This window comes from Halomonas eurihalina (genome assembly GCF_008274785.1).
Lineage (GTDB): Bacteria > Pseudomonadota > Gammaproteobacteria > Pseudomonadales > Halomonadaceae > Halomonas > Halomonas eurihalina.
In genome coordinates, this window is sequence record NZ_VTPU01000006.1 from 111378 (window position 1) to 212282 (window position 100905).

The window sequence follows — 100905 nt, forward strand, 5'->3', positions numbered from 1 at the left end:
GGATACTGGCTTGAGTATCAAAGGATAGCCGGGCGGCCACTTCGGTGGACACACGGCCGGGTATCACCTTGGCGATCTCGCTTCCCATGGCCACGGAGAGTCGGTCCACGGCATGTTCTTCCCGGTGATCGCAGGCCTCGGCCTTGACCACAGCGAGTTCCTGATCGATCAACGACTGGTAGCCCGTCAAGTCGAAGGCCTTGAGAATCAGCGAGGGATTGGTGGTGGCGTCGTGGGGCTGGTAGCGCCGGATGGCATCCAGGTCTCCAGTATCGGCGACGACCAGGGAGTGCCGACGAAGTGCGTCGAGGCGATGTGTCATGGAATACCCTGCTCGAGTGAGTGATGGACCGCTTGGGCCTGGGGAGCCGCTGAGGCATGGCCGTCAGGCACGAGGCGATTAATGGGAGGTGAAGCCACCGTCGACCGGCAGGCAGGCGCCGCTGACCATCGACGCGGCCTGACTCAGCAGGAAAGCCACCGGCAGAGCGACTTCCCGGGGAGTGGCGAAGCGTCCCAGGGGGATGGCGGCCAGCATTGGATCGCGCTTGGCAGGGTCCGACCAGGCGCGTTCTGCCATGGGAGTCAGGGTCACCGTCGGATTGACGCTGTTGACGCGGATGCCCTTGGGACCAAGCTCGAGGCAAAGCACTCGGGTCATGGCATCCATGGCCGCCTTGGATGCGCAATAGCCCAAATGGTCTGGCAGGGCGGCCATGGCCGCCTGACTGGAGACGTTGACGATACTGCCCTGGCGGCCGTGCGCGAGCATGTGGCGAGCTGCCTCCCGCGCTACCACAGCGCTTGCGGTCACGTTGGTGGTCATGATCCGCTCGAGATCCTTGGCCTTGACGTCGAGGACACTGTCGAGAATCGAGATGCCGGCACAATTGACCAGTCCATTCAGGGCGGGCATGTCGGTGAAAGCCATGGAGACGGCGGTTTCGTCGGTGATGTCGATGGCCAGGGTGTGGGCTCCCAACTCTTGTTCGAGTTCGGCAAGCTTGTCCCGGTTGCGACCGAACAGCACCAGGTCGGCGCCGAGCTCGGCGAGGGTCCGGGCGATGTCGAGACCGATGCCACTGGTCGCCCCCGTGACGAGAATGCGGTGGTTCTGGAGTTCGAAATTCATGATGTGGGGTCGCTCTCGGGGGGATTGTTGATGTTGAGCCGATGCATGATTGGCTTGAGCCGCGGATAGAGCTGGCAATAAAGGGAAAAGAGATCGTCGTATCGACGTGTTGCCGTATCGGAAGGCACGGCGCGCTCGATCAGGGTGCCATGCCGCAGCGATTGATCGAGATCGATCAGGCTGGCCGCCTGTCCGGCCAGCAGGGCAGCGCCCAGGGCCGCCTCCACGTTCTCGCGATAGGTATAGACCGGCATGTGGGTCACGTCGGCGATGATCTGCATCCATAGGTCTGAGCGGGTCGCTCCACCGACCACGATCAGATGCGAATCGAGGGGGCTCCCCTGACGTTTGCTCGCTTCCATGTTGTGTCGCAGGGCGAAGGTCACGCCTTCCAATACGGCGCGGTACAGATGATGTCGTTGATGATAGAGGCTGAGGCCGATGAAGCAGGCGCTGGCCCGGGCGTCCCAGACCGGGCTTCGCTCCCCCATCAGGTAGGGAAGAAAGAGCAGGCCTTCGGCACCTGGTGGCAACGCCCGGGCAGGCAGTTCGAGTCGTTCATAGGCATCGCCACGTTCCCCGACGGTCGGGTCTTCACCATCGAAGGTATCGACGAACCAACTGACGGCGGCACCGGCGGTCAGGGCGCCGCCGAAGGTATAGAGGTCGCGGCCACCGTTCAGCACGTGCGGCATGCTGATGAGTCCTTCACCCGCCTCGACGCTTTGATTGATGACGCCCCAGCACATGCTGGTACCGATCATGGCGACGTGATTGCCGGGTCGGGTTGCGCCTGCAGCTAGCGTGGCCATCGCGGCATCGACGCCGCCGGCGACCACGGGGATATTGGCCGTCAGACCAAGCGAATCGGCCAATGACGGCAGTAGACCACCGACGGGAACTTTCGATTCCACCAATCGGCTCGGGAGCTTGTCCCGGTCGAGCTCCAGAGCATCGAGCATTTCCGTCGACCAGTCGCGTGCCGCCAGGTCGTAAATGCCACCGATGTTGCCGGCCGAACTGTGGTCGATGGCGATCTCACCGCTCAAGCGATAATTGATATAGCTGTTGGGAGGCAGCAAGTAGTGGGTCTGGGCCCAAGTTTCCGGCCGTTCCTGTTTCAGCCACATCATCTTGGTGAAACCGTAGTAGCTGTCCACGCCATTGCCGGTAATGGCTTCCAGACGGGTCATGTCGATATGTTCCTTCACCCACTGGACTTGAGCCTCGGCCCGACGGTCCATCCAGATCAGGCAGGGATGGAGCGGTCGAATATCGGCATCGACCGGGATGCCCGAGCCGCCATAGAGACTGCTGACACACAGCCCCTTGACGCTGCGGGGATCGACCTCGGGGTCTTCCAGGCAGGCCCTGAGGCATTGGATCATGGCCTCCCACCATACATCCGGCCACTGCTCGGCCCACAGGGGGCGGGGGGTATCGACGCGGTACCCTTGACTGCGCTCGGCCAGGATCCGGCCATGGCAATCGATCACGAGCGCCTTGGTACTCTGGGTTCCGATATCGATACCGATAACGGTGTCCATATGACTTTCCTCCACTCTGCTAGAGGGCGGCCCTGTGCGAGTCGCGGGTCAGGGGGTGCGTTTGCGACTGATGTAGATCGCCAGAAGGATGATCAGCCCCTTGATGACGTTCTGGAGATAGGGCGATACCCCCAACAGATTGAGACCATTGTTGAGCACGCCGAGCAGCAGGGCGCCGACCAGGGTGCCGAGGATCATGCCGCGCCCGCCGGTGATGGCGGCACCTCCCAGCACCACGGCAGCGATGGCATCGAGTTCGAAACCGACACCGGCGTTGGGCTGACCGCTCATCAGGCGCGATGTCAGGATCAGTCCGGCGATGGCCGCGGTCGTGCCGCTCAAGGTGTAGACCAGCAGCTTGTAGCGCGAGACGCGAATGCCGGACAGTCGGGTGGCCTCCTCGTTGCCACCGATGGCGTACAGGTAGCGACCGGTGGCGGTATGGCTGAGCAGCACATAGCCGATGGCATAGACACCGATCATGATCAGGATCGGCATTTCGATACCGGCCAGAGTTCCACGCCCGAAAAAGGCGAATTCCGGGGGCAGGCCGGAAATCGGGTAGCCGCCGGTATAGATCAAGCCGAGCCCGCGGGCGATGCCCATGGTAGCGAGGGTGACGATGATCGGAGGCATGCCGGCGAACGCCACGAAAAGGCCGTTGAAAGCGCCGAAGGCGGCTCCCACCAGCAGCCCGAGCACGATCGCCAGCGCCGGCGGGACGCCGGCGACCATCAGGCCGGCCATGACCGTCCCCGACAGGGCCATCACCGGGCCGACCGAGAGATCGATGCCGCCGGTGAGGATGGCCAGGCTCATGCCGACGGCGATGATCGCGATGATGGATGCCTGTCGAGCCAGATTGACGAGATTGCTTGAGGTCAGGAAGTTGTCGTTGATCACCGCCATGGCGAAGAAGATGACGATGAAACCGATCAACGGGTAAAAGATCGGGGTGCGCCGCCAGCGGGCCAGTCGTGTCTTGAGGGGCTGGCGGTTGGCGCCGGGAGTTGAGGCGAGCTGGCTCATGATCTGAGTCCCCCCGTGGCATGATGCATGATGGATTGTGAGTCGAGCGCACTGCCCTCGAGTTCGGCGGCAATCCGGCCGTGGTAGAAAACCGCGGCACGGTCGCACAGGCCGAGCACCTCGGGGAGTTCCGAGGAGATCATGATGATGGCGACACCCTGGGCGGTGAGCTCTTTCATCAGGGCATAGATCTCTGCCTTGGCGCCGACGTCGATACCCCGGGTAGGCTCATCGAAGATCAGCACCTTGCATTGATGGCCCAGCCAGCGGGCAATGACGACTTTTTGCTGATTGCCGCCGCTGAGCTCTCCGACTGGGGTTTCGGGACTGGGGGCCTTGACGCGCACGGCCGTCATCAAGTCGGTGGCGGTACGTGCCTCCTGCCCGCGTCGCAGCAGCGGCAAGCTCCCCTGGAACTGAGCCAGGTTGTTCAACGAGATGTTGTCGCGACACGAGAATGGCAGGACCAGTCCCTGTGTCTTGCGGTTTTCTGGAAGTAATCCGATACCTTGTTCGAGAGCGGCAGCGGGGTGCCGGAGCCTTACCGGTTTGCCCTCGATGCTGATTCTGGCGTGGGCGGGACGAGTTGCACCGATCAGTCCCCTGACCAGCTCGGTGCGACCGGAGCCCACCAGACCGGCAAAGCCCAGAATCTCGCCACGATGGAGTTTCAGCGAGTGTTCAGGGCCGTCGGGATCGAGGCGCAGGGACTGGATGTCCAGCACGACATCGTCATAGTCGGCATCGCAACGGCGTTCGGGGAAAATGTTTTCGACGCGGCGACCGACCATCTTCTCGATCAGATCATCGGGAGTGGTCGAGGCGACATGGCAATCGTCGACCTTCTTGCCATCGCGCATCACGGTAACGTGATCGCAGATGGTGAAGATCTCTTCCATGTGATGCGAGATGAACACCATGCCGACTCCCTGGTCGCGCAGCGCCTGCATGATGGCAAACAAGTGATCGGCTTCACTGGGCGTCAGGGTGGCGGTCGGCTCGTCCAGGACCAGCAGTCGGGCATCCAGTGACAAGGCCTTGGCGATCTCTATGAACTGCTGATCGGCAATGCTCAGTTCGGCGATGGGGCAGTCCAGTGGAATCGAGACCTTGAGGCGCTCGAACAGGCGTTGCGCTTCGCGGATCATGGTGGATCGGTCGCGCAGTCCGAAACGGTTACGTTTCTCCCGTCCCAGAAAGATATTGTCCAAGGCATCCAGGTCGGGGATCAGGCTGAATTCCTGGAAGATGATACCGACCCCGGCATCCAGGGCATCCTGATAACCGTGAAAGTCGCGCGTCTGGCCATCGATGACGATGTCGCCCTCGTCCTGCCGATAGATGCCGCAGAGGATTTTCATCAAGGTCGATTTGCCGGCCCCGTTTTCGCCGAGCAGGGCATGCACCTCGCCGGCATGGACATCGAGGGATACATCCTGCAAGGCCTTCACCCCGGGGAACGACTTCGAGATGTGTCTCAGGGAGAGTAGTGGCGTCATGGGGGGATCCTCGTGTGCCGCCCTGGGCGGCACACGTTGTCAGCGTTAGAGGTAGATGGTTACCAGCTGAAGTCGGTGGCCTTGTCGCGATCGATCAGTTCCACGTCGATGGGGATCTCGGCGGGTGCCGTGTCGGCGCCCCAGTACTTGGCCAATCCCAGGCCGAGTCCCAGACGAACCATATCGCGAGGATATTGAGCCGAGGTGGCGATGAAGGGGGAGTCGGGCTTCTGGATCTCGGCAACAGCCTCGGGGTGCCCGTCGACACTGACCAGCTTGATGTCCTGGCCACTGGAGTTGATGGCGATCAGTGAACCCAGGGCACCAATGTCGTTGACGCTGAACAGGCCGTCGAGATCCGGGTTGGCCTGGATGATGTTCTCGGTCACCGTCATGGCATGGGTGCGCTCCTGGCGACCGTTCTGCTTGTCGACTACCTCGATGTCATCGTACTCGTCGAGCGCCGCGGTACAGCCCTCTATGCGCTGCAGGATCGGAACGACCGGAATGCCATCCAGCAAGGCCACCTGGCCTTCGCCATCGAGCTGCTGCGCCAGGTAGTCGCAGGCCTTGTAGCCGGCGTCGTAGTTCTTGGAACCCACGAAGCCGTCCACCGGGCCGTTGGCCTGGGCATCGATGGCGATCGTGGTAACGCCGGCTTCCTGGGCGGCCAGAACCGCCGTCTCGACACCGACCGAGTCGGCGGGATTGAGCAGCAGGATATCGATGCCCTGCTGGATCATGTCTTCGACATCGCTGACCTGCTTGGCGACATCATGACGCGCATCGGTAGTGATGACGTCGGCTCCGAGGCTGTTGGCAGCGCTTTCGAGAGCCTCTTGCATGGTCACGAAGTATTCGTTGTTGAGTTCCTGGAAGGACATGCCGATTGTCAGGTCCGACTCGTCGGCCGAGGCGGTAGCTGCGGCAAGAGGCGTTGCACAGGCGGTGATGAGCGCGGCCTGGCGGCAACGTGCTGTGAGCTTGCGGATATTCATGTTGGCTCCCGGTTTGTTCTTGTCTCGTTATAGGATGTTGGGTTGTTGAAATCATCGAAATGTTAACGTCAACATAAAGAAGGCTAGAAAGCCTCGATGGACGGGTCAATGGACATTCGACCAATGTCTAGTCATGAGAAGGCTCCTGTCGGACAAGGGGGCTGATGCTCCGGACATCACACGATCAGGGATTGCTTAAAGGTCGAAGTTGCTGGGCAGGACCACCATATCGCGAATGGTCACATGGCGAGGGCGGGTCAGCATGTACAGGATGGCATCGGCCACCTCGGCGGGCTCGATGATGCTGCCGGATTCTTTCGCCTTGCGTAGATTATCCTCCGGCCAGTCGGAGAGCAGAGCACTGTTGACGGGGCCCGGCGAGACGGAAGCGACCCGGATGCCGTGCTTCAGGACCTGACGACGAACGGTCTGGACGAAACTGGTCATGGCCCACTTGGAAGAGGCGTAGACCGGCTCCCAGGGGACAGGAAAATGCCCGGCTACTGAACTCGTCACCATGATGTCCCCCGTGCCGCGCTCGATCATGTGCGGCAGGATATTGTGGACATTCTTCATCACCACACTGACGTTCAGGCTGACCATTCGGTCGATGGCATCGGGATCGGTATCGAGCAGGTCGCCGCCAATGTAACTGCCGGCATTGGCGTGGAAGATGTCGAGCTGGCCGGCTTTCTCGAGGATCTGTGACGACAGCGTCTTGCAGTCCTGCGGGTCGAGGAGGTCGATGACCAGTGGAATCGCGGCATCGCCAAGCTGCTCGCAGGCTTCTGCCAGGGCGGCCTCGTCACGATCGATCATGATCACTCTGGCACCTGAAGCAATCATTGCTCTGACGCTGGCCAGCCCGATGCCCGATGCTGCGCCGGTAACGGCCGCCACCTTGCCAGTCAATGCATTCGCCATTTCGTTGTCTCCTTGCTTGCATGGTATTTCGAGTACGGGGTATCGCCCGGGGGCTTGTCAGGGAACCACGCACCTGATGACCGAGATGCTTGAGGCAGGACTCATGAGTTCGGTCGATGTCGGGCTTGATTCAAATGTTGACCTGATATGGCACCTTGGCGATTTCGCTGAATGTTGACGTCAACATTTTGAAGCCTAGGCGGCAGGTTCGCTCGAGGCAATGGCGTTTCGACCAATGTCTAGCGGATGGGCTGACAGAGACCTGGACCCCGAGCACACCCATGAGGACTGACAGAGAGGGTATCGAGGGGTAACCTCATGGCCTGGTAGCATCATTCAGCATTCAACCAGACCGGAGCCTGACATGGATTGCCTGTTCTGCAAGATCATCAATCGCGAGATTCCCGCCGATATCGTCTATGAGGACGATGACGTCCTGGCCTTCAACGATATCGATCCCAAGGCACCGATCCATATGCTGGTGGTGCCGAAGAAGCACATCGCGACCCTGAACGACATCGAAGAGGGCGATCTGGCCCTGGTGGGGCGCCTTCAATACACCGCCGCGCGTCTGGCCAAGGAACAGGGATTTGCCGACGATGGTTATCGAGTGGTGATGAACTGCAATGACCAGGGCGGCCAGACGGTCTATCATATTCACATGCACCTGATGGGCGGTCGTCGCTTCACTTGGCCGGCTGGATAGCCGGAACCCGCGCGGCGCCAGGCCGTGCTACCGCAAGCGTTCGACGCATCAGGTGCATCTGCGCCGCCCTCAAGGCGGCGTTTCGTATTCTGGGCGCTGTGCGTGGCCGATGGCTCGGTTACAATGTCGTGACCGATCTCACGAGGGGGTGCCATGACTCGTCAATATTCCCGCGCCGACGACCTGATCCACCAGTTCGATACCGTGTTGCGCACCCTGGTGCCCAGGGCCGCTCAGCCCTCGCGGCCTTCGCCTGCCACCGACGAGATACAGGACGAGGCGCTCGACGACGAGCAGCGACGTCATGCGGCAGGGCTGATGCGCATCAATCATACCGGCGAGGTCTGTGCCCAGGCGCTCTACCAGGGGCAAGGGCTGACCGCCAAACTGCCCGAAGTGCGTGGCCAGATGGAGGAGGCGGCCCAGGAGGAGGTCGATCATCTGGCCTGGTGCGATGCGCGCTTGCAGGAACTCGAGGGCCGCACCAGCCTGTTGAACCCGCTGTTCTATGCGGCATCCTTCAGCATCGGTGCCGTGGCGGGAGCCGTGGGCGATCGCATTAGCCTGGGCTTCGTGGCTGCCACCGAGGAGCAGGTGGGGCGCCATCTCGACGAGCACATGGAAAAGTTGCCGCCCGGCGACCGCCGTTCCAGGGCGGTACTCCGCCAGATGGCCATCGACGAGGCGCATCATGCTCATCAGGCGCTGGAAGCCGGTGGAGCGCGTTTCCCGGCGCCGGTCAAGGCCGGCATGACGCTGATGTCCAAGGTGATGACCAAGTCTGTCTACAGGCTTTGAGGAAGCACTGCATAAATGCCTGCGCATGCAACTCGCTTCGTTGCGCGGTGCTCGAAAGCTCGCCTAACTTCTCGTTATGTCTCGCTTTCTGTGCTCCGTGCGCCTTGCGCTTTACTATGCTCGGCGAATTTTATTCAGCGCTTCTGCCAGCGCCCCTTCGGGGCGAGCTGTAAGCGGTAGGTAACCCCAGGACCAACTTCAAGACGAAAACCCCCATCGGTACGGACTGACCGATGGGGGTTTTGGTTTTTCTTAAAGCTTACAGCTTAAGGCTTACAGCTCCCGCGCTCCGCGCGGATCAATCCATGTTCCGCGAGTAGAAGATCTCGAGCATTTCCTTGCGTAGCCGGCCTTCGATGTCGCGTGCTTCCTCGAAGGAGATGTCGCGGCGCGAGGTGCCGAACAGGTAGTTGTCCAGTTCGAAGTCCTTGAGCAGCATCTTGGTGTGGAACATGTTCTCCTGATACACGTTGACATCGATCATCTGGTAGGACCGCTTGGTGTCCTCGGCCAGGTAGTCCTGAATGGAGGTGATGTCATGGTCGATGAACAACTTGCGGCCATCCACGTCCCGGGTGAAGCCGCGCACCCGGTAATCCATGGTGACGATGTCGGAATCGAAGCTGTGAATCAGGTAGTTGAGGGCCTTCAGCGGGCTGATCTGACCGCAGGTGGAAACGTCGATGTCGAGGCGGAAGGTGCTGATACCGTTGTCGGGGTGCGATTCCGGATAGCTGTGGACGGTGACATGACTCTTGTCGAGGTGGGCAACCACGGTCTCGGGTAGCGGGCCGGGGCCGGGGGCCATCTGTTCGAGCTCAGCCTCTTCCAGCTCGTGCTCGGCGATCAGGATGGTCACGCTGGCGCCATGGGGCTCATAGTCCTGGCGGGAGATGTTGAGCACATGGGCGCCGATGATGTTGGTGACATCCTTGAGGATCTGCGTGAGGCGCTCGGCGTTGTAGAGCTCATCGATGTAATCGATGTAGGCGTGCCGCTGCTCCTCTGTCTTGGCGTAGCAGATGTCGTAGATGTTGAAGCTCAGGGAGCTGGTCAGGTTGTTGAACCCGTGGAGTCGGAGATTGTCGCTCACGTCCGAGCCTCCTTCGATATGGCTGATGGTGTTCATCCCGACGAGCGGCGCCGGAACCCGCATGGCGATGGAAAGGCGCGTATTATGCACAGCCATCGATGACTGCGCACCTGAAGCGTCATGTTTTTTTCCGCGACACGGCGGGAAGCCTGCGCGTACGAGCCGCGATGCTGTAGCCGCCATCCCTGGCGACCATTCAGTGCTCAGCGCTTCTTGGCCGGGTCGATGAGTCTCATGGCTCGACGATGGTGAAAGAGTGGGTCACCTCGACCCCGCCGTTGGCGAGCATGATCGAGGCGCTGCAGTACTTTTCGGCGGACAGTTCCACCGCACGCTTGACCTGTTTCTCCTTGAGGCCCTGACCGCTGACGGTGAAGTGTACGTGGATCTTGGTGAAGACGCTGGGCACGCTGTCGGCGCGTTCGGCCTCGATGCTGGCCACGCAGTCCGATACCGGCGCGCGGGATTTTTCGAGGATCTCCAGTACGTCGAAGGACGTGCAGGCGCCGAGCCCCATCAACAACATCTCCATCGGCCGGGGGCCGGTATTGCGACCGCCGTGGTCGGGCGGGCCGTCGATGACCACGCTGTGGCCACTGCCGGATTCGGTGACGAACTGACGACCGTCTGTCCACTTGACGCTGGCTTTCATGGGGCAAGGTTTCCTTGATTTGAAGGACGAGTAGGGATGGGCAGCATAGCAGCTGCCCGTCTGCGTCTCAGCCTTGGAGGGCCTGGTCCAGAAGAGCGAGTCGTTCGGGGGTGCCGACGTCGACCCATCGCCCACGGTGGTAATGGCCGGCGACGCGGTCGTCGGCCATGGCAACGCGTAGCAGCGGCGCCAAGGCGAAGGCGCCCTCGGGGTGCTCGGCCACCAGCGCCGGGGCGATCTGGGCGATACCGGAATAGGTCAGGCGAGGGCCTTCCCCCTCGCGAACGCGCCCATCGGCATCGAGGCGGAAATCGCCCTCGGGATGGTGACTGGGGTTGTCGACCAGCACCAGCCTGGCCAGGTCGTTGCCCAGCGATGATGGCAGCGTGGCAGGGTCCAGGTCGCACCAGACATCGCCGTTGACGAGCAGGAAGGAGGCGTCGCCGAGCAGTGGCAGGGCCTGGAGAATGCCGCCGCCGGTCTCGAGGGGCGTCGTTTCATGGCTCCAGGCGATGGAGACGCCGTAGGCGCTGCCGTCGCCCAGGGCGTTGACGATCTGTTCGGCACGGTAGCTGACGTTGATCACCACGTCCTGGATGCCGGCACGGGCGAGTCGCTCCAGATGGTGGACGATCAGCGGCTTGCCGCCAGCTTCCAGTAGTGGCTTGGGGCAGTGGTCGGTGAGCGGGCGCATGCGGGTGCCGAGCCCCGCCGCCAGGATCATCGCCTTCATGCCACGCGCTCCCAGGCAACGCCTTGGGCCTCCAGCCTGGCCAGCAAGGCTGGGCGCAGGGTGTCGGCGAGCCAGACGCGAAAGTCGGTGAATTCGTCCAGTTCCGCCAGGGCATCTTCCAGGTGATCGAGAAAATGCGGCAGGCGGGCGAGATAGCCCTGGCGGCCATCGCGCAGGGTCAGCCGGCAGAAAATGCCGATGACCTTGAGAGCCCGCTGTGCGGCCATGCAGGCAACCCAGTGGTGGAACTGTGATGACTCGATGTCATCCAGGCGGCCATCGGCTACGGCTCGCTGGCGAAATGCCTCGACCCAGGCGCGGCGACGGCTCGCCGGGAAGCGGCAATAGCGGCCGTGGAGCAGCGAGACCAGGTCATAGCTCAGCGGACCGGCCACGGCGTCCTGAAAATCGATCAGGTAGAGCGCGTCGCTGACGACCATCAGGTTCATGGCATCGAAATCGCGATGCACGGTGACCACCGGCTGGGCCAGGGCAGTGTCGATCAACCGCTGACGAAGGGCAGGCCAGCTCGGCGGTGCCGCCAGTGCCAGCCAGTGGTCCAGACACCAGGTCGTGAAGAGGTCCAGCTCACGCCCGAGCAGCTCGGTGTCATAGATCGGCAGGCCTTGCGGATCGGTTTGATTCTGTAGCGCGTCGAGCAGCGTCAGGGCCTGGTCGTGCCAGGCCAGGGTCACTGGAGCCTCCGAGGTTTCGAAACAGTACTGAAGGGGCGTGTCGCCGAGGTCCTCGATCTCCAGGAAGCCGGCATCCAGGTCCACTTCATGGAGATGAGGAACCGGCAGACCGGCGTCCACCCAGCGGCACGCAATAGCTACGAAGGGCGCGCTATCTTCCTTGTCCGGCGGCGCGTCCATCAGGATGCGGCGGGTGCCGTCGGCCAGTGTCAGCCGGAAGTAGCGCCGAAAGCTGGCGTCGTCGGCGGCCAGGCGCAGATCGAGGGCATCGGGGGCGATGCCGTGACGTTCGGCGGCCCACTGGCGGAGGGCGGATTGGCGCGAGGTCGTGTCAGCCTCTGGCATCTTTACCTCATGTCTTATCGGTGTTCGGGGCGTCCTTTGGTTGACGACCCCAGGGCGTCGCCGCATGCTGAGGCCCGACGTCGTCGGCGATGACAGGGACTCGTCGGCGGGACAGCTCGCTTAGGGACTGTATAATACCGATTCACTCCGCCAAGGACATCGTTGAACATGGGCAATCGATCCTCCTGGACGGCCCTGGCCGGCCTCGTGACCTCGAGTATGGTGACCGCCCCGCTATGGGCGGCACCGCCCGAGTCGTTGCCGGCCGAGCAGCTGGATTGGCACCCCTGGGGCGAGGACCGCCCCGAGGGTGCTGTATGCCGGGGGTACTACCAGATGCCGGCGTATCGGCTGGCGACGCCAGCCGAAGGCAAGGTGGCAAGCGAAGCCGATGATGGCCAGTACGGTGAGGACGGCGAGACGGTCCTCAGTGGCGAGGTGGTATTGCGCCGTGGCGAGACCCAACTGGAAGCACCGCAGGTTCGGGTGCCGGCCTCCCGCGAGCGGGTGACGGCCGTGGGCCCTCTGGCACTGCGCGATCGCAATCTGCTGGTACGTGGCGATGCCGCGTCCTTCTCGCTGGACAGCGAGGCGGCGAACATCGACCAGGCTCATTATGTGGCCCATGAGCAGCGGCTGCGCGGCGATGCCACTCAACTGGCGCGGGTCGCCGAGGGGCGCTACCAACTTACCGAGGCCAGCTTCACCACCTGCGAGCCGGGCAGCGACCTGTGGCGATTGGTAGGCAATGACATCGTGCTGGATCAGCAGAGCGGTTTCGGTACCGCGCGGCATGCCCGCCTCGAGGTCGGCAAGGTACCGGTCTTCTATTGGCCCTGGGTGCGCTTTCCCATCGACGAGCGACGCCAGACCGGGTTCCTGTGGCCGACCCTCGGCACCTCCGGCGATGGGCTCGATTATGCCCAACCGTTTTACTGGAATATCGCCCCCAATCAGGACGCGACCATCACGCCTCGTGTGATCAGCGACCGTGGCCTGCTGCTCGGGGGGGAATATCGCTATTTGCTGCCCTCCGACGCCGGCACCATCGAGGGGGCCTACATCGCCGATGATCGACGAGCCGGCGATGAGGCCTCGACCGATTCGTCGCTGGAGAATGGCGATGCCCGCTGGTATCTCGATTACCGTCATGCCGGGCGTGTCGATAAGCGGACGCGCTATCAGTTGCGCTATGGGGCTGCCAGCGACGGCCGCTATTTCGACGATTTTGGCCAGACATTCGGTGATACCGATACCCAGAACATGGCGCGCTTGGCTCAGGTTGAATATCGTGGCGACACCTGGCGGCTAGAGGGCAAGGCCCAGGGCTATCAAGTACTGGACGACCCGCTGGACGAGAACGACAAGCCGTTCTATCGGCTGCCGAGCCTGACCGCCCAGGCGCGCTGGGAGCAAGATGTCGGTTTCTACGAAGAGTGGAACGCCAATGCCACCTACTTCTGGCGCGACATCGAGGGCGATGAGCAGGGCTTCTATGACTTCAGGGACCAGCAACGGCAGGTACCGCTGCGCGAAGCGGCCAACGGGGCCAGGTTCCAACTGACGCCAGCCGTCGGCTGGCGGGCCGATACGACCTGGGGCTTTCTCGAGCCCCGGCTGCAGTTGCACCATACCAACTATGAGCTGGATTACGGTGATCGCCGCACCGAGCGTGACGAGAGCCTGACGCGCACGTTGCCGGTGGCCTCCGTGGATGCCGGCCTGGTCTTCGAGCGGGATCTCGACGTCGGCGGCGACGCTTATCGCCAGACGCTGGAGCCTCGCCTCAACTACGCCTATGTACCGGCCCGTGACCAGAGCGAATTCCCCGATTTCGACACCTCGGAGCTGGCCTTTTCCTGGAACCAGCTGTGGTCGCCCTACCGTTTCAGCGGCGGTGATCGCGTCGGTGACCTCAACCGGCTCTCCTATGGTGTGAAGAGCCGTTTTCTCGAGGACAGCAGCGGTCGTGAACGGCTCTCCTTCGGGCTGGGCCAGGCGGCCTACTTCGAGGATCGGCACGTTGACATGCAAGGGGATTCCGACACCCTGCCCGAGGATCGGGATGATCGCTATCGCGCCACCCGCCAGCGTTCGCCCTGGGTGACCCAGCTCGACTGGCGGATCGATGATCACTGGCGTACCCGTTGGGAGTGGCTCTACGACGACCGCAAGAGCCGTACCGAGAGCACGGGGTTCGATGTGCAATACCGGGCCGATGCCGGGCATGTGTTGAACCTCGGCTACCGCTGGCAACTCGAAGGCTTCGAGCCTGCCGAGGATATCGAGGACACACGGACCTACAACCTTGAAGAGTTCTCCGCGTCCTTCGCCTACAAGGCCATGAATCGCCTGGATCTGATCGGCGGGGTGCGCTACGACAACACCAACGACCGCATGCTCGAGCAACTGGCGGGTGTGCAGTGGAACGACTGCTGCTATGGTCTGCAGCTGGTGTGGCGCGAGTGGATCGATGACGAGGACACCGCCAACACCATCGAGGACGACACCACGGATCGCGGGCTCTTCCTGCGCTTCGTGTTCAAGGGATTGGGCGGCGTTGGCGGCGAGTCCGGTAACTATTTCGAAGCGGCGGTGCCCGGCTATCGCGGCACCGACCTTAGCCGGCCCTGAACGGCGCGTAGATCAACGTCCGCCGGTAGACGCTCCCGCAACCACTCATGATGAAAGGAAGGAACAACATGCGCAGCCGACAACTCGCCACCCTGACACTGGCCCTGTGCCTCGGACTGGCGCCGGTGGGCGTCATGGCCCAGGACGCACGTCAGCCCCTGGACCGCATTGTGGCGGTGGTCAACGAGGGCGCGATCATGAACACCCAGTTCGAGGATCGTCTGGCGCGTACCCGTGCCCAGATGGAAGCCGGGGGCATGCAGGTGCCGCCGGACGATGTGCTGCGCCAGCAGGTGCTCGAGCGGTTGATCGTCGAGGAAATCCAGCTGCAGATGGCGCGGGAAGCCAACCTCAGCGTGGACGATACCGAGCTCAACGGTCAGGTACGGGCCATTGCCCAGAACAATGGCATGACGCTGGAACAGTTTGCCGATGCCCTGGAGGCCGATGGCCTGTCGCTCGGTGCGGTGCGCGACCAGGTTCGGCGCGAGCTCTTGATGCGCCAGATCCAGCAGCGTCGCGTCGGCAGCCGGGTGAGTATCTCCGAGGCTGAAGTCAACCGCTTCATCGAGCAGCAGGGCGGTGGTGTAACGGCCGAACAGGCGCGTCAGGCGTTGTTCCAGCGCAAGGCCAATGACGAGATGGAAGCCTGGGTGCAGGAAATTCGCTCCCAGGCCTTCGTCGACGAGCGCCTCGGATCGGGGTCGTGAGCGACACCGAGTTACCTGTTCTTGCCCTGACCACCGGCGAGCCGGCCGGCATTGGTCCCGAACTCGCGGTCATGCTGGCAAGCGAGGCGCCGCCGTCCGCCAGGGTAGTGGCGGTGGGCGATCCGGCGCTGCTCGAGGAACGTGCCCGAAGCATCGGTCGTTCCATCACGATACGCACGCTCTCGCCGGGTGAGGCGCCGCCAGCGCCTCGGGCGGGCGTGCTGCCGGTGTGGCCGGTCTCGCTGCGAGCGCCGTGTCGGGCTGGAAGGCTGGATACGCACAATGCCGCTTATGTGCTGGAGACCCTGGCCACGGCGGTCGATGCCTGTCAGGCCGGGGAGGCGGCGGGTATCGTTACCGCCCCCTTGCACAAGGGGGTCATCATCGACGCCGGCCATGACGATTTCCGCGGCCATACCGAATACCTGCGCGATGCCTGTGGTGTCGACGAGGTGGTGATGATGCTCGCCACCGAGAAGGCCCTGCACGCTGCCTCGCCTTCATGGCATGGCGAAACGGCGTTGCGCGTCGCTCTGGCGACCACTCATCTGCCGTTGCGAGAGGTGAGCGATGCCGTGACCGGGCCTCGATTGACGCGTATCCTGCGTATCCTCGATGCCGAGTTGCGACATCGCTTCGGCATCCTGTCGCCCCGTATCCTGGTCTGTGGGCTCAATCCCCACGCCGGTGAAGGAGGGCACCTGGGCCGCGAGGAGCTCGATGTCATCATTCCAACCCTCGAGGCCCTGCGTGACGAAGGGTTGACGCTTGACGGCCCGCTGCCGGCGGATACCCTGTTCACCCCGCATCATCTGGCCCGGGCCGATGCCGTCCTGGCGATGTATCATGACCAGGGGCTGCCGGTACTCAAGTACGCGGGCTTCGGACGCGCCGCCAACATCACCCTGGGACTGCCGCTGGTGCGTACCTCGGTGGATCACGGCACAGCGCTGGACCTCGCCGGTCGCGGCGAGGCCGACCCGGGCAGCCTCGCCGTCGCCGTGGCATTGGCCACCGAGATGGCCGACCGAGGCAGACTCGCCTGACCGATCAGCAAGAAGGACGATAGTGAATGACATCCCGCCCTACGGGTCATCGCGCGCGCAAGCGCTTCGGCCAGAATTTCCTGCGTGACCCCGGCATTATTTCCCGGTTGGTACGTGCTATCGGCCCCAAGCCTGGCCAGCGGCTTGTGGAGGTCGGTCCCGGCCAGGGCGCGCTCACCGAGCCCTTGCTCGAGGCAGCCGATGGGCGGCTCGAAGTCATCGAGCTGGACCGCGACCTGATACCAGGCCTGCGCGTGCAGTTCTTCGACAAACCAGGGTTCGTCATCCACGAGGGCGATGCCCTCAAGTTCGATTTCCGTGAGCTTTGCGGCGACGGCCCCGCGCTGCGCGTGGTGGGCAACCTGCCCTACAACATTTCCACGCCGCTGATTTCTCACCTGCTGGCGGCTGGCGATGCCGTGGCGGACATGCATTTCATGCTGCAGAAGGAAGTGGTCGAGCGTCTTGCGGCCGAGCCCGGTGGTGCCGAGCGCAGCCGCCTTTCGGTGCTGGCCCAGTACCATTGCCGCGTCGAGTCGCTGTTTACCGTGCCGCCGGAGGCCTTCGTGCCGCGTCCCAAGGTGGAATCGGCCATCGTGCGACTCACACCGCATGAGACGCCGCCGCATCGCGCCCAGGACGAGGCGTTGATGTTCGAGGTCGTGCGCGAGGCCTTTACCCAGCGGCGCAAGACACTGCGCAACAACCTCAAGTCACGCCTGTCGGGCGAGGCTTTGTCGGCGCTCGACATCGATCCGGGGCGTCGACCGCAGACCCTTTCGGTGGCGGAATTCGTGCGTATCGCCGATCACCTGACGAAGGAGGGGAGTTGATGGAGACCTCGCCTCAGGGTGAACAGGTGCATGTCGATGTCGAACCGGCCTTCTGTGCCGAGGAGTCGGCGCCGTCGGAGCAGCGTTATGTGTTCAGCTACACCATCACCGTGCACAATCATTCCCGGCACAGCATGCAACTGATGGCGCGTCACTGGACGATCACCCAGGGGAGTGGCCAGGTACAGGAGGTCCGGGGCAAGGGCGTGGTCGGCCAGCAGCCGCTGATCGGCCCCGGCCAGACCTTTCGCTATACCAGTCGGGCGATTCTCGATGGCCCGGTGGGCGTCATGGAAGGCGCCTTCACTTGTGTCGATACCGCCACCCAGCGCCCCTTCGAGGTGCCCATCGCGCCTTTCCGACTGGCTGGTCCCAATCAGGTGCACTGAGGCCACGCCTTCACCACGACAGGAGAGAGCATGTCCACCTACGCCATCGGTGACTTGCAGGGCTGCCACGCCGAATTTGTCGCCCTGCTCGAACGCTTGTCATTCGATCCACGCCACGACCGGCTCTGGCTGGCCGGCGACCTGGTCAATCGTGGCCCGGGCTCGCTCGATTGCCTGCGTGAGGTCATGGCACTGGACGCAAGTGCCGAGGTGGTGCTGGGCAATCATGATCTGCACCTGCTGGCCGTGGCACGCGGTGGCGCCGGGCTCAAGCGCAAGGATACTCTGGCGGCCATCCTCGAGGCGTCTGATCGCGAGACGCTGCTAGACTGGCTGCAGAGTCGCCCGCTGTTGGTGCGTCGAGATGATACGCTGATGACACATGCCGGCATACCGCCGCACTGGGAAGCCGATCAGGCCGAACGATTGGCCGGTGAAGTCGCGACCTGCCTGCGCGGTGAGCGTGCCGGGGCGTTCCTCGAGCGCATGTACGGCAACGAGCCCTCGTGCTGGCGGGATGACCTCGAGGGCATCGAGCGCCAGCGGATGATCGTCAATACCTTCACGCGGATGCGCTTCATCGATGCCGAGGGCTGCCTCGACTTCGCCGCCAAGGAAGGGTTCGACAGTGCGCCCGAGGGCTTCGCTCCCTGGTTCCAGTTTGCCCGTCATGACCCGGTGCGCCTGCTGTTTGGCCACTGGGCGGCACTGGAGGGGCGCACGCCGGGCAGTCGGGTACAGGCCGAGGCCCTGGATACCGGTTGTGTGTGGGGTGGCGAATTGACTGCCCTGAATCTCGAGACCGGCGAGCGCATCAGCGTGCCCGGCTGGCGCTGACACTTTCTTCCGACGACGGAGGTTCGCATGACATCCTCTTCTTTTCAGCATCTGGACGTCGCCACCCTGGCCGGCTGGCTGGATGCGGCGCGTCCACTGACCCTGGTCGACATTCGTGACCCGGCAAGCTTCGCCGCCGGCCACCTGCCCGGCAGCCGCCATCTGGACAACGATGGGGTGCCGGCACTGTTGGCCGAAGCCGAGCGCGAGACGCCGCTGGTGGTGGTCTGCTATCACGGCAACTCCAGCCAGCAGGCCGCCGCCTGGCTGGCCGGCCAGGGCTTCGAGGACGTCTACAGCCTGGATGGCGGCTTCACCGATTGGCGGTCGAAGCATCCCGAGCGGGTGGCATCGGGTGATGTCGACGGAGCTTGATCATCGTCTCGCCGGCCTCGATGTCTATCGGGTCGGTGGTGCCGTACGCGATGCTCTGCTGGGTTGGCCGGTCACCGATGTCGACTGGGTCGTGGTCGGTGCCACGCCCGAGGCCATGCGGCAACGCGGCTTCAAACCGGTGGGGCGCGATTTTCCGGTCTTCCTGCATCCCGACAGTCATGAGGAATTCGCCCTGGCGCGCACGGAGCGCAAGTCGGGGCATGGCTATACCGGCTTCGAGATCCATGCCAGTCCATCGGTCACCCTCGAGGAGGACCTGGCGCGCCGCGACCTGACCATCAATGCCATGGCCGAGACGCCGTCGGGCGAACTGGTCGATCCCTTCGGCGGCCGTGCCGACCTGGAGGCGCGGGTGCTGCGCCATGTCTCACCGGCCTTTATCGAGGACCCGCTGCGGGTACTGCGGGTCGCGCGTTTTCTGGCGCGCTATGCCGGTCTTGGCTTCGTCATCGCCGAGGAAACCCTGACCCTGATGCGGCGGTTGGTGACGAGTGGTGAAATCGCCCATCTGGTTGCCGAGCGGGTCTGGACGGAGACCGAGAAGGCGCTGGGCGAACCCTGGCCCGATGTCTATTTCCAGACGCTCGACGACCGCGGTGCCCTGGCGGTGCTGATGCCGGAGCTGGTGGCGGATACCGCGCAACTGGACGAGGCCCTGGGGCGCCTGCAGCGCTTGCCCGAGGATATCGATTCCCATGAGGCGGCTTTCTGGCGCTGGGCGCGTCTGGTGGAGCATCTGGTGCCAGAGCAGCGGCGTCACCTGTCCGAACGCTTGCGACTACCCAAGGCGGTGAGTCGTCTGGCCGATCAGGCCGCGCACACGCACCGCCTGGTCCACGAAACGGGCATGGTCGATGGCAAACGGGTCATGGCCTGGCTCGAGGGGATCGATGCCTGGCGCCGCAGCGAACGTGTGCCGTCATTGATCGCTCTGGTCAGCCTGGACGATGCCAGTCTGGCCGAGGACCTGGCGCTGGCCTGGCGGCTGGCGACGCAAATCCTGCCGAAAAGCCTGGTCGATGAAGGTTACAAGGGCCGGGCGCTGGGGGAGGAACTGGCGCGCCGGCGTCGCGCAGCAATCGATGGCGTGATGGAGACAGGGCGCTAGTTCCGAGGAATGCTCGAGCTAATGGACAAATCGCGCCCCCGCCAGACGAAGCTCACCGGCCACAGGTGCTGGTCGCTGGCGTCCAGGGCTTTCCAGAGATCGCGATAGCGCTCGCCGTTCACCGGGTGGCGCGTGTCGGGCAGCAGTTCCGCCAGGGGCTTGAGCACGAAGGCATGGTGCAGGATTTCCGCACGAGGCAGGCTGACGCCGTCGTGTTCGCCGCTGAGCCCTCCCACGTCGAGCAGGTCGACGTCCAGAGTGCGAGGGCTGAACTTGGGGCTGTCAGGATGCCGGCCGTTGGCGAATTCCAGACGCTTGCACCAGGCCTGCAGCTCACCCACCGTCCAGTCGCAGTCGAACAGCGCCACCAGGTTGTAGAAGTTGCGGCCGTCCTCGAAACCCACCGGCTCGCTCTCGTAGACCTTCGAGACGCGTAGGTCGTCGAAGGTCTCCGCGAGGGCATCCAGGCAGGCGCGAATGTGGCGCTCGCGCTCGATGTTACTGCCGATGCTGACGCTGACACGGGCCATCAGTTTGTTTCCTCTCGCGTGCCGCGTTCGATGCGTACTCCCACCGCCTTGGCGGCCGGTACCGCGCCGGGCTTGCGCAGCGTCAGGCGCAGCCAGGCAATGGCGTACTCGTGGCGCAGCGTCTCGGCGAGGCGTTCGGCGAAGGTCTCGACAAGCTCAAACTGGTGAGTCGCGCCGAAGTCGGCGATGCGTTCGCTGATCGCGGCATAGTCGAGGGTTTCGTCGACGGCGTCGCGAGCTGCGGCGGGGCGGATGTCGGTGGCCATTTCCAGGTCCAGCACCAGCGTCTGGGTCATGGTGCGTTCCCAGTCATAGACGCCGATCACGGTGTCGACCTTGAGGGCTTCGATCAGTACGAGGTCCATCGGAATTCCTGGCGCGTTTGACGGTGAAGGCGCGGCCGATTGTACGCGAGCCGGGGCGCCGACGACAGCGGGGCGCTGTTCTCGGCAGGGCGTGGCTGGCAGAATGGCCGGCTGAACCCTTCTTCGAGGCGCGGTCGTGCTGACGACTCTCGAAACGACCCTGCCACTGATGGCGTTGGGGTATCTCAGTGGAACCTGGCTCGGTGCCCTGATGGTGTGCCGTCTGGCCGGCGTGCCCGATCCCCGTCTGGCCGGCTCCTGCAATCCTGGCTTTTCCAACGTGTTGCGCCTGCACGGCATGCGCTTGGCGCTGGCTACCTTGCTGGTGGATACCGTCAAGGGGATGCCGGTGTTGGGCCTGGCGTTGCTCCGGGATCTGCCGCCCTGGGCGCAGGGATTGGTGGGGCTCGGCGTCATGTTGGGCCATAGCTATCCCGTCTGGTATCGCTTTCGGGGTGGGCGAGCGGTCGCCTGCGCCTTCGGTGTGATGCTCGTGCTGACGCCCTGGGTGGCACTGTGCTGCGCCCTGCTGTGGTGCCTGCTGGCCGGCAGTGGTCGGATGGCCGCACTCGCCTCCCTGGCGAGCGCGGCCCTGGCGCCGCTGTTCACCCTCTGGCTGGCGCCGGCCTATACCGAGGTAGTGATCGTATTTACCTTGCTGGTGCTGATCCGGCACGCGTTCTATCTGAGGCGGTGGTCGGGACGCTGAGGCGCTGGTCGGGACGGGATGAGTAGTCGTTAGCCACGAGTTACGAGTTACGAGATTCGAGCCAAAAGCTAGCCCGTCGTTCAGGGCTCGCCGAGGGTTTCCAGCGGCCAGCGGGGGACGGCCTGCATCTTTCCGGGCTCGTCGCGTTGGCCGGCGCGCAGGCGTTGCGCGCCGGCATAGGCGATCATGGCGCCGTTGTCGGTGCAGAAGCGGCCGCGTGGATAGTACACCCGAGCATCGCGTTTTCCCGCTTCGTGCGCCAAGCGTTCGCGCAACCGCTGGTTGGCGCTGACCCCGCCGGCGACGACTAGCCGCGTCAGGCCGGTGGCGTCGAGCGCGCGGCGGCATTTGATCACCAGGGTATCGACGACCGCATCCTCGAAGGCGCGTGCCACATCGGCGCGTGCCTGGTCGTCGAGTGTGCCTTCGGCCTCGAACTGACGGATGGTGGTCAGGGTATGGGTCTTCAAGCCGGAAAAGCTGAAGTCCAGTCCCGGGCGATCGGTCATGGGGCGCGGGAAGCGCAGCCGTCCCGGGCTGCCCGTTTCGGCGAGCCGGGCCACGGCGGGGCCACCGGGATAGTCCAGACCGAGCATCTTGGCCGCCTTGTCGAAGGCCTCACCGGCGGCATCGTCCACTGATTCACCGAGCAGTCGGTAACGCCCGATGCCGGTGACTTCCACCAACTGGGTATGGCCGCCGGAGACCAGCAGGGCGACGAAGGGGAAGTCGGGGGGATCGTCTTCCAGCATGGGGGCCAGCAGGTGGCCTTCCATATGATGCACGCCGAGCACCGGAATACCGAGTGCCCGGGCCATGCCGTGGGCAGTGCTGGCACCGACCATCAGCGCGCCGACCAGGCCAGGTCCGGCGGTGTAAGCGATGGCGTCGAGGTCCTGTCGACGCATGCCGGCGTCGTCGAGCACCCGCTGGATCAGTGGCAGCAGGCGACGGGTGTGATCGCGGGAGGCCAGTTCAGGCACCACGCCACCGTATTCGGCATGCATGGCGATCTGGCTATGCAGGGCGTCGGCCGCAAGGCCCTGCTCGGTGTCGAAGAGGGCGACGCCGGTTTCGTCGCAGGAGGTCTCGATGCCCAATACGCGCATGGTCATGGCTCGGTGGATCGGAAATGGCGGTATTCTACGCGTTTTGGACGCGCGGCGGCAGGGGCGGATCGGCGAAACGGTTTGCATGGCAGCATCACGACGACTAGAATACTGTGCGCTGTAAGACTGGGTCGTGCGCCCGGGACTCGCATTTTCCATTGTCACCGTGCTACGGCATCGTCCGGGCGAAGCGTGATGGAGTCCTTAGGGTGTGCGTTCAAACCGAACTCAAGTTTTCAAGGTAGGTGAGTGCTTAATGCCTTCTGTCAAAGTACGCGATAACGAGCCGTTTGACGTCGCGCTGCGTCGCTTCAAGCGTTCCTGTGAAAAAGCCGGTGTGCTCTCCGAGGTTCGCCGTCGCGAGCAGTACGAGAAGCCGACCGCAGAGCGCAAGCGCAAGGCGGCGGCTGCCGTCAAGCGTCACGCCAAGAAGCTCCAGCGTGAGCGCAAGCGTTTCGAACGGCTCTATTGATCCGTACTTGGGGCGGCCCTTCTCGGGTCGTCTCGGGAGGACGCCCAAGCGGCCGCCAATCGGTGGCCGCTTGTTTTTGCGTTGTGCGTCGTCGCACCCTCGTTTTTCCGCTTTCGGGATAGCCTGAATGGCCGGACAGATTCCGCAACGTTTCATCGATGACCTGTTGGCCCGCACCGATGTGGTCGAGATCGTGGGTGAGCGGGTCAAACTCAAGAAATCGGGGCGCAATCACTCCGGGCTGTGTCCCTTCCATCAGGAAAAATCGCCGTCGTTCACCGTCAGCGCCGACAAGCAGTTCTATCACTGCTTCGGTTGTGGTGCCCACGGTAACGCTCTTGGTTTCTTGATGGAGTATGACCGCCTGCGGTTCCCCGAGGCGGTGGAACACCTGGCCGCGCGACTAGGGCTGGAAGTTCCTCGTGAGGGAGACGACGACCCCCGCCAGCAGGCGCGCGAACGCAAGCGCAAGGAAGGCGTCAACCTGCTGGAGCTGGCGGCGAGCTTCTTTCGCGAGCGCCTGAAGATGCCGGAAGGCGAGGCGGCGCGCGCCTATCTCGACAAGCGGGGGCTCTCGCCCGAGGTGGTGCGTGATTTCGGCATTGGTTTCGCGCCTGCTGAGTGGGAGGCGATGCGCCGTCATCTCGGCGAGCGCGGCATCAGCGAGGCCGTTCAGATCGAGTACGGTCTGCTGGTGCATCGGGAGGACAGCGGCCGCACCTACGATCGCTTCCGCGACCGGGTGATGTTCCCGATCCGCGATATTCGCGGTCGTACCGTGGCCTTCGGCGGGCGGGTGCTTGGCGATGCCAAGCCCAAGTACCTCAACTCGCCGGAAACACCGGTGTTTCACAAGGGCCGCGAGCTCTACGGTCTCTATGAGGCGCGTCAGGCCAATGCCCGGCTGGATCGTGTGGTGATCGTCGAGGGCTACATGGATGTGGTGGCCCTGGCTCAGTTCGGCATTCGCAATGCGGTGGCCACGCTGGGCACGGCGACCACCGAGGATCATCTGTCGCGGTTGTTTCGCGTGGTCGACGAAGTGGTGTTTTGCTTCGACGGCGACCGAGCAGGCCGCCAGGCGGCGGATCGGGCTCTGCGTACGGCGCTGCCGATGATGATTGACGGGCGTCAGGCACGTTTCTTGTTTCTGCCCGAAGGCGAGGACCCGGACACCCTGGTGCGTCGCGAGGGGAGCGAGGCCTTCGAGGACCGTATCACCTGCGCGAGTCCGTTGTCGGAGTTTCTGTTCGAGTTGGCGGCGCAAGGGCGTGATCTGGCGCGCATCGAAGAGCGCGAGCGTTATGCCAGTCAGGTGCTGGAAGCGATCGAGCTGTTGCCCGAGGGAATGTTGAAGTCCTTGCTGTTGACGGAACTCTCGCGGCGTACTGGCGTCGACCAATCAAGCTTCGAATCCTTGATGATGCGTCACGCTGGCTCGGAGGGTGGTCGAGCGTCGCCGGACGAGGCCGCGCCGCCACCGATGGCTGAGGCAGCACCGGTGATGGGTGAGGCATCGGTGGGCGAGGCATCGGCGTCCAGCGGAACTCTTGGGTTGATGGCGCGAGCCTTGCAGTTACTGGTGCATGAGCCGGGGTTGGTCGAGCGCCTGCCGGAGAGCGACGACTGGTGTCCCCAGGAGGATGGCGATGCCCGGCTGTGCCGCGAGGTGGTGCGTCTGCTCAAGGCTGGACGCTATCGCAGTGCCCAGGTGTTGCTGGCGCATTTTCACGGTACGCCGGAAGGTGAGCGCCTGGCTGAGCTGGCACGCCGAGAGCCACTGGTACCCAAGGGGGTGCGCGGTGTCGAACTGGATAATTGGGTGTCGTACTTTCAGCGCCATCGCCGGCAACGGTCTCCCCAGGAGGAGTACGATGCCCTGCTGGCTCGGAGTCGCACTGGTGAGCGGCTGTCGCAGCAAGAGCGCCAGCGGCTGAACGAACTGTTGATGGAGCTGAAAGGATGACGGCCTCGAAGGCGCCGGAAAAGTGGCGCGAGGGTTGAATTCTCTCCTACCATCACCACATTAAGAGCGTAACCAAACGGGACGCAACCGGATAAGCTAACACACCTGAATGACCGCGCAAACACACCGAGCTAGCAAAACAGTAGGCGAAACCGCTATACTGTTCGGCTTATCGAGTTTTCTCCGCCTCAGTGCTTCAGGTGCTTCATTCTTCTTCGTCGAGATAGGGTTTCTATGGCTGGAAATGCGCAGCAGCAGTCACGTCTGAAGGAGTTGATCGCGCGCGGCAAGGAACAGGGCTTCCTGACCTATGCCGAGGTCAACGACCATCTACCCGAGGATATCGCCGACCCGGATCAGGTGGAAGACATCATCGGCATGATCAACGACATGGGTATCAATGTCGTCGAGGAAGCCCCCGACGAAGACACCCTGATGATGGCCGATCAATCCACCGACGAGTCGGCGGCCGAGGAGGCCGTGGCAGCGCTGGCGGCGGTGGAAGGCGATGTGGGACGCACCACCGATCCGGTGCGCATGTACATGCGCGAAATGGGGACGGTGGAGCTGTTGACCCGCGAGGGCGAAATCGAGATCGCCAAGCGCATCGAGGAAGGGACCCGCGAAGTCATGTCGGCGTTGGCTTACCTGCCCGGCGCGGTGGATTCCATCCTCGATGCCTATGATGCCACTCAGGATGAAGAGGCTCCGGGGCGTCTTTCCGATCTGTTCTCGGGCTTCATCGATCCCGACGAGGGGATTCCCGGTGTGGCCGAGGCGGACGTTCCCGAGCCCGAACCCGAGCGGAGCGCTGCGGACGGCGAGACATCCGACGAGGATGACGACGCCGAGGAAGAAGAGTCCGGCGGCGGTCCGGATCCCGAGGAAGCGCGGGCGCGTTTCGAGCAGATTCGCCAGCAGAACGAGGCGGCACGTCGCGCCATCGAGGAGCATGGTCGCGGTGCCAAGCAGGCCCAGAATGAACTGGCGCGTCTTGCCGAGCTGTTCTCGCCGATCAAGCTGGTACCCAAGCATTTCGAGCGCCTGGTCGGTCAGGTGCGCATCAGCGTCGAGCAGGTGCGTGCCCAGGAAAAGGCGATCATGCAGTTGTGCGTCAAGAAGGCGAAGGTGCCGCGCAAGACCTTCATCAAGTCCTTCCCGGGCAATGAATCCCGCCAGGATTGGCTGGACACCTTCATGGCCGAGCACGCCAGATATGCTGACCGGCTCGCAGCGCTGAAGGGCGACATCCAGCGTGCCCAACGCAAGATTGCCTTCGAAGAGGAGATGGTGGCGCTGGTGGTGCCCGACCTCAAGGAGGTCAATCGCCGGCTTTCCATCGGCGAGGCCAAGGCGCGTCGGGCCAAGAAGGAGATGGTCGAGGCCAACCTGCGTCTGGTGATCTCCATTGCCAAGAAGTACACCAACCGTGGCCTTCAGTTCCTGGACCTGATCCAGGAAGGCAACATCGGCTTGATGAAGGCCGTGGACAAGTTCGAATATCGTCGCGGTTACAAGTTCTCGACCTATGCCACCTGGTGGATTCGCCAGGCGATCACTCGCTCGATCGCCGACCAGGCGCGGACCATCCGCATTCCGGTGCACATGATCGAGACCATCAACAAGCTCAATCGTGTCTCGCGCCAGATGTTGCAGGAGATGGGGCGCGAGCCGACCCCCGAGGAGCTTGGCGAGCGCCTCGAGATGCCCGAGGACAAGGTGCGCAAGGTGCTCAAGATCGCCAAGGAGCCGATCTCCATGGAGACGCCCATCGGTGACGACGACGATTCGCACCTGGGCGACTTCATCGAGGATGGCACCATGGTGCTGCCCATCGACTCGGCTACTGGCGAGGGGCTTATCGAGGCCACCCGCAACGTGCTCGGCGGCCTGACGGCCCGCGAGGCCAAGGTGCTGCGCATGCGCTTCGGCATCGACATGAACACCGATCACACCCTCGAGGAGGTCGGCAAGCAGTTCGATGTGACGCGCGAGCGGATTCGCCAGATCGAGGCCAAGGCCCTGCGCAAGCTGCGCCATCCGTCGCGTTCCGAGCCGCTACGTTCTTTCCTCGACGAATAGTCGCGATAGCGAGTCTCAGGCGCAATGCACGACGCCCGCGGATTGTTCCGCGGGCGTCGTCGTTTCGGAGGTTGGTCGCGTGGAAGGCTCAGCGCCCGGTGATTAGTCGGCGACGGACCAGCAGAACCAGTTCCAGCATGGCGAACAGCATCAGGGTGTAACCGAACAGTTCGGTGACTTCTTCCGCCGCGTTCTTGAAGGCGCGCAGATAGTGCTCGCCGAGGATCTCCTGCCACAGGGCGCTGCGGCCATACAGGCGGGAGAAGGCGTAGGTGGTCAGGAAGCCGGCCGCGAAGAGCCCGAAGGAGAAAGTGCCGGTGATCGACTCGAGTTCGGTCACGAAGGCCCGGCGATGGCGGATCACCACGAACAGCACGGGCAGCACCAGCAGGGCGACCAGCGTCTGCCAGGCGCCATCGAAGACATAGGTATCGAGCCAGGCGTCCTGCTCGCGGATCAATGAGGCGCCAAGCAGGCCGACCAGCAGCAGGGCGACATTGGGCAGCTGGCGTTGCCAGACTCGTACGGAGAGTGCCAACCCCGTTGCCAGCAGCAGCAGCATGGATTGGGCGAGTTCAGTGAAGCCGGATTCCGAAAACTGGGTGTAGTCGAGCTGTTGGGCTTCCTGCATGACGCCTTCCATCAAGGCGGCGATGATCACCAGATAAGCCAGGGCTCGCAGGCAGGTGGCTCGAAAGCTGATCCGGTCAGGGGGCGTATTGGACATCCGTCTTCTCGTGGCGTGGTGTATCGAAGAGCACAATTATACGCATCTTGTCCTGTCATCGCTCGCCGGCTAACGAACGGAGTGCGGTCTTTTTGCCTCCTCCACGAGCCAGTCATGCACGGCCCGCACGCGGCGATCGTCCAGAGCGCCGGCGGTGTAGACGATGCCATAGTGCATGCCGGTGGCGACACGTCGCTCCAGGGGGGCGATCAGGGCGCCGGTCTCCAACTCGTTGGTGATCAGGGTCTGGCGGGCGATGGCCACGCCCATGCCGGCGATGGCCGCTTCCATGGTCAAGTGGTTGCGGTTGAAGGTATAGCCGCGATGAACGTTTACCGAAGGCGCCTCGATGGCCTCCAGATAGTGTTCCCATTCGCCGTAGTCGCGACTTCCGCGCCAGGCGGTGACGTCGTGCAGTAGCGGATACCAGGCCAGGTCATCGGGGCGTCGCAGGGGAGGACGCCCGCGCAGCAGCGAGGGCGAGCAGACCGGGAAGATGGTTTCCTCGATCAGTGGTGTGATGGCCAGTCCCGGTGTCTGGCCGTCGTTGAGATCCAGGGCGAGATCGAAATCGCCTTCCCGCAGCGAGGTGCTGCTGTCCTCGGCGGTGACGTGCAGCTCGATGTCGGGGAAACGCGCCTGAAGCCGAGGCAGGCGGGGCATCAGCCACTTGTTGAGGAATGAGGGGACACTGCGTAGCCGGATGATGCCGCTCATCACCCCGCTGCGCAGTCGTTTTACTTCGAGCCCCACAGCCTGATAGGCGTCGTCGACTACGGTGGCCAGTCGTCTGCCTTCCTCGGTCAGGGCGAGGCGGCGGGGCAGGCGCCGGAACAGCTTGAAGCCCAGCCTGTCCTCCAACTGTTTGATCTGCTGGCTGACCGCGCCGGTGGTGACGTGCAGTTCTTCCGCCGCCCGAGTGAACGAGAGATGGCGCGCGCTGACAGCGAAGACCTTCAGCCAGGCGTGGGTCTGAGAATTGAGAAGACGGCTCATGGTTTAGTCATACTATACTGAAAGCGAGATATTCTCGATTGCTCGGGGCAAAACCTGCCTCCAACATAAGGGTCAAATGAGGTGAATGCCAGTTGGGTTTAGCCTGACTGACAGAAAGCCATAGAGAAAGGCACCTGAACAAACGCCTTCCGCCAGATCCTGACCACCGGTTTTACCCGGTCACGCAATGAGGCACCATCATGGCAATCAGCGTCTTCGACTTGTTCAAGATCGGTATCGGGCCGTCGAGCTCCCATACGGTGGGCCCGATGCGGGCGGCCCATGACTTCATCCAGGCGTTGCGTGGCCGTGACCTGCTCGAACGGGTGGCGCGGATCGAGATCCATCTGCATGGCTCGCTTTCGTCCACCGGCAAGGGACACGGCACCGACCGGGCGACCATCATGGGGCTGATGGGCGAGAGTCCCGACAGCATCGATCCGGCGATCGTCTCGCCCTGTATCGAGGAGTTACTGGAGTCCCAGACCCTGCTGCTCGATGGCCATCTGGCGATTCCCTTCGTCTGGGCGCGCGACCTGCAATGGCATGACGAGAGTCTGCCTTATCATCCCAATGCGATGACGCTGGTGGCGCATGGCCATGCCGATGAACTGTATCGCAACGTCTTCTACTCGGTGGGGGGCGGCTTCGTGGTCGATCAGGGGCAGGTCGATCGGGACGAGCTGGATGCCGATACCACGGCACTGCCCTATGAGTTCAACAGCGCCGCCGAGCTGCTGGCCTTGTGCCGGCTGCATGATCTGCGCATCAGCGAGCTGATGATGGAGAACGAGAAGGCCTGGCGGGACGAATCCGAGATTCGTGCCGGCCTCTGGCACATCTGGGAAGCCATGCAGGCCTGCGTCAACCAGGGGTTCGCCAACGAGGGCATTCTGCCCGGCGGTCTCGAGGTCAAACGGCGCGCGGCGGCCCTGCATCGTCGACTGGAGGCGATGGAGGATGACGCCAGTCTGATCACTTCGACCTTCTCCGCTATGGACTGGGTCAATGTCTTCGCCTTGGCGGTGAACGAGGAGAATGCCGCCGGTGGCCGCATGGTCACCGCACCCACCAATGGGGCAGCGGGGATCATTCCGGCGGTGCTGCACTATTACATGAAGTTCCAGCAGGGTGCTTGCGAGCGTAACGTGGTGGACTTTCTGCTGACCGCCGGTGCGGTAGGCATCCTGTGCAAGAAGAATGCATCCATTTCCGGCGCCGAGGTCGGCTGTCAGGGCGAGGTGGGGTCGGCCTGCGCCATGGCTGCCGCTGGACTCACCGAGGTGATGGGGGGCAGCGCCGCCCAGGTCGAGAATGCCGCCGAGATCGGTCTCGAGCATAACCTGGGCCTGACCTGCGACCCGGTCGGCGGGCTGGTCCAGGTTCCCTGTATCGAACGCAATGCCATCGCCTCGGTCAAGGCGATCAATGCGACCCAGATGGCGCTGCGTGGCGACGGTGAGCATTTCATTTCGCTGGACAAGGCTATTCGCACCATGCGCGATACCGGCGCCGACATGCAGGAGAAGTACAAGGAGACTTCCAAGGGTGGTCTGGCCGTCAATGCCATCGAGTGTTGACCCTTTTTCTTGCCGGGCCGCCCGAGGCGGTCACCTTCGGCGCGACACCTTCGGGTGTCGCGCTTTTTTATGGGACTCCTCTTGCCGGTGTCAGGATGGAGCGGTGGTAGGCTGAGCGGTTCTCTTCGTCGGAACGCAGTTGCACCGCTACTTCAACCGGTGTAATAACCATCGGGCAGGCCTCCATGGCAAACCTGTCAGGAGGGCGCGACCGAGAGGGCGCACATGATGATGATTTTCGGATTTGTCGCCGGCCTGGCGCTGTTGATCGTCGGCGCCGAGGTGCTGGTCAGGGGGGCGTCGCGTCTGGCTCTGCGGATGGGCATCTCGCCGCTGATCATTGGTCTGACGGTGGTGGCCTTCGGCACCAGTTCGCCGGAACTGGCGGTCAGCGTGAAGTCGGCCCTTGATGACCAGGCCGGCATTGCCATGGGCAACGTGGTGGGCAGCAACATCTTCAACGTGCTGTTCATCCTTGGTGTCGCGGCGCTGATCGTGCCGCTGACGGTGGCCCCTCAGTTGATCCGCCAGGACATCCCGCTGATGATCGGCCTCTCCGGGCTGCTTCTGGTGTTGTCGCTCGATGGTCTGCTGGGGCGCTTGGATAGCCTGCTGCTGGTGGCCTGCCTGGCGGCGTACCTGCTGTTCCTGTTTCTGCACAATCGACGTGAGGCGCCGCCGCCTTCCAAGAAGTCGAACACGCCCTTGCCTCTCAATCTATTCATGGTGCTCGGTGGGTTGGCGCTCTTGGTGCTGGGCTCGCACTGGTTCGTGGGAGCCTCCGTCGAGATGGCGGCCAGGCTCGGGATCAGCGAGCAGGTGATCGGGCTGACGATCGTTGCTGCAGGCACCTCGCTGCCCGAGGTAGTAACGTCGCTCATCGCCGCACTGCGTGGTGAACGTGACATTGCGGTGGGCAATGTGGTGGGCAGCAACATCTTCAACATCCTGGGCGTGCTGGGGCTGTCCGGGCTGCTGGCGCCGTCCGGCATTGGTGTCTCTGCGGCCATGCTGGGCTTCGACATGCCAGTGATGATCGCTGTGGCGCTCGCCTGCCTGCCGATCTGTCTGACCGGCGGCACGATCAACCGCTGGGAAGGGGGAGTGTTGCTGGGCTACTACCTGGCCTATACCGCTTACCTGGTGCTGCAGGTCGCTCATCATGACGCGCTGCAAGGCTTCGGTGCGGTGATGAGCTATTTCGTGTTGCCCATCACGGCCCTGACCCTCATGGTTCTGGTAGTTCAGGAGCGTCGCCGTCGAACCTAGGGACGTCATGCGCTCGACCGGCGTTGTGCCGGCAGGCTGGGCCCGAGCTCGGCGACCAGGTAATCGAGGAACTGGCGAACCTTGGGGGAGCGGTGCCGATGGCGCGGATAGACGGCCCAGACCGCGGTATCGTCGTGTCGGTAGGCGTCGAGCACGCTGATCAGCTCGCCCCGGGCCAGGTGCTGGTCGACATAGTAGTCGGGCAACTGCGCAAGCCCCAGGCCCTTGAGGGCGGCATCGAGCAGGGCCGGTCCGGAGTTACCGCGCCAGGGGCCATCGATGCGTATCTCGCGACGCACGCCGTTGACGTCGAATCGCCAGTGATCACGCGTACCCACCAGGCAGCGATGGCGAGCCAGCTCGGAGAGGGCATGGGGCTGGCCGTAATGGGTGAAATAGTCGGGTGAGCCGACCACGTACTCGCGACGTTCGCACAGCCGGCGGGCAATCAGCGATGAGTCCTGGAGCGTGCCCATGCGGATGGCGATGTCGAAACCTTCGTCGATGATGTCGACTCGCCGGTTGGTGAAGTGCATGCGCACCTCGAGCTGCGGGTGCAGGCGCATGAAATCATGGACCAGCGGTGCCAGGTAGCGTTCGCCGAAGGTGGTGGCGCAGGTGAGGCTGAGCAGGCCGCTGGGGCGGGTCTGGAGTTCCTTGATGGCCGCTTCGGCCTCACGGAAGCCGTCGAACAGATGATGGCAGTGCTGATAGTACAGGCGACCCGCCTCGGTCAGGCGTATGCGGCGCGTGGTCCGGTACAGCAGGGGAGTGTCCAGTTGGCTCTCCAACTGGCTGACCAGCCGGCTGACATGGGAACTCGAGACCCTCAGCCGCTCGGCGGCGGCATTGAAGGCGCCGAGTCGGACGACCTCGATGAAGGCTTCGACACGATCCCAGCGTTGCATGTTGGCGCCTCCACTCGATTGTTGCTAGATGACAATAATGTCATGCGTTTGATGCGGTTTATAGTGACCGCCACTCTTGCCTAGACTGCAAGGATGCCAATCACCCACCGAGAGGATGGATCATGAAGTCTCGTGCCGCCGTGGCCCTGGAAGCGGGTCAGCCCCTGCAGTTGACCGAGATCGATGTCGAGGGCCCGAAGTCCGGCGAGGTGCTGGTGCGCATGGCCGCCACCAGTGTCTGCCATACCGACGCCTACACCCTTTCCGGTGCCGACCCGGAGGGCAACTTTCCCGCGGTGCTGGGCCATGAGGGTGCCGGTATTGTCGAGGAAGTGGGCGAGGGCGTTACCAGCCTGCGTCCGGGCGATCATGTCATTCCGCTGTATACGGCCGAATGTGGCAAGTGCAAGTTCTGCCTGTCCGGCAAGACCAACCTGTGTGGTTCGGTACGTGCCACTCAGGGCAAGGGCGTGATGCCGGATGGCACCAGCCGTTTCTCCCTGGAAGGCAAGCCGCTTCATCATTACATGGGGACCTCCACTTTCAGCGAGTACACGGTACTGCCGGAGGTATCGCTGGCCTCGGTGTCGAAGCAGGCGCCCATGGACAAGATCTGCCTGCTGGGTTGCGGTGTCACCACCGGTATCGGCGCTGTCATGAACACCGCCAAGGTGGAGCCGGGCTCGACGGTAGCGGTCTTCGGTCTGGGGGCCATCGGCCTGGCGGTGATCCAGGGCGCGGTAATGGCCAAGGCGAGCCGCATCATCGCCATCGACGTCAATCCGGAGAAGTTCCAGCTCGCCGAGCAGTTCGGTGCCACCGAATTCGTTAATCCCAAGGATTACTCGGCCTCCATTCAGGAGGTAATCGTTGACCTGACCGACGGCGGTGTCGATTACTCCTTCGAGTGCATCGGCAATGTCAACGTCATGCGTTCAGCACTGGAGTGCTGCCACAAGGGCTGGGGCGAGTCGATCATCATCGGCGTGGCCGGTGCCGGCGAAGAGATCTCCACCCGTCCGTTCCAGCTGGTGACCGGTCGTGTCTGGAAAGGCTCCGCCTTCGGTGGCGTCAAGGGGCGCACCGAACTGCCGGGTTATGTCGAGCGTTACATGAACGGCGAGATCAATATCGACGACTTCATCACTCACGACATGCCTTTCGAGGAGATCAACGAGGCCTTCGACCTGCTGCACCGCGGCGAGAGTATTCGAACCGTGCTGCACTATTGATTGCCGGTTGCGCCATGCCGGTCGCTGGGTGAATCTGCTGGTGTGGGGCGACTCGTGCCGGCCTGGCGTCTGGCGGCGGTACCTTCCCGTGCCGCCATTGACCCGGCAACAGGATTGCCGGGTCAGGACTGAACCGATTTCCGTCATCGAGGAGACTGATCCATGACCATGACCGAGCATCTGGAGCTGGTCTCGGCCAACCGCAGCTTCGGTGGCTGGCACAAGCGCTACCGCCATCGTTCGCGAGCGCTGGACTGCGAGATGGTGTTCGCCATCTACCTGCCGCCGCAGGCCGAGACCGGGCGCGTGCCGCTGCTGTGGTGGCTATCGGGGCTGACCTGTACCGACGAGAACTTCATGCAGAAGGCCGGTGCCCAGCGCCTGGCCGCCGAACTGGGCATCGCCATCGTCTGCCCCGACACCAGCCCCCGGGGCCTGGATCTGCCGGGCGAGCATGACAGTTACGATTTCGGCTCCGGGGCGGGGTTCTACGTCAATGCCACCGAGGCGCCTTGGAAGGATCACTATCGGATGTACGATTACGTGGCCGAGGAGCTGCCGTCGGTGGTGCGCCAGCACTTTCCGGTCAATGGTCGCGAGTCGATCAGCGGGCACTCCATGGGAGGGCACGGGGCCTTGATCATGGCCCTGCGTCGTCCCGGCCACTATCGTTCGGTATCGGCGTTCGCCCCGGTGGTCAATCCGACCCAGAGCCCCTGGGGGCGCAAGGCCTTCAGCGCCTATCTGGGCGAGGATGTCAGCCGCTGGACCCAGTACGATGCCTGTGAGCTGGTGGCGCGCGGCGCCTCTCGCCAGCCGCTGTTCATCGACCAGGGCGAGGCCGATGACTTCCTGGACGAACAGCTTTGCCCCGCGCGGCTGGAGGCGGTATGCGCCGAACATGATCATCCGTTGACGCTGCGACGTCAGCCCGGTTATGACCACAGTTACTTCTTTATCGCCAGTTTCATCGACGATCATCTGCGTTATCACGCCGAACGCCTGCATGCGCAGTAACCGTAATGGACATTGTCGTCTAGACTCGCGCCGGCCCTCTCATGGGCCGGCGCTTTCGTTGGCGATGTCGTGTCGTATTCCAAAGCGGCATGTGCATATCTGGTGGCGACATCATTGTCGCAGAATACTGAGAAAGGGGCGTCGATAGGCAAATTTGACATGCTCGAAAACGACACAAAGATTACATTCTCGGTAGGGCTTGTCTGATCGCGACAGATGGCTCGGTCGACGGCGTCAGACGCCCTTCGACAATAACAAGATGGTCCATGACAACCGTGCTGGAGTTTCAAGATGACAACCGCTGCCCAGGCCCCGCCAAAGGCCACTCCCCAGACCCTGGGGTTCCTGCTGCTGGAAAACTTCACCCTGATCTCGCTGGCCTCGGCCATCGAGCCACTGCGTATGGCCAACCAACTGGCCGGTCGAGAACTCTATCGCTGGTACACGCTGACGGCGGATGGCAGTGCGGTACGCGCCAGTGATGGCCTGCAGGTCACACCTGATGCCTCTACCACGGTACCGCTGGCGCTGGATACGGTGATTGTCTGTGGTGGTGTAGCCCCGCATCGCAGCGTCCAGCGCGAACATGTCGCTTGGCTGCAGGCCCAGGCGCGTCGCTCTCGGCGACTGGGTTCGGTGTGCACGGGAAGTTGGGCGCTGGCCCGGGCGGGATTGCTGGATGGCTTCGAGACCAGCGTCCACTGGGAGTGCCTGGCCGCCATGCAGGAGGCCTTTCCCAAGGTAGCGTTGACCACCCGGTTGTTTTCCATCGATCGCGACCGGGCCACGTCGTCCGGTGGCACCGCGCCGCTGGACATGATGCTGACGCTGATTGGGCGGGACCATGGCCGCGAGCTGTCGGCGGGTATCTCCGAGATGTTCATCTACGACCGCGTGCGTGGCGAGCAGGACCAGCAACGCGTACCGCTCAAGCACGTGCTGGGCACCACCCAACCGCGTCTGCTGGAGATCGTCGCGCTGATGGAGGCCAACCTGGAGGAACCGATCAGCCTAGACGAGCTGGCCAATTACGTGAACGTCTCGCGTCGCCAGCTGGAGCGACTGTTCCAGAAGAACCTGCATTGCTCCCCGTCGCGCTACTACCTTAAACTGCGCCTGACTCGGGCTCGCCAACTGCTCAAGCAGACCCCGATGTCGATCATCGAGGTCGCATCGGCCTGCGGTTTCGTGTCCACGCCGCACTTTTCCAAGTGCTACCGCGAGTATTTCGGCATTCCGCCACGCGACGAGCGGTTGAGCAGCAGCGCCGTGGAGCTGGTGCCGCCGGTGCGGCTGGATCAGGACGCCGCCTCGATGCTGCAGTCGGCCTCCGCGTTCGAGGCCTTGCCCAATGAACCGGTCTCCGCTGCCATGACGGCCCTGGACCAGGCGCGAGGCGAGCCGACGTATGCCAGCGTGAGGTTGAGGACATGAGAGGAAGCCTAAGAGAGGTGTGATGCGGGAGTGGCTGCGACGGGTGGCTCGAGTCCTGGGGCTCGCGCTGCTGGGGTGGGTAGGGCTGTCCGTCCTGCTGGTCCTGATGTTTCGGGTGGTGCCGGTCGCCGGTTCCATGGTCATGGTCGAGCGCAAGGTGGAAGCCTGGCTCGCCGGTGAATCCCTGGATATTCGCCAGCAGTGGCGCCCCTGGTCGCAGCTTGCCGATAACGCCAAGCTGGCGGTGATCGCTGCCGAGGATCAGCGCTTTCCGAGCCATCACGGCTTCGACTTCGTCGAGTTGCGGCGTGCCGTGATGGCGAGCCTGAAGGGTAGTGATCTGCGCGGCGCCAGCACCCTCAGCCAGCAGACCGCCAAGAACCTCTTTCTCTGGACCGGTCGCAACTGGGTGCGCAAGGGGCTCGAGGCCTGGTTCACCCTGCTCATCGAGCTGCTGTGGCCCAAGGAGCGCATTCTCGAGGTCTATCTCAATATCGCCGAATGGGATAACGGCGTCTTCGGCCTGGAAGCGGCGGCGCAGCACTACTTCGGAGTGTCCGCCACCTCACTGACGCCCGCCCAGGCCAGCCGTCTGGCGGCCATCCTGCCTAATCCTCGTGGCTGGAGCGCCTCCCGCCCCGGCCCCTACGTGCTCCAGCGCAGCAACTGGATCCGTGGCCAGATGCGCAATCTGGGCCATGCCTATCTGGAGCGTTTGTAAAGCGTTTCGTCTATCTGTCGCGATCGCGACGCCCATGACGTTTTTGGGATTTTTCCGGTCGCTCCCAGGCGCCGAGCCAGGGGGGGCGAGGGCTATGCTGCCGGCATGATCATGTATCAACCGGAGCCCCGCCATGACCCCCGTCGAGCTGCACCAGGATGCCATCGTCATCGATGGTCTGATCATCGCCAAGTGGAATCGTGAACTCTTTGAAGATATGCACAAGGGCGGACTGACGGCTGCCAACTGCACCGTTTCCGTCTGGGAGGGTTTCCAGGCCACCGTCGACAATATCGTCGCGACCAACGCCCTGCTGGCCGAGTCCAGCGATCTGGTGCGCCCCGTGCACACCACGGCGGACATCACTCGGGCCAAGGAAGAAGGCAAGACCGGCATCATCTACGGCTTTCAGAATGCCCACGCCTTCGAGGATCAGATCGGCTACGTCGAGATCTTCAAGCGCCTCGGGGTTGGCATCGTGCAGATGTGCTACAACACCCAGAACCTGGTGGGCACCGGTTGCTACGAGCGTGACGGCGGCCTGTCCGGGTTCGGACGCGAGATCGTCGCCGAGATGAATCGCGTGGGCATCATGTGCGATCTCTCCCATGTCGGCGAGAAGACCTCCACCGAAGTCATCGAGGCCTCCGAGAAGCCGGTCTGCTATTCCCACTGCCTGCCTTCCGGGCTCAAGGACCATCCGCGCAACAAGTCCGACCAGGAACTGAAGTTCATCGCTGACCATGGCGGTTTCGTCGGCGTGACCATGTTCACCCCCTTCCTGCGGGCGGGCGTCGACGCCACCATCGACGACTATGTCGAGGCCATCGAGTACGTGATGAATATCGTCGGCGAGGATGCCATCGGCATTGGTACCGACTTCACCCAGGGCCAGGACCATAACTTCTTCGAGTGGCTGACCCACGACAAGGGCTACGCCCGTCGCCTGACCCGCTTCGGCCAGATCATCAATCCCGAAGGCATTCGCACCATCGGCGAGTTCGGCAATCTCACCGAGGCGTTGTTGCGCCGTGGCTTCAGCGAGCACCAGGTGCGCAAGATCATGGGCGAGAACTGGGTGCGCGTGCTCAAGGACGTCTGGGGTGAGTGAGGCTTCGGCGACAAGCCGCAAGCGATCATGCTACCTGTAGCCCTACCACAATAATCAGCAAGTTTGAGGAACAACACCGTGACCAAGATGGCTCCCGAACTGCCCATTGAGGTGGATGCCGAGACCGGCGTCTGGACCACCGATGCGTTGCCGATGCTCTACGTGCCGCGCCATTTCTTCATCAACAACCATGTGGCCGTCGAAGAAGCGCTCGGTGTCGAGACCTATGCCGACATTCTCTATCACGCCGGCTACAAGAGCGCCTGGCACTGGTGCGAGAAGGAAGCGGAGCTGCATGGTCTGAAGGATGAGGCGGTCTTCGAGCACTACATGAGGCGTCTTTCCCAGCGTGGCTGGGGCCGGTTCATCACCGAGCACATCGATCTCGAGGCCGGTACCTGCCGGGTACGTCTCGAGCATAGCGCCTTCGTCTACCAACTGGGCAAGGTCGGGCGCCGGGTCGAGTATATGTTCACCGGGTGGTTCGCCGGTGCCATGGACCAGATCCTCGCCGCACGGGGCAGTCAGCTGCGCACCATCGCGGAACAGACCCAGAGCGCCGCTGAAGAGGGCTGTGACGTTGGCTACTTCGTCACCGTGCCGCGTGAACCCCGGGATCAAGGCTGAGGAGAGAGACCATGGCGTTCGATGCGATGTTCCAGCCGATCCAGATCGGCAACCTGACCATTCGTAACCGGGTGGTGAGCACCGCCCATGCCGAGGTGCATGCCACCGATGGCGGCATGACCACGGAGCGTTACGTCAAATACTACGAGGAAAAGGCCAAGGGAGGCTGCGGCCTGTGCATCTGCGGCGGCTCCTCGATCGTCTCCATCGACAGTCCCCAGGCCTGGTGGAGCTCGGTGAACCTGTCCACCGACCGCATCATTCCGCACTTCCAGAATCTGGCGGACGCCGTGCACAAGCACGGCGGCAAGATCATGATTCAGATCACCCACATGGGGCGCCGTTCGCGCTGGGACGGTTTCGACTGGCCGAACTTGGTGTCGCCTTCCGGCATCCGCGAGCCGGTCCACCGCTCCACCTGCAAGACCATTGAGGAAGAGGACATCTGGCGCATCGTCGGCGACTTCGCCCAGGCCGCGCGTCGTGCCAAGGAAGGTGGACTGGATGGTGTCGAGCTTTCCGCTGTCCACCAGCACTTGATGGACCAATTCTGGAGTCCTCGCGTCAACAAGCGTACCGACCAATGGGGCGGCAGTTTCGAGAACCGCATGCGTTTCGGCATGGAGGTGCTCAAGGCCGTTCGCGAGGAAGTTGGCGACGATTTCGTGGTGGGCATGCGCATCTGTGGTGACGAGTTCCACCCGGACGGCCTGTCCCACGAGGACATGAAGCAGATCGCCGCCTATTACGATGCCACAGGCCAGGTCGACTTCTTCGGCGTGGTCGGCTCCGGCTGCGATACGCACGACACCCTGGCCAATGTGATTCCCAACATGTCCTATCCGCCGGAGCCCTTCCTGCACTTGGCGGCGGGTATCAAGGAAGTGGTCAAGGTACCGGTGATCCATGCCCAGAACATCAAGGATCCCAATCAGGCCAATCGGATCCTCGAGGGTGGGCACGTCGATCTGGTGGGCATGACCCGTGCGCATATCGCCGATCCGCATCTCATCACCAAGATCAAGATGGATCAGGTCGACCGGATCAAGCAGTGCGTGGGCGCCAACTACTGCATCGATCGCCAGTATCAGGGCCTGGACGTGCTGTGCATCCAGAATGCCGCCACCTCCCGTGAGTACTTGGGAATGCCGCACGAGATCGAGGTCACGGAAGGGCCCAAGCGTCGCGTGGTCGTGGTGGGCGGCGGTCCCGGTGGCATGGAAGCGGCCCGTGTCGCCGCCGAGCGTGGGCACGAGGTGACCCTGTTCGAAGCCGCCGAACAGCTCGGTGGCCAGATCACCATCGCCGCCAAGGCACCGCAGCGCGATCAGATCGCCGGTATCACCCGCTGGTATCAACTCGAGCTGGCGCGGCTGGGCGTCGATCAGCGCCTGGGGACGCGGGCCGATGAGGCCACCATCCTCGACCTGCGCCCGGACGTCGTGGTGCTGGCCACGGGGGGCCGCCCCTTCCTCGAGCAGCACGAGGAGTGGGGCTACGACGAAGATCCCGACAAGAGCCTGGTGGTGAGTACCTGGGATGTCCTCGAAGGCCGCGTCGAGCCGGGCAAGAACGTCTTGATCTACGACACCATCTGCGAGTTTTCCGGTGTCTCGGCGGCGGACTACCTGGCCGACAAGGGGGCCAAGGTCGAAATCGTCACCGACGATATCAAACCGGGTTCCGCGGTGGGTGGCACCACCTTCCCGACCTACTATCGCAGCCTCTATGAGAAGGAGGTGATCATGTCCTCCGACCTGGGGCTGCACAAGGTCTACCGCGAGGGCGAATCGTTGGTGGCGGTACTCGAGAACGAATATACCGGTGCCCAGGAAGAGCGAGTGGTCGATCAGGTCGTGGTGGAGAACGGCGTTCGTCCCGATGAGGCGCTCTACTATGCCCTCAAGCCCCAGTCACGCAATAAGGGGCAGGTGGACCTCGAGGCCCTCTATGCCATCCAGCCGCAGCCCTGCCTGTCGGAGGAGGGAGACGGCTTGCTGCTGTTCCGTCTGGGAGACTGCACCTCGCCGCGCAATACGCATGCGGCGATCTATGACGCACTGCGGCTTTGTAAAGACTTCTGATTGGGCGAAAGCCTCAACAAGAAAGCCTCAACAAAGAGGGGAGCCGGACAGGCCGCGTAGTGAGGGTCTTTTGCCAGGGGCGAGGCGGAAGGAGAGGAGCTTCCAGTGGAGGTTCTTCCCGCCGAGCGGGTTGGCCAGGATGGCTAGCCCGGCCCTGCAAGCGGCACAGGGCGCTTCGCAGTTGCCCAGGAATGGGTTCACAGCGCCCTCACAGAGGCCTGTCGCCGGAAATGCCCCGATACCAAAACCCACGGCTCCTGAGACGAGGTGAGCACCATGCTCGACACCCTCCTGCCGATATTGATCTTCTCCGTCCTGGCGCTGGCTGCGGTCGGCGCGGTGCGACGCGTTCGCCTGTGGCGCCAGGGGCGGCCCGCCAGGGTCGATTTGCTGCGCGGTCTTGCCGCCATGCCGCGTCGTTATCTGGTGGACCTGCACCATGTCGTGGCACGCGACAAAGTGATGTCCAATACCCACGTGGCCACCGCTGGTGGCTTCGTCGCCGCGGCCGTGCTGATGGTTCTGGTGCATGGTTTCGGGCTGGCCGAGGGGGTGCTCGGTTGGCTGCTGCTGGCCGCCAGTGCCACCATGTTTGTTGGCAGCCTGTTTGTGGCACGCCGTCGCCGTAACCCGCCGGCCCGCCTTTCCCGGGGGCCCTGGATGCGCTTGCCCAAGAGTCTGATGGCTTTTTCGCTGAGCGTCTTCGTTATTACCTTGCCCGCTGTGGGCCTGTTGCCCGAGGACTTTGGGAGCTGGATTCTAGCGCTGGTGCTGGCTGCCGTGCTGGCCTGGGGCCTGGGCGAGATGGTCTTCGGCATGGCATGGGGCGGGCCTATGAAGCATGCCTTTGCCGGCGCCCTGCATCTGGCCTTCCATCGCCGTGCTGAGCGGTTTTCCACCAAGGAGGGCGAGGGTAAGCGCTCTACCGGTCTCAAAGCACTGAACCTGGACGACGAGAACGCCACCCTGGGCGTCGAGAAGCCTGCCGATTTCACCTGGAACCAGTTGCTGGGATTCGACGCTTGCGTACAGTGCGGGCGTTGCGAGGCGGTGTGCCCGGCCTTCGCCGCGGGCCAGCCGCTCAACCCCAAGAAACTGATTCAGGACATGGTAGTGGGCATGGCCGGTGGCAGCGATGCTCGGTATGCCGGCAGCCCCTATCCGGATCGGCCGGTAGGCGAGCATCATGGCTCGCCCCACGGCCCCATTGTGGCCCGGGAAGGCAAGGCGCTGGTCGACGCCGAGACGCTGTGGTCCTGTACCACCTGCCGGGCTTGTGTCGAGGAATGTCCGATGATGATCGAACACGTCGATGCCATCGTCGACATGCGGCGCTTCCTGACCCTGGAGCATGGCCAGACGCCTGGCAAGGGCGCCGAAGTGCTCGACAACCTGATCGCCACCGACAACCCTGGCGGCTTCGACCCCGGTGCGCGGATGCACTGGGCCGCCGACCTGGAGCTGCCATTGATGTCACAGTGCGGCCAGGCCGAAGTACTGCTGTGGCTGGGTGATGGCGCCTACGACATGCGTAACCAACGGACCCTGCGTGCCCTGATCAAGGTGCTGCGTGCCGCCGGAGTCGACTTCGCGGTGCTGGGCGACGAGGAGCGGGACAGTGGCGATGTGGCGCGCCGATTGGGCGACGAGGCGACCTTCCAGTCGCTGGCCCGTCGCAATATCGCCACGCTGTCGAAGTATCGCTTCGAGCGCATCGTTACCTGCGACCCGCACAGCTTCCATGTGCTGGGCAACGAGTATGGCGAGTTGGGTGGCGACTATGCGGTCTCCCACCACAGCACCTTCATCGCCGAATTGTACGATGCCGGACGCCTCGATTTCCGCGCCTGGAAAGGAGGACGTGTGACCTATCACGATCCCTGCTATCTCGGCCGCTACAACGGCGAGTTCGAGGCGCCGCGCAATGTGCTCAAGGCGTTGGGCATCGAGGTGGCCGAAATGCAACGTTCCGGCTTCCGCTCGCGCTGTTGCGGCGGTGGTGGCGGTGCGCCGATCACCGATGTGCCTGGCAAGCAGCGGATTCCCGACATGCGCATGGGCGATGTTCAGGAAACCGGTGCCGACCTGGTCGCCGTTGGCTGCCCGCAGTGCACGGCCATGCTGGAAGGCGTGGTCGACAGCGATGCCGAGGTCCGCGACATCGCCGAGCTGGTGGCGGATGCCCTGGTCGAAGGCGCGCCTTCCAGCACGCCCGGACCGGCGTCGACCCGGCAGCCATTGGCTGAGGAGGTGGCGTGATGAGTGATATCAACCGGCGCGACCCGCGCAAGGAATGGATCGCCCGCAATCGCCTGCATCCGCAGCATCTGGAAGTTCTGGCGGAGTTGGGCCAGGGGGCGACCAGCGAATGGATGGGGCCGAACGGTGTGCTCCGTCGTAACCCCCATGCGATAGGCTTCATCGGTCCCAATGGCATCAAGCGAATCGACCGCAGTGGTGCCCAGCAGGGCGTGGCTGGCGGTGGAACTTCGACGTCGACCGTGGTCCAGAAGCCGCTGGTCGAGATCGATGACCCGGCCTTTACGGTCGTGGTGGTGCCGGACATGGCCGGTGGCCGCCTGAGCAGCCATGACCGGGACCTGCTCGGTCTAGCGCGCCGCTTTGCCGATGCGAACTCGGATGAGCAGGGCGCTGTCGTGGCCGTCATTTTCGGTTCCCACAAGGAGACGAGTTTCGACGAGGCGGGCATCGACCGCCTGCTGCATCTCGACTCGTCGGACGTGACGGGCTATGCGCCCGAGGCGCGGTTGGGTGCTCTGGCAATGGTCGAGCAGGCCTGGGCGCCCCGGTATTGGCTGTTGCCGGACTCCAAACTGGGCGGCGGTGAGATGGGGCGGCGCCTGGCGGCACGCCTCGGCGAGCGGCCGGCGACGGGTGTCTGGCAAGTCGAGGCGGATGCTGAAATCCCTTCGGGATGGCGCTGCATCGCGCGGGGCGCTGCGGAGTCGGTGGATATACAGCGCCCCCTGCCGCGGGTCGCGCTGGCCCTGGCCGAATGTGCCGAGCCGGTCAGCGAGACGCGCCATGCCGCCGACGAGTTGGCCTTGCCCCAGCCGTTGCCGTCGATGTTGTCACGCATTGAGGACCTCGGTCAGGTACCGGTCGATCCATCCGGTGTCGCCCTGTCCGAGGCCGAGTTCATCCTGTCCGCCGGCAATGGCGTCAAGGATTGGGAAGGCTATCATCACGCCGCCGAGGTATTGGGGGCCACCGAAGGGGCGTCCCGAGTGGCGGTGGACGATGGCTTCATGGCACGCGACCGTCAGGTTGGCGCCACCGGCACTTGGGTGACGGCCCGGGTCTATGTGGCCGTGGGCATCAGTGGTGCCATCCAGCATCTGCAGGGCATCCAGACGTGCGAGAAAGTGGTAGCGATCAACATGGATCCGGGGTGCGACATGATCAAGCGTGCCGATCTGGCGGTGATCGGTGATTCGGCCCGGATACTCGAGGCTCTGGTCACTCTGGTGGAACAAGCGCGAGAGGAGAAACGCGATGCGGCCTGACACAACCATGATGCCAGCGCTGGAGGTGACGGCGCTGGTTTCCATCGGTCGTCATCCGGTGACCGGCAGGGCGAGGCGTGCCGATCAGGATGCTCGGGGCGTGGAGCTGGCGAGGTCGCTGGCGAACGCCGAGGTAAGCCTGTTGCATGCCGGTGAGCTGGCAGAGGCGAGTGAGCCGGCGTTGCGAGGCTATCTGGGCATGGGTTTCTCCGAACTGTCGTTGCTCGAGCAGCCTGAAGGCGCCGATGTGCTTCCCGCGCTTGCCGAAGCTCTGGACGCGGCCTCGCCACATCTGGTGATCACCGGCGAACGTGCCGAATGCGGAGAAGGATCGGGATTGTTGCCCTACCTGCTGGCCGAGCGTCTCGGATGGCCCCTGGTGAGTGGCCTGGCGGCGGTGGAAGGCGTCGAGGATGGCGTGGCGACCCTGCTGCAAGCCTTGCCGCGCGGGCAGCGGCGGCGTCTCAAGGTGCGTCTGCCAGCCATCGTTACCGTCGACGGTGCGGCTCCCGCGCCTCGTCAGAGTGCCTATGGACCGGCACGCCGCGGAAGCTTCGAGACGATCGCTGGATCGGTCAGCCATGACGAGGAATGGGACCAGTGGCAGGTGCAGCCCGCCCGCAAGCGTCCCAAGCGTCTGAAGATCGTCAAGGCGGCATCGGCTCGGGATCGTTTCAAGGCTGCGGCGGCCAAGGCTGAAGGCGGTGGCGGTCAGGTGCTGACGGATGTCACGCCGGAGCAGGGCGCCGAGGCGATCCTCAAGCTGCTGCGTGAGGAAGAAGTGCTGCGTTGATGCCAGAGGAAGTGCGCCCGCAAGATGGCGTTATGACACGCAAACGGCGGCCCGAAGGCCGCCGTTTGCGTGTTGCCGATACCCGGAACGAGAATTAGATCTCGGCCATGGCGCTGGTGAAGCCCATCAGCGAGATATTCATGTCCATGCGCTGACCGTTCGGCGCGATCAGGCTCAGGGTTGCCGTGCTGCCGCCACGCAGGCTTTGCAACAGCGAGGACTGGAGCGGGACATCGGCGCGGCAGCCCTGTTGCTGGCAGACCTGGTAAGGGAACTGAACCGGCTCGCCGTTATCGACGCTGAGTTGCAGGCCCGGTGCCAGGCGAACACCCAGCGGCATCAGGAAGGTCATTACCGGACTGTCGACCTGGGGCGGATTGGCGATGACCACGCGCATCATCGGCTGGTCGCTGTCGGCATTGTTGATGATCTGATTCATGGTGCAGGGACCCTGGCTGGCGTCCTGTGGGCAGATCACTTCCCAATCCTGGAACTGCTGGGTGTTGACGTTAGCGTTGCCTGTCGGCTGTTGCTGGGCGAAGGCCTGGGGCACGAAGGCCATCAGTGAAAGTAACGCGGCAAGACAGAGGCGCGGTACGAGGCGGTCAAACATATGCGGCGATCTCCTGTGGTGACAGCGAATCCGTATCGCTGAAGTGGTTCAACATGACTATCACCTCCGCAGCGAATTCGCCAGGAGGCGATGTCGGTGGCTTCCCGTATCGGGACAATTCCATGCCCTTGTCATGACCGGAAATGCACCACTCGTTCATCTCGAGACTCTTTGTAAATCAATGTCCCTGTATCGGGCAACCGCAGTCGCTTGAACAAGGGTGAAAAACGCAAGTGGATGACGCCGCGACATGCGTCGATGTCGTGGCCCCCGGTTGCCGCTGGATGGCTGCCGCTGGATGGTTGACAGCGCTTCGATCAGCGAAGTAAAAGATAAGCACCGGTTCATATTCAGGATCGGTGCCAACCAACGTTTCAGACGAGTCGATGACATGGTTCATCCGAGCACAGCAGCAGGTTATGGCCTTGCCATCATGCAATCGCATGATTGGCGAGTTCTTGCCTGTCCGCGTGCTGTCGAACGAGTCTGACTCCTCGCAGGCCGCGGATCTTGCCGCGGCCTGTGCCATGCTGTTCGGGTGATCATCACCCGCCTCGACAAGATCCCGGCCTCCTCGACATTCAACGAAGGAGACCGAGATATGATGCTTTTCTCACTGTTCCATCGCCTGCCCCGGTATCTGGGCGGCTCGCGTCGTCGTGTATCCCCCGAACCCCTGACCCGGCTTAATGCGCACCTGCTGCGTGACATCGGGCTGCATGTCGAGGGCGGCGTCGTTCGGCCACTCAATCCGAGCATTGTGCCGGCCCCACGCCGCACGGATGCCGCCGCCCCCTTGACTGGCAGGCCGCCGGTGGCCGCGCGGCGCAGCGGCGCCGAGGTCTGTCCACACTGTGGCATGGCCCTGACCTAGGCATTGTCTGAAAACTGCCTGCGCTCGGTTATACGACGTTGAAAATCTTCTCAAAATGCTCATTTACGCCTTGTAAACTCCGCGTTTTCGAAGATTTTCGCCTTGCCTAACCTTCGCTCGTCGACTTTTAAGACAGTACCTAGGGATGCCGCGGTCGCCGGATGCGGCCGCGGTATTTCGACGAGACGACGGGGTCGAGGTAACGGCCCCGCCGTTTCATTCCGTCCCCGGTCCAACCGAACTGGCGGAGGAGCTGGCCACTTCCGTCGGCTCTCGAGCGGGAACGCTTCGTGCTCGGGCGTGCCGACAAACGATGTCTCGTTTTGACATGACAGTGACTCGCTGGGAACAGTCCGCTTCCGTGGAGGGGCTATGGTCGAGAGGCGGAGATTCCGCCTCTCACCACAAGCCGAAGGAAGATAACCATGAGCACAGCCAACCGCGGTGTCGTCTACAAGGGCGCAGGGCAAGTCGCCGTCGAGTCGATTCCCTACCCGGAACTTGCGCTTGGCAATCGCAAATGCCAGCACGGCGTGATTCTCAAGGTCGTGACCACCAACATCTGTGGCAGTGACCAGCATATGGTACGAGGCCGCACCACGGCCCCCGAGGGGTTGGTTCTCGGCCACGAAATCACGGGCATCGTCATTGAAGCCGGACGCGATGTCGAGTTCATCAAGCCGGGCGATCTGGTCTCGGTACCCTTCAATATCGCCTGCGGTCGCTGCCGTAACTGCAAGGAAGGCCAGACCGGCATCTGTCTCAACGTCAACCCGGCGCGTCCCGGTGCCGCTTACGGTTACGTCGACATGGGTGGTTGGTCCGGTGGCCAAACCGACTACGTCATGGTGCCTTATGCCGACTTCAACCTGCTGAAATTCCCGGATGCCGATCAGGCGATGGAAAAGATCCGTGACCTGACCCTGCTGTCCGATATCTTCCCTACCGGCTTCCATGGTTGTGTCACCGCTGGCGTCGGCCCGGGCAGCACCGTTTACATCGCCGGCGCCGGTCCGGTTGGTCTGGCCGCGGCGGTATCCGCGCAGCTGCTGGGTGCGGCCTGCGTGATCGTCGGCGACATGGTCGAGGAACGCCTGGCCCAGGCCCGCAGCTTCGGCTGCGAGACCATTGACCTGACCCAGGATGGTGACATGGCCGACAAGATTGAGGTGATCCTGGGCGAGCGCGAGGTTGATGCCTTCGTCGACTGTGTCGGTTTCGAGGCTCACGCCTGTGGCTGCAACCACGGCAAGGAGGCACCCGCAACCGTGCTGAACTCCGCGATGTCGCTGACGCGTGCTGGCGGGCAGATCGGCATTCCGGGCCTGTACGTGACCGAAGATCCCGGTGCCGCTGACGAAGCCGCCAAGCAAGGCGCTCTGAGCATGCGCTTCGGCCAGGGCTGGGCGAAATCCCATTCCTTCCATACCGGTCAGTGCCCGGTCATGAAATATCACCGTCCGCTGATGCAGGCGATCCTGTTCGATAAGGTCAAGATCGCTGACGCGGTCAATGTGCAGATGATCACTCTGGATGAAGCGCCCAAAGGGTATGCCGACTTCGACGGTGGCGCGGCGAAGAAATTCGTCATGGATCCTCATGGCAGTGTCGCTGCCTGAGGTCGAAGGCGACGATATGGTGGCTCGACGAGGTCCACCCGGTTTTCCGGGTGGACCTCTTTTGGCATTGCCTGTCCCGCGGGACGATGCCAATCTTCGTCAATAGCAAAGCGTCACGCGCATCGCGGCCCAGCATCGTGCCGGGATACGTCGATGCGGCGATGGCCGAAGGGAGGATGACGCGATGATGATCGTTGAGCTGATCGATGGGGACGACTTTCGCGACCGGCTGGTCGCATTGGGGGTGCGCATCCCTGAGCACGCCTGTCCCGAAACCTGTGCGCGGATGGCGCTGCGCAAGCATATGGAAGTGGGGGTGCCAGGGCTGCAGGAACTGGTGCGCGAAATGATGGGCAAGGCGGATGTGTTGCTGCCCTCGGTGAGAGCGGCCATCGAGCGCTTTCTTCTACCCGGGCTGCGTTGAGTTGATTCGGCCCTGAATGCCGTCGGCCCCGAGAGACGGGGCCGACGATAGCGTCAGGCTGCGATTATCCTTCTGCCAGGCTCAGGTGGGAGGCGTAGCCGAGATTTTCCAGCATGCGCTCGCTGTACCAGTCGACGAAGTCGATCACGCCGAATTCGAAACTCTTGGAGTAGGGGCCCGGCTCATAGGCGGAGGAGTTGATGCCGCGCTGGTTCTCCTCGGCGAGTCGACGATCCTGGTCGTTGGTGGCGTCCCAGACGCGACGCATTTGCTCGGGATCGTAATCGACGCCCTCGACAGCATCCTTGTGCACCAGCCACTTGGTGGTCACCACCGTTTTCTGCGGTCCCAGCGGCAGGACCCGGAAGACCACGGCGTGATCGCCCATGAAATGGTTCCAGGAATTGGGCAGGTGCAGGATGCGCAACACGCCGAGGTCGGGGCTCGGCAATCTTCCCATCAGCTTCTTGCAGGCCTGCTTGCCATCCATGGTCATCGAGACAGTGCCGTCCAGCAGGGGAGTGCGGGTCAGACGGTTGCGTCGGCCTAACCGCTTGAGCTCCCAGGGCACGCCCATGGCTTGCCAATCCCCTTGCTTGCGCGCCACCAGTTCCTTGTAGGCCGGCGTGGCGCGAGGGTCTTCGCTGTCGTCGAATTCCTGCAGGGAGTTGAGCAGTTCCGGGTGTGCGCCGTTGCAGTGGTAGCACTCCCGGTTGTTCTCGATTACCAGTTTCCAGTTGGCCTGCTCGACGATGCTGGATTCCACGGCCACCTTGACGTTATCCATGTCGTAGAGGTCGAGGTAATGCTCCATAGTCTCCAGCAACTCATCGATGGCCGGTGGCTGTTCGGCCAGGCTGATGAAGATGTAGCCGCCGGCGGTCCTGACATGCACGGGCTTCAAGCCGTAGGCGGAAAGGTCGAAGTCCGGCCCCATGTCGGTACCGGCGAACAGTAGGCGCCCGTCGAGTTCGTAGGTCCACTGGTGATAGGGGCAGACCAGCTTGGCGACCTTGCCGCTGTCCTTCAGGCACAGCCGCGAACCGCGGTGCCGGCAGACGTTGTGGAACGCGTGTATCTCGCCATTGTTACCGCGCACGATGACCACCGGATTGTCCCCGATCTCAAGGGTGATGAAATTCCCCTTGGAGGGAAGCTCGCAGGTCAGGCCAGCGAACAGCCACTCTTTCGAGAAGATCTCCTGGATATCCAGCTGGAACAACCGTTCGTCGTTGTAGAACGGCTGTGGCAACGAGAAGTGGCGACGGCGCTGCGTCAACATCTCGGCCGTGGCATCGCGAGCCGCAGCCAGGGGATCATCCAGACGGGCGGGGGACAGGGAATCCATGGAAGCACTTCCTCATTGCAGGGCCACTCGCGTGACCTCAGGATTGTAGGGTTGGGAGCCGGTCAGGGTCGTGTGGGCCGCGCGACGGTGTAGGTCGTGGCGGATTGGAAGCGAGTGTGGAACAGCGCCGGATGCGGGAGTTGTCTACCGACGACGCAAGTCGATGCAGTTGCGACGCGGGATGCGAGAAAAATTGGTGCCTCTGGATGCCACGGATATGCCTGTGTCGCTGACAGGCAAGCCGATAAGCGAGGGGCTGCGCAGAATTCGCTCAACGGCAGGCGGGTACCGCGGTCGGACACCTCCATGCTGCAGCCTAGGCGACGCGACGATGACAATGAACTTTCTCAACCCCGTCACTACCCAGACCTGGACCAATGGCCGCCATCTGGTGCGTTGCGTCAAGGTGATCCAGGAGACCTGGGATACCCGTACCTTCTGTTTCATGGCCGAACAGCCGGTCATGTTCTTCTTCAAGCCGGGGCAGTTCGTCACCCTGGAACTGGAGATCAATGGCGAGCCGATCATGCGCTCCTACACCATTTCCAGTTCGCCGTCGGTTCCCTACAGCTTCTCGATCACCGTCAAGCGCATGCCGGGCGGCGTGGTGTCCAACTGGCTGCACGACAACCTGAGCATCAACGACGAACTGGCGGTGCATGGACCGGTCGGCAACTTCAATATCATCGACTATCCAACCGACAAGGTGCTGATGCTTTCCGGCGGCGTAGGGGTCACGCCGTTGATGTCCATGGTGCGCTGGTTGTTCGACACCAATGCCGCCGTCGATCTGCAGTTCGTGCACAGCGCGAGAACGCCCAAGGATCTGATCTTTCATCGTGAGCTGGAACATATCTTCTCGCGGATTCCCGAATTCAAGCTGCATATCGTCTGCGAGCGGGGCGACGAGCTGGGCGAGGCCTGGTCGGGTTTCCGCGGTTACCTGAATCAGGCGATGCTCGAGCTGATGGCGCCGGACTTCATGGATCGGGAGATCTTCTGCTGTGGCCCCACGCCTTACATGAATGCCGTCAAGCAACTGCTGAAGGCCAACGGCTTCGACATGGCGCATTACCATGAGGAGTCCTTCGGTGCCACGCCAATGGATGTCCAGGAAGAAGTCATCGAGAACGTCGAGCAGGCCGAGGCCGAGGCGGAAGAAGTCGATGCCGCCGACCTGGTCACCGTCGAGTTCAGTGCCACCGGCAAGAGCGTGAAGATCCTGCCAAACGAAACCGTGCATGCCGCTGCCTCAAAGCTTGGCCTGCACATTCCCAAGGCGTGTGGCATGGGGATCTGCGGCACATGTCGAGTGGGACTGTCCTCCGGCCAGGTGGAAATGGAGCACAATGGCGGGATCACCGAGGAGGACGTCGAGGAGGGTTACATCCTCTCCTGCTGCAGCAAGCCACTGGGCAATGTGGTGGTAGACTTCTGAGTCGACTCTCGCCCCAGAGGGATTGCGCCATCGTCCAACGACCGGGACACTGAAAAGTGCCCGGTCGTATACGTTCAAGAGGCCATCATGACCGATTCTCTCGCGCCGCCGCTTTCGGTCGGCTTCGTGCTGTTGCGACGTTTCACGATGCTGCCCTTCGCGGCCTTCGTCGATTGCCTGCGGCTGGCCGCGGACGAGGGCGACCGCAGTCGGCAGTTACGCTGCCACTGGGTGTTCATGACCAGTGCCGGTCAGGATGCCATCTCCAGTTGCGGGGCGGCGATCACGCCCTGTACGGCCTTCCGTGAACCAACGGAATTCGACTATATCGTGACCATCGGTGGCGTGCAGGACGAACATGACGATGTGGACGAAACGGCGATTGCCTACCTGCGTCGGGCTGCCCAGGCGGGCGTGCCGCTCGTTGGCGTGTGCACTGGCGTGTTCGCGCTGATCAAGGCGGGGGTGATGGGAGGGCGCCGCTGTTGTGTCAGTTGGTACCACCATGGCGACCTGACGCGGCGCTTCCCCGATATCGAGCCGGTGGCGGATCGCCTGTTCATCGATGACGGCAGTCGATTGACGTGTGCCGGTGGCACCGCCGCCGCCGACCTGGCGGCCTATCTGGTGGAACGTCACCTGGGCAAGGCCTGGGCCATGAAGAGCTTGCACATCATGCTCATCGACGAGGCGCGTCGCGGGGACCATCCGCAGCCCCAGCCGGTGATCTTCGACAAGGTGGCCGACCGGCTGGTGCGTCGGGCCATCGACATCATCGAACAACACCTGGGCCAGACGATAACAGTCGATGAATTGGCCAGGCGCATCGGCACCTCGCGGCGCAACATCGAGCGCAAGTTCCGCGAGGAACTGGGTGTCGGCCCCCAGAAATTCGCCCGCGACCTTCGGCTTCGTTACGGCCTCTGGTTGTTGCACTACACCGCCAAGAGCGTCACCGAGATCGGCGAGCGCTGCGGCTTCGCCGATACCGCCCATTTCTCCCGCCACTTTCGTGATGCCTTCGGGACTACGCCTACAGCGGTACGCAAGACAGCCGGGGAGGGAGCGGCCCCGGTGGATCCCTTCTTTTTGCATGTCGGGGAGCATGGGCTTTCCTAGCGTTTTGTCTCGGAGGCGTTGTGTTACAGGCGTCGCCTTGCTGTCTGCCCGTCATGGCGCGTTGAGATCATGCCAGCCTGCGAGATACTTCATTAGATCCCTTGTCGTCTTCTCGACACATCGTGTCCGCTTGTCGTGAATGTCGGTGTCTCTGAAACGGGATGCTGTGTATGTGTCGCGGGAGGTGTGTTCTCCGTCGGATCAAGAGAAGTTTGATATCGGCGCGGCAGTGCTCCGATCCGACACTTCTGCATAGAAATCGAGCAGGAGGGAGGCGCCGATGACTATCGATACCTGGTATCTCTATATCGGTACTGTGCTGCTCTTGATGAGCACCCCGGGACCGAGCCAACTCCTCATGCTGGCAAACAGTCTGTCGTCAGGTCTGCCCCGGTCAGCCATGACGGCGGCCGGAGACCTCACTGCCAACCTGCTTCAGATGCTGGTTGCGATTAGTGGCTTGTCGTACCTGATCGAGAGCCATGAAAAAGCGGTGGTCGTCATACAGTGGTTTGGGGTGAGTATCCTGCTCTATCTGGGCACCCGTTCGCTGATTGAGCGCCGTCCTCTGCATGTCCAAGGGGCACATGAAGAAAAGAGGAAAAGTGGGCGAGCTTTGTATGTGCAAGGTTTTTTCGTATCAGTCGTTAATCCCAAGGCGGTTGTCTTCTTCGCAGCTCTCTTTCCCCAGTTCATTGATCCGGCGGGGGGAGTTGGGCTGCAGTTTGCTATCTTGAGCAGCACTTACTTGTTGCTGGATGGGCTCTTCCTGATGGCGTATGCCGTGTTGGCGGTCAGGCTCGCGGGTTGGGTGGCTTCCCATGACGGTATGATGTTGCGATGCGGTCCTGGTGTACTACTGAGCGTGGTGGCGGTGGGGCTCGCGGTGAAGGCGCTCTAGAGCAGGCGATGAAGCATGTGGTACTCAAGGGTGCCACGAATCCAGATCATTGAATGACATGGTTATTCTGTGGCTTGCCATATGCCGTTGGGGAGACTCCCGTCCAGCAGCGGAATGCATAGGAGAAAGCGCTTACGCTTGTATATCCAAGTTCGATGGCGACGTTGGAAACGGATGCACCTTGCAGCAGGGCGTCGATCGCCATGTTCATCATGACTTGCTGTCGCCACTGCCTGAAGCTGAGCCCCAGCTCTCGACGCAATAGGCGATTGATGGTTCGCGGGCTGGCGCCGGCCCTCTCAGCCAGCCTCTCGAGATGTGGATGATCTGCCGGAGACTTTAATACCTCTTCGCAGACTCGTGCCGCCCGACGATCATTCGGCAGGTGGATGCGGGGAATCGTGAGGGCGGGGGTGCGTAATTCTTCGAAGAGCAGCCCCAAGAGGTGGACGTGGCGATCTGCACGGAAAGCATGTTCCGAGCTGCGCTCGACTGTGCGCAGGATGAGCTCTTGTGTCATGGGTGAGACAGCGACTGATCGGAATTCATCGGGCAGGGCGGCGTCACTGCAATAGAGCGATGCCATCTCGGTATCTTCGCGCACGCGTATCGCATGCTCCATACCAGGGGGAATCAGTGCGGCCCGCCCGGGATCGACCACGCAGACATGCTGCCTGACGTGCACTTGCAATGTTCCCGAACGGGCATAGAGCACCTGAAGCGTGTCGTGGGTATGGGATGCGATGAGGCTGCCGGAGGCATAGCGGCTCACATGTGGTGCTACCCGGCTCGTTGGGGTATCGAGCCTGTCTACTTGGGTTGTCGACATGAGGCGCATGGCTCCCTGGCCGTGACCGGAGGGTCATTCCACATAGCACATAGGGTGAGCTTACCCGATGCTCATCTTCGCGCAGTATAGCGTCTGCCTCTCGATGTCACATGTCGAAGGGCGCTGATAATTGTGGAATGAAAATATACAAAAACGACGCGCATTTAAATTTGTTTAAAAACATAATCTTATGCATTTTGTCGCGAACATATCGGTAAATTTGTCGCATTTGTTCAAGTTTTGCCGGGCGAGCTTGGCTATTAATACCCCTATTCGCTGGACGCACCTCGATGCCGTCGAGGGCCGGTGTCTTTGATGGAGACGGTGGTGTCGTTTGCAGAATGCCGTGCGATCCACTTTTTCTTAACGTTGTGAAGCCAACCCTCAGGTGATGCCATGAACGACAATAACCTTACCCAGACCGATCCGCAGATCGCTGCCGCCATCGCTGACGAAGTGGCGCGCCAGGAAGCCCATATCGAGTTGATCGCCTCGGAGAACTACGCCAGTCCGCAGGTCATGGCGGCCCAGGGCACTCAGCTGACCAACAAGTATGCCGAGGGCTATCCCGGCAAGCGTTACTACGGCGGCTGCGAGCATGTCGATGTGGTCGAGCGCCTGGCCATCGAGCGTGCCTGCGCACTGTTCGGCGCCGACTACGCCAACGTCCAGCCGCATTCGGGCGCCCAGGCCAATGCCGCGGCCTTCATGGCCCTGGTCTCGCCGGGCGATACCGTGCTGGGCATGAGCCTGGCCCATGGTGGCCACCTGACCCACGGTGCGGCGCCGAACTTCTCCGGCAAGTACTACAACGCCGTGCAGTATGGGTTGAATCCCGAGACCGGCGAGATCGATTATGACGAGGTCGAGCGCCTGGCGGAGGAGCACCAGCCCAAGCTGATCATCGCTGGCTTCTCGGCCTATTCCCGGGTGATCAACTGGCGCCGCTTCCGCGATATCGCCGATCGCGTGGGAGCCTGGCTGCTGGTCGACATGGCGCACATCGCCGGCCTGGTGGCCGCCGGACATTATCCGAGCCCGCTGCCCCATGCCCATGTGGTGACCACTACCACCCACAAGACCCTGCGTGGCCCGCGCGGCGGCCTGATTCTGTCCGCCAGCGGCGATGAGGCGCTCTACAAGAAGCTCAACGGTGCGGTCTTCCCCGGCCAGCAGGGCGGCCCGCTGATGCATGTCATCGCCGCCAAGGCGGTAGCCTTCCGCGAGGCCATGAGCCAGGACTTCGTGCGCTATCAGGCACGGGTCATCGACAACGCCCGCGCCATGGCCGAGGTCTTCGTCGAGCGCGGCTGCGATGTGGTCTCCGGTGGCACCGACGATCACCTCTTCCTGGTGTCGCTGATCAAGCTCGGCGTGACCGGCAAGGACGCGGATGCTGCCCTGGGGCGTGCTCACATCACCGTCAACAAGAACGCGGTACCCAATGACCCCCAGAGTCCCTTCGTGACCTCGGGCCTGCGTATTGGCACCCCGGCGGTGACCACTCGGGGCTTCGATCAGGCGGATTGCGAGGCCCTGGCCGGCTGGATCTGCGACATCCTCGATGTGCTGGCCAAGGAAGAGGACACCACCGAGATCGAAGCCGAGGTTCGGGGCAAGGTCGCCGAGCTGTGCGCCCGCCATCCGGTCTATGGCGCTGGTCAGGAAAGTCAGGCCGACGCCGCGTCCATCGCGTGAAGCCTTCCCGCCCGATTCGGGCGGGAGTCCAGTAGGAGAGATCCCATGCAACGTTATTCAGGCTTCGGGCTGGTCAAGCACGCACTGAGCCACCACGAGAACTGGCAGCGCCAGTGGCGCAACCCCACGCCCAAGAAGGCGTACGACGTGATCATCATCGGCGGGGGCGGCCATGGCCTCGGCACCGCCTATTACCTGGCCAAGGAATTCGGCATCCGCAATGTGGCGGTGATCGAGAAAGGCTGGCTGGGTGGCGGCAACACGGCGCGCAACACCACCATCGTGCGTTCCAACTATCTGTGGGACGAGGCCGCCGCGCTCTACGAGCATTCCATGAAACGCTGGGAAGGGCTGTCCCAGGATCTCAACTATAACGTCATGTTCTCCCAGCGCGGCGTGCTCAACCTCGGGCATACCCTGCAGGACATGCGTGATATCCAGCGCCGGGTCAACGCCAATCGCTTGAACGGCATCGATGGCGAGGTGCTCGACGCCAAGGGCGTTCAGGAACTGGTGCCGATCATGGATTGCTCCAAGAACGCCCGGTATCCGGTGATGGGAGCCTCCTGGCAACCGCGCGCCGGGGTGGCGCGCCACGATGCCGTGGCCTGGGGCTATGCCCGGGGCGCCGATGCTCTCGGCGTGGACATCCTGCAGCAGACCGAGGTCACCGGTTTCAAGATTCGCGATGGCCAGGTCTACGGCGTGCACACCAATCGCGGCGACATCGAGGCCAAGACCGTTGGCTGCGTGGCCGCTGGTAACTCCGGGGTACTGGCGAAGATGGCGGGGCTCAAGCTGCCGCTGGAATCGCACCCGTTGCAGGCGCTGGTCTCCGAGCCGCTCAAGCCGGTGCTCGATACCGTGGTGATGTCCAACCATGTGCACGGTTATATCAGCCAGTCGGACAAGGGCGATCTGGTCATCGGCGCCGGTATCGATGGCTACACCGGCTATGGTCAGCGAGGCAGCTATCCGACCGTGGAGCACACCCTGCAGGCTATCGTCGAGATGTTCCCGATCTTCTCCCGGGTACGCATGAACCGACAGTGGGGCGGCATCGTCGACACTTGCCCGGATGCCTGCCCGCTCATCTCCAAAACCAAGGTGAAAGGGCTCTACTTCAACTGCGGCTGGGGAACCGGAGGCTTCAAGGCTACACCGGGCTCGGCCCATGTATTCGCCGCCAGCCTCGCCAAGGGGGAGATGCATCCGCTCGCCGCGCCGTTCTCCATCGACCGCTTCAATACCGGGGCGTTGATTGATGAGCATGGGGCCGCCGGGGTAGCCCACTAGGATCCGTACAAAAATGGTCTGTGCTCGAGGACCGTCGTTCAGCGCCTGGAGCACAGAAAGAATGCTTCGCTTTCATCCTGAGTGATGGAGGGACGAGAAAAATGTTTCATATCTACTGCCCCTATTGCGGCGAGTACCGGGAAGAAGAAGAGTTTCACCCGAAGGGCGAGGCTCATATCGTGCGTCCGGAGGATCCCGAGACGTGCAGCGACGAGGAGTGGGGCGATTACCTGTTCTTCCGCCACAATCCGCGCGGTATCCACCATGAGATGTGGGTGCACGCCGTGGGCTGCCGCAAGTTTTTCAACATCACCCGCAACACGGCGACCTACGAGATCCTCGAGACGTACAAGATGGGTGAGGCGCCGTCCATCACGGCCGAGTCCCGTGACGACCGGGCAGCGGCCGAGGCTGAAACCGCCGAGAAACAGGAAGGAGTCCGCGCATGAGCCAGTCCAACCGACTCGCCCAGGGCGGGCGCATCGACCGCTCTCGTGAGCTGAGTTTCACCTTCAACGGCAAGTCCTACCGGGGGCATCCCGGCGATACCCTGGCCTCGGCTCTGCTGGCCAACGGCGTGGATATCGTCAATCGCAGCTTCAAGTATTCTCGGCCACGGGGCATTGTTGCCGCCGGTGCCGAGGAGCCCAATGCGGTGATTCAACTGGGCAGTACCGAAGCGGCCCAGGTGCCCAATGTGCGGGCCACGCAACAGGCGTTGTTCGAAGGCCTCGAGGCGCGCAGCACCAACGGCTGGCCCAGTGTGCAGCGCGACCTGATGGGCGTGATCGGCAAGTTGGGCGGTCAATTCATGCCGCCGGGGTTCTACTACAAGACCTTCATGGCGCCGGCCTCGATGTGGATGACCTACGAGAAGTACATCCGCAAGAGCGCCGGGCTCGGGCGCAGCCCGATGGAAAAGGACCCGGACATCTATGATCACCTCAATCGCCACTGCGATGTGCTGGTAATCGGCGCCGGGCCGGCGGGGCTGGCGGCGGCGCTGGCGGCCGGTCGCAGCGGTGCCCGAGTGATCCTGGCCGACGAGCAGGAGGAGATGGGCGGCTCATTGCTCGATTCCCGAGAGTTGCTCGATGAGCGGCCGGCGGATCAGTGGGTGGCTGAGGCTCTCGAGGAGCTGGCCGGACTCGATAACGTCCTGCTGCTGCCGCGTACCACCGCCAACGGCTATCACGATCACAACTTCGTGACGCTGCATGAGCGGCGTACCGAGCACCTGGCCGAAACGGCTCCACGCGAGAACGGTCGCCGCCAGGCGCGTTCCCGCCTGCATCGCGTCCGGGCCGGACGGGTGGTGCTGGCCACCGGTGCCCATGAGCGTCCGCTGGTCTACGGCAACAACGATGTACCGGGCAATCTGCAGGCCGGTGCCGTCTCCACCTATATCCGTCGCTACGGGGTCGTGCCCGGCAACAAGCTGGTGCTCTCCACCAGCAACGATCATGCCTACCGCGCCGCACTCGACTGGGTGGAAAGCGGGCGCGAGGTGGTGGCCATTGCCGATGCGCGTCCCGAGCCCGTCGGGGAACTGGTCGAGCAGGCCCGTGCCAAGGGCATTCGCATCATTCCCGGTGCGGCGGTGCTCGAGGCGCGAGGACAGAACCGTGTGACCGGCGCCCGAGTGGCACGAGTGGATCTCGAAGGCTTCCGGGTGAGTGGCGATGCTGAATCGCTCGACTGCGACACCATCGCCAGCTCCGGCGGCTATAGCCCGGTGATTCACCTGGCGTCGCATACCGGAGCTCGCCCCACCTGGCGCGACGATATCCTCGGGTTCGTGCCGAACCTGGTGGAAGGGGTGCTGGCGGCTGGCGGCACCCAAGGCGTCTATGCCATTGGCGAGGTATTGGCCGATGGTTGGGAGGCAGGTAGTCGGGCGGCCGGTGATACTGGCTTCGATACCGTCGAGGCGCGTCTGCCGAATGTCGGGGCACGCAATGAAGGCAAGCCGGTGGCGCTCTATCAGGTGCCTCACGAGAAGCCGACTCTGCGCGGGCCGAAGCAGTTCGTCGATCTACAGAACGATGTGACGGCGGCCGCCATCGAGGTGGCGACTCGCGAGGGCTTCGAGTCCATCGAACATGTCAAGCGCTACACTGCCATGGGCTTCGGTACCGACCAGGGCAAGCTCGGCAACATCAATGGCATGGCCATCGCCGCGCGTTGCCTGGGACGCTCGATCCCGGAGGTTGGCACCACGGTGTTCCGGCCTAACTACACGCCGGTGACTTTCGGTGCCGTGGTCGGTCGCCATTGCCGCGAATTGTTCGACCCCGAGCGCTATACCGCCATACACCAATGGCATGTGGAGCACGGCGCCGAGTTCGAGGATGTCGGCCAGTGGAAGCGCCCCTGGTACTTCCCGCGTCGGGTCGAGGGCCGCATGGAAACCATGCATGAGGCGGTGGCCCGGGAATGCCGCGCGGTACGCGAGAAGGTCGGTATTCTCGATGCCTCGACGCTCGGCAAGATCGACATCCAGGGTCCGGACGCCCGTGAGTTCCTGGGGCGGGTCTATACCAACAAGTGGGCCAAGCTGGCGCCTGGCCGGGTGCGCTACGGCTTGATGTGCAAGGATGACGGCATGGTGATGGACGATGGCACCACCAGCTGCCTGGCTGAAAACCACTTCCTGATGACCGCCAGCACCGGCGGTGCCGCAGCCGTGCTGGAGTGGCTGGAGCTGTGGCACCAGACCGAGTGGCCCGAGTTGGAGGTCTACTTCAACTCGGTGACCGACCACTGGGCGACCATGACCGTGACCGGTCCGGAAGCGCGCAAGCTGCTGGCCGAGGTCACCGATATCGATCTCGATCGCGAGGCTTTCAAGTTCATGGACTGGCGTGAGGGCACGGTGGCCGGTGTGCCGGCGCGGGTATTCCGTATCTCCTTCACCGGTGAGCTGGCTTACGAGATCAACGTTCAGGCCAACTATGCCCTGAATGTCTGGGAGACGCTGATCGCCCATGGCGAGAAGTACGACCTGACGCCTTATGGCACCGAGACCATGCATGTGCTGCGGGCCGAGAAGGGCTTCATCATCGCCGGTCAGGACACTGATGGATCGGTGACACCCGAGGATCTGGGCATGCACTGGGCGATCGGTTACGACAAGCCGTTCTCGTGGATCGGCAAGCGCGCCCTGACGCGCCCCGATACCGCACGTACCGACCGCAAGCAGTTGGTGGGGCTCAAACCCCGCAACCCCGAGGTGGTACTGGAGGAAGGCGCACAGATCGTCTTCGATCCCGACCACGCGATTCCCATGCCCATGAAAGGGCATGTGACGTCCAGCTATTATAGCCCGACCCTGGGCAGCGGGTTTGCCCTGGCCGTGGTCAAGGGTGGTCAGCAGCGGATGGGCGAGACCGTCTATCTACCGATGGTCGACGGCCAGGTCCACGAGGCCGAGATCGTCAGTCCGATCTTCGTCGACCCCAAGGGAGAGCGCCAGAATGTCTAACAGTGTTGATGACAAGGTCAAAACCTTCGATACCCGCACCGAGGCCAAGGTACCGGTGGAGTCGCCGCTGGCCTATTCCTATCGACGTTCGGGCGCCCCGGCGCCCGGCGAGGGCAGTGGCGTGGTCGTGCGCGAACGGCCCTTCCTCGGCCATCTGGTACTGCGGGGCGGGGCCATCATCCTCGACGAGGCGCTGCGTGAGGTGCTCGATATTTCCCTGCCGGGCGAGCCCCAGGCGCTGGTCTTCGATGCCAGCGGCGAGCGCAGCGTGCAGTGGATATCGCCCGATGAGTGGCTGCTGATCGTTCCCGGTGGCGAGGAGTTCGAACTGGAGAACCGGCTGCGCGAGGCCCTGGGAGATGCGCATTTCGCCATCACCAACATCGGTGGCGGCCAGACTCTGCTCGAGTTGGAAGGGGAGGCAGTCAGTGAGCTGCTGATGAAGTCGGTGATCTATGACGCCGATCCGCACCATTTCCCGGTGGGCAAGGGAGTGACCACGGTGTTCGCCAAGACCTCGGTGATTCTGCGGCGTTCCTCCGAGACACGCTGGGAACTGGTGGCGCGACGCAGCTTCGCTGATTACATCTATCGTTGGCTGCTGGATGCCGGGGAGGAATACGCCATCGGCATCGTGCGTTGAGCCGTTGCGGAGCATGAACCACCAAGGGCCGGGGCACTCCCCGGCCTGTTTTTATCAGGAGATTTCGCTATGAATCGTAGCGCCGATACCTGGATCATGACCGCCCAGTGCCCCAGCTGGTTGGGCACCGTGGATGTAGTCACGCGCTTTCTCAAGGAAAGCCGTTGCTATATCACCGAGCAGCAGTCCTTCGATGACAGACTGGCCGAACACTTCTTCATCCGTACTGAGTTCCGGCCGCTGGATGCCGACTTCGACCCCGAGGACTTTCATGCCCGCTTCGCGCCCCGGGCGGCGGAGTTCGGGATGACGTTCGACCTGACCGCTCCGGATAGTCGCGTGCCAGTGGTGATCATGGTCTCCAAGGCGGATCACTGCCTGAACGACTTGCTGTATCGCTATCGCACTGGGCAGTTGCCCATCGAGATCCGCGCCGTGGTGTCCAACCATCCTGACCTGAAACCCCTCGCCGACTGGCACGGCCTGCCTTACTACCATTTCCCGGTCACAGCGGAGACCAAGGCAGAACAGGAAGCGCGTGTCTGGGGCGTGATCGAGGAAACCGGGGTGGAGCTGGTCATCCTGGCGCGCTACATGCAGGTGCTCTCGAGCGAGCTATGCGAGCGGCTCGCGGGGCGAGCGATCAACATTCATCACTCGCTGCTGCCCGGCTTCAAGGGCGCCAAGCCCTACCACCAGGCCTATGCCAAGGGCGTCAAGCTGGTCGGCGCTACCGCCCACTACATCAATGACGACCTGGACGAGGGGCCGATCATCACCCAGGGCGTGGAAACGGTCAGCCATGTCGACTACCCGGAGGATCTGGTCGAGAAGGGGCGTGATATCGAGCGGCTGACCCTGGCGAGGGCCGTTGCCTATCATGTCGAGCGTCGTGTTTTTCTCAATGACCAGCGCACGGTGGTCTTTACGCGCTGAGTACATGTTGTGACATTTGGTTACAATCCGTTACATTTTTCGCTGAACTCAGGCTCCTCGAGGGCGTCACAGGGAAGCGCAATCAGAAAACGCACCCAATGAATGACTGGAGATCTTCATGCAACGATTCACTACCTTGCTGTCTGCCGCTGTACTTACCACCGGACTGATGGCAGGCGTTGCCCAGGCTCAGGAGTCAACCACTGCGACTGACCCGGCGCAGACTCAGGCCCAGACACAGAACTTCTCCGATGGGCAATTGCAGAAGTTCGCTGATGCTTCCCAGGAAATCGCCGTGATTTCTCAGGATTACACGCAGCAGCTCCAGGGTGCCGAGGGCGAAGAGGCCCAGCAATCCATCCGCGAGGAAGCCAACGGCAAGATGATCGAGGCGGTCGAAGGTAGTGGCCTCGAGGTGGAGACCTTCAATGCGATCGGCCAGGCGATCCAGCAGGATCCCGAGCTGATGCAACAGGTTCAGGAGATGACCCAGAGTCAGTGAAGCGTATGACCTCCTTCCCGTAGCGGCGGGGACCAGCGAATAGGCCACCTTCGGGTGGCCTATTTTCGTTGGGTTGAAGGCTGGCGCTTTACAGCCCATGGCGAGCCTTTCAAACTGAAGCGAATCTTTCTCGATCGGAGTCGGGACATGGATGTGGAACTGCTGGAGATTCGCCAGCACATGGGGCGCTTCCCGCCCTTCGAAACCCTGACCGATGCCATGCTCGACGAAGTGGTCGACAGCGTCGAGGTGGCGTATTTCAAAGCCGGCGAAGAGATTCTCACCCTGGATCAGGAGCTGCACGAACTGTGTTACATCCGCAGTGGCGCGGTGGAAGTGTTCCGGCGTGGAGGGGAGCTTCACAATCGGCTTGGCGAGGGCGATATCTTCGGCCAGTTGAGCCTGTTGCGCCACCACCGGGTGCGCTATCCCGCCAAGGCCATGGAAGACACCCTGATCTACTTCATTCCCGAGGAAATGTTCCAGCGACTCTGCGAGGTCGATGACGAGTTCGCTGATTTCGTCGAGCTGCAGCGGCCGCGCATGGAAAGCGCGGTAGAGCAGCAGAAGAAGAACAACGACATGATTGTCACGCGGGTGCGCAAGCTGCTGACCCGTTATCCGGTGATGGTCGAGGCCTCCACCACGGTTCAGGAAGCCGCTCGACAGATCGGCGACTTCCAGGCATCGGCGGTGCTGGTGCTGGATGAGCCCGGCGATAATCCCCGTTATACCTTTCGCGACAGCGAGGACCGTGCCTGGCAAGTGCGGGGCATCCTGACTGACAGCGACTTCCGTACCCGCGTCGTGGCCGAAGGGCGTCCACCGGATACGCCGGTGGGGGACGTGGTCGTGAACAAGGTGATCGCAGTCCAGTCCGATGAGTCGGTCCATGAGGCCATGTTGTGCATGCTGCGCAACAATATCCATCACTTGCCGGTCATGCACCGGCGGCGGCCGGTGGGTATCGTGCATCTGTCGGACATCATCCGCTACGAGACCCAGAGCAGCCTCTATCTGGTCAGCAATATCTTCAACCAGCCCAATGTGGAGGGGCTGGCACGGCTGGCACCGGATGTCAGCGCTGCTTTCATGCGGATGGTCGAGGAGGGTGCGGATTCACGCATGGTCGGCAGCGCTCTGTCGACCATCGGTCGCAGCTTTACCCGACGTTTACTGGAGCTGGCCGAGGAGACGCTCGGACCGCCACCGGTGCCGTATTGCTTCATGGCGCTGGGCTCCATGGCGCGCAACGAGCAGTCGATTGTCACCGACCAGGACAACGCCCTGGTCTTGTCGGATGACTTCGATCCCGAACAGCACGATGAGTACTTTCTGGAGATGGCGCGCATTGTCAGCGATGGTCTGGATGCTTGTGGCTATCCCTATTGCAAGGGCGATATCATGGCCACCAACGAGCAATGGCGGCAGCCGCTGGCGGTCTGGAAGCGCTATTTCACCGAGTGGATCGAGCAACCGAACCCCGAGCGATTGCTGCACAGCTCGATATTCTTCGATCTGGACAGCGTGTATGGCGAGGACGTCATGGTCGAGCAGCTGCAGGATCTGGTGGCCGAAAAGGCATCCCAGAGTCCGTTCTTCCTGGCGGCGATGGCTCGCAACTCCCTGAACCGCACGCCGCCTCTAGGGTTCTTTCGCACCTTCGTGATGGAAAAGGACGGCAAGCATAACAACTCGATCAATCTCAAGCGTCGCGGTACCGCGCCCTTGGTCGATCTGATCCGGGTGCATGCCCTGGCCTGTGGTTCCCGCTCCCAGAACAGCTTCGAGCGCCTCGATGACATCGACCGGACCTCGTTGCTGGCGCCCGGTGTCAGCGACCGGCTGCGCTATTCCCTGGAGCTGATGTCGATGTCGCGCATTCGCCATCAGGTCATCGACCTCGAACATGAACAGCCCCCGGACAACAATATCGAACCCGAGAACGTGTCGAGCCGAGAGCGCCACAACCTCAAGGAAGCCTTCCAGGCATTGAGCCATGCCCAGAAGTTCCTCAAGTTCCGTTACCCGATGTCGTCGTCAAGGTCGCGTTAGATGACGATGCTCGTTCCTCGCCGGCCCCAGGTTCCCGATTGGCCCGCCTATCTGGCGCGGCATGCCGAAAAGGCGCGTGATCCGCGACTCGCGCGCTTTTTCGCCGCGGGTATTCCCGGGCCCGACACGCCGATCGGCGAGGCGCCGATGGTAGCCCTGGACATGGAAACTACGGGGCTGGATGCGCGCCGTCATGCCATCGTCAGTATCGGGGTGGTGCCTTTCACTCTGGGGCGCATCGCCCTGAGCGAGCGCCGTTATTGGGTTGTCAGACCTCGGCGCACCCTGGATGCCGAGTCGGTGACGTTCCATCACATCACTCATACCGATATCGCACAGGCACCCGAGTTCGAAGATATCCTGGAAGACTTGCTGGAGGCGTTGGCCGGTCGGTTGGTGGTGGTGCACTATCGACACATCGAGCGCTTGTTCCTCGACGACTCAGTGAAAGCGCGCTTGGGCGAGGGGCTGATGTTTCCGGTGATCGACACCATGGCGGTGGAAGCTCGCTTTCATCGCCAGTCCTGGTTGGCGAGGTTCAAGCGCTGGATAGGGCGACCGCCTGCCTCGATTCGCCTCTATGACAGCCGAACCCGCTATGGTCTACCGCTCTATCAGGGGCACCATGCCCTGACCGATGCTCTGGCCACGGCGGAGCTGTTGCAGGCCCAGGTTGCCAATCATTATCAGCCGGAGATGCCGATCGGCCAATTCTGGACGTGACGCCTCAGTAATCGATGCCACGCCGGGCCTGCAGTCCGTCGTTGAAGGCGTGGCGGACTTCCTGCATCTCGCTGATGGTATCGGCGATATCGAGAAGACGGCGATGGGCGTTGCGCCCGGTGACGATCACTGTCTGTTCTGCTGGGCGGCTGGCCAGGGCTTCCAGAACCTCGTCGATGTCCAGGTAGCCAAACTTGAGCATGTACGTGATTTCGTCGAGCACCACGAGATAGACGTTCGGGTCGGCGAGCAGGCGTCGCGCTTCGCACCATACCGTCTGGCAGGCGCGTGTGTCGGCGTCGCGATTCTGGGTCTCCCAGGTAAAGCCGGTGCCCATGATCGCCACATCCAGGTTGGCGTCATCGATGAGACGTTCGCGTTCACCGCATTCCCAGGTTCCCTTGATGAATTGCACCACGCCAACACGATAGCCGTAGCCGAGAGCACGGGTCACGGTACCCCAGGCGGCGGTGGTCTTGCCCTTGCCGTTGCCGGTGAAGATCAGCAATTGGCCGCGTTGTTCGCTGGCGCTGGCAACGCGCTCGTCAACATGGAACTTGAGTTTCTGCATGGCCCGACGATGGCGGGTATCACGATCTGTCATGCGTGGTGTCCGAGCCTGGCATGGAAGTGGGTCGTGGCAAGCAGATTACGTGACCCGGCCGGAAACGTCGATGGCTTCTCAAGTGCGTTTTACTGCAGCGACAGTGCCGCGAAAAGGCAGGCCCGCTGCCTGGCGGATGGACAAGGAACTGGCCATGGCCCGGAACGGATGGAAGAATGGCCATAGTCGTCCTTTGCCACCGTTATTGATGTTGCCGATTGGCAGTCCATACGGCGATGCGCTTCAATGGGAAGCACCTTCTTTACCGCCACAGGGAGTGAGCGCCACATGTCACATGCTCGCCGTGTCGTCTTCATGGCCCTGGCCGGTATCTGTTTCGTGCTGGGACTGATCGGCGCCTTCCTGCCGCTCATGCCGACGACCTGTTTCATGCTGCTGGCGGTCTGGTTTGCGTCCCGCAGCTCCCCGCGATTCGCTGCCTGGATTCGGCGCCATCCGCGGTTCGGCCCCACGGTCACGGCCTGGGAGGATGAGCGGGCGATTCCTCGCCACGCCAAGTGGCTGGCCGGTATCATGCTGGCCATGTCGATGGTGGTGCTGGCCTTCACCGTCAGCCTAGTGTGGCTCAAGCTGTCGTTGATCCTGGGGCTGGCGCTGCTGGGTATCTGGATCCTGACGCGGCCGGAGCCGGCCACGGAATCCTGAACCGGACAATGCATATCACGCTTTGAGGTTCGGGCTCGCCGAGCCGTACAATGGATGGCAATTTTCGACAGGAGCCATCCTCGATGTCCACACCCCAAGCGATTCACCTGAGCGACTATCGTCCGCCCGCCTACCGTGTCACCCATACCGAGCTGACCTTCGAGCTCGATCCTTCCGCCACACGCGTCAAGGCGCGATTGCACCTCGAGCGCCATCCCGAGCGCGAGGCCGGTGAGGCACTGGAACTCGACGGCGAGCAACTGACGCTCAAGTCCATCGCCCTCGATGGCCAGGTACTGGGCGAGGACGAGTACCGACTCACCGAGCAGGGGCTGCGGATCGAGAGCGTGCCAGCGAGCTTTCTGCTGGATACCGAGGTGGAAATCTCGCCTGAGGAGAACACCGCCCTGGAGGGGCTCTATCGCTCCGGCGGCATGTTCTGTACCCAGTGCGAGGCGGAAGGCTTTCGTCGCATCACCTTCTATCCGGATCGGCCGGATGTCATGGCGACCTTCTCGACTACGGTGGTCGGCGATGCCGCCAGCCTGCCGGTGCTGCTCTCCAACGGCAATCCAGTGGAGCGGGGCGAGCTGCCGAACGGGCGACACTTCGTCACCTGGGAGGACCCGCATCCCAAGCCCTGTTACTTGTTCGCCCTGGTCGCCGGCGACCTGAATAAGGTCGAGGATCGCTTCACCACCATGAGCGGTCGTGACGTCACCCTGCAGATCTGGGTCGAAGAGGAAAACCTCGGCAAGACCGATCACGCCATGGCCTCGCTCAAGCGCGCCATGCGCTGGGACGAGGAGACCTACGGTCGCGAATACGACCTCGACCTGTTCATGATCGTGGCGGTCAACGATTTCAACATGGGCGCCATGGAGAACAAGGGGCTCAACATCTTCAACTCGGCGGCGGTGCTGACCCACCCGGATACCGCCACCGACGCTGCCTTCCAGCGGGTCGAAGGCATCGTCGCCCACGAGTATTTCCACAACTGGTCCGGCAATCGGGTGACCTGCCGTGACTGGTTCCAGTTGTCGCTCAAGGAAGGCTTCACCGTCTTCCGCGACCAGAGTTTTTCCGCCGATGTGAACTCGGCGCCGGTCAAGCGCATCGAGGACGTGTCCTTCTTCCGCACCGCCCAGTTCGCCGAGGACGCCGGCCCCACCGCACATCCGGTGCGTCCGGATCACTACATCGAGATCGGCAACTTCTACACCCTGACCATCTACGAGAAGGGTGCCGAGATCGTGCGCATGCTGCGCAACCTGGTGGGCTGGGAGGCCTTCCGGCGCGGTTCGGATCTCTATTTCTCGCGCTTCGATGGCCAGGCGGTGACCATCGAGGACTTCGTGACCTGCATGGCGGAGGCTTCCGGTCAAAACCTGGATCAGTTCATGCTGTGGTACTCCCAAGCCGGCACGCCGGAAATCGATGCCCACGGCGAGTACGACTATGCGCGCGCCGAGTATCGGCTGATCCTGCGCCAGCGCACCCCGGCCACGCCGGGCCAGTCCGACAAGCAGGCCCTGCACATCCCGGTACGGCTGGGGCTGGTGGGTACCAAGTCCGGCCGCGACCTGGCGCTGACCCTGGATGGTGAGTCGCTGGGCCGTGACGCGGTGATCCATCTGCGCGAGGACGAGCAGGAGTTCGTCTTCACCGATCTTGCCGAGGCCCCTGTGCCGTCGCTGGCGCGTGGATTCTCGGCGCCGGTCAAGCTGAACTTCCCGTATTCCCGCGAGGATCTGGCCTTCCTGCTGGCCAACGACAGCGATGGCTTCAATCGCTGGGATGCCGGCCAGCGTCTGGCGCTGCTGGCGCTCGACGACCTGATCGCCGCGCATCGCAATGGTGTCGAGAAGGTCATGGACAATCGTGTCGTCGATGCCTTCCGGACCCTGTTGACCAGCGATACCGACGACAAGGCGGTGCTGGCGGAGATGCTGACCTTGCCCTCCGAGGCCTACATCGCCGAGCAGCAGCCGCTGGTCGATGTGGACGCCATCCATGCCGCCCGGCAGTTCGTCAAACAGTCACTGGCGGTGACCCTGCGCGATGAGTTCCTGGCGGTCTACCAGGCCAATCTCGACGATGTGTCTTACGCCCCCGAGCCTGACCAGATTGCCGCGCGCAGCCTGAAGAATGTAGCGCTGTCCTACCTGATGAGTATCGAGGACGAAGAGGGCGTGGCACTGACGCAGCGTCAGTTCGAGGCCGAGCACAACATGACCGATGTGCGTCATGCGCTTACCCTGCTGACGCACAGCAGCCGTGACGATCTTGCCGACCCCGCGCTCAAGGCCTTCGGTCAGAAGTGGGCGCATGATCCGCTGGTCATGGATCAATGGTTCAGCATTCAGGTCTCGCGCCCCCAGGCGGATGCCCTGGAGCGGGTCAAGTTCCTGATGGATCATCCAGCCTTCTCGCTGACCAATCCCAACAAGGTGCGGGCGCTGATCGGTGCCTTCGCCCAGAACCGGGTCAACTTCCATCGTCTCGATGGCGAGGGCTACAAGCTGCTGGCCGATGTGGTCATCAAGCTCAATCGCCTGAATCCGGAGATCGCCGCGCGCCTGATCACCCCGCTGACCCGCTGGGCGCGCTATGACGAGACTCGTCAGGAGTTGATGAAGGCCGAACTGGAGCGCATTCGCGCCGAGGACCTCTCGCCGAATGTGTATGAGGTGGTCGAGAAAGCCCTGGCCTGACGCCCAGCTCTTCTTTCGTGATCGTTTGTCACTAAAAGGCGCCGCCCTCCTGGGCGGCGCCTGCGTTTGCGATGAGCAAAGTCCTGCGTCTAGTTGATCAGCCAGCCGAGCACCAGCAATCCCAGCAGCCACCAGAAAAGAGTGGCGATGATGGCGCGTTGCATCAAGGCGCGAAAGCCGCGCCACAGCATCCAGAGCCCGAACACCAGAATGGCCAGACTGAGCAACGAGGGCGAGATGCCGAGCGAGCCGGATAGGCCGTTCAACAGCCCATCGACAGCATCGTCGGCATGGGTGAACAGGCCGGTCAAGAGCTCGACGATCAGACGAATGCCCTCGCCGAGGGCATTGCCGATGAAGGAAAAGAGGTCTTCCATGAGCGGGAAATCCGTCGCTGGGCTGAGTCGGCCGCCAGTATCGCGACTCATGGGGAGAGGAGCAAGGTTCAGCCGAGTTGACTGATCTTCGAATCGATACCAGCCTCCTCGGCGGCGCTGTCGGCCAGTGCCCGGCCCGCTTCGTCATAAACGTGGAAGACAGCATGAGCGCCGAGCTCGCGGATCGGTTCGATTTCCTCGGGATACTCCACCACGGCGGTGATGCGTCCGGGAAAGTGGCGCCAGCGCAGTTGTTTCAGCGCCGCCAGGTTACCGGCGTGGTGCGGCATGGCCAGCACTACCATGCGTACTTCGGGGGACATCAGCAGCTTGTCCCAGAAGTCGGAGTCCACGGCATCCCCCTCCAGGATGTTGAAGCCGCGCTCGCTTAGCCGGGCAACGCTCTTGGGATTGCTGTCGATGCCCAGTACCTGGAGGCCGTACACCTTCTGCAGGCGACGGTAGGCGCTGCGCCCGATACGCCCCATGCCGAGCACGACGGCCTCGGCATCGCCGACCTCGATAGGACGGTCGCTGGACGTGAGGGTGGCAGTATCGATGGCTGGCAGGCGGGGCTCGATGCGACGGTAGAGCCGCTCGCTGAACGCATTGAGCAACGAGGAGACAGCAAAGCTCATGGCCACTGCCAGGGACAGGATCACCAGCCACCTGGCGGGCAGCCAGCCGGCACTGACGGCGATGGCGCCGACGATCAAGCCGAATTCCGAGTAGTTGGTCAGGCTCAGCGACGCCAGCAGAGACGTGCGGTGACGCATGCGAAAGCGCATGAAGACCAGTTGGTAGAGGAGGCTCTTCAGGGGCAGCAACAGGACCAGCAACATCGCCACGCCCAACTGTTCCCAGCTCGGTAGTGCCGTCAGGCCAAGGCTCAGGAAGAAGCCCACCAGGAGGAGCTCCTTGAGACTGAACATCGAGCGTGCCAGCGTCTGGCCCGCCGGATGAGGGGCCAGCAGCAAGCCGATGAGCAGCGCGCCGAGGTCGCCCTTGATGCCGACGGCCTCGAACAACGCATAGCCTAGAACCAGGGCCAGCAGGATGCCGAACAGCATCTGCATCTCGCCATGGCCCAGCCGGTCGAGCAGGGCGCGCAGCGCCGGTGCCAGAGGAATCAGCAGCACCAGCCCCAGCGCCCAGGGGCTGGGCAGGGTGCCGCTGGAGACGGTCAGGAAGGCCACCGCGAAGATGTCCTGCATGATCAGTACCCCGATGGCCAGGCGCCCGTAGGCGGCCTGGGTCTCGCTGCGTTTCTCCAGTACCTTGACCACGAACACCGTGCTCGAAAAGGACAGCGCGAAGGACAGCAGCAGCAGAGTGGTCGGGGCGACACCGGCCAGTAAAGGCAGCCCCACTGCCTTGAGAATCAGGAAGATGGCCACCAGGGTCAGTGTTGAGACGAGCATGTGCAGGCTTGCGCCGCCCCACACATCACGGCGTAGCAGGGTGCGTATGTCCAGCTTGAGGCCGATGGTGAACAGTAGCAGGGTCACGCCCACATCGGCCAACGTACCGAGAAGGGGGGAGGGCTCGACATCAAGGAAGTTGAGCACGAAGCCGCCGGCGAGAAAGCCCACCAGGGGAGGCAGATGCAGGCTCAGGGCGACGAGGCCGCCGAGGAAGGCGGCGATGATGATGGCCGGGTCGATCATGAAGGCTCCGCTGTACCGAGGTATGCAGACAGATAGTGTAAGGAAGTCGTAAAGTGAATGGCATTCATCATTGCAATGTATCGCAGCGCCGTGAAACGGGAGTGACGCATTCAGGAGTCTTCAAGGAGGCGGGGAAGGCATGACCCGACTGATTCTCAATGGCAAGGCTGCGCAATTGCCGCAAGTGCGTGAGGCCGTCTTCGCCAGTCGGGATGCCGGCGCCAATATGGAAGTGCTGGTGACCTGGGAAAAAGGGGATGCCGCTCGGCTGGCCGAACAGGCAGGATACGCCGGCCGGTCACGCGTGATCGCCGGTGGTGGCGACGGTACCGTCAACGAAGTGGTCAATGGTTTGATGCGCCTGACGCTGGAGAGGCGGCCGGCATTGGGCATCCTGCCGCTGGGCAGCGCCAATGATCTGGCAATGTCGTTGGATCTGCCCCAGACGCCCGGCGCGGCACTGGCAGCGGCACTTCGCCTGCCGTCGCGCCCCGTCGACGTGGCACGACTGGATGACCGCTATTTCCTGAACATGACCACTGGCGGCTTCGGCGCCGAGGTGACTTCCTCCACGCCGAAGAGTCTCAAGCGATTGCTGGGTGGCGGTGCCTACTCGCTGATCGGTGCGCTCAAGGCTTGGCAGCACCATCCTTATGCTGGTCACCTTAGCTGGGCAGGCGGACAATGCGATGCCTCACTGTTCGTGCTGGCCATGGGGAATGGCACCCAGGCCGGTGGCGGCCAACGGCTGACGCCCGAGGCGCGCCTCGATGACGGTCTGCTGGATATTCTGCTGGTACGCGATTTTGCCTCGTTGCGGGACATGGTGACGATGCGCCGAGAACTCCTGGAGCGCCCTCGGGAAGGGCTGTTCGTCGAAACCTTTCGTACTCCTTGGCTGAGGTTTGAAGGGGTAGATGGCCTGCCCTTGACCCTGGACGGTGAGCCGTTGTGCCGCCACGACTTCCATGTTGAAGTCGAGTCGGGCGCACTGGAACTCGTGGTGCCCGGGGACTGTCCCTTGTTCTCTCATGGCTCGAACGGGGCTGGCGAGTCCTGGTCCCGCGCGGCATCATGAGGTGTCGATGTTGCCATTCACGGAGGAGCCATCATGCTGACACCGTTCCACCTCGCTGTTCAGGTGCGCGACCTGGCCGAGGCCCGACGTTTCTACGCTGAACTGCTGGGATGCGGTGAGGGTCGCTCCAGCGACACTTGGGTCGATTTCAATCTCTACGGTCACCAGTTCGTCTGCCATCTCAATCCAGCCTTGGGTGAGTCGGGGCTCGAAGACCATCGCAACCCTGTGGATGGGCACGGCGTTCCGGTGCCGCATTTCGGCGTGGTGCTGGAAATGGAAGATTGGGAGGCCTTGGTCGATCGTCTGACCACGGTGGGCATCCGCTTCGAGATCGCCCCCTATGTGCGTTTTCAGGGGGAGCCTGGCGAACAGGCCACCATGTTCTTCCGGGACCCCAGCGGCAATGCCATCGAGTTCAAGGCGTTTCGGGATATTCAGGGACAACTGTTCGCGACATAGCTTGTAATGACACGGCTTGTAATGACACGGCTCGTGACGACCTGGCTTTTGGTAGCATGGTTTGTGATGACACCGCTTGCGATGGTTCGGGGGCTCTGGTGCAATGTCGCTTCGTTTCTTGGGAGGCAACGATGGCAATGAAATTCTGGGGGCCGCTCGCATTGGCCGCGGTCTTGGGTCTTGCCGGGTGCAGTGACGACGAAAGTGCCCCGGCGGGTGAAGAGAGCGTGTCGCAGGAAGCGGGTGCGCAACAGCAGCAAGAAACTGGGAGCGCCACCACCGAGGCAGAGGCGACACAGGGTGAGCGTGTCGCGCGTGATGCCGAGGATGGCGACGCGCCGCAGGCGGCGGGTGAAACGGCGGACGTGTCGGCTTCCGCACCGGAATCCGACACGTCGCAGGGTGATGTCGCCGAAATCGCCGATGAACCTTCGGCCATCGAACCTCCGGATGAGGGCGAGGTCCTGAATGAATCGGAGGCCATGCCGGGCGAGACCAGCAGCGAGGACGTCGATGCCATCATCGAGGAGACCGAACGGCGCTTCGATGAAGCAAGCAAGAAAGTCGACGAGCAGTTCAAGGAAGCCGAACAAGAGACACCTGAATCGACGGTGCCGGAATCCGAGGCATCCGCGGATCTTGATGCCGCTCTCGAGTCACCGTCCGCGTTGCCTGATGACGCCACCACCCTGGAAGAGGGTAGCTCCGACCCAGAGGTCCAGGCGATCCTGGAGGAAACGGAGCGGCGTTTCGAGGAGGCCAGCAAGGAAATCGACCAACAGTTCAAGCAGGCCGAGCGCCGGGTGCCCGACGAGATAAGCGGCTCGACCACGGAGCCGGATGAGGCGCCGTGACAAAAGCTGGGGCATGAAAAAGGCCCACCTGCGGGTGGGCCTTCGGAACGATGTCGCGTCGGATGACGACGACTCCGGGTCAGAGGTCGACCTCAGTCGCTGATCCGGACGTTGGAGGCCTGAAGGCCTTTTTTGCCCTGAGTGACCTCGAAGGAGACCTTCTGGCCATCCTGCAGGGACTTGAAGCCTTCAGCCTGAATCTCGGAGAAGTGGACAAAGAGGTCATCGCCGCCGTCTTCCGGAGAGATGAAGCCATAGCCCTTGGTGTCGTTGAACCACTTGACAGTGCCAGTTGCCATTGTCGATTTCCTTAACTAGCTAAATGATGATGCTGGGCCGAGCGGCCATCTGCCGCGCCGTGCCCCAAATGCGTGGGCAAGACAAGAAAGAAGTGCGCACTGGGTGTATCGAAGGGATCGACGTACAACTGACGACTTTTCTACTTGCTGACCAACGCCATGGATGGTGCACCAGCACTAGGGTTGCGTCAACAGAGTGGCGCAGGGAGACTGGTACCTCCACCCCTGATCACTGTAGATTGAAAGCCTCCGGGCGTCCAGCGGCTCAGGGGGCACTGCAAGGCTGATTGAGAGACAGGCCCATGAACCATACGAATATTTCCTCGGAAGGCACGCACAGCAAGCTGATTGGTTATCTGCTCTGGTTGTTCGGCTTTCTTGGTGCCCACCGCTTCTACTACGGCAAGCCGGTCACCGGGACGATCTGGTTCTTCACGTTCGGCTTGCTGGGTATCGGCTGGTTGATCGACCTGTTTCTGATTCCCGCCATGGATCGTCAGGCGGACCTGCGCTTCCAGGCCGGCCCGATCAACTACTCTCTGGCCTGGTTGTTGCTGACCTTCCTGGGGGTTCTGGGGATTCATCGCTTCTATCAGGAAAAGTGGCTCACCGGCATCCTTTATCTCTGTACCTTTGGGGTGTTCGGCCTTGGCGTGCTGTACGATTTCTGGACGCTCAATGACCAGATCTCCATGCGCCATACCGAGCGGGGCATCTTTGGCGGCTGAGGAATGGCAATGTACTTCGACTCCCAGTTCTGGCCCTTTCTGGTGGCGATTACCCTGCTCAGCATCACGCCGGGAGTCGATACCCTGCTGGTCATTCGCAATACCGCCCGAGGCGGGGTTCGGGACGGCGTCCTGACCAGCCTGGCGATCTGCAGTGGACTTTTCGTGCATGCCGCTGTCTCGGCCCTGGGCATTTCGCTGATCCTGCTGCAATCGGCCTGGGCGTTCGGTGCGCTCAAGCTGGCGGGGGCGGCCTATCTGATCTGGCTGGGCATCAACAGCCTGATGGCGGCACGGCGGGGGCAGGGATTGCCGGTGGCCGGTATCGAGGAGGAAAGCCGGTCGGTGCCGGTCTGGCGCCCACTGCGGGAGGGGCTGCTGTCCAACGTCCTCAACCCTAAGACGGTGGTTTTCTACATGGCCTTCCTGCCACAGTTCATCTCACCGAGCGACCCCGCGTTCGTCAAGTCGCTGTGGTTGGCGGGGGTTCACTTCATCGTCGCCAATCTGTGGCAGATCGGCGTGGTGTTGATGGTAGGCAGCGCCAGTCGCTGGCTGGCGAGCCCGGCCTTCTCGCGCTGGTTGAACGGCGTGACCGGCGGCGTGCTGATCGGGTTCGGCGTCAAGCTCGCCTTGACGAGGAGTCCCTAAGAACCACGGGCTACGAGCTGCGAGCTACGAACCCCAGCTCTTGCGCTAGCTCGAGTTCGGGGACAGTCTGCTCGCCTCTCGCCTCTCGCCTCTCGCCTCTCGCCTCTCGCCTCTCGCCTCTCGCCTCTCGCTCAATTCCTCGCCAGCAGCGATCCGTCATACCGTCCTTGCCGCTCCGTGGGGGTGAGCAGGGCGACACCGCGGGTGTCTCCGCCCTGGGCGAGGCTTTCGAAGATCACGCGATAGGTCATCACGGCCTGGACGTAATGCCGGGTTTCGCGGAACGGGATGCTTTCGACGAAGAGATCGAAGGCCTGGGGAGCATTGCGCAGCCAGCGGTCGACGCGGTGCGGGCCGGCATTGTAGGCCGCGGTGGCGGCCAGGCGATTGCCTCGGTAGCGATCAAGCATCTCGTCGATGTAGGTACTGCCCAGACGGATGTTGAGGGCCGGGTCGAGCACGCCGTAGGGGCCGGGGTCCGACAAGCCCAACTGGCGGCTGACATTGGCCGCGGTGCCCGGCATCAGTTGCATCAGTCCCCGGGCACCGGCTGGCGACAAGGCTTCGGGGTTGTAGGCACTCTCGCGGCGAGCAATGCCCATCAGCAGATAAGGGTCGACGCCGATGCGCTCTCCCCAGTGCATGAACTGTTCGCGATAGGCCTCGGGGAAACGCCATGGCAGTGCGTCCCACAGTTGGGCGGCGATGGTGGTCTGTACCAGGCGTGCATGCCAGCCGCGCTGATGAGCGTAATCGGCCAGGGCGCGCGCTTCCTCGGTCGAGGCGCGGGCCGCGGCGGCGTACCACTCGCTGCTGGCCAGGCCGGGTTCGTCGATGCGCAGCAGGGCCTCGGTGCGGCGTACTACTGGCGAATTGGCGACACGCTGGCGTACTGCCGGGTCGACCTGGGTGGAGGACATATCGAGGGCATAGGGCTGGCCCAGGTGGTCGGCGGCGGCAAAACCATAGAAATCTCGCTCAGTGGCGGCGCGGGAATAGGCGGAGCGGGCCGTGGCGTCGTCGCCGAGCTGTTCGTAGGCGCGTGCCAGCCAGTACTGCCAGCGTGCCTTGTCGCGCTGCTCCGCCGTCATCCTGTCGATCCAGCCGATCACGCCATGCCAGTCACGATCTTCCAGCGCGACCCGGGTACGCAATACCAGCAGGTCGTCGTCGGCCAGGCGCGACATGGCTTCATCTGCCCAGGCCCGGTTCTGACGGATATCGCGAACCAGCGAATAGAAGACCAGGTCGTGTTCGATCGAGCGCCGATGCGCCTCGTTGATCGACAGATGTGGCGACACCTTGCGCCAGGCTTCCAGGGCGGCCTCGGTATCGGCGCGCGTGAAGCCGTGCATGGCGGCCTCGAACAGCGCGCCACTGCCTTGGCAGCCGGGGCCGATGCAGGTCGGTATCGTGGTGATGGCAGCGTAGTCGGCTTGCAGGCGGCCCATGGCGGCCTTGCCGTCGCCCCAGTCTGGACCGAGCAGGCGGCCCAGATACTTGGTGAGCCCCGTTTCTCCGTTGCGCCAGGCCAGCATCATGCGTGCCCAGATTTCCTGGGCGCCGATCTCGCCGCGGGCGCGCAGTGTGTTGAACAGCGGGTCGCAGGCGTCCGGCTGGGAATGGCCTTCGTGCCACAACTCGCGTCCGCCTTCCGCCGCTTTTGTGGGTGCGCTATCAAGCAGGGCGGTATAATAGTGACATTGGCGCTCGGTGCTGCCGGGTACGCCGTCGGCCACCGCCAGGAGATCGCTGTAGCGTCCGGCCTTGCCATAGGCCGAGATGGCCTGGCCACGCATCCAGCCCGACAGTGGCGAGTCCTCATGCGTATTGATGAAGTGCAGCACGCGATCGGGACCGGCCTGGGGGAGGCGCGCCTTGAGGCGGTGATAATCGACGTAGCCGGCCAGCACGTGGTGCTCGATGGCGGTCTGGTCGATGGCGTGCCAGCGCTGATCGCGTGCCGCCTGTAGGGCGTCGTGCATGGCACGGTCATCGCCTGAAGCGGCCATCGGCAGCCATAGCAGGGCGGTGGTCAGCAAGGCTTTCCAGGAGGCGAAGGGCGGGGTCCGGAGCATCGGGGTCTCTCGTTGGTTCGCCGGCATGAGCCGAAGGTGAATGAAACAGACGATGTTTGCTCTGTGTCGATGTCGTCGACAAGACCGGGGCGTTCCGGTGAGGATATCCTATCGTCTGGAAGTGTGCTGCGTCCTCAGGAGATCATGATGGCTCGATTCAAAGGATTGTCGTTGTTCCAGCGCTTGAGGCACCGCTCTCGAGTCTTGGGTCGGATGCGACGAGCCCTGACGCTGTTCGCTCCGATGCTAGTCGACGTGGTGCGTGGCCGCTACCGCCCCGTGCCCTGGTCGGCGATGGGTTGGATGCTGTTGGCGCTGGCCTATCTGGTGTCACCGCTGGATTTGATTCCTGATTTCGTGATGCTGCTGGGCCTGGCCGACGATGTGGTCGTGGTCGGCTGGCTGCTGACGAAGGTTGACCGCGCACTCGAGGATTATCGGCTCTGGAAGGAGGGCGGAAATGTCGAGCGAGTGTAACGCATTGGCAGACGGGAGCTGAGTGCGCTAGGTTTGATCAAACGTTTGTTTGTTGTGGGTCCGCCATGTCTTCCGATACTCCCGACGCCGCCGCCTGGCGGCGCGCGATCACACGCTTCGTCACGGTGATTCCCCACACGCGAGGGTTCGCTCTGACGGTGCTCGAGGCGGGGCCCGAAAGGGTGTTGCTGCGCCTGCCCTGGGACGACGACCTGCTCGGCGACTCGACGCGTGGCCTGCTGCATGGCGGTGTGGCGACCATGCTGCTGGATACGGCCTGCGGCTCGGCGGTGCTGCCGGCATTGCCCGAGCCTGAGGTGTGTCCGACCCTCGACCTGCGAGTCGACCATTATCGCCCCGGTGTGGCGGAGCAGGATCTGTATGTCGAGGCCCGGGTGGTTTCGGTTACCGCCTCGGTGGTGTTCACCGAGGGGCGGCTGTGGCAATGCGCTGAACGGCCGATCGCGCGGGGAATCGCCAATTTCATGCGGCTCGGGGCGCGCAATACGCCGCCGGGATTCAAGCAGGCCCTGTTCGCGGCGGAGCACGACCATGACTGACCAGGATATTGAATGGCTGGCGCGTACTCGGCAGCGGGGCGATGTGGCGGCCTGGCTGGAGCGGATTCCCTATGCTCGCCGGATTGGTGTGTCGGCCGACACCGCGGCGGATGGCGATGGCTTGTTGTTTCGTCTGGCGCCGCGCGAGGACAACATCGGCAACGTGCTGTTACCGGCCCTGCATGGCGGTGTGGTCGCGGCCTTCATGGAGACTGCCGCGACCCTGGATTTGATGCTGGCCACACGCGAGCCGCGTTTGCCGCGCGTCGTCGATGTCTCCATCGATTATCTGCGTACGGCCAGGGTGGTGCCGACGCTGGCGCGTTGCGAGTTGCTGCGCGAGGGGCGGCGCATGGCCAATGTGCGGGTCTGGGCCTGGCAGGAGGAAGAGGCCGCCCCGGTCGCCACCGCGCGGCTGCATTTCGCATTGGGTGGAGTGACGACACAAGACGCTTGAAAAACGTGTAGCGGGCCCCATATCGACGACAGCTATCCACTGGTGGCCGTTGCCACCGCCACCACTGTCATGTCGAGAAAGGGGTCCGAGATCGATGACCACTGCCACCCATGAGGAAACCCTTGGCTTCCAGACCGAAGTCAAGCAACTGCTGCACCTGATGATTCACTCCCTGTACTCCAACAGGGAGATCTTCCTGCGTGAGCTGATCTCCAACGCCGCCGATGCCTGCGACAAGCTGCGCTACGAGGCGCTGGACAACGACGCCATCTTCGAGGGCGACAGCGAGCTGCGCATCGAGATCGAGCATGACCAGGATGCCGGTACCATCACGCTGCGTGACAACGGCATCGGCATGAGCCGCGATGAGGTGATCGAAAACCTCGGTACCATTGCCCGCAGTGGCACGTCCGAATTTCTCAAGCAGCTGTCCGGTGAGCAACAGAAGGACGCCAATCTGATTGGCCAGTTCGGCGTTGGCTTCTACTCCGGTTTCATCGTCGCTGATGACATCACGGTGCGTACCCGCAAGGCGGGCACTGACGCGAGCGACGGTGTCGAGTGGCGCTCCCGGGGCGAGGGCGAATTCAGCGTGGCGGATATCGAGCTCGAGCGCCATGGCACCGAGATCGTGCTGCACCTCAAGGAGGATGCCCGCGAATTCGCCGATGATTTCCGACTTCAGAGCCTGGTGCGCAAGTACTCCGATCACATCGACGTGCCGGTGCGCATGCCCAAGGTCGAGAAGGCCCGTGATGAAGAGGGCAACGAGATCGAGGGTAGTGAGACCACGACCTGGGAGACCGTCAACGAGGCCACCGCACTCTGGGTTCGGCCCAAGTCGGAGATCAATGACGAGGAGTACAAGGCCTTCTACAAGCATGTGGCTCATGACTTCTCCGACCCGCTGGCCTGGAGCCACAACAAGGTCGAGGGCAAGCTCGAGTACACCAGCCTGCTGTTCGTGCCGGGTCGCGCGCCCTTTGACCTGTATGAGCGCGATGGTGCCCGCGGCGTGAAGCTCTATGTGCAGCGCGTCTTCATCATGGACGACGCCGAGCAGTTCCTGCCGCTGTACCTGCGCTTCGTCAAGGGTGTGCTGGATACGCGCGACCTGTCGCTCAACGTCTCCCGCGAGCTGCTCCAGCAAGACCCGCAGGTCGACAAGATCAAGTCGGCACTGACCAAGCGTTCCCTGGACATGCTCAAGAAGCTGGCCAAGGATAACGACGCCTATCAGACGTTCTGGAATACCTTCGGCAGCGTGCTCAAGGAAGGTCCGGCGGAGGATCATGCCAATCGCGAGAAAATCGCCGGCCTGCTGCGCTTCTCCTCCACCCATACCGACAGTGCCACCCAGGATCAGTCACTGGCTGATTACATCGGGCGCATGAAGGAAGGTCAGGAGAAGATCTACTACATCGTTGCCGATGGCTTCAACGCGACCAAGAACAGCCCGCACCTGGAAATCTTCCGCAAGAAGGGTATCGAGGTCCTGCTGCTCCACGATCGCATCGATGAGTGGCTGATGAGCCATCTCACCGAGTTCGAGGGCAAGGCCTTCGTCGATGTGGCCAAGGGCGATCTCGATCTCGGCGAGGTCGAGGACGAGGAAGAGAAGAAAGCCCAGGAAGAGACCGCCAAGGCCAAGGAAGATCTGGTCAAGCGCGTCAAGGAGGCGCTGGGCGAAACGGTCCAGGAGGTCAAGGTGACCCATCGCCTCACCGACTCCCCGGCCTGTGTGGTGCTGCCCGAGCACGAAATGGGCTACCAAATGCGTCGCATCATGGAAGCTGCCGGCCAGCCGCTGCCCGAGGTCAAGCCGATCCTCGAGCTCAATCCCGAGCATGCCCTGGTAGCCCGACTCGAGTCGGCCGAGGGCGAAGGCTTCGAGGACCTGGCGCGGATCCTGCTCGACCAGGCGGTCATCGCCGAGGGCGGCCACCTTGACGACCCGGCAGCTTACGTCAAGCGGCTCAATACGTTGCTGAGTGCTTGACGTAGACGTCAAGTCGAAAAAACTTCGGTAACACGCACGACCCCGCCAAGGCGGGGTCGTGTCGTGTCTGGGCGGTGGTTCGACCGGCCCTTCAGGAACGTCGTCGACGATGGCATCGACGTCATCGCCTTGAGAAAGGATCCCGTCTCAGGTAATGATAGCCGGCTCGAGTCGTGAATAACGATAAACCTGAAAGGGGAGATCCAACGTGAAGATTGGTGCACCCAAGGAGTGCGCAGAAGGGGAAGCGCGTGTCGCGCTGACCCCGGAGAGCGCCCAGCATCTCCAGAAGCTTGGACACACATGCTTGGTGGAAACCGGCGCCGGAACGGCGGCCGGATTCGACGATACGGCCTATCGCGAGGCCGGCGTCGAAGTGATCGAAGGCGCCGAGGCGCTGTGGGAGGCGGCTGATGTCGTCATCAAGGTGCGCGAGCCCTCCGATGCTGAGGCCGGACGCCTGCGGCAGGGCAAGACGCTGATTTCCTTCTTCTGGCCGGCCCAGAACGAGGAATTGCTGGAGCGTTGCCGTGCCACCGGTGCCAATGTCATCGCCATGGACATGGTGCCGCGCATTTCCCGAGCCCAGAAGATGGACGCTCTGTCCTCCACCGCCAATATCGCCGGTTACCGGGCGGTGATCGAGGCGGGCAACCAGTTCGGGCGTTTCTTCACCGGTCAGGTGACCGCGGCAGGCAAGGTGCCGCCGGCCAAGGTGCTGGTGGTCGGTGCCGGCGTGGCGGGGCTCGCGGCCATCGGTACCGCCACCAGCCTGGGGGCGGTGGTGCGTGCCTTTGATGTGCGGCCCGAAGTGGCCGAGCAAATCGAGTCGATGGGCGCCGAGTTCCTGTTCCTCGACTTCGATGATGCCGAGGATGGCTCGGAAAGCGGTGGCTATGCCAAGCCCTCCAGTCCCGAGTTCCGCGAAAAGCAGCTCGCGCTGTTCCGCGAGCAGGCTCCGGACGTGGACATCGTCATCACCACGGCCCTGATTCCGGGCAAGCCGGCGCCCAAGCTGTGGCTGGAGGACATGGTCAAGGCCATGAAACCGGGGTCCGTGATCGTCGACCTGGCCGCCGAGCGGGGCGGCAACTGCGATCTCACCGAGCCCGACCAGCGCATCGTGACCGACAACGGCGTGGTCATCGTCGGCTACACCGACTTTCCCTCGCGGATGGCGACGCAGGCCTCGCTGCTGTATGCCACCAACGTCCGCCACATGCTTACCGACCTCACCCCGGAGAAGGATGGCCAACTCCATCACGACATGGAGGACGATGTCATCCGTGGCTCCACGGTGGCGTACGAGGGCGAGAACACCTTCCCGCCGCCGCCGCCCAAGGTGCAGGCCATCGGGGCGGCCAAGCCGAAGCCCAAGGAAAAGGAGCCGACACCTGAGGAGAAGAAGGCTGCCGAGCACGCTGCCTTCGTCACCCAGACCAAGCGCCAGGTGGGCATGCTCGCCGTCGGCGGCGTGCTGATGTTGCTGCTTGGCCAGGTGGCGCCGCCTTCCTTCATGCAGCACTTCATTGTCTTCGTGCTGGCCTGTTTTGTCGGCTTCCAGGTCATCTGGGGCGTGAGTCACTCCCTGCATACTCCGCTGATGGCAGTGACCAATGCGATCTCCGGCATCATCGTGCTGGGGGCGATACTGCAGATCGGCTCGGGCAGCGTCCTGGTGGGGCTGCTGGCGGCGATTTCGGTACTGATCGCGACCATCAACATCGTGGGTGGCTTCCTGGTGACACGCCGGATGCTGGCCATGTTCCAGAAATCGTGAACCGCGGGGAGACATCATGCTGAGTCAAGGATTCGTGTCCGCCGCGGCGATCGCGGCGAGTGTATTGTTCATCCTCTCGCTCGGGGGGTTGAGTAACCAGGAAAAGGCCAAGCGAGCGGTGTGGTACGGCATCGTTGGTATGGCCGTGGCCGTGCTGTTCACCGCCTTCGGGCCGGGGATTGGCGGCTACTGGTGGATGGTGCCGATGATGATCATCGGGGCCGTGGCTGGCGTCTATCTGGCGAAGAAAGTCGATATGACCGAAATGCCGCAGCTGGTGGCGGCGTTGCATAGTTTTGTCGGTCTGGCCGCGGTGTTCGTTGGCTTCAATGCTGACCTGGAGCGGCGTCGCGTGCTGGCCTCCGATGGCGCCAGCGAGGGATTCTCGGCCTTTGCTGCCCTGGTTGCCGAGAAGACGCCGGCAGAGCTGACCTTCCTGCAGATAGAGGTGGTGTTGGGGGTGTTCATCGGTGCGGTGACCTTCACCGGTTCGGTGATCGCCTTCGGCAAGCTGGCCGGCAAGGTCGATGGCAAGCCTCGCCAGTTGCCCGGCGGACACCTGCTCAATGCCGGCGCGGCAGTGTTGTCGCTGCTGTTGGCGATTCTTTATCTGAACGGCGCTGGCTTCTGGACGTTGCTGCTGTTGGCCGCGTTGGCCTTGTTCATCGGTTATCACCTGATCATGGGCATTGGCGGTGCCGACATGCCGGTGGTGGTGTCGATGCTCAACAGCTATTCCGGCTGGGCGGCGGCGGCCATCGGCTTCACGCTCTCCAATGACTTGCTGATCGTCACTGGTGCCCTGGTGGGCTCCTCGGGTGCCATCCTCTCCTACATCATGTGCAAGGCGATGAACCGCAACTTCATCAACGTGATCCTGGGAGGCTTCGGTGGCAGTCAGGGCCCGGCCGCCGAGATCGAAGGCGAGCAGGTGGCCATCGACACTGGTGGTGTGGCCAGCGCCTTGAACGATGCCGAGAGTGTGGTCATCGTGCCGGGCTACGGCATGGCGGTGGCCCAGGCGCAGAACGCGGTGAGCGAGCTGACCCGCAAGCTGCGCAGTGCCGGAAAGAATGTGCGTTTCGGCATCCATCCGGTGGCCGGGCGTTTGCCGGGACACATGAACGTGTTGCTGGCCGAGGCCAGGGTGCCCTACGACATCGTGCTGGAGATGGACGAGATCAATGACGACTTCGCCGAGACCGATGTAGTGATCGTCATCGGCTCCAACGATATCGTCAATCCCGCCGCTCAGGAGGACCCCAACAGCCCCATCGCCGGCATGCCGGTGCTGCGGGTCTGGGAATCCAAGCAGGTCTTCGTCTGCAAGCGTGGCCAGGGAACCGGTTACTCCGGTATCGAGAACCCGCTGTTCTTCAAGGAGAACACGCGCATGCTCTATGGCGACGCCCGTTCGAGCATCGATACCCTGGTGCCGCTGATCGAGTGAGCGATCGGGCCGGCAGGTGCCGGCCCTGTTCAGCGCACTTTCAACGCCCCGACCCGGGGCGTTTTTCGTTACAATCCCAGCATCATTTTCTGCCTGGGACGACCATGTCTGACGAGTGCAACAGAGTGACGGTGCTTGGCGGCGGTAGTTTCGGTACCGCGCTCGCCAGTATCGCCGCCGACAATGGCTTCGAGGTGCGTCAGTGGCTGCGCGATCCCGAACTCGCCGCGCAGATCAATCGTGAACACCGCAATGGCCGTTATCTCCCCGATTACGCCATCAACCCCGCCGTATCGGCATATACTCAACTGAGTGAAGCGCTGGAGGGCGCGGGCCTGGTATTGGTGGCGATTCCTTCCAAGGGATTTCGCGACGTGGTACGCCAGGCACGCCCCTGGCTGGACCCGGAGTGCATTCTGGTCAGCACCACCAAAGGCATCCAGGAAGAGGGCTTCAAGCTGATGAGCCAGATCCTGGAGGAGGAGACGGGCGATCGGCATATCGGCGTGCTCTCGGGGCCCAACCTGGCATCCGAGGTCGCCGAGCGGCAACTGACGGCCACGGTGATTGCCAGCCATGATCCCTTGACTCGGACCCGCGTCCAGACTGCGCTGGGATGCGACTATTTTCGTGTCTATGCTAGCAACGACCGTTATGGCGTGGAGCTTGGGGGGGCCCTGAAGAACATCTATGCCATTGCCGCGGGGATGGCGGCGGCACTGGGCATGGGGGAGAACACCCGCAGCATGCTGATGACGCGGGCGCTGGCCGAGATGAGCCGCTTCGCCGTGGCCCAGGGCGCCAACCCCATGACCTTTCTGGGGCTCGCCGGCGTGGGCGATCTCATTGTTACCTGCTCGTCGAATCTGTCGCGCAACTATCGTGTGGGCTTCGCCCTGGGAGAGGGGCGCAACCTCGACGAGGCCATCGAATCGCTCGGCCAGGTGGCCGAAGGCGTCAACACGGTACGACTGGTGCGTGACATGGCTCGGCAGGAAGGCGTCTACATGCCGCTTGCCGAAGGACTTTATCAAGTGCTGTTCCGGGATGTGCCGGCCAGGGACATGGCGCGTTTGCTGATGCTGGGCGAACAGAGCAGCGACGTGGAGTTCGTCTTATCCAGGGAGAACGTGCAGCGCGATCACCGAGATTCCGGAGACGAGAATGGCTGAAACCTTGCTGATCATGCGCCATGGCGAGGCGAGAGCGGGAAGTCCCGATCCTGCGCGTGAACTGACCGACCGGGGCCACCGCGAGGCGGCTCGCATGGCGGCTTGGCTGGCCGGTCGCGATGACCTGGATCTATCTCGGTTGCGCCTGCTGACGAGCCCGTATCGTCGTGCCCAACAGACCGCTGCGCACATTGCCGACGCCCTGGGAGTGACCGCGGAGTCCCTGTCGCTGATCACTCCCGACGATCCGCCCGGCGCGGTGCTCGACTGGCTGCTGGAGTCGCCGCCCGAGGCCCCCATCATGCTGGTCAGTCACATGCCGCTGGTCGGCGCCCTGGCTGGGTTGCTGGTGGAGGGTCGCAGCGACCATGGCCTTGGTCTGCCCACCGCCGGCATCGCCGAACTGGTCGCCGACGTGCCGGCAGCCGGCTGCGCACGCCTGATGCGCCTCACCATGCCAGACGACCTGCCAACTTCCGAGTGACTCGATCATGAGCTTCATCGTCAATAACCGTGTCCATGTGAACCCTGGCTACGAGGCCGAATTCGAGGCGCGCTTTCGTGCCCGCGCAGGCGAGATCGATAAGCAGCCCGGTTTTGTCGCCATGCGCGTGTTGCGCCCGCAGGGCAATCAGGCTCCCTATGTCGTCGAGACCGAGTGGGAAAGCCAGGAGGCTTTTCGTGCCTGGGTGGGCAGTGACGACTTCAAGCGTGCCCACGCCAACCCGATGCCGCCTGAGGCGACAGGTGAGGGCGGTGGCCTCGAGCAGTTCGAGGTGGTGGAGGGGACCGATACTGCCGCGAACGTCTAGATCAGTCCCGCCACTCGCAGGACAAAGACGCCGGCCGTGATCGTGATGCTCGCCATCAGTGTGGTGAGGGCGATGATGTTGGCGGTGAGCGTTTCGTCGCCGCCCATCGCCTTGGCCATGACGAAAGCCGCCGCCGCCGTGGGGCTGGCGAAGAACAGGAACATCACGCCCAGTTCGCGCCCTTCGAAGCCAAATGACCAGGCCGCCGCTGTGGCCATGAAGGGAATGCCGACCATCTTCCAGGTGCTGGCGCCCAGTGCCGGTCCATACCCCTGCTTCAAGGCGCGGGTCGACAGGGTGGCACCGATGCAGATCAAGGCCAGCGGGAGCGTCAGGGAGGCAAAATAGTCCCCGGTGGTGGCCAGCCAGTTCGGTAACCGAACCTCGAGCAGTGCCAGGGGCGTGGCCAGCAGGACGGCCAGGATCAAGGGATTGGTCAGGATGTGCTTGGCGATGCTCCGCCACTGGACGCGCCGCGCACCGTTTTCCTGTGGTCGGTAGAAGCTGAGCACGACCACCGACAGGATGTTATAGGTCAGGATCACTACGCCCAGCAGCAGCCCGCCGATGGAAAGCCCGGCCTCGCCGTACATGCCACTGGCCAGGGCCATGCCGACGATGCCGCAGTTGCCACGAAACGCCCCCTGGACGTAGACACCGCGCAGGTGCCGGGGATGGCGCCAGGTCGACCACGCCCAGGACAACAGAAAACTGGCCAGGGTCGCCAGAGCGAAGAAGACGAGCAACCAGGGGTTGAAGGTGTTTTCCAGATCCGCACCGATCAGACTCAGGAAGATGAGGGTCGGTAGGGTGCCTCGGAAGACCAGCTTGGAAGCGGTATTGACGAAGGTTCGATCGATCCAGCCCAGGCGCTTTAGCCCAATGCCGATGAACACCATGGCGAAGACGGGAAGGGTGATGCCGAGAGTACCGAGGAAAATATCGATCAGGGACATGCAGACATCCTGTGTCGGCTCTGACCCCGTCCCCGGGGATATGCTCGCCTCGCGATCGGTCAATCACATGCCGATATCAGGGGAGCTCAAGAGCTAAAACTTTAGTTTAATTTTACCACGTGGGTGCTTGTCAGTCATTGAAGCGCCATTTAGCTTACCATTTGTATGATGTATTACATAAAGTCTTGAGTGCCTCATGCCACGGTGAGGCAGAACAAGGGGGCGATCAGGTGAGTTTTACACGCGCAGATGTCAAGCAGGCGATCAGCGATGGGCTGTTGTCCTTCCCGGTCACCGATTTCGATGCCGAGGGGCGCTTCGATGCCGAGAGCTACAGCCGGCGACTGGAGTGGTTCATCAGCCATGAGATCTCGGCGGTGTTCGTCGCCGGGGGTACCGGGGAGTTCTTCAACCTCTCCCAGGACGAATTCCGCGAGATCGTGCGCCTGGCGGTGAAGGTGGTCGACGGCAAGCTGCCGGTGATCGCCAGTGCGGGCCTCAGCGTGGCCACTGGCAGCGCTTTCGCGAAGATCGCCGAGGAGGAGGGCGCCGACGGTATCCTGCTGATGCCGCCTTATCTGACGGAATGTCCTCAGGACGGCCTGGTCGAGTATGCACGCCAGATCTGCGACTCGACCTCCATCAGCGTGATCTACTACAACCGCGGCAACGGCGTGATGAAGCCTGCCTCGGTGCAGCGTCTGGCCGATGCCTGCCCCAACCTGATCGGTCTCAAGGACGGCAAGGGCGACATGCAGGCCCTGAACCGGATCATCAAGGCCGTCGGCGATCGGCTGGCCTATGTGGGCGGCGTGCCCACCGCCGAGATCATGGCCGAGGCGTACCTGGCCGTGGGGGTGAATACCTACTCCAGCGCGGTGTTCAACTTCGTGCCGGATATGGCGGTGGCCTTCTACAAGGCGCTGCGGGCTGGCGACAGCGACACGGTGCGACGCATTTCGCGGGAGTTTTTCCTGCCTTTCGTCGATCTGCGCGATAACAAGTCCGGCTATGCGGTCAGCCTGATCAAGGCCGGCACCGAGATCATTGGGCGCCCTTCGGGTAGCGTGCGCGCGCCGCTCGAGATGCCCAGTGCCGAGGAACAGAAAGTGCTCGAAACGCTCATCGAGCGAGCCAAGGGGCTCTGATGCTTCTTATTCACTGCATTTGAGTGCCCTTCGTTGCCCTCGACCTCTTCTGCGTGCTTGCCACGCGAGAGGAGGGCGCATCGTGAATCCTGCTGGAGAACGTTTCATGCCGAACCACAGTACGCCTACGATCACTGATATGCAGGTCATCCCGGTTGCCGGCCGCGACAGCATGCTGCTGAACATCGGTGGGGCGCACTCGCCTTATTTCACCCGCAACCTGATCATTCTCGAGGATAGTGCCGGTAATGTCGGCGTCGGTGAGTCGCCCGGCGGAGAAACGATCCAACGCTCACTGGAGCAGGCCCGCCCCTTGGTCGTCGGCCAGTCCATCGGCAAGTTGCGCTCCATGGTCTCTTCGCTCCAGAGGGCGGGGCAGCGCTCCGATTTCGAAGACTTCGGCAAGGGCTCGTGGACTTTCGAGCTACGCATCAACGCCGTGGCTGCACTGGAGGCGGCGCTGCTGGATTTGATGGGCAAGTTTCTTGGTGTGCCGGTGGCAGAGCTGCTGGGTAACGGGAAGCAGCGTGACAGTGTCGAGGTGCTGGGGTATCTGTTCTTCATCGGCGATGGCCATGCTACACCGCTGGACTTCCGGCGCGGCACCGAGGGGATGACTCACGACTGGTACCGTCTGCGCGACGAAGCGGCGATGAGTTCGCAGCATGTCGTCGAGCTCGCCTGGGCTGCCCACGACCGTTACGGATTCAAGGATTTCAAACTCAAGGGTGGTGCCTTGCCCGGCGAGCAGGAAATCGAGGCAGTTACGGCGTTGCACGACGCTTTTCCAGATGCACGTACGACTATCGATCCCAATGGTGCCTGGTCGCTCGACGAGGCGATCCACCTTTGCAAGAACCTCCATGGCGTGATCGCTTACGCCGAGGATCCCTGCGGTGCCGAACAGGGCTTCTCGGGACGCGAGATTCTGGCCGAATTCCGCCATGCCACGGGATTGCCGGTCGCCACCAATATGGTCGCGACCAACTGGCGCGAGATGGCTCATGCGTTGATGCTGCGTTCGGTCGACATTCCGTTGGCCGATCCGCACTTCTGGACGCTCTCCGGTGCGGTGCGTGTTTCTCAGCTTTGCCAGGATCATGGCATGACCTGGGGATCGCACTCGAACAATCACTTCGATATCTCGCTCGCCATGTTCGCTCAGGTCGGTGCCGCCGCCGTGGGGCGCACCACTGCACTCGATACGCACTGGATCTGGCAGGAAGGCGATGCCCGACTGACCCGCAATCCGCCGCAGATCGTGGAGGGGCGCGTGGCGGTCACCGATGCCCCGGGGCTGGGCATCGAGCTGGATATGGAGCAGGTGGAGAAGGCCAACGCTCTCTACCGCAGTCTGCCGGCCGGCGGACGCGACGATGCGATGGCGATGCAGTACCTGATCGATGACTGGACCTTCGATCCCAAACGTCCGGCCCTGGTGCGCTGAGCGTACCTTTCGGTCGTGGCCCTGGTATGTGCCTGCCGGGGCGCACTCTTGATATCCACAAAGGCAAGCAAAGAGGTGAATACAATGAAAAAGCTGCTGAGCACGCTGGCGGTGACCGCCACCTTCGCCATCGGCGGTCATGCCCTGGCGGATGACTACCCCACCAAGAGCGTCAACATGATTGTGCCATTCTCCGCTGGTGGCGGTAACGACACCTTCGTACGAGCCTTGCAGCCGCTGCTCGAGGAGCAGTTGGGCGAGAGCCTGGTGATTCGCAATATCGCTGGTGGTGGTGGTGCCGTAGGGATGTCGCGGGCGGTCGCGTCCGAGCCGGATGGCTACACCCTGCTGGCGGCGAGTAACGCCATGCTCACCCTCGAAGCGATGGGCAACGTGCCGTTCACCCATGATGACTTCGATTTCATCGCCAAGGTCGTCGATGAGCCCTATATCCTCGCGGTAGGAGAGGAAAGCCCGTACGAGGATCTCGATAGCCTGGTCGAGGCGGCTTCCGATAGCCCGGTCAAGGTAGGTTCCTCCGGGGTAGGGTCCTCGGCCTATATCACTGCCAACGCCATCGCCAATCGCACCGGTGCGAAGCTGAATCTGATCCCCTATCCAGGCGGCTCCGAAGCGATCTCTGCGGCAATGGGCGGACACGTCGACGCTGTCGTGCTGGGTGGTGCCGAATTGCGGTCGGCGCTGGAATCCGGTCGTCTCGAGGCGCTGGCGACGACCTACGCGGAACGTGGCGATAGCTTGCCGGATGTGCCGACCTTCAAGGAATCCGGTTATGACCTCGTGCTGTCGGTCTGGCGCGGCATCGCGGCGCCCAAGGGACTGCCGCAGGAGGTGAAGGACGAGTGGGTTGCAGCGGTCCAGCAGATTGTTGACGACGGCTCTTACGAAGAAACCGCCAACAACCTGGGAACCAAGCTGTCTCCGCTTTTTGGCGACAAGCTCGAGGCTTTCATCGACGAGTCTGCCGGTATCATGCGTGAAGCTGCCGGCGATCTAGCGAAGTAATGTGCATCTCGTCGCGCCGCCGAAGCCCTGCGGCGCGACGATTCGAAAGAGTCGTGAGTGTTGCCACCACGCAGTGGCAAGTGGCTGGAGACTGGGTCTATGCAACGTGATATTGGAAAGCCGCTGTTCGATCTGTTCTTGCTGATCGCCTCGGCGGCCGCTTTCGTTGCGGCAACGGCGCTGCCAGAGATCGAGATCGTTGGCGACCTTTCGCCCGCCTTCTTCCCGAAACTGCTGTCGGGGTTGATATTCCTGTTCGCTATTCCCTGTCTGATCAAGGATTTTCGTGAATGGTGGATGGTTCGCAGCGTCGCCTCGCCGACGCCGCAGGTCGTCAAGGTACGCAGCGTCGCCCAGTGGCTGTTCGTCGTGCTGCTGCTGGTTGGCTACATGCTGGCGTTCGAGCGTCTTGGCTACATCATCAGCACAGCGTCATTCACGTTCTGCTGTGTTCTGGGGCTGGTCATCCTGAGCGGGGTGTGGGGTGAGCAGACGATGGCCCAGCGCGGGAAATCCGTTCTCGGTGCGCTCGTGTTCGCGGCTGTGCTGGCGGTAGCGGTGTTTTATGTCTTCAACAATCTATTCGAGATTCCGCTTCCGGCCTGAACAGGCGGTGTAATCTGCGGTTGAGGAGAGTCACATGATTTCCGGTTATCTCGATGGCCTGGGCATGGTGCTGCAGCTTGGCACGTTGCTGGCCATTGCCGGTGGCACACTGTTAGGCATCATCATGGGGTCGCTACCGGGGCTGACCTCGGCCATGGCGATTGCCTTGCTGTTGCCGGTTACCTTCGGCATGCCGCCGGTGGCGGGGGTGGGCATGCTGCTGGGGGCACTTTGCGGTGCCGGTGCCAGCGGTTCCATCCCGGCCATTCTGTTGAATATCCCGGGAACGCCCTCATCGGTGGCGACCACCTTCGACGGATATCCCATGGCAAAGAAGGGGGAGGCCGGTCGCGCACTGGGATTGGCGATCGTCGCTTCCTTCTTCGGCGGCGTGGCCAGCATGATCATCCTGAGCCTGCTGGCTCCACCCATCGCTGAGTTCGCGCTGCGCTTCGGTCCTGCCGAGTACTTTTCACTGAGTATCTTCGGCCTGGTGATCATTGCCTCGGTGGCGGGCAAATCGCTGCTAAAGGGCCTGATCGCGGGCCTGATCGGCTTCTTTGCCTCGACCATTGGCACTGATCCGATCACTGGGGTGGGGCGCTTCACGTTTAATGAACTGTCGCTGTTGACCGGTATCAATCTGCTGCCGGCGTTGATCGGACTGTTCGCGGTCTCGCAAGTACTCAAGGATACGCTCGAATATGACCCGCATGAACGTGTGAAGGAGAGTACCCACCGCATCGATATCGCCCGGCCGCGCTTCCTCGAGACGCTACGGCACTGGAAGGCGGTGGTGACTGGGGTGCTGTCCGGTTCGGTCGTCGGCCCGGTCCCGGGGGCGGGGGGCAGTATCGCGTCACTGGTGGCCTATGATCAGACGCGACGTTTTTCCAAGTCGCCGGACAAGTTCGGTACCGGCTATGCTCCGGGCATCATCTCGGTGGAGAGTGCCAACAATGCGCTGCTGGGCGGGGCGCTGATCCCCACGCTGGCGCTGGGCATTCCCGGGGAGGCGGCCACTGCAGTACTGCTAGGTGGCCTGATGATTCAGGGCATCACGCCAGGGCCGCTGCTGTTTGATGACCAGGGTGGGATGGTCTATGGCATCTTTCTGGCCTATCTCGTTGCCAACTTCTTCATGCTGTTGATCATGTGCCTAGGCATCAAGCTGTTCATTCGTGTGCTTACCGTACCGCGTAAGCAGCTTCTCGCCACGATCCTGGTATTCTGCTTCATCGGCGTTTACGGCGTGGATGGCGATGTCTTCAATCTCTATTTGATGCTCGGTTTCGGCGTGCTGGGGTATTTCCTCAACCGCTATGATTTCGGCACGGCTCCCGTGATCCTCGGGCTGATCCTGGGGCCGATCGCCGAGTCGAATCTGCGCCGTGGGTTGCAGTCATTCCAGGGAGACTGGACGCCGTTCTTCACTCGACCGATCAGTGTGACCTTTCTGGTCATCGCTATCGGACTGCTGGCGTTGACGCTATGGCAGAACTATCGTGCCGGAAAGCAAGTTTCGGCTTCGCAGGGCTCCGGCGTGTGAGGTGTTACGGCATCTCATGACGCCATGACCGGGAGGCTGATCTGTCGCCTACCCGGTTTTTTTCTTGAGACTTTAGTCCATATACGACCTTGGGTGTATTGCTGAGAAGGAACTAGAGCTCTAAGTTACTTTGTATGATGTATGACATTGAGGGTTGCCCCTCATGTTGTCTTGAACGAACAAGAGGACGATCAGGTGAGTTTTACACGCGCAGATGTCAAGCAGGCGATCAGCGATGGGCTGTTGTCCTTCCCGGTCACCGATTTCGATGCCGAGGGGCGCTTCGATGCCGAGAGCTACAGCCGGCGACTGGAGTGGTTCATCAGCCATGAGATCTCGGCGGTGTTCGTCGCCGGGGGTACCGGGGAGTTCTTCAACCTCTCCCAGGACGAATTCCGCGAGATCGTGCGCCTGGCGGTGAAGGTGGTCGACGGCAAGCTGCCGGTGATCGCCAGTGCGGGCCTCAGCGTGGCCACTGGCAGCGCTTTCGCGAAGATCGCCGAGGAGGAGGGCGCCGACGGTATCCTGCTGATGCCGCCTTATCTGACGGAATGTCCTCAGGACGGCCTGGTCGAGTATGCACGCCAGATCTGCGACTCGACCTCCATCAGCGTGATCTACTACAACCGCGGCAACGGCGTGATGAAGCCTGCCTCGGTGCAGCGTCTGGCCGATGCCTGCCCCAACCTGATCGGTCTCAAGGACGGCAAGGGCGACATGCAGGCCCTGAACCGGATCATCAAGGCCGTCGGCGATCGGCTGGCCTATGTGGGCGGCGTGCCCACCGCCGAGATCATGGCCGAGGCGTACCTGGCCGTGGGGGTGAATACCTACTCCAGCGCGGTGTTCAACTTCGTGCCGGATATGGCGGTGGCCTTCTACAAGGCGCTGCGGGCTGGCGACAGCGACACGGTGCGACGCATTTCGCGGGAGTTTTTCCTGCCTTTCGTCGATCTGCGCGATAACAAGTCCGGCTATGCGGTCAGCCTGATCAAGGCCGGCACCGAGATCATTGGGCGTCCTTCGGGTAGCGTGCGCGCGCCGCTCGAGATGCCCAGTGCCGAGGAGCGAGCTCGACTGGAAGCTCTGGTCGAAGTCGCCAAGGGCTTCTGAGAGCCCACCTTCACCGATACTCAACAATGACAGCGAAGAGGTGAAACATGAGCATGTCCAGCATTTACAAGACCCTCGGAACTTCTGTCCTGGTGGCCGGCATGGCCTTCGGCAGTGCTGCCGCCATGGCCGCCGATGGTCCGCTGCGTGGCAATGTGCGCGTAGTAATCGGCTCGACCTCGACCGGCGGTGATACCTACCAGAACTCCAGCATCGTTGTCGATGCGCTGGCCGAGAAGCTCGACCTCAACATGAAGGTCGATGCCGTCGGTGCGAGTTCCGCCTTCCGTACTCTGGATCGCGACTCTCGCGGCAATACCCTGATGATCTTCCACGATCAGTCCTATCTCGGGTATCTCTATGGCGTGGAAGGCTATGAAGATATCTTCGAGAAGTACACCATCGGGCCGACCGTTGCCATCAACCCTGGCAACGCTTATCTGGTGCCCAAGGACTCGCCCTACCAGACCCTGGGTGACGTGATCGAGGCAGCCGGCAATGGCCAAGAGGTGCGTGTGGCCATCCAGCCGGGCGGTGTTTCGGAGATCGGTTTCAGTGCGCTGAAGAATGCCGTCGCTATCGAACACCCGGGCATGGAAGACAATCTGGTGGCCGTCAATACCGGCTCCCAGGCAGACAAGAATCAGCAGCTCTTCGACGACCAGGCTGACATGATCAACGGCACCGTACAGGCCAACGAGCAGTACACTCGCCTGCCGGCCGACGATCAGAAGGCCATGCGCTTCCTCTGGCTCACGGCGCGCAACAGCACCATCGAGCAGGCGCCGGAAGAAGGACTGGGCCAGACGACCCGCGAGCAACTGCTCGAGTACGTCGAGCCCAACGTTTCCGTGACCATGGGGGGAGACGAGAACTTCACCTTCGATAAGGAATTCTTCTTCCTCTATAACAAGGATATGGATCCCGCCATCGTGGAGCAGATCGATGAGGCACTGAGTGAGATCTATGCCGAGGGAGATATCCAGGAAACCCAGAAGAATTCTTTCTTCATTCCCAACTTCAAGCCTTCCGACGAAGCCTCGGAGTACTTGGCCGAGAAGATGTCTCGCTATGAAGGCATCATCGACAACATCAAGTAAGTGATGCGAATAGCGGCGGCGTTGGGTCGCCGCCGCTTCCGTCTTTTGACGTGAGTCGCGATAGAAAAGCATAGGCCGGAACGCTTTCCGCCTATATCGGAGCCACTATGGAATCAGGTCTGACCAGTCTGCTCAGCGTTTCGATCGATTTCGAGACCTCTCACCTTTTCTTCCCGAGGATTATTCACTGGATCATGGCGGTGCTGTTCGTCATTATCCTGGCGACGAAAACGATCCCGTTTCTAGCCGCGGTGAAGCGGGGAGAACGTACCTTGCCCATCTTGGGCGAATCCATGGATGGCTTCCGTTTCTTCGGCACCCTCGCCCTGATCGTGGCGTATTTCTACCTGATGGCAGTGGTAGGCAACCTCTTCCCTTATACGGGGTATGGCTTTCTGTTCGTCTCGATGGTGTTCGTTCTTCTGATGTCGCTGATGTACATGCATGAGTGGACGAAGAAGGGAGTCATCATCGTGGTGATCAATGCCATTGTCGCACCCAGCCTGGTCTGGTTCATCCTGGCCAAGCTGTTCAAAATCACCCTGCCGTGACCGAAGCGAGTGCCACCATGGAATTTTTGTCACTTCTTGACGTTAGCTTTTTTCTGCTCGCCGGTTTCGGCGCGTTAGTTGGCATCATCTTTGGTGCCATTCCTGGCATGACGGCTACCATGGCGGTGGCAGTCTGCCTGCCATTGACCTATGCCCTGGGCTTGCATCATGGCCTGGCGCTGTTGCTGGGGCTTTATGTCGGTGGCATCTCCGGCGGCATGGTGCCGGCGGTTCTGCTCAATATCCCGGGCACACCGTCCTCGATTACCACCACCTTCGATGGCTATCCGATGGCCCGCAAGGGCGAGGGTGAGAGGGCGCTGCGGGTCAGTGTCATTGCTTCCGTTATCGGTGGGCTGATCAGTGCCGCTGTGCTCTTCCTGTTTGCTCCCTTGCTGGCGGATTTTTCCATCAAGTTCTCCTATGTGGAGAAGTTCCTGATCATCCTGCTGGCCTTGAGCGTGATCGCGTCGTTGTCGAGCAACATGCTGGTGGGGATCTTTAGCGGGGTGATCGGCATCTGGCTGAGCCTGATCGGTACCTACAGCATCTCCGACGGTGGTAATGGCCATACGCGGCTGATGTTCGACTTCATGGAACCTTATCTGTTCGAGGGCTTTTCCCTATTGCCGGTGCTGATCGGAATTTTCGGTATTTCCACCATCCTGCTCGAGTCTGAGAAGGGGGTGAAGAATGAGTTGAGTGACGAGCGCGTCAAGCTGGGCAAGGGCTCGCATTTCTCGTTCTCCATCTTCAAGGGGCGGTTGACCAATCTGGTGCGTTCTTCGTTCATCGGTACCTTCGTGGGCATGCTGCCGGGGGTCGGAGGCAGTGCGGCTTCGGTACTGGCCTATACCCAGGAGAAGAACCTGTCACGCGACTCCAGCGAGATGGGCAAGGGCGCGCCCCAGGGGCTGATCGCCTCCGAGTCTGCCAATAACGCCTTGACCGGTGGAGCGCTGATTCCGCTGCTCTCACTGGGTATCCCGGGTGACTCCACTACCGCTGTACTGATCGGCGCTTTCACTCTGCAAGGCATCCAGGTCGGTCCGCTGTTCATTCCGGAGAATACCGATACCTGGTACATCATGATGACGGCGCTGGTGTTTGCCAATTTCGTGATGTTCTTTGTGATGTTCTATGCCATCAAGCACATCGCCAAGGTGGTCATGGTGCCCAAGCATATCCTCTATCCGCTGATCGTGATGATGTGCGTAGTGGGGGGCTATGCGATCAATTACGGCATCATGTTCGATGTCTGGACCCTGCTAATCTTCGGCGTTCTGGGCTATTTGATCCAGAAGATTGGCCTCGAGGTGGCGCCGCTGATCATTGGCTTCATCCTGGGCAGCCAGGCCGAGGTCTACTTCGTCAAGAGCCTGGAGTCAGCCGGTACTCTGTCGATTTTCTTCACCAAGAGCCCCATTGCTGTAGTGCTGTGGTTGCTGATCGTGGCCTCGGTGGTGTTCTCGATCGTGCTGAGTCTGAAGAGTCGTGCCAAGCGCCGTCAGAACAGTTCGGCTGACCCTGACCCGGTATAACGAAGAGGAGCCGTCATGACTGATCATGTAGGCAAGATCATTCGAGTTCACCCAGCTGACAACGTCGCTGTAGTGGTGGAAGCCGCAGGGCTCGAAGAGGGACAGACGCTGGGCGAGGGGATGGTCGTGACCGCCAGGATTCCTCAGGGCCACAAACTGGCCCTGGAGGATATCGAGGAGGGCGGCCCCGTCCGCCGCTATGGCGAAGTCATCGGCACGGCTATGGTGGCTATCCCGCAGGGTGGCCATGTCGACGAAACCAACCTGCACATGCCGACGCCGCCGGCGCTGGAGGATCTACCGCTGGCGACGCGCTCCGCTCCGCAAGTGGCTCCGTTGGAGGGTTATACCTTCGAGGGTTTCCGCAATGCTGATGGCAGCGTTGGCACCAAGAACGTGCTGGGCATCACCACCAGCGTGCAGTGCGTGGCGGGCACCATCGACCACGTGGTCCAGCGTATCAAGCGCGAGCTGCTGCCGCGCTTCCCCAACGTCGATGACGTGGTGGGACTCAACCACAGCTATGGCTGCGGCGTGGCAATCAATGCGCCGGCCGCGGTGATCCCGATTCGTACTCTCAAGCACCTGGCCCAGAACCCCAATTTTGGCGACGAAGTCATGGTCATCGGGCTCGGTTGCGAGAAACTGCAGCCCTCGACCCTGGTCGAGGACCGGCCAGTGAAGATCTACGAGAACACCGAGGCTGCCGATCCTGAGGCCAATGTGTTGAGCCTGCAGGACGAATCCTTCCAGGGGTTCGAGGAGATGGTCGATGGCATCATGGCCATGGCCGAGCGTCACCTCGAGCGCCTCGATCGTCGTCGTCGCGAGACCTGTCCGGTGTCCGAGCTGAGGGTGGGCATGCAATGTGGCGGTAGCGACGCCTTTTCCGGGTTGACCGCCAACCCGACCGTGGGCTTCGCCACCGACCTGATCGTGCGTGCCGGGGGGAGTGTGATGTTCTCCGAGGTCACCGAGGTACGCGATGCCATCCACTTGCTGACGCCGCGAGCGGTGGACCGCTCGGTCGGTCAGGCGCTGGTCGATCAGATGGCCTGGTACGACGACTATCTCTCTCAAGGGCAGGCGGATCGTAGCGCCAATACTTCGCCCGGCAACAAGAAAGGCGGGCTCTCCAACATCGTCGAGAAAGCGTTGGGCTCGGTCATCAAGTCCGGCGACTCGCCGATCGTCGATGTCATCGGCCCGGGAGAGCGGCTGCGCAAGCGGGGGCTGACCTTCGCTGCCACCCCGGCCAGTGACTTCATCTGCGGCACCTTGCAGGCCGCTGCCGGCATGAACCTGCAGGTTTTCACCACTGGGCGCGGCACGCCCTACAACCTGCCGATGACCCCGGTGATCAAGGTATCGAGTAATTCCACCCTGGCGCGTCGCTGGCATGACCTGATTGACCTCGATGCCGGGCGCATTGCCACTGGCGAGGCGAGTATCGAGGAACTGGGCTGGGAACTCTTCCACTTGATCCTCGATGTGGCCAGTGGCCGTCGCCAGGTCGCCGCCGACCGACTCGGCCTGTACAACGACCTGGTGCTGTTCAATCCGGCGCCGGTGACCTGAACCCATTAGATTTTTACAAGAGGCAAAGTTCATGTTCCCCAAGATCACCAAGATGAACATCGTGCCGGTGGCCGGCGAAGACGGTTTCCTGCTCAACCTGAGTGGTGGTCACGCGCCCTGGTTCATCCGTTGCGTGCTGGTGCTGGAAGACGAGTCCGGCAATCGCGGGGTCGGTGAGATTCCCTCCAGTGACGGAATCCTGAAGGGACTGGAGAAGTGCCGGCCGCTGGTAGAAGGTTCGCGGGTCAACGAGGTCAAGCAGGTGCTGAGCCGGGCACGCGACCTGCTGGCTCAGGGAGGGCCGGAAGAGCGTGGCCAGCAGACTTTCGACCTGCGGGTGGCGGTGCACGTCATCACGGCCATCGAATCGGCGCTGTTCGATCTCTTCGGCCAGGCGCTGGGTATGCCGGTCGCCGACTTGCTGGGCCAGTACGGTCGCCAGCGTGATGAGGTCGAGGCGCTCGGTTATCTGTTCCTGCTCGGTGATCCCGACAAGACCGACCTGCCATATCCGAAGGCCACCGACCCGGTCGATGCCTGGGACGAAGTACGTTATCGCGAAGCCATGACGCCCGAGGCCGTTGCCAATCTGGCCAAGGCCGCCTATGAGCGCTATGGCTTCCGTGACTTCAAGCTCAAGGGAGGCGTGCTGCGTGGTGAAGAAGAGGCCGACTGCATCCGCGCGCTCCACGAGGCCTTCCCCGAAGCCCGCTTGACGCTGGACCCCAATGGGGCCTGGAAGCTGGACGAGGCGGTGCGCGTGCTGGAGCCGATCAAACACTTGCTGAGCTACGCCGAGGACCCCTGTGGCCAGGAAGGCGGCTTCTCCGGTCGCGAGACCATGGCCGAGTTCAAGAAGCGCACTGGGCTGCCCACCGCAACCAACATGATTGCTACCGATTACAAGCAGTTGCAGTTGGCGGTGCAGCTCAACTCGGTGGATATTCCCCTGGCTGACTGCCACTTCTGGACCATGCAGGGCGCCGTGGCGGTAGGCGAGTTGTGCAACGAATGGGGCATGACCTGGGGCTCGCACAGCAACAATCATTTCGATATCTCGTTGGCCATGATGACCCACGTGGCCGCCGCCTGCCCGGGCGAGATCACGGCCATCGATACCCACTGGATCTGGCAGGACGGCCAGCGCATCACCACCGATCCTTTCCAGATTCGCGATGGCAAGCTCCAGGTGCCGTCCACGCCGGGGCTTGGTGTCGAGCTGGATGACGACAAGCTGATGGAGGCCCACGAAACGTACAAGCGCCTCGATGTCACCCAGCGCAACGATGCCATGGCCATGCAGTATCTGATCAAGGGCTGGGAGTTCGATCCCAAACGCCCGGCGTTGGTGCGCTGAAGCAGCACCGCGTCATCCGGCGGAGCATGAGCCCTCTTCGCCGGCTCACTTCCAGTGATACGGCCATACCGGCGGTATCACTGCTTCCCTCGACAGGAGAGAAATGATGACACTCGAAGGCAAGCAATTGATTGGCGCCCAGGCCGTATCGGCCGATGGCGCTGTGATCCAGGCAGTGAATCC

At 62.5% G+C, this 100905-nt stretch carries 95 protein-coding genes (1 of these 95 cut by a window edge); 69 read left to right on the top strand and 26 right to left on the bottom strand.

The features are described 5' to 3' along the window. The 7 genes from tal to FZZ93_RS07880 form a co-directional block, all read right to left on the bottom strand. A protein-coding gene (tal, locus tag FZZ93_RS07850; protein WP_149321765.1) for a transaldolase crosses the window boundary here: on the bottom strand, positions 1-322 show its beginning. 632 nt of this gene lie to the left of the window's left edge; only the first 322 of its 954 coding nucleotides appear in the window; it begins with the start codon at positions 320-322; its stop codon lies off the left edge, out of view. 78 nt (positions 323-400) lie between these two features. Continuing rightward, positions 401-1132 carry an SDR family oxidoreductase gene (locus tag FZZ93_RS07855; protein ID WP_149321766.1) on the bottom strand — a complete coding sequence of 244 codons (732 nt, stop codon included), beginning with the start codon at positions 1130-1132 and terminating at the stop codon, positions 401-403. Further along, on the bottom strand, positions 1129-2679 hold the full coding sequence (locus tag FZZ93_RS07860) for an FGGY-family carbohydrate kinase (RefSeq protein ID WP_149321767.1): 1551 nt from the start codon (positions 2677-2679) through the stop codon (positions 1129-1131). Before FZZ93_RS07860 ends, FZZ93_RS07855 begins: the two co-directional genes overlap by 4 nt. Before the next feature lie 48 nt (positions 2680-2727). Further along, the gene (locus tag FZZ93_RS07865; RefSeq protein WP_149321768.1) at positions 2728-3708 is read right to left on the bottom strand and encodes an ABC transporter permease; all 981 of its coding nucleotides are present in this window, start codon (positions 3706-3708) and stop codon (positions 2728-2730) included. Beyond that, positions 3705-5207: a sugar ABC transporter ATP-binding protein gene (locus tag FZZ93_RS07870; protein ID WP_149321769.1), complete on the bottom strand. Its 1503-nt coding sequence runs from the start codon at positions 5205-5207 to the stop codon at positions 3705-3707. Before FZZ93_RS07870 ends, FZZ93_RS07865 begins: the two co-directional genes overlap by 4 nt. Before the next feature lie 59 nt (positions 5208-5266). Beyond that, on the bottom strand, positions 5267-6205 hold the full coding sequence (locus FZZ93_RS07875; protein ID WP_149321770.1) for an ABC transporter substrate-binding protein: 939 nt from the start codon (positions 6203-6205) through the stop codon (positions 5267-5269). Positions 6206-6400: 195 nt separating this feature from the next. Beyond that, a complete protein-coding gene (locus tag FZZ93_RS07880; protein WP_149321771.1) occupies positions 6401-7129 on the bottom strand; it encodes an SDR family oxidoreductase in 729 nt (242 codons plus the stop codon). On the opposite strand from FZZ93_RS07880, the gene FZZ93_RS18330 reads away from it, so the two are divergent. The 3 genes from FZZ93_RS18330 (at position 7023) to coq7 (ending at position 8633) form a co-directional block, all read left to right on the top strand. Beyond that, positions 7023-7307: a hypothetical protein gene (locus FZZ93_RS18330; RefSeq protein ID WP_187774493.1), complete on the top strand. Its 285-nt coding sequence runs from the start codon at positions 7023-7025 to the stop codon at positions 7305-7307. The genes FZZ93_RS07880 and FZZ93_RS18330 overlap by 107 nt on opposite strands. Before the next feature lie 186 nt (positions 7308-7493). Then, the gene (locus tag FZZ93_RS07885) at positions 7494-7835 is read left to right on the top strand and encodes a histidine triad nucleotide-binding protein (RefSeq protein WP_149321772.1); all 342 of its coding nucleotides are present in this window, start codon (positions 7494-7496) and stop codon (positions 7833-7835) included. A gap of 153 nt (positions 7836-7988) precedes the next feature. After that, positions 7989-8633 (top strand): 2-polyprenyl-3-methyl-6-methoxy-1,4-benzoquinone monooxygenase, encoded by a 645-nt coding sequence (coq7, locus tag FZZ93_RS07890; RefSeq protein WP_149321773.1) that lies wholly within the window; start codon positions 7989-7991, stop codon positions 8631-8633. 298 nt (positions 8634-8931) lie between these two features. Here the strand turns inward: coq7 and speD are convergent, their stop codons facing one another. The 4 genes from speD to FZZ93_RS07910 form a co-directional block, all read right to left on the bottom strand. Then, the gene (speD, locus tag FZZ93_RS07895; RefSeq protein ID WP_149321774.1) at positions 8932-9726 is read right to left on the bottom strand and encodes an adenosylmethionine decarboxylase; all 795 of its coding nucleotides are present in this window, start codon (positions 9724-9726) and stop codon (positions 8932-8934) included. 232 nt (positions 9727-9958) lie between these two features. Next, positions 9959-10378: an OsmC family protein gene (locus tag FZZ93_RS07900; RefSeq protein ID WP_149321775.1), complete on the bottom strand. Its 420-nt coding sequence runs from the start codon at positions 10376-10378 to the stop codon at positions 9959-9961. A gap of 67 nt (positions 10379-10445) precedes the next feature. After that, positions 10446-11111: an N-acetylmuramate alpha-1-phosphate uridylyltransferase MurU gene (gene murU / locus FZZ93_RS07905; RefSeq protein ID WP_149321776.1), complete on the bottom strand. Its 666-nt coding sequence runs from the start codon at positions 11109-11111 to the stop codon at positions 10446-10448. Beyond that, on the bottom strand, positions 11108-12151 hold the full coding sequence (locus tag FZZ93_RS07910) for an aminoglycoside phosphotransferase family protein (protein WP_149321777.1): 1044 nt from the start codon (positions 12149-12151) through the stop codon (positions 11108-11110). The genes murU and FZZ93_RS07910 overlap by 4 nt, the downstream gene beginning before the upstream one ends. Positions 12152-12319: 168 nt before the next feature. On the opposite strand from FZZ93_RS07910, the gene FZZ93_RS07915 reads away from it, so the two are divergent. From FZZ93_RS07915 to FZZ93_RS07950, 8 genes are all read left to right on the top strand, one after another. Next, a complete protein-coding gene (locus tag FZZ93_RS07915; protein ID WP_149321778.1) occupies positions 12320-14785 on the top strand; it encodes an LPS-assembly protein LptD in 2466 nt (821 codons plus the stop codon). A gap of 68 nt (positions 14786-14853) precedes the next feature. Continuing rightward, positions 14854-15495: a SurA N-terminal domain-containing protein gene (locus FZZ93_RS07920; protein ID WP_149321779.1), complete on the top strand. Its 642-nt coding sequence runs from the start codon at positions 14854-14856 to the stop codon at positions 15493-15495. Next, entirely contained in the window at positions 15492-16541 is a 1050-nt protein-coding gene (gene pdxA, locus FZZ93_RS07925; protein ID WP_149321780.1) for a 4-hydroxythreonine-4-phosphate dehydrogenase PdxA, read from the top strand. The genes FZZ93_RS07920 and pdxA overlap by 4 nt, the downstream gene beginning before the upstream one ends. 26 nt (positions 16542-16567) lie before the next feature. Then, positions 16568-17374, top strand: coding sequence for a 16S rRNA (adenine(1518)-N(6)/adenine(1519)-N(6))-dimethyltransferase RsmA (gene rsmA, locus FZZ93_RS07930; protein WP_149321781.1), 807 nt, complete (start codon positions 16568-16570; stop codon positions 17372-17374). After that, positions 17374-17763 carry a Co2+/Mg2+ efflux protein ApaG gene (apaG, locus tag FZZ93_RS07935; RefSeq protein WP_187774489.1) on the top strand — a complete coding sequence of 130 codons (390 nt, stop codon included), beginning with the start codon at positions 17374-17376 and terminating at the stop codon, positions 17761-17763. Before rsmA ends, apaG begins: the two co-directional genes overlap by 1 nt. Before the next feature lie 30 nt (positions 17764-17793). Beyond that, entirely contained in the window at positions 17794-18600 is an 807-nt protein-coding gene (locus FZZ93_RS07940; RefSeq protein WP_149321782.1) for a symmetrical bis(5'-nucleosyl)-tetraphosphatase, read from the top strand. Between the two features lie 27 nt (positions 18601-18627). Beyond that, the gene (glpE, locus tag FZZ93_RS07945) at positions 18628-18975 is read left to right on the top strand and encodes a thiosulfate sulfurtransferase GlpE (protein ID WP_149321783.1); all 348 of its coding nucleotides are present in this window, start codon (positions 18628-18630) and stop codon (positions 18973-18975) included. Continuing rightward, entirely contained in the window at positions 18959-20104 is a 1146-nt protein-coding gene (locus FZZ93_RS07950) for a tRNA nucleotidyltransferase/poly(A) polymerase-related protein (RefSeq protein WP_149321784.1), read from the top strand. Before glpE ends, FZZ93_RS07950 begins: the two co-directional genes overlap by 17 nt. Here the strand turns inward: FZZ93_RS07950 and folK are convergent. Both folK and folB read right to left on the bottom strand, forming a co-directional pair. Next, a complete protein-coding gene (gene folK / locus FZZ93_RS07955; RefSeq protein WP_149321785.1) occupies positions 20101-20634 on the bottom strand; it encodes a 2-amino-4-hydroxy-6-hydroxymethyldihydropteridine diphosphokinase in 534 nt (177 codons plus the stop codon). The two genes, FZZ93_RS07950 and folK, sit on opposite strands and share 4 nt — an antisense overlap. After that, on the bottom strand, positions 20634-20999 hold the full coding sequence (gene folB / locus FZZ93_RS07960) for a dihydroneopterin aldolase (protein WP_149321786.1): 366 nt from the start codon (positions 20997-20999) through the stop codon (positions 20634-20636). Before folB ends, folK begins: the two co-directional genes overlap by 1 nt. 136 nt (positions 21000-21135) lie before the next feature. On the opposite strand from folB, the gene FZZ93_RS07965 reads away from it, so the two are divergent. Next, positions 21136-21708, top strand: a complete 573-nt coding sequence (locus FZZ93_RS07965; RefSeq protein WP_246146149.1) for a glycerol-3-phosphate acyltransferase — start codon at positions 21136-21138, stop codon at positions 21706-21708. 80 nt (positions 21709-21788) lie between these two features. Here FZZ93_RS07965 and tsaD read toward each other — a convergent pair whose 3' ends face one another. Next, positions 21789-22817 (bottom strand): tRNA (adenosine(37)-N6)-threonylcarbamoyltransferase complex transferase subunit TsaD, encoded by a 1029-nt coding sequence (gene tsaD, locus FZZ93_RS07970; RefSeq protein WP_149321860.1) that lies wholly within the window; start codon positions 22815-22817, stop codon positions 21789-21791. A 256-nt stretch (positions 22818-23073) separates the two neighbouring features. Here tsaD and rpsU point away from each other — a divergent pair, with 256 nt between their 5' ends. The 3 genes from rpsU (at position 23074) to rpoD (ending at position 27337) form a co-directional block, all read left to right on the top strand. Then, complete coding sequence (gene rpsU, locus FZZ93_RS07975; protein ID WP_013333229.1) at positions 23074-23289, top strand: 30S ribosomal protein S21; 216 nt, start codon at positions 23074-23076, stop codon at positions 23287-23289. A 127-nt stretch (positions 23290-23416) separates the two neighbouring features. Beyond that, complete coding sequence (dnaG, locus tag FZZ93_RS07980) at positions 23417-25255, top strand: DNA primase (RefSeq protein WP_149321787.1); 1839 nt, start codon at positions 23417-23419, stop codon at positions 25253-25255. A 234-nt stretch (positions 25256-25489) separates the two neighbouring features. Then, positions 25490-27337 (top strand): RNA polymerase sigma factor RpoD, encoded by a 1848-nt coding sequence (gene rpoD / locus FZZ93_RS07985; RefSeq protein ID WP_149321788.1) that lies wholly within the window; start codon positions 25490-25492, stop codon positions 27335-27337. Positions 27338-27425: 88 nt separating this feature from the next. On the opposite strand, the gene FZZ93_RS07990 is transcribed toward rpoD, so the two are convergent. Next, positions 27426-28064 (bottom strand): hypothetical protein, encoded by a 639-nt coding sequence (locus FZZ93_RS07990; protein WP_149321789.1) that lies wholly within the window; start codon positions 28062-28064, stop codon positions 27426-27428. A gap of 69 nt (positions 28065-28133) precedes the next feature. Then, entirely contained in the window at positions 28134-29060 is a 927-nt protein-coding gene (locus FZZ93_RS07995; protein ID WP_149321790.1) for a LysR substrate-binding domain-containing protein, read from the bottom strand. Between the two features lie 200 nt (positions 29061-29260). Here FZZ93_RS07995 and FZZ93_RS08000 point away from each other — a divergent pair, with 200 nt between their 5' ends. Beyond that, positions 29261-30640, top strand: a complete 1380-nt coding sequence (locus FZZ93_RS08000; RefSeq protein WP_149321791.1) for an L-serine ammonia-lyase — start codon at positions 29261-29263, stop codon at positions 30638-30640. Positions 30641-30865: 225 nt separating this feature from the next. Continuing rightward, a complete protein-coding gene (locus FZZ93_RS08005; RefSeq protein WP_223111778.1) occupies positions 30866-31909 on the top strand; it encodes a calcium/sodium antiporter in 1044 nt (347 codons plus the stop codon). Positions 31910-31914: 5 nt separating this feature from the next. Here the strand turns inward: FZZ93_RS08005 and FZZ93_RS08010 are convergent, their stop codons facing one another. After that, positions 31915-32817: a LysR family transcriptional regulator gene (locus FZZ93_RS08010; RefSeq protein ID WP_149321792.1), complete on the bottom strand. Its 903-nt coding sequence runs from the start codon at positions 32815-32817 to the stop codon at positions 31915-31917. 122 nt (positions 32818-32939) lie between these two features. Between FZZ93_RS08010 and FZZ93_RS08015 the strand changes: the two genes are divergently transcribed. From FZZ93_RS08015 to etfB, 10 genes are all read left to right on the top strand, one after another. Next, a complete protein-coding gene (locus FZZ93_RS08015; RefSeq protein ID WP_149321793.1) occupies positions 32940-34049 on the top strand; it encodes an S-(hydroxymethyl)glutathione dehydrogenase/class III alcohol dehydrogenase in 1110 nt (369 codons plus the stop codon). A 162-nt stretch (positions 34050-34211) separates the two neighbouring features. After that, positions 34212-35066, top strand: a complete 855-nt coding sequence (fghA, locus tag FZZ93_RS08020) for an S-formylglutathione hydrolase (protein WP_149321794.1) — start codon at positions 34212-34214, stop codon at positions 35064-35066. A gap of 291 nt (positions 35067-35357) precedes the next feature. Continuing rightward, the gene (gbdR, locus tag FZZ93_RS08025; protein WP_149321795.1) at positions 35358-36500 is read left to right on the top strand and encodes a choline metabolism transcriptional regulator GbdR; all 1143 of its coding nucleotides are present in this window, start codon (positions 35358-35360) and stop codon (positions 36498-36500) included. Positions 36501-36522: 22 nt separating this feature from the next. Next, a complete protein-coding gene (gene mtgA, locus FZZ93_RS08030; RefSeq protein WP_149321796.1) occupies positions 36523-37221 on the top strand; it encodes a monofunctional biosynthetic peptidoglycan transglycosylase in 699 nt (232 codons plus the stop codon). A gap of 133 nt (positions 37222-37354) precedes the next feature. Further along, on the top strand, positions 37355-38332 hold the full coding sequence (locus tag FZZ93_RS08035) for a dipeptidase (protein ID WP_149321797.1): 978 nt from the start codon (positions 37355-37357) through the stop codon (positions 38330-38332). A 78-nt stretch (positions 38333-38410) separates the two neighbouring features. After that, the gene (locus FZZ93_RS08040) at positions 38411-38959 is read left to right on the top strand and encodes a DUF5943 domain-containing protein (RefSeq protein ID WP_149321798.1); all 549 of its coding nucleotides are present in this window, start codon (positions 38411-38413) and stop codon (positions 38957-38959) included. Between the two features lie 11 nt (positions 38960-38970). Continuing rightward, a complete protein-coding gene (gene dgcA, locus FZZ93_RS08045; RefSeq protein ID WP_149321799.1) occupies positions 38971-41043 on the top strand; it encodes a dimethylglycine demethylation protein DgcA in 2073 nt (690 codons plus the stop codon). Positions 41044-41319: 276 nt separating this feature from the next. Then, on the top strand, positions 41320-43302 hold the full coding sequence (locus FZZ93_RS08050) for a (Fe-S)-binding protein (protein ID WP_149321800.1): 1983 nt from the start codon (positions 41320-41322) through the stop codon (positions 43300-43302). After that, positions 43302-44570: an electron transfer flavoprotein subunit alpha gene (gene etfA / locus FZZ93_RS08055; protein ID WP_149321801.1), complete on the top strand. Its 1269-nt coding sequence runs from the start codon at positions 43302-43304 to the stop codon at positions 44568-44570. The genes FZZ93_RS08050 and etfA overlap by 1 nt, the downstream gene beginning before the upstream one ends. Continuing rightward, entirely contained in the window at positions 44560-45363 is an 804-nt protein-coding gene (gene etfB, locus FZZ93_RS08060; protein WP_149321802.1) for an electron transfer flavoprotein subunit beta, read from the top strand. The genes etfA and etfB overlap by 11 nt, the downstream gene beginning before the upstream one ends. Before the next feature lie 94 nt (positions 45364-45457). Here the strand turns inward: etfB and FZZ93_RS08065 are convergent, their stop codons facing one another. Further along, entirely contained in the window at positions 45458-45976 is a 519-nt protein-coding gene (locus FZZ93_RS08065) for an invasion associated locus B family protein (protein WP_149321803.1), read from the bottom strand. Between the two features lie 601 nt (positions 45977-46577). Here FZZ93_RS08065 and FZZ93_RS08070 point away from each other — a divergent pair. From FZZ93_RS08070 to FZZ93_RS08080, 3 genes are all read left to right on the top strand, one after another. Beyond that, the gene (locus FZZ93_RS08070) at positions 46578-46850 is read left to right on the top strand and encodes a hypothetical protein (RefSeq protein ID WP_149321804.1); all 273 of its coding nucleotides are present in this window, start codon (positions 46578-46580) and stop codon (positions 46848-46850) included. A 425-nt stretch (positions 46851-47275) separates the two neighbouring features. Beyond that, positions 47276-48469, top strand: coding sequence for a formaldehyde dehydrogenase, glutathione-independent (fdhA, locus tag FZZ93_RS08075; RefSeq protein WP_149321805.1), 1194 nt, complete (start codon positions 47276-47278; stop codon positions 48467-48469). A 184-nt stretch (positions 48470-48653) separates the two neighbouring features. Then, entirely contained in the window at positions 48654-48893 is a 240-nt protein-coding gene (locus tag FZZ93_RS08080) for a hypothetical protein (protein ID WP_149321806.1), read from the top strand. Positions 48894-48957: 64 nt separating this feature from the next. On the opposite strand, the gene FZZ93_RS08085 is transcribed toward FZZ93_RS08080, so the two are convergent. Next, positions 48958-50241 carry an aromatic ring-hydroxylating oxygenase subunit alpha gene (locus FZZ93_RS08085; RefSeq protein ID WP_149321807.1) on the bottom strand — a complete coding sequence of 428 codons (1284 nt, stop codon included), beginning with the start codon at positions 50239-50241 and terminating at the stop codon, positions 48958-48960. Between the two features lie 331 nt (positions 50242-50572). On the opposite strand from FZZ93_RS08085, the gene FZZ93_RS08090 reads away from it, so the two are divergent. The 3 genes from FZZ93_RS08090 to FZZ93_RS08100 all read left to right on the top strand — a co-directional run bounded on the left by FZZ93_RS08090 (position 50573) and on the right by FZZ93_RS08100 (position 53699). Then, entirely contained in the window at positions 50573-51679 is a 1107-nt protein-coding gene (locus tag FZZ93_RS08090; protein WP_149321808.1) for an FAD-binding oxidoreductase, read from the top strand. 87 nt (positions 51680-51766) lie between these two features. Beyond that, positions 51767-52798 (top strand): GlxA family transcriptional regulator, encoded by a 1032-nt coding sequence (locus FZZ93_RS08095; RefSeq protein WP_149321809.1) that lies wholly within the window; start codon positions 51767-51769, stop codon positions 52796-52798. A 280-nt stretch (positions 52799-53078) separates the two neighbouring features. After that, positions 53079-53699, top strand: a complete 621-nt coding sequence (locus tag FZZ93_RS08100; protein WP_149321810.1) for a LysE family translocator — start codon at positions 53079-53081, stop codon at positions 53697-53699. A 46-nt stretch (positions 53700-53745) separates the two neighbouring features. Here the strand turns inward: FZZ93_RS08100 and FZZ93_RS08105 are convergent, their stop codons facing one another. After that, on the bottom strand, positions 53746-54528 hold the full coding sequence (locus tag FZZ93_RS08105; protein WP_187774490.1) for an AraC family transcriptional regulator: 783 nt from the start codon (positions 54526-54528) through the stop codon (positions 53746-53748). A 396-nt stretch (positions 54529-54924) separates the two neighbouring features. Between FZZ93_RS08105 and glyA the strand changes: the two genes are divergently transcribed. The 9 genes from glyA (at position 54925) to FZZ93_RS08150 (ending at position 65865) form a co-directional block, all read left to right on the top strand. Further along, positions 54925-56226, top strand: coding sequence for a serine hydroxymethyltransferase (gene glyA, locus FZZ93_RS08110; protein ID WP_149321812.1), 1302 nt, complete (start codon positions 54925-54927; stop codon positions 56224-56226). 45 nt (positions 56227-56271) lie between these two features. Next, positions 56272-57522 (top strand): sarcosine oxidase subunit beta family protein, encoded by a 1251-nt coding sequence (locus FZZ93_RS08115; protein ID WP_149321813.1) that lies wholly within the window; start codon positions 56272-56274, stop codon positions 57520-57522. A 101-nt stretch (positions 57523-57623) separates the two neighbouring features. Beyond that, the gene (locus FZZ93_RS08120) at positions 57624-57971 is read left to right on the top strand and encodes a sarcosine oxidase subunit delta (RefSeq protein ID WP_013333203.1); all 348 of its coding nucleotides are present in this window, start codon (positions 57624-57626) and stop codon (positions 57969-57971) included. Next, positions 57968-61006 (top strand): sarcosine oxidase subunit alpha family protein, encoded by a 3039-nt coding sequence (locus tag FZZ93_RS08125; protein WP_149321814.1) that lies wholly within the window; start codon positions 57968-57970, stop codon positions 61004-61006. The genes FZZ93_RS08120 and FZZ93_RS08125 overlap by 4 nt, the downstream gene beginning before the upstream one ends. Continuing rightward, positions 60999-61649 (top strand): sarcosine oxidase subunit gamma, encoded by a 651-nt coding sequence (locus FZZ93_RS08130; protein WP_149321815.1) that lies wholly within the window; start codon positions 60999-61001, stop codon positions 61647-61649. Before FZZ93_RS08125 ends, FZZ93_RS08130 begins: the two co-directional genes overlap by 8 nt. A 69-nt stretch (positions 61650-61718) precedes the next feature. Further along, a complete protein-coding gene (purU, locus tag FZZ93_RS08135; RefSeq protein ID WP_149321816.1) occupies positions 61719-62585 on the top strand; it encodes a formyltetrahydrofolate deformylase in 867 nt (288 codons plus the stop codon). A 118-nt stretch (positions 62586-62703) separates the two neighbouring features. Continuing rightward, entirely contained in the window at positions 62704-63087 is a 384-nt protein-coding gene (locus tag FZZ93_RS08140) for a DUF4168 domain-containing protein (protein WP_149321817.1), read from the top strand. A 147-nt stretch (positions 63088-63234) separates the two neighbouring features. Then, on the top strand, positions 63235-65142 hold the full coding sequence (locus tag FZZ93_RS08145; protein ID WP_149321818.1) for a DUF294 nucleotidyltransferase-like domain-containing protein: 1908 nt from the start codon (positions 63235-63237) through the stop codon (positions 65140-65142). Then, on the top strand, positions 65143-65865 hold the full coding sequence (locus tag FZZ93_RS08150; RefSeq protein WP_149321819.1) for a 3'-5' exonuclease: 723 nt from the start codon (positions 65143-65145) through the stop codon (positions 65863-65865). A gap of 4 nt (positions 65866-65869) precedes the next feature. On the opposite strand, the gene cobO is transcribed toward FZZ93_RS08150, so the two are convergent. Beyond that, entirely contained in the window at positions 65870-66469 is a 600-nt protein-coding gene (gene cobO, locus FZZ93_RS08155; protein WP_149321820.1) for a cob(I)yrinic acid a,c-diamide adenosyltransferase, read from the bottom strand. Positions 66470-66757: 288 nt separating this feature from the next. Here cobO and FZZ93_RS08160 point away from each other — a divergent pair, with 288 nt between their 5' ends. Continuing rightward, positions 66758-67135 carry a YbaN family protein gene (locus tag FZZ93_RS08160; RefSeq protein WP_149321821.1) on the top strand — a complete coding sequence of 126 codons (378 nt, stop codon included), beginning with the start codon at positions 66758-66760 and terminating at the stop codon, positions 67133-67135. 83 nt (positions 67136-67218) lie between these two features. Continuing rightward, positions 67219-69849, top strand: a complete 2631-nt coding sequence (gene pepN, locus FZZ93_RS08165) for an aminopeptidase N (protein WP_149321822.1) — start codon at positions 67219-67221, stop codon at positions 69847-69849. An 89-nt stretch (positions 69850-69938) separates the two neighbouring features. Here the strand turns inward: pepN and FZZ93_RS08170 are convergent, their stop codons facing one another. Then, positions 69939-70226, bottom strand: coding sequence for a hypothetical protein (locus tag FZZ93_RS08170; RefSeq protein ID WP_246146151.1), 288 nt, complete (start codon positions 70224-70226; stop codon positions 69939-69941). A gap of 68 nt (positions 70227-70294) precedes the next feature. Then, complete coding sequence (locus tag FZZ93_RS08175) at positions 70295-71893, bottom strand: cation:proton antiporter family protein (RefSeq protein ID WP_187774491.1); 1599 nt, start codon at positions 71891-71893, stop codon at positions 70295-70297. 139 nt (positions 71894-72032) lie between these two features. Between FZZ93_RS08175 and yegS the strand changes: the two genes are divergently transcribed. The 3 genes from yegS to FZZ93_RS08190 all read left to right on the top strand — a co-directional run bounded on the left by yegS (position 72033) and on the right by FZZ93_RS08190 (position 74287). Continuing rightward, on the top strand, positions 72033-72971 hold the full coding sequence (yegS, locus tag FZZ93_RS08180; protein ID WP_149321824.1) for a lipid kinase YegS: 939 nt from the start codon (positions 72033-72035) through the stop codon (positions 72969-72971). 33 nt (positions 72972-73004) lie between these two features. Next, positions 73005-73433, top strand: coding sequence for a VOC family protein (locus FZZ93_RS08185; protein WP_149321825.1), 429 nt, complete (start codon positions 73005-73007; stop codon positions 73431-73433). A 131-nt stretch (positions 73434-73564) separates the two neighbouring features. Beyond that, positions 73565-74287: a prolipoprotein diacylglyceryl transferase gene (locus FZZ93_RS08190; RefSeq protein WP_149321826.1), complete on the top strand. Its 723-nt coding sequence runs from the start codon at positions 73565-73567 to the stop codon at positions 74285-74287. A gap of 92 nt (positions 74288-74379) precedes the next feature. Here the strand turns inward: FZZ93_RS08190 and FZZ93_RS08195 are convergent, their stop codons facing one another. Continuing rightward, on the bottom strand, positions 74380-74586 hold the full coding sequence (locus tag FZZ93_RS08195) for a cold-shock protein (RefSeq protein WP_149321827.1): 207 nt from the start codon (positions 74584-74586) through the stop codon (positions 74380-74382). Between the two features lie 302 nt (positions 74587-74888). On the opposite strand from FZZ93_RS08195, the gene FZZ93_RS08200 reads away from it, so the two are divergent. Further along, on the top strand, positions 74889-75314 hold the full coding sequence (locus FZZ93_RS08200) for an NINE protein (protein ID WP_149321828.1): 426 nt from the start codon (positions 74889-74891) through the stop codon (positions 75312-75314). Between the two features lie 9 nt (positions 75315-75323). Continuing rightward, positions 75324-75965 (top strand): LysE family translocator, encoded by a 642-nt coding sequence (locus tag FZZ93_RS08205; RefSeq protein ID WP_149321829.1) that lies wholly within the window; start codon positions 75324-75326, stop codon positions 75963-75965. A 131-nt stretch (positions 75966-76096) separates the two neighbouring features. Here the strand turns inward: FZZ93_RS08205 and FZZ93_RS08210 are convergent, their stop codons facing one another. Further along, positions 76097-78043: a transglycosylase SLT domain-containing protein gene (locus FZZ93_RS08210; RefSeq protein ID WP_149321830.1), complete on the bottom strand. Its 1947-nt coding sequence runs from the start codon at positions 78041-78043 to the stop codon at positions 76097-76099. A gap of 147 nt (positions 78044-78190) precedes the next feature. Here FZZ93_RS08210 and FZZ93_RS08215 point away from each other — a divergent pair, with 147 nt between their 5' ends. The 9 genes from FZZ93_RS08215 (at position 78191) to FZZ93_RS08255 (ending at position 86750) form a co-directional block, all read left to right on the top strand. Continuing rightward, complete coding sequence (locus tag FZZ93_RS08215) at positions 78191-78520, top strand: YkvA family protein (RefSeq protein WP_149321831.1); 330 nt, start codon at positions 78191-78193, stop codon at positions 78518-78520. 65 nt (positions 78521-78585) lie between these two features. Next, entirely contained in the window at positions 78586-79080 is a 495-nt protein-coding gene (locus FZZ93_RS08220) for a PaaI family thioesterase (RefSeq protein ID WP_149321832.1), read from the top strand. Continuing rightward, positions 79073-79537 (top strand): PaaI family thioesterase, encoded by a 465-nt coding sequence (locus tag FZZ93_RS08225; protein ID WP_149321833.1) that lies wholly within the window; start codon positions 79073-79075, stop codon positions 79535-79537. The genes FZZ93_RS08220 and FZZ93_RS08225 overlap by 8 nt, the downstream gene beginning before the upstream one ends. A 94-nt stretch (positions 79538-79631) precedes the next feature. Further along, positions 79632-81536, top strand: coding sequence for a molecular chaperone HtpG (gene htpG, locus FZZ93_RS08230; RefSeq protein WP_149321834.1), 1905 nt, complete (start codon positions 79632-79634; stop codon positions 81534-81536). Positions 81537-81744: 208 nt separating this feature from the next. Beyond that, positions 81745-83316: a Re/Si-specific NAD(P)(+) transhydrogenase subunit alpha gene (locus FZZ93_RS08235; protein ID WP_149321835.1), complete on the top strand. Its 1572-nt coding sequence runs from the start codon at positions 81745-81747 to the stop codon at positions 83314-83316. 16 nt (positions 83317-83332) lie between these two features. Continuing rightward, positions 83333-84766, top strand: a complete 1434-nt coding sequence (locus tag FZZ93_RS08240) for an NAD(P)(+) transhydrogenase (Re/Si-specific) subunit beta (RefSeq protein WP_149321836.1) — start codon at positions 83333-83335, stop codon at positions 84764-84766. 104 nt (positions 84767-84870) lie between these two features. Further along, a complete protein-coding gene (locus FZZ93_RS08245; protein WP_149321837.1) occupies positions 84871-85938 on the top strand; it encodes an NAD(P)H-dependent glycerol-3-phosphate dehydrogenase in 1068 nt (355 codons plus the stop codon). Continuing rightward, positions 85931-86422 (top strand): phosphohistidine phosphatase SixA, encoded by a 492-nt coding sequence (gene sixA / locus FZZ93_RS08250; RefSeq protein WP_149321838.1) that lies wholly within the window; start codon positions 85931-85933, stop codon positions 86420-86422. Before FZZ93_RS08245 ends, sixA begins: the two co-directional genes overlap by 8 nt. Before the next feature lie 7 nt (positions 86423-86429). Next, entirely contained in the window at positions 86430-86750 is a 321-nt protein-coding gene (locus FZZ93_RS08255; RefSeq protein ID WP_149321839.1) for an antibiotic biosynthesis monooxygenase family protein, read from the top strand. Here the strand turns inward: FZZ93_RS08255 and FZZ93_RS08260 are convergent. Next, the gene (locus FZZ93_RS08260) at positions 86747-87706 is read right to left on the bottom strand and encodes an AEC family transporter (protein ID WP_149321840.1); all 960 of its coding nucleotides are present in this window, start codon (positions 87704-87706) and stop codon (positions 86747-86749) included. The genes FZZ93_RS08255 and FZZ93_RS08260 overlap by 4 nt on opposite strands. Positions 87707-87936: 230 nt before the next feature. Between FZZ93_RS08260 and kdgD (FZZ93_RS08265) the strand changes: the two genes are divergently transcribed. From kdgD (FZZ93_RS08265) to FZZ93_RS08315, 11 genes are all read left to right on the top strand, one after another. Beyond that, positions 87937-88854, top strand: a complete 918-nt coding sequence (kdgD, locus tag FZZ93_RS08265; RefSeq protein WP_149321841.1) for a 5-dehydro-4-deoxyglucarate dehydratase — start codon at positions 87937-87939, stop codon at positions 88852-88854. 106 nt (positions 88855-88960) lie between these two features. Beyond that, positions 88961-90301: an enolase C-terminal domain-like protein gene (locus FZZ93_RS08270; protein ID WP_149321842.1), complete on the top strand. Its 1341-nt coding sequence runs from the start codon at positions 88961-88963 to the stop codon at positions 90299-90301. Between the two features lie 84 nt (positions 90302-90385). After that, the gene (locus tag FZZ93_RS08275; RefSeq protein ID WP_149321843.1) at positions 90386-91327 is read left to right on the top strand and encodes a tripartite tricarboxylate transporter substrate binding protein; all 942 of its coding nucleotides are present in this window, start codon (positions 90386-90388) and stop codon (positions 91325-91327) included. Positions 91328-91426: 99 nt separating this feature from the next. Continuing rightward, complete coding sequence (locus FZZ93_RS08280; protein ID WP_149321844.1) at positions 91427-91933, top strand: tripartite tricarboxylate transporter TctB family protein; 507 nt, start codon at positions 91427-91429, stop codon at positions 91931-91933. A gap of 34 nt (positions 91934-91967) precedes the next feature. After that, positions 91968-93482: a tripartite tricarboxylate transporter permease gene (locus FZZ93_RS08285; protein WP_149321845.1), complete on the top strand. Its 1515-nt coding sequence runs from the start codon at positions 91968-91970 to the stop codon at positions 93480-93482. A gap of 195 nt (positions 93483-93677) precedes the next feature. Continuing rightward, complete coding sequence (gene kdgD, locus FZZ93_RS08290; protein WP_149321846.1) at positions 93678-94595, top strand: 5-dehydro-4-deoxyglucarate dehydratase; 918 nt, start codon at positions 93678-93680, stop codon at positions 94593-94595. A 47-nt stretch (positions 94596-94642) separates the two neighbouring features. Beyond that, positions 94643-95695 (top strand): type 2 periplasmic-binding domain-containing protein, encoded by a 1053-nt coding sequence (locus FZZ93_RS08295; protein WP_149321847.1) that lies wholly within the window; start codon positions 94643-94645, stop codon positions 95693-95695. Between the two features lie 107 nt (positions 95696-95802). After that, complete coding sequence (locus FZZ93_RS08300; RefSeq protein ID WP_149321848.1) at positions 95803-96246, top strand: tripartite tricarboxylate transporter TctB family protein; 444 nt, start codon at positions 95803-95805, stop codon at positions 96244-96246. Between the two features lie 17 nt (positions 96247-96263). Continuing rightward, the gene (locus FZZ93_RS08305; RefSeq protein WP_149321849.1) at positions 96264-97787 is read left to right on the top strand and encodes a tripartite tricarboxylate transporter permease; all 1524 of its coding nucleotides are present in this window, start codon (positions 96264-96266) and stop codon (positions 97785-97787) included. A 15-nt stretch (positions 97788-97802) separates the two neighbouring features. After that, the gene (gene garD, locus FZZ93_RS08310; protein ID WP_149321850.1) at positions 97803-99365 is read left to right on the top strand and encodes a galactarate dehydratase; all 1563 of its coding nucleotides are present in this window, start codon (positions 97803-97805) and stop codon (positions 99363-99365) included. Between the two features lie 31 nt (positions 99366-99396). Then, on the top strand, positions 99397-100722 hold the full coding sequence (locus tag FZZ93_RS08315; protein WP_149321851.1) for an enolase C-terminal domain-like protein: 1326 nt from the start codon (positions 99397-99399) through the stop codon (positions 100720-100722). Positions 100723-100905 lie beyond the last annotated feature (183 nt).

Coding starts and splice junctions, on each gene's coding strand:
- FZZ93_RS08190 (WP_149321826.1), top strand. CDS start 73,565: ATGGCAATGAAATTCTGGGGGCCGCTCGCATTGGCCGCGGTCTTGGGT.
- FZZ93_RS08220 (WP_149321832.1), top strand. CDS start 78,586: ATGTCTTCCGATACTCCCGACGCCGCCGCCTGGCGGCGCGCGATCACA.
- FZZ93_RS08195 (WP_149321827.1), bottom strand. CDS start 74,586: ATGGCAACTGGCACTGTCAAGTGGTTCAACGACACCAAGGGCTATGGC.
- gbdR (WP_149321795.1), top strand. CDS start 35,358: ATGACAACCGCTGCCCAGGCCCCGCCAAAGGCCACTCCCCAGACCCTG.
- FZZ93_RS08105 (WP_187774490.1), bottom strand. CDS start 54,528: ATGTCGACAACCCAAGTAGACAGGCTCGATACCCCAACGAGCCGGGTA.
- FZZ93_RS08200 (WP_149321828.1), top strand. CDS start 74,889: ATGAACCATACGAATATTTCCTCGGAAGGCACGCACAGCAAGCTGATT.
- FZZ93_RS07860 (WP_149321767.1), bottom strand. CDS start 2,679: ATGGACACCGTTATCGGTATCGATATCGGAACCCAGAGTACCAAGGCG.
- FZZ93_RS07940 (WP_149321782.1), top strand. CDS start 17,794: ATGTCCACCTACGCCATCGGTGACTTGCAGGGCTGCCACGCCGAATTT.
- FZZ93_RS08070 (WP_149321804.1), top strand. CDS start 46,578: ATGATGCTTTTCTCACTGTTCCATCGCCTGCCCCGGTATCTGGGCGGC.
- etfB (WP_149321802.1), top strand. CDS start 44,560: ATGCGGCCTGACACAACCATGATGCCAGCGCTGGAGGTGACGGCGCTG.
- apaG (WP_187774489.1), top strand. CDS start 17,374: ATGGAGACCTCGCCTCAGGGTGAACAGGTGCATGTCGATGTCGAACCG.
- FZZ93_RS07900 (WP_149321775.1), bottom strand. CDS start 10,378: ATGAAAGCCAGCGTCAAGTGGACAGACGGTCGTCAGTTCGTCACCGAA.
- FZZ93_RS07885 (WP_149321772.1), top strand. CDS start 7,494: ATGGATTGCCTGTTCTGCAAGATCATCAATCGCGAGATTCCCGCCGAT.
- FZZ93_RS08270 (WP_149321842.1), top strand. CDS start 88,961: ATGCCGAACCACAGTACGCCTACGATCACTGATATGCAGGTCATCCCG.
- FZZ93_RS08240 (WP_149321836.1), top strand. CDS start 83,333: ATGCTGAGTCAAGGATTCGTGTCCGCCGCGGCGATCGCGGCGAGTGTA.
- FZZ93_RS08260 (WP_149321840.1), bottom strand. CDS start 87,706: ATGTCCCTGATCGATATTTTCCTCGGTACTCTCGGCATCACCCTTCCC.
- FZZ93_RS08245 (WP_149321837.1), top strand. CDS start 84,871: ATGTCTGACGAGTGCAACAGAGTGACGGTGCTTGGCGGCGGTAGTTTC.
- FZZ93_RS08065 (WP_149321803.1), bottom strand. CDS start 45,976: ATGTTTGACCGCCTCGTACCGCGCCTCTGTCTTGCCGCGTTACTTTCA.
- FZZ93_RS08120 (WP_013333203.1), top strand. CDS start 57,624: ATGTTTCATATCTACTGCCCCTATTGCGGCGAGTACCGGGAAGAAGAA.
- FZZ93_RS08160 (WP_149321821.1), top strand. CDS start 66,758: ATGTCACATGCTCGCCGTGTCGTCTTCATGGCCCTGGCCGGTATCTGT.
- fghA (WP_149321794.1), top strand. CDS start 34,212: ATGACCATGACCGAGCATCTGGAGCTGGTCTCGGCCAACCGCAGCTTC.
- FZZ93_RS08280 (WP_149321844.1), top strand. CDS start 91,427: ATGCAACGTGATATTGGAAAGCCGCTGTTCGATCTGTTCTTGCTGATC.
- dnaG (WP_149321787.1), top strand. CDS start 23,417: ATGGCCGGACAGATTCCGCAACGTTTCATCGATGACCTGTTGGCCCGC.
- FZZ93_RS07950 (WP_149321784.1), top strand. CDS start 18,959: ATGTCGACGGAGCTTGATCATCGTCTCGCCGGCCTCGATGTCTATCGG.
- FZZ93_RS08080 (WP_149321806.1), top strand. CDS start 48,654: ATGATGATCGTTGAGCTGATCGATGGGGACGACTTTCGCGACCGGCTG.
- rpsU (WP_013333229.1), top strand. CDS start 23,074: ATGCCTTCTGTCAAAGTACGCGATAACGAGCCGTTTGACGTCGCGCTG.
- FZZ93_RS07920 (WP_149321779.1), top strand. CDS start 14,854: ATGCGCAGCCGACAACTCGCCACCCTGACACTGGCCCTGTGCCTCGGA.
- purU (WP_149321816.1), top strand. CDS start 61,719: ATGAATCGTAGCGCCGATACCTGGATCATGACCGCCCAGTGCCCCAGC.
- rpoD (WP_149321788.1), top strand. CDS start 25,490: ATGGCTGGAAATGCGCAGCAGCAGTCACGTCTGAAGGAGTTGATCGCG.
- folB (WP_149321786.1), bottom strand. CDS start 20,999: ATGGACCTCGTACTGATCGAAGCCCTCAAGGTCGACACCGTGATCGGC.
- FZZ93_RS08125 (WP_149321814.1), top strand. CDS start 57,968: ATGAGCCAGTCCAACCGACTCGCCCAGGGCGGGCGCATCGACCGCTCT.
- FZZ93_RS08210 (WP_149321830.1), bottom strand. CDS start 78,043: ATGCTCCGGACCCCGCCCTTCGCCTCCTGGAAAGCCTTGCTGACCACC.
- FZZ93_RS08130 (WP_149321815.1), top strand. CDS start 60,999: ATGTCTAACAGTGTTGATGACAAGGTCAAAACCTTCGATACCCGCACC.
- FZZ93_RS08035 (WP_149321797.1), top strand. CDS start 37,355: ATGACCCCCGTCGAGCTGCACCAGGATGCCATCGTCATCGATGGTCTG.
- FZZ93_RS18330 (WP_187774493.1), top strand. CDS start 7,023: ATGATCACTCTGGCACCTGAAGCAATCATTGCTCTGACGCTGGCCAGC.
- glpE (WP_149321783.1), top strand. CDS start 18,628: ATGACATCCTCTTCTTTTCAGCATCTGGACGTCGCCACCCTGGCCGGC.
- FZZ93_RS08005 (WP_223111778.1), top strand. CDS start 30,866: ATGATGATGATTTTCGGATTTGTCGCCGGCCTGGCGCTGTTGATCGTC.
- FZZ93_RS08315 (WP_149321851.1), top strand. CDS start 99,397: ATGTTCCCCAAGATCACCAAGATGAACATCGTGCCGGTGGCCGGCGAA.
- FZZ93_RS08255 (WP_149321839.1), top strand. CDS start 86,430: ATGAGCTTCATCGTCAATAACCGTGTCCATGTGAACCCTGGCTACGAG.
- FZZ93_RS08215 (WP_149321831.1), top strand. CDS start 78,191: ATGGCTCGATTCAAAGGATTGTCGTTGTTCCAGCGCTTGAGGCACCGC.
- FZZ93_RS07870 (WP_149321769.1), bottom strand. CDS start 5,207: ATGACGCCACTACTCTCCCTGAGACACATCTCGAAGTCGTTCCCCGGG.
- FZZ93_RS08050 (WP_149321800.1), top strand. CDS start 41,320: ATGCTCGACACCCTCCTGCCGATATTGATCTTCTCCGTCCTGGCGCTG.
- FZZ93_RS08205 (WP_149321829.1), top strand. CDS start 75,324: ATGTACTTCGACTCCCAGTTCTGGCCCTTTCTGGTGGCGATTACCCTG.
- FZZ93_RS08185 (WP_149321825.1), top strand. CDS start 73,005: ATGCTGACACCGTTCCACCTCGCTGTTCAGGTGCGCGACCTGGCCGAG.
- rsmA (WP_149321781.1), top strand. CDS start 16,568: ATGACATCCCGCCCTACGGGTCATCGCGCGCGCAAGCGCTTCGGCCAG.
- dgcA (WP_149321799.1), top strand. CDS start 38,971: ATGGCGTTCGATGCGATGTTCCAGCCGATCCAGATCGGCAACCTGACC.
- folK (WP_149321785.1), bottom strand. CDS start 20,634: ATGGCCCGTGTCAGCGTCAGCATCGGCAGTAACATCGAGCGCGAGCGC.
- FZZ93_RS08090 (WP_149321808.1), top strand. CDS start 50,573: ATGACAATGAACTTTCTCAACCCCGTCACTACCCAGACCTGGACCAAT.
- FZZ93_RS08305 (WP_149321849.1), top strand. CDS start 96,264: ATGGAATTTTTGTCACTTCTTGACGTTAGCTTTTTTCTGCTCGCCGGT.
- FZZ93_RS08170 (WP_246146151.1), bottom strand. CDS start 70,226: ATGGAAGACCTCTTTTCCTTCATCGGCAATGCCCTCGGCGAGGGCATT.
- FZZ93_RS08300 (WP_149321848.1), top strand. CDS start 95,803: ATGGAATCAGGTCTGACCAGTCTGCTCAGCGTTTCGATCGATTTCGAG.
- FZZ93_RS08275 (WP_149321843.1), top strand. CDS start 90,386: ATGAAAAAGCTGCTGAGCACGCTGGCGGTGACCGCCACCTTCGCCATC.
- FZZ93_RS07865 (WP_149321768.1), bottom strand. CDS start 3,708: ATGAGCCAGCTCGCCTCAACTCCCGGCGCCAACCGCCAGCCCCTCAAG.
- FZZ93_RS08100 (WP_149321810.1), top strand. CDS start 53,079: ATGACTATCGATACCTGGTATCTCTATATCGGTACTGTGCTGCTCTTG.
- mtgA (WP_149321796.1), top strand. CDS start 36,523: ATGCGGGAGTGGCTGCGACGGGTGGCTCGAGTCCTGGGGCTCGCGCTG.
- FZZ93_RS08010 (WP_149321792.1), bottom strand. CDS start 32,817: ATGCAACGCTGGGATCGTGTCGAAGCCTTCATCGAGGTCGTCCGACTC.
- sixA (WP_149321838.1), top strand. CDS start 85,931: ATGGCTGAAACCTTGCTGATCATGCGCCATGGCGAGGCGAGAGCGGGA.
- FZZ93_RS08095 (WP_149321809.1), top strand. CDS start 51,767: ATGACCGATTCTCTCGCGCCGCCGCTTTCGGTCGGCTTCGTGCTGTTG.
- pepN (WP_149321822.1), top strand. CDS start 67,219: ATGTCCACACCCCAAGCGATTCACCTGAGCGACTATCGTCCGCCCGCC.
- FZZ93_RS08175 (WP_187774491.1), bottom strand. CDS start 71,893: ATGATCGACCCGGCCATCATCATCGCCGCCTTCCTCGGCGGCCTCGTC.
- etfA (WP_149321801.1), top strand. CDS start 43,302: ATGAGTGATATCAACCGGCGCGACCCGCGCAAGGAATGGATCGCCCGC.
- FZZ93_RS07880 (WP_149321771.1), bottom strand. CDS start 7,129: ATGGCGAATGCATTGACTGGCAAGGTGGCGGCCGTTACCGGCGCAGCA.
- garD (WP_149321850.1), top strand. CDS start 97,803: ATGACTGATCATGTAGGCAAGATCATTCGAGTTCACCCAGCTGACAAC.
- FZZ93_RS08145 (WP_149321818.1), top strand. CDS start 63,235: ATGGATGTGGAACTGCTGGAGATTCGCCAGCACATGGGGCGCTTCCCG.
- FZZ93_RS08085 (WP_149321807.1), bottom strand. CDS start 50,241: ATGGATTCCCTGTCCCCCGCCCGTCTGGATGATCCCCTGGCTGCGGCT.
- glyA (WP_149321812.1), top strand. CDS start 54,925: ATGAACGACAATAACCTTACCCAGACCGATCCGCAGATCGCTGCCGCC.
- fdhA (WP_149321805.1), top strand. CDS start 47,276: ATGAGCACAGCCAACCGCGGTGTCGTCTACAAGGGCGCAGGGCAAGTC.
- FZZ93_RS07855 (WP_149321766.1), bottom strand. CDS start 1,132: ATGAATTTCGAACTCCAGAACCACCGCATTCTCGTCACGGGGGCGACC.
- FZZ93_RS07915 (WP_149321778.1), top strand. CDS start 12,320: ATGGGCAATCGATCCTCCTGGACGGCCCTGGCCGGCCTCGTGACCTCG.
- yegS (WP_149321824.1), top strand. CDS start 72,033: ATGACCCGACTGATTCTCAATGGCAAGGCTGCGCAATTGCCGCAAGTG.
- FZZ93_RS07875 (WP_149321770.1), bottom strand. CDS start 6,205: ATGAATATCCGCAAGCTCACAGCACGTTGCCGCCAGGCCGCGCTCATC.
- cobO (WP_149321820.1), bottom strand. CDS start 66,469: ATGACAGATCGTGATACCCGCCATCGTCGGGCCATGCAGAAACTCAAG.
- FZZ93_RS08295 (WP_149321847.1), top strand. CDS start 94,643: ATGAGCATGTCCAGCATTTACAAGACCCTCGGAACTTCTGTCCTGGTG.
- FZZ93_RS08140 (WP_149321817.1), top strand. CDS start 62,704: ATGCAACGATTCACTACCTTGCTGTCTGCCGCTGTACTTACCACCGGA.
- htpG (WP_149321834.1), top strand. CDS start 79,632: ATGACCACTGCCACCCATGAGGAAACCCTTGGCTTCCAGACCGAAGTC.
- FZZ93_RS07910 (WP_149321777.1), bottom strand. CDS start 12,151: ATGCCAGAGGCTGACACGACCTCGCGCCAATCCGCCCTCCGCCAGTGG.
- FZZ93_RS08015 (WP_149321793.1), top strand. CDS start 32,940: ATGAAGTCTCGTGCCGCCGTGGCCCTGGAAGCGGGTCAGCCCCTGCAG.
- FZZ93_RS07990 (WP_149321789.1), bottom strand. CDS start 28,064: ATGTCCAATACGCCCCCTGACCGGATCAGCTTTCGAGCCACCTGCCTG.
- FZZ93_RS08000 (WP_149321791.1), top strand. CDS start 29,261: ATGGCAATCAGCGTCTTCGACTTGTTCAAGATCGGTATCGGGCCGTCG.
- FZZ93_RS08225 (WP_149321833.1), top strand. CDS start 79,073: ATGACTGACCAGGATATTGAATGGCTGGCGCGTACTCGGCAGCGGGGC.
- FZZ93_RS08150 (WP_149321819.1), top strand. CDS start 65,143: ATGACGATGCTCGTTCCTCGCCGGCCCCAGGTTCCCGATTGGCCCGCC.
- coq7 (WP_149321773.1), top strand. CDS start 7,989: ATGACTCGTCAATATTCCCGCGCCGACGACCTGATCCACCAGTTCGAT.
- FZZ93_RS07995 (WP_149321790.1), bottom strand. CDS start 29,060: ATGAGCCGTCTTCTCAATTCTCAGACCCACGCCTGGCTGAAGGTCTTC.
- FZZ93_RS08115 (WP_149321813.1), top strand. CDS start 56,272: ATGCAACGTTATTCAGGCTTCGGGCTGGTCAAGCACGCACTGAGCCAC.
- murU (WP_149321776.1), bottom strand. CDS start 11,111: ATGAAGGCGATGATCCTGGCGGCGGGGCTCGGCACCCGCATGCGCCCG.
- FZZ93_RS08285 (WP_149321845.1), top strand. CDS start 91,968: ATGATTTCCGGTTATCTCGATGGCCTGGGCATGGTGCTGCAGCTTGGC.
- tsaD (WP_149321860.1), bottom strand. CDS start 22,817: ATGCGCGTATTGGGCATCGAGACCTCCTGCGACGAAACCGGCGTCGCC.